We start from the raw sequence: 112,877 nt of genomic DNA, 5'->3' as shown, positions 1-112,877 counted from the left end.
ATCCAGGCCAGGGTTTCCGCCAGCACCAGCGGAATGGCGTACCAGAGCGCGTCGGTATTTAATGAGGCCGTCCAGCGCCAGTAAATATAGTTGGCGCCAAGAATAAGTGCGGCCACCGCTAATACCTGCCAGGTCATCATGACCCAGCGCGGCGTTTTAAGCGGTTCAGGCGGACGACGATGTTCAAAACGGGAAAAATAAAAATCCATAGCGAAGGATATCCTGATTCCACGATGACAATAAATTAAAAGCCTGTTACCGACAGGGAGAACGCCACGGAAATAACGCTCACAAAAACATAATTTAAGGTAAGTGTAGAACGCGGATAAAAATATTCCAGCAGGTTAAATTGCAACAGTTTAGGGGCGCTTAAATAAAAGTTAATTATTAATAAGGTTTTACCCTGTGTACCGCAATAATTGCCAGATGAAGGCATTTACGCTATCTAAATTATTAGCACGATGCTTTTTCAGGATCATTAACAGGACTCCCTATGAGCCAGATTGCGCCTGCAATACCGCAAGAAGAAAACATAAAATCAAGAACATGGCGTTATTCTCTTGCCGGGAATCGCGATCTGCGTATTGATTTTATGCGCGGAATTGCGCTGGTAATGATGGTGGTGGCGCATACAGAAGTGATGTCGATATTTAATATATTTACCTGGGAGCGTTTTGGTCTGACGACCGGTGCGGAAGGATTTGTCATTCTTTCCGGATTTATGCTGGGGATGTTAAATCGTGCCAGATTACAAAAAGCTGTCTTGCTCACTATTTCCTGGGAGCTTTACCTCAGAGCGTGGAAAATATATCGGGTAAATATTATTATCATTTTATCTTTTCTGTTGCTGGGGTATTTGCCTTTTATAAACGTTTTTGAAGTGACCCATTTTACCGACCGTTTTTCGGGCACTACCTGGTCCCTTTATCCGGTGACGCCGCAGATAAAAGAGACCTGGTTTAACATTGTTCTCTATCTGCAAATTGGCCCTCACCAGACGCAAATTTTAGGGCTCTATATCTTTTTCCTGCTGTTAAGCCCCCTGTTTTTAGGTATGTTGCAAAGGGATAAGGTGTACTGGCTACTGGGCCTTTCGCTGCTGGTTTACTGCTGCTGGCAGCGCTGGCCGGTACGGATAACCCCGTCGCAGTTTGAGTTCGCCTTTCCGCTGCTGGCGTGGCAGTTTATTTTTGTGCTGGGGATGAGTTGCGGCTGGTATAAAGAGGAGTTGCTCTCTTTCGCTCGCACTCCCGCCGGCAAAGTGGTGGTCGCGGCGCTGGTGGTGGTTGCGCTGGTCCTCGGCTTTGTCGCCCAGAATCATACCAACCCCTTTATGCCGCCCGCGCTCCTGATGCATACCCTCCCCGCGGCGGACTTTAACGCTTTTTACCATACCTGGGCGGCAAAAAACGGTCTGGGCCCGGTGAGGGTGCTGAACGATATCTGCCTGATGGTAACGGTCTATCTCCTCCTGACCTGGTGCTGGCAACCTCTTCACCGGCTGGCGGGCTGGTTTCTTATCCCGCTCGGCCAGCGCTCGCTTTATACCTTTATTTTGCACGTCTACGTCGTGCTCGCGGTAAGCCAGTTTGTGACCTTCGATCTGTGGCGTCAGGAGTGGATAGTGAACACCGTTGTACATGCAGCGGCGCTTGGTGTGCTGTGGCTACTGGCGAAATATAACGTCGCCGCACGCTGGATACCTAACTAAGGAAGGGGAGATGCGGGAGAGATATTTGCTGGCCTGCGCACTCTTGTGCATTGCCACCGGCGCAGAGGCGGCGCCGAAGGAGGATGCCGGGACACTGCGCGACAACAACGGCGAGCCGGTGCAGGCGGGGGTATTTACCAGCCGCTGGGGGCGGCTTTTCTCTGGCAATGAGGATGTTTTTTCCGGCGCGCTGAGCTTTAGCTCGGGCCTGAAAGAGCAGTGGATGACTATCCCCAACAGCTCAGACAGCGCGGAGCAGAAGCGAAAATATAACCAGACGCTGAACCTGAGCCTGCAATATTCCCCCTACAGCTACTGGTTTGCCAACGTCACGTCGCGTCTACCGGTCACCGACACCAGCCGCTACACCGCTGACTTCCGCTACAGCTTTGGCTACGACGACTGGCACGCGAATACCCTTAGCCTGGTGTACAGCAACTACGGGGATAACCGCTTCTGGACCTCGGGCAGCGGTCGTCACACTTACTTCGAGCAGGGGGCGGTAACCCTGGCCTACAAATTCTCGCTGCCGAAACCGGTGGAGAATACGCTGTTGATCAACAAAGGAGACGCCATTATCTGCCAGGTGGGCTACAGCTGGGTGCCGCGCTATTACGATCTGGAGAGCAACGATATCCGCAAAAACAAAAACGTGATGCTGGGCGGATGCGGTTACACCTTCAAACAACATTTCTTTGTGCGCGCCACGGCGTTCTGGTTCCCGGACAGCAGCCAGCAGCAGCCCTGGAACGGCGATTACAGCTACAGCTTCGGCTATGCGGGCTATACGCCAGGCTCATTCTCCGTTCAGTATGCCAACTATTCCGGCACCCGTTATCCCGGCCACCAGAGCGGCAACGGAAAGTTTCGTGAAGGAACGGTTAGCCTTATCTGGTTCTTACCGCTTTAGGGGGCGAGAGAGTGACGCAGCATGTACTGATTGTGGAAGATTCACGGCTCTATCGGCGGCTGTTGAGCGGGATGCTGGCGCAGTGGGGCTATAAGGTCAGCGAGGCGGAAAACGGCCTCGCCGCGCTGCAGATCCTCGAAAGCCGGCCGGTCAGCCTGGTCATCAGCGACTGGGAAATGCCGGAGATGGACGGCCTGACGCTGTGCCGGGAGATCCGCAGCCGCCAGATTGGTCACTATATCTATGTCATTCTGCTTACCGCCCGTGAAAATCCAGACGATCTGACGCTGGGTTTTGACGCCGGCGCGGATGACTTTCTCAGCAAGCCTGTCGAGCAGAGCGAACTGCGGGCGCGGCTGCATGCGGGGGCGCGTATTCTCTCCCTGGAGGCGACCCTCGCCGCCCGCAACGCCCGCCTTAGTGAGGCCCTACGCCAGATTGAACAAGATCTCGAGGTGGCGGCGCGTATCCAGCAGTCGGTGCTGCCCGCGCACCAGCAGCGCTACCGGGACTACTTTTCCGACTGGCTCTTTCTGCCCTCGGCCTGGGTTTCCGGGGATATCTTTAACGTCTTCCCGCTGGATAACCATCTGGGCTTTTACTGCGTGGACGTCTCCGGCCACGGCGTGGGGGCGGCAATGATGTCCCTTGCGGTGGCCCGCCAGTTTTTGCACGGCAGGGCGGTAGAGCGCTTTCTCTTTACTGCCGACGACGAGGTGGCGTCCCCCGCCGAGGTGGTGCGCATCCTCAACGGCCGTTTTTGCAGCGATGAGGTAGAGATAGTCAGCTATTTCACCATGATTTACGGCGTCATCGATCTTGACACCGGCGAGGGGAAACTGTGCCAGGCCGGTCACCCGACCCCCTTTATCGTCAGCCCGGACGGTGAGGTCAGAGCCGTTGGCAGCGGCGGAGCACCGGTGGGACTGATGCCGGATCTCAGCTGGACGGATGTCGACTTCACGCTGGCGGCTGGCGAGCGGCTCTGCCTGTTCAGCGACGGCATTACCGAATGTGAAAACCTCGCCGGGGAACAGTTTGGCCCGCAGCGGCTGCAGGAGGCGCTGCGGCACGGGGCCGCCCTCGGACTGAACGATCTCCTGGCGCAGTTTGCCCGGCACCTTATTCACTGGCGCAGCGGGGAAAACCAGGAGCAGCCAACGATGGCCGATGATGTTTCACTCTTAGTGATTGAGCGTAAAGGAGAAGAGCAATGAATATTGATACAGAGCGGCAGCCCGATGTGAACATTATGACCCCGGCGGTGCGTCGGCTGGATGCCTCGGTGGCGGGGGCGTTTAAGGAGGCGATTACCCGCGAGATCGGTGAAGATCGCAAAGCCCTGATCGTCGACTTCAGCAAAATCGATTTTATCGACAGTAGCGGTCTGGGAACCCTGGTTTCCCTGCTGAAAATGATGAACGGTAAAGGCGATATGGTGCTCTGCGCGCTGAACCCCGGCATCCGCAACATGTTTAGCCTGACCCGGATGGATCGCATTTTCCGCATCTGCCCGGACCGCGCCGCAGCGCTGGCGCAGCTGAATCAATAATATGGCCGTGTCTCACGAGATTGCGCTTCCGGCCGCGTTAAGCTCGCTCTCGCCGCTGGCGGAGTGGCTGGCGCAGCAGATGGCCTCGCTGCCCGTGGACGAAACCTGGCGCTTTGCGCTGGATCTCGCCGCCTGCGAGACGGCGACCAATATCATCCGCTATGCGCTGCACGAAGATCAACGCCAGCTTTTTAACGTGACGTTTATCGCCGCCGACGCTGGCGTGACCCTGCGCTTTACCGATGCAGGGACGCCTTTTCCCGCTGAACGCCTGGCTGCGGCGCGTGATGAGGCGTTTGATGACGACACGCTGCTCGCAGAAAGTGGCCGGGGGCTCAGACTGATCCTGCTGTCGGTAGACAGTTTTGACCTCGAACGCCGGGACGGAAAGAATATTGCGGTGCTGGAAAAAGGGTGGTGAGGGCTGAAAAGCAAAACCTCCCACCGGGCGGTGAGAGGGGCAAACTTACGCGATCGCCGGGCTGGCTATAGCGGCTTTGGCGTTTTCGTTAACTTTGTACATGTATGTGGTCGAATCCAGGGTGTTTTCAACCGACTGCGCATAAAACGGAATCGACCCCGCGGTCTGCCAGCCAAGCGAGCGGTAGAGGTCGCTGGCCACGTCACCACTGCGTGTATCCAGCACCAGCAAAACGAGTCCCTTTTCCCAGGCCAACTGTTCTGCCTGCATCATCAGCGCGCTTGCAATTCCCTGGCGACGTGCTTGAGGGTGAACCAGCAGCTTGGTAATTTCTGCCCGGTGGCGGCCATTAGGCGTGGCGCAATAGTTAACCATGACGGTACCGGCTGCCGTGCCGTTATCCAGGGCGATGAAAAGATCGCAATCGCGGCGCGCAAGGCTATCTATGTTTTCCTGCCAGAAACGATCGATGGCAGGACGGTCGGTGGGATCGATAAAACCGACACTCGCGCCATCTTTTACGCACGCCTGCAAAACATCACCTAATTCTGAGAAGCGTTGACGTGCCTCGTCAGCAGTAAGACATTTATATTCAATCATGATTTACATACCACCAGAATATAGTGGGCGCCGAGAGTTTCATGTGCCCTGAATGATGAGGTTCCCGATAAATGAAAACGTAAACTGTCACCTTTTTTCAGATGCCATGTTTCCGCGTTCATGGTAATAATCAACTCCCCTGCATGTAACCAGATATATTGCTCCAGCCCCTGAACCGGCGGCTGAAGATATTCAATATAAGCACCCGGACGTAATTTCCCGTCAATCATTTCGCAGCGGAAGGCGTTAGACGGCGGTATTAACAGGCGTCGCTCAAACCCGCTGAGCTCATCATGCCACAGGCGCTGCTCCCCGGCCCGGAACAGGTTATCGGCGACCTGCTCAACCTCGCTGATCAGCCGGGACATGGTCATACCGTATACGCTACAAAGCTGGTTGAGCACTTCCGCGGTGGGGCTGACTTCACCCCGTTCAATGCGTGACAGTGAGGCTCTGCTTATCCCCGACGCCGCAGAGAGGTCCTCCAGCGAACGGTTATGCTGTAGGCGTAGCGCGGCCAGACGTGCCGCCAGCTTTTCCCTGTAGTCCTGATTGTTCATACTGGCTTCCCGTATGTGAGACAAAATTCTCTAATGAGAGATAATACTTCACCCTGAACGCGAGTCAAGCACCACTGAAAAAATCCTGCAAAAGAAAAATTCACAATTTCAAGATCAAAAAACCTATTAAATTTTTGTTAAATTTTTATTGCGCCTGCGGGTAATTGAATTTATTACTAGTTAGCCAGCTATATTTCGTGGCCAACAGAACAATTAAAAATAACCAACAGGACAACCTATGACAACCAAACCCGCCGCTGAAATCTGCGCGGCACCGGGGCTTTTTCAGACGCTAAAAACATTTCCTGCAACCGTACACGCGCTGCTCTTTTTTACCTTCGTTATACGGTTTAGCTATTTTATGGCATGGCCCTTTATCGCCGTCATCATGACCCAGAATTACCATATGTCTCCCATCGCCATTGGCGTGGCGATGACCAGCAGCGCCCTGATCTCGGTGGTGCTCGGCATGTACGGCGGGCAGATTTCGGACCGCATGGGGCGGCGGGTGATCCTTCTGTTGGGGTGCGGGTTCTCCGCCGTGGGCTATATCACGCTGGCGCAGGCGAGCGGGATGGGGCTGTTTATCACCGGACTGATGATCATCGGGGTCTGTTTTGCCTGGGTCGATCCCCCGGTGCGCGCGCTGATGAGCGATCTGCTGGGCGATCGCCGTCGCCGGGCGCTGGCCCTGCAAATGCGCTACTACCTGATCAACGTCGCGGCGGTGTTTGGCCCGCTGGTGGGTCTGGTCTTTGGCCTGACATCCCAGAAGGGGACATTCCTGATCACGGGCTTAACCTATCTGCCATTTTTCGTCTATGTACTGCTGTTTATCCCGGCAGGGAAACTGGTGGGCGAGCCGCAGTCTGGCAGCGCGCCGGCCATCAGGCTGCATCAGATGATGGGGATTATCGCCAAAGACCGAATTTATGTTGCGGCGCTGCTGTGTAGCATCTTGTGCAGTATCGTTTTTATCCATTATGAAGCCGTCCTGCCGCAGTATCTGATGCTACTGGATGGCAACGGGGCGGTGAAGCTCATCACCCTGATCCTGGTCACCAATGCCTGCACCGTGCTGGTGTTTCAGAGCTTGATTGTGCGGTTTATGGCGCAGATTAACCTGCCGAAACGGATACTTCTGGGCGGCGTCATTTTCGCCTTATCGCAGCTCTGCTTTTTTGCCACCCGTTCAACGGAGGTGTGGATCTGGCTGACCTTTACCGCCGTCTTCAGTATGGGGGAGGCGATTCTGATGCCAAACCTGAATATTTTGCTCGATCAGCTCGCGCCGGCGGAGCACCGGGGTGCCTATCTGGGGGCTTCAACGTTATCGACGCTGGGGGTTGCGGTCGGGCCGTTAATCGGCGGGGTGATGCTCGCCATGACCGGGGCGGGGGTCTTTATCTGCACGGCCTTGCTCAGCCTGCTGCTGTGCGCGATTATTTATCTCAGCCGGGCACGGATGCTGGCTCGTTTGCAGGAGACATAAAAGCGCCGGGGAGTGATGCGTGCACCACTCCCCGGCGAGATTTCAGCGTTGGATCTTACGCCGCGACCAGGCTGTCGATAGCCGCTTTCGCGTCGTTCTGCGCTTTGGCCGCCACTTCCGGACCGTAAGCGATACCTTCAGCAAAGACGAAGTTCACGTCGGTGATGCCGATGAAGCCCAGGAACAGGGTCAGATACGGCGCTACCAGGTCAGTTGGGGTATCTTTGTGAATACCGCCACGGCTTGAAAGCACAATCGCACGTTTACCGGTAACCAGACCTTCTGGTCCTTTCTCGGTGTAGCGGAAGGTGACGCCCGCACGCGCTACCAGGTCGAAGTAGTTCTTCAGCTGGGTCGGGATGTTGAAGTTATACATCGGCGCGTTAATCACGATCACTTCGTGGGCTTTCAGCTCGGCAATCAGCTCATCGGAGAGCGCCAGCGCTTCCTGCTGACGTGGCGTCAGTGGCGCATCGCTCGGACGCAGGGCACCCACCAGCTCACCATCCAGTACCGGAACAGGCTGAGCGGCCAGATCGCGGACGGTGATTTCGTCACCGCTGTGCTGTTCACGCCACTGTTCAACGAAATAATCAGACAGCTGACCAGACTGAGAGTACCCTGCCAGAATACTGGATTTAAGAACTAATACTTTGCTCATGGGTGATTCCTTTGTTGTATTTGATGAGGGGGTTGCCCCGTTGCTTGCTGACACTCTATTCACAATCCTGTCGCAGGGATAGCGCAATATATCGAAGTCTATGTTCGAATTTTTTGAATAAGGCGCAAAAACCCGCGATGTGGTACTCTATAGCAATCATTACAAAGAGATTTTATCCGGCAGTGCACTGCCCGTTAACGCTATGACAGAACAACAGAAATTAACCTTCCCGATGCTTATGCAACAGTTGGATCCGCTGATGTTGCGTGACAAACAGCGCTTTGCCCGCCGCCTGCATGGGGTAAAGAAGGTTAAAAATCCTGATGCACAACAGGCCATTTTCCAGGAGATGGCGAAAGAGATTGAACAGGCGGCGGGTAAGGTTGTGCTGCGCCAAGCCGCGCGCCCGGCCATTACCTATCCGGAAAACCTGCCCGTCAGCCAGAAAAAACAGGCGATCCTCGAAGCCGTGCGCGATCACCAGGTGGTGATTGTGGCGGGGGAGACCGGCTCCGGCAAAACCACCCAGCTGCCAAAAATTTGTATGGAGCTGGGGCGCGGGATCAAGGGCCTGATCGGCCACACCCAGCCGCGTCGTCTGGCGGCGCGAACGGTGGCGAACCGTATTGCCGAAGAGCTGCAAACCGAGCCGGGCGGCTGCATCGGCTATAAGGTGCGCTTCAGCGATCACGTCAGCGACAACACCATGGTCAAGCTGATGACCGACGGCATTCTGCTGGCGGAGATCCAGCAGGACCGGCTGCTGATGCAGTATGACACCATCATCATCGATGAAGCGCACGAGCGCAGCCTGAACATCGACTTCCTGCTGGGCTACCTGCGGGAGCTGCTGCCGCGTCGCCCGGATCTGAAAGTGATCATCACCTCGGCCACCATCGACCCGGAACGTTTTTCGCGTCATTTCAACAATGCGCCGATTATCGAAGTCTCGGGGCGCACCTATCCGGTTGAGGTCCGCTATCGTCCGATGGTGGAAGACGCCGACGACACCGAGCGCGATCAGCTCCAGGCCATTTTCGATGCGGTGGATGAGCTGGGAAATGAAAGCCCGGGCGATATCCTGATCTTTATGAGCGGCGAGCGCGAAATCCGCGACACCGCCGACGCGCTGAGCAAACGCGACCTGCGCCATACCGAGATCCTGCCGCTGTATGCACGTCTCTCCAACAGCGAGCAGAACCGGGTCTTCCAGGCCCACAGCGGCCGCCGGATCGTGCTGGCGACCAACGTGGCGGAAACGTCCCTTACCGTGCCGGGCATTAAATATGTGATCGACCCCGGCACGGCGCGTATCAGCCGCTACAGCTACCGCACCAAGGTGCAGCGACTGCCGATCGAGCCGGTGTCGCAGGCCTCCGCCAACCAGCGTAAGGGCCGCTGCGGACGTGTATCGGAAGGGATCTGTATCCGTCTCTATTCGGAAGACGATTTCCTGTCACGCCCGGAGTTTACCGACCCGGAAATTCTGCGTACCAACCTGGCGTCGGTTATTCTGCAGATGACTGCCCTCGGGCTGGGCGATATCGCCGCCTTCCCGTTTGTGGAAGCGCCGGACAAGCGCAACATCCAGGACGGCGTGCGCCTGCTGGAGGAGCTGGGGGCGATCACCACCGACGAGCAGGCCACTGTCTACAAGCTGACCCCCATGGGCCGCCAGCTTAGCCAGCTGCCGGTTGACCCGCGCCTGGCGCGGATGGTGCTGGAGGCGCAAAAACATGGCTGCGTGCGCGAGGCGATGATCATCACCTCGGCGCTCTCCATCCAGGATCCGCGCGAGCGTCCGATGGACAAACAGCAGGCCTCCGACGAGAAGCACCGCCGCTTCCACGATAAAGAGTCCGACTTCCTTGCCTTTGTAAACCTGTGGAATTACATCGGCGAGCAGCAGAAAGCGCTGTCCTCAAACCAGTTCCGCCGTCAGTGCCGGGTCGATTTCCTTAACTACCTACGGGTGCGCGAGTGGCAGGATATCTACACCCAGCTGCGCCAGGTGGTGAAAGAGCTGGGCATTCCGGTCAACAGCGAGCCGGCGGAGTACCGCGAAATTCATATCGCGCTGCTGACCGGTCTGCTGTCGCATATCGGCATGAAAGATGCCGATAAGCAGGAATTTACCGGGGCGCGTAACGCCCGCTTCGCCATCTTCCCCGGCTCCGGCCTGTTCAAAAAGCCGCCGAAGTGGACGATGGTGGCCGAGCTGGTGGAGACCAGCCGTCTGTGGGGCCGCATTGCCGCACGCATCGATCCGGAGTGGGTCGAACCGGTGGCGCAGCATCTGCTGAAGCGCTCATACAGTGAGCCGCACTGGGAGCGGGCGCAGGGGGCGGTGATGGCGACCGAGAAGGTCACCGTCTACGGTCTGCCGGTGGTGGCGGCGCGTAAGGTCAACTACAGCCAGATCGACCCGGCGCTCAGCCGCGAACTGTTTATCCGCCACGCGCTGGTGGAGGGGGACTGGCAGACGCGCCACGCCTTCTTCCGGGAAAATCTCAAGCTGCGCAGCGAAGTGGAAGAGCTGGAGCACAAAACCCGTCGCCGCGACATCCTGGTGGATGACGAGACGCTGTTTGAGTTTTACGACCAGCGCATCAGCCACGACGTGATTTCTGCCCGCCACTTTGACAGCTGGTGGAAAAAAGTCAGCCGCGAGACCCCGGACCTGCTCAACTTTGAAAAGAGCATGTTGATCAAAGAGGGGGCGGAGCAGGTCAGCAAGCTCGACTACCCGAACTTCTGGCACCAGGGCAACCTCAAGCTGCGCCTGAGCTACCAGTTTGAACCGGGCACCGATGCCGACGGCGTGACCGTGCATATCCCGCTGCCGCTGCTCAACCAGGTGGAGGAGAGCGGGTTTGAGTGGCAGATCCCCGGCCTGCGCCGCGAGCTGGTTATCGCTCTGATTAAATCGCTGCCAAAACCGGTGCGCCGCAACTTTGTGCCTGCGCCGAACTACGCCGAGGCGTTTTTAGGCCGCGCCACGCCGCTGGAGCTGCCGCTGCTGGATTCGCTGGAGCGCGAGCTGCGTCGCATGACGGGCGTTACCATCGACCGCGAAGACTGGCACTGGGATCAGGTGCCCGATCACCTGAAAATTAGCTTCCGGGTAGTGGATGATAAAAACAGAAAGCTGCAGGAAGGTCGCTCCCTGACCGAACTGAAAGAGGCCTTAAAAGGCAAGGTCCAGGAGACCCTCTCTGCCGTGGCCGACGACGGTATCGAACAGAGCGGGCTGCATATCTGGAGCTTTGGTCAGCTGCCGGAAAGCTACGAGCAGAAGCGCGGCAACTACAAGGTGAAAGCCTGGCCCGCGCTGGTGGACGAGCGCGAGAGCGTGGCGATCAAGCTGTTCGATAATCCGCAGGAGCAGCAGCAGGCGATGTGGCGCGGGCTGCGCCGTCTGTTGCTGTTGAACATCCCGTCGCCGATCAAATATCTGCACGAGAAGCTGCCGAACAAGGCCAAGCTGGGGCTCTACTTTAACCCGTACGGCAAGGTGCTGGATCTGATCGACGACTGCATCTCCTGCGGCGTGGATCAGCTGATCAACGCTGCTGGCGGCCCGGTCTGGACGGAAGAGGGGTTTGCGCAACTGCACGAAAAAGTGCGCGCTGAGCTCAACGAGACTGTGGTCAACATTGCGAAGCAGGTCGAACAGATCCTGACTGCGGTGTTCAATATCAACAAGCGCCTGAAAGGGCGGGTAGATATGACCATGGCGCTGGGGCTCTCGGACGTAAAAGCGCAGATGGCGGGGCTGGTCTATCGCGGGTTTGTGACCGGCAACGGGTACAAGCGTTTAGGCGATACGCTGCGCTATTTGCAGGCGATTGAAAAACGTCTGGAGAAGATGGCGATCGATCCGCACCGCGACCGGGCGCAGATGTTGAAGGTGGAAGCGGTGCAGCAGCGCTGGCAGCAGTGGCTGAACAAGCTGCCACCGGCCCGCCGCGATGACGAAGATGTACAGGAGATCCGCTGGATGATTGAAGAGCTGCGCGTCAGCTTCTTTGCCCAGCAGCTGGGGACGCCATACCCCATCTCCGATAAGCGGATTTTGCAGGCGATGGAGCAGATCTCGGCTTAACATCGCCGGGCGGCGCATGCGCTTGCCCGGCCTACAATCCTGCCATGAAGTTGTTGTAGGCCCGGTAGGCGTAGCGCCACCGGGCATTTCTTTAACCGTTCACCATCGCCAGCGTAAACCCATCCCATCCTTTCACACCCACCGTCTGTAACGCGGTGGCGGTCAGGCGCGGATTATCGCCGATCATCTCAATAAACCGCCGCACCCCGTGTACCCGGGCGTCGTCGCTCTGGCCGTTAACCACTTCTCCGTCCCGCACCACGTTATCGCCGATGATCACCGTCCCCGGCCGGGAGTAATGCAGCGCCCACTCCAGATAGCCCGGGTTATTCGGTTTATCGGCATCGATAAAGATCAGATCAAAAGGCGGGATCGCATCGAAGCGCTCAAGGGAGAGCAGGGCCGGACCTTCGATCAGCTCAATACGCTGCTCCAGTCCCGCCAGATGAATGTTCTGCCGGGCGACCTGAGCGTGAACCGGGTCGGCCTCCAGCGTGATCAGCTTGCCATCCGCGGGCAGGGCGCGCGCCATCCAGATACTGCTGTAAGCCCCGAGGGTGCCAATCTCCAGAATGCGCCTCGCCTGGGTCATGCGGACAAACAGCGCCAGTAACTGCCCCTGATTGGCGGCGACGTCGTGGGCTGGTAACCCGGCTCGCTGGTTATTATCAAGGACCTTTTGCAGCACCTCATCCTGAGGAATAAGCTCGGAAATCATGTAATTATCTACGGCAGACCACTGTTGTTGCATAGATTGACCCCTTAGTACGTATATTGCCCGGCGGCGCTACGCTTGCACGGGCCTATGAAACCTGTAGGCCGGGCAAGCGTAGCGCCGCCCGGCGTTTACGATGCCGACCAGCCGCCGCCCAGCGCCTTATACAGATCGATCTGCGCCAGCAGCAGGTTATTTTTCGCCTGCACCACGCTGGTCTGCACCGAGAACAGCGTGCGCTGGGCGTCGAGCACGTCCAGATAGGATGAATAGCCGTTGCGGTAGCGATTCTGGGCGATGCGCAGCGTCTCCTGGGCGACCGCCTGCTGCGCCACCAGCTCGGTCAACTGCTCGCCATAGCGGGCGATGGCATCCAGGCTATCGTTCACCTCTTTAAAGGCATTGCGCACGGTTTTTTCATAGCTGTAGAGCGCCTGGTTGCGCTGCGACTGGCCGATATCCACCTGGGCGTTCAGCGCCTGACGGTTCAGCAGCGGGGCCAGAATACTGCCGCCGATGCTCCACAGCTCCAGCGGGTTGTCCAGCAGGCCGGGCAGGGTGCGATCCTGGATCGATCCGCTCGCGGTCAGGTTGATCGATGGCAGCAGACTGGCGCGCGAAGCCGCAAGCGAGGCATCGGCGGCAATGAGCTGGCGTTCCGCCTGCACAATATCCGGGCGGCGATTAAGCAGCGTTGAGGGCAGTTGCGACGGGATACGCAGCGGCGTCAGAGCATCGAAATCGTCACTGCGGGCGATACGCCCCGGATTACCCCCCAGCAGCAGGCTGAGCGCATTCTCCTGACGGGCAATCTGGTTCTGCACCTGCGGGATCTGCGCCCGCGTCGAGCGCAACTCGGAGTCGGACTGCATCAGCTCCAGGCGCGAACTGTAGCCGGTCTGATACTGCCGCTGTGCCAGGTTAAAGGCCTCTTCCCGCGCTTTGAGGGTCGACTGCGTGACCTTAAGCTGCTCGTCCAGCGCCAGCAGGGTGACGTACCCCGAGGCCACCGAGGAGGCCACCGTCAGATCGGCCGCGGCGGCGGCCGCCTTTTGCGCCTCGAGGCTCGCCCGGGCGGCATCGGTGGTGCGGCGGTTCGCCCCCCAGATGTCTACGTCGTAGCTGGCAGTCAGGCTGCCTTTGTAGAGCGCCCCATAGGTTGGCAGACCGGTTGCCGCCGACTGAGAACGGGCGCGACCCGCATTGAGATCGGCATCCATGGTCGGAAACAGGTTACCCTCGCTGGCGTAGACCCGCGCCTGGTACTCGTTGATTCGCTCCCGGGCAATCAGCACGTCACTGTTGTTACGCAGGGCCTGGTCAACGTAAGCGTTGAGATGATTGTCGTGAAAATTGCGCCACCACATCTGCTCAGCCGGGCTGGCAGGGCCGGTGCTGGCGCGCCACTGGGCGGGGATCTGTAGCGTCGGCTTCGCTGGCTCAACATCCACCGACTGGCAGGCGCTCAGGGCGGCGGCAATCAGCAGGGCGGTTAGCGGGCGGCGGATCATTCTGCCTCCCGGGTATCAATGGTCACCTGCACCGACATGCCAGGACGCAGCAGGGCCGACTCCTCCGGCTTGCCTAATACTTCAATACGCACCGGAATACGCTGGGCAATCTTGACGAAGTTCCCGGTGGCGTTATCGGGCGTAATGGCGCTGAACTCCACCCCGGTGGCGGGGGAGATGCTCTGCACCCGGCCTTCATAGGCTTTGTCGTTCAGGGCATCGACGGTGAATTTCACCGGCTGGCCAACGCGCAGGTTTGCCAGCTGGGTCTCTTTGATATTGGCGATCACCCAGTGCTGCGGCGGCACCAGGGTAGTGAGGTGGGTTCCGGCGGTCACATAGGCGCCTAAACGCACCGCAATTTGCCCGAGCTGGCCGTCGCGTGGCGCCACGATACGGGTATTTTGCAGGTCGATCTGCGCCAGCTCTAGGGCCGCCTTCGCGTTTTCGACGTCAGCCTCCAGCGCGGCGCGGTTAACGATGGCGGTTTGCAGATCCTGGCGCGACATCTCCAGCGTGGCCTTCGCCTGGTCGATGTCGGCGCTGCCCTGGGCGGCACTCGCCAGCGCCGCATCCCGCTCACGAATGGAGAGCGAGCCGTCGGCGGTTAAGTCCTTCACCCGCTTTAAGTCGGCCTGGGTCTTCTGGCTCTGGGCCCGGGCGTTTTTCAGCGCCGCTTCGTTACGCTGGATCACCGCCTCGGCGCTTTTGCGCTGTTGCAGGTTGTTGTTCAGCGCGGCAATTTTCATCGCCAGCTGGGCCTCAGCCTGGTGTACCCGCTGGCGGTAGATGCGATCGTCAATCTGCAGCAGCAGGTCACCCTTCCTGACGCGCTCAAAATCCTGCACCCTGACCTCGGTGATATAGCCGTTCACCTGCGGGCTGATAAAGGTGGTCTGGCCGCGCACGTAGGCGTTATCGGTAAACTGGGTATGGCGGGTAAACGGCGGTAACTGCCAGGCGTAGAGGATCACCAACACGCCAACGATGCCGATGGCGGCAGCGGCGAACACTGACACCACGCGCAGATTATTACGGGTACTGGCCTGCTCTTTAGCGGCATCCTGCTGACTCATAACCACTCCTGGGAACGCACAATCATCATTATTGTATAAACCATTATTTACTGCCGGTGGCCTTTCTCAGCGCCAGACGGGCCGTGATACGAAGCCGCAGCAAACGCCACAGGATCCACACCAGCGTGGCGCTGGCAATGCCAGCCGTCAGAAGATAAGTATCGTTGTAAGCGAGAATATTTGCCTGCAGCGTGCTGGCGTTCTGTAGTTGCAACGCCGACTGGGTGCTCAGTAGGGCGCTGTCGCCAATCAGGCTCCGGTACATCTGGCTGTAGATCTGCAGGCGCTCGTTCACCAGCGGATTAAGGCTGGTGAGCTGTTCCGCCAGCAGGCTGGAGTGGTACTTCTCACGCCAGGTCTGGAAGGTGCCGAGAATGGCGGAACCCAACAGCCCGCCGATGTTCTGGCTCATGCCGAACAGCACCGAAAAACTGACCAGGTTGCGCGGATCGGCAATCACCCCGCCAATCCCGGCCAGCATCGCCGGGGCCAGGAAGAATGCACTGCCGAAGCCAAGCAGGAACTGGCTCAGCATTAGCTGATCCGGGCGGGTGAGGCTGCTGGACTGGCTGTCGAGCAGCGAGGCGATAATCATCAGCACCAGCGAGGTGACAATCGGCCAGGCGAGCTTTGTCGGTTTGATGGTCAGGCAGCTTGCGGCGATGCCGCAGAGGATGCCGGCAAAAATCGCCCAGGCCAGGTGGGTCATCTGCTCGTTCTGCAACCCGACATACTGCAACCAGCCAATCACCCCGGTATTCTGCTCCGCCAGCACGATGCGGATCAGCAGCATAATCAGCCCCAGGCGCAGAATGCTGCCGCTGGAGAGCCAGCGGGTATTCAGCAGTGGGTTGCTGCGGTTATGTTCGAAGACCACCGCCGAGACAATCAGCACCAGCGAACCTGCCAGCGCCCAGCCGATCCACGGCGTTTCAAACCACCACTCCAGCCGCCCAAGGGAGAGCACCGCGCAGAGCAGCGCCATCCCCGGAGCCAGCAGGATAAAGGTGATGAAATCTTTCTTCTCGAACACCTTGCGCCGGTCGCCAGGGGGGAGCTTGAGGGCGATGACGCAGCCCAGCGAGATCAGCGCCAGACCCAGCTCAAAGAGATAGAGCCCGCGCCACTCGTCCAGCTGCAGCAGCTCGGTGGAAAAGAGCCGCGCAATGGGGATCGCCAGCGAGGAACCGGTGATACCAATGGTCAGGGCCTTCAGGCGGTGTTTCGCCGGCCAGGCCTGGATCTGATAGTAGATCCCAAGCGAGCTGAGCGCCGCGGCCACCATGCCGTGGGCGGCGCGCACCATCAGGGCCGAGCTGAGATCGTTGACGAAGAGGTGAAAGAAGGTCACCAGCACATAGAGCACCAGGAACCCTTCGGTAAAGGCGCGCAGGCCGAACTGCTGGCGAAACTTCACCAGCAGCAGGTTTATCGACACGTTAGTCATCACGTACACCGCGGGCAGCCAGGCGATCTCGGTGGACCAGGCGGCAAAGGTGCCCTGCAGATTTTGCAGGTTGGCCGAAACCATGGCATTGCCCAGCGCGCCGGTAAGGCATACCAGCAGTCCCACCACACCGTAGGCTACCCGTTTGGGCGTGCTGTGGATCGGGGTGGAGGGGGAGCCTAACAGCATTGGCTTTTCGTGAGGCTGCCACTCGCGAGGAGCATAAGGGTCGCGTTGGGGCAGTCGCATAGCGTTTATTACCTGTCGCATTGATGATAGTTAGTGGGCTAATGATTCTACGTCTGACGCAAAGTCTGTTTCAAGTGAATATGATAATAGCGGGTTAATCAAATGTGAGCGGTAAGTATGACAGCGGCCAGCAAGTGCTGGCCGCCTGGGGATCAGAGTTCGTGGGTTTGTGCGTTGATGACCGGGGCGCGTTTAACCCGGCTGGCACAGAAGATCGCAATCAGGGAGATGGTCACTGTGACCGCCAGATACCAGGCCACCGGCACCCAGTCGCCGTTATATTTCGCCAGCAGGCCGGTGGCAATCAGCGGCGCGGTGCCGCCCGCCAGGGCTGCGCCCAGCTGATAGCCGAGGGTGATGCCGGTGTAGCGCACGTTGGCGGTGAAAATTTCTGAACAGAGGGTGCCGAGTACCGCGGTGACCGGCGCCCACAGCACGCCGAAAGCGATGACGGTAGCCAGCACGATGCCCCACGTGGTGCCGGTGTTGAGCAGCATAAACCACGGCACGATAAACAGGCCGAGGACAAAGACGCTGACGGCATACATTCGCTGGCGACCAACCTTATCCGACAGCAATCCCATCAGCGGGATCATGATGGTGGCGACCAGCGCCCCGAGGGTCACGGCCTCCAGTGCCTGCGATTTTTGATAGCTGAGCGTGGTAGTGGCGTAGCTGACCACAAAGGTGGAGAAGATGTAGAAGGGCGCGGTCTCAACCACTTTTAGCCCGGCGGCGATCAGCACTTCGCGCCAGTGGTATTTCAGCGTATCGCGCAGCGGAGCTTTGGCCACCTTGCCGGAGGATTTCACCTTTTTAAACTCCGGCGTTTCGTCGATATCCTTACGGATCCACAGGCCGAGCAGCACCAGCACCGAACTCAGCAGGAACGGAATACGCCAGCCCCAGGAGAGGAAATCCTCTTCGCTGAACAGCGTCATCAGCGAGACGATAAAGGTCGCCATCAGCATGCCGATGGTCACCCCCGCCTGTGGAATACTGCCGAAGAAACCTTTACGCTTCTCCGGCGCGTACTCATAAGCCAGCAGCAGAGCACCGCCCCATTCGCCGCCAATTCCCATTCCCTGAATAATGCGCATCAGGATCAGCAGGGCCGGGGCCCAGAGGCCAATCTGCTCATAGGTAGGTAACAGCCCAATCATCACGGTTGCACCCCCCATCAACGATAGGGTTAACACCAGCGTTTTTTTGCGCCCGATACGATCCCCGATGTGGGCGAATATCACCCCCCCGATGGGGCGGATAAAGAAAGTTAACGAGAACGAGAGATAGGACAAAATCAGGCCGATGACCGGGTCGACCATCGGGAAGAAGATCTTGTTGAACACCAGCGCCGCGGCTGTGCCGTAAAGAAAATAGTCAAACCATTCAATGGCGCTGCCGGTGAGGCTGGCGACCAGCACCTTTTTATTTTTGCGTAAAACTGCGGTACTGCTTTCGTGTTGTTGTGTCATACCGTGATCCCGCCCAGTGGATGATGAAGCGGGTGACACCCGGCGCGCTTCGGGTGCAACCCAGAAAGGAAAAAAGGTTGTCGAATTGTTAAGCAACTTAGGGAGAGCTGTTACTTTTGGCAAGCAGGACGAGGTGAAAACTGGTCAGATCACGCTGAAATAAGCAGCAATCACTGCTTTTAATGGCGATATTTCTGGCGCTTAATTTTTTTAATGGCCTAAGTTACAGCATATAATGCAGGTGCAACCGCCTGATTTTTGGACGTTTCTGGTTATTTCAGTTTAATGACTATTCTTATAAGGTAACTGCCGATTTCGCTTTCAGAGGGATCCTCTGTTAACCGACGGCCCGCGCGTTACCCTGAACTTACTTGCTGGAAGGAGGTAACGATGAGTCTCACAATCTTCCCGTCTCTGCCGGATAAAACCCTGTCTGCGGTCAATACAGTCGGCGCCTGGCTCGCTGAAGACAATCTGCCTTACAATCCGCCCGCGCTACAGCCGGATCTGGTGGTGCTGGCCGGTAATGCGGTGATCCCCTCCATCGACGCAGCCTGCCGTCTGGCATCGGAGCTTGCCGTGCCGCTGCTGATCAGCGGCGGGATAGGCCATTCCACCACCTTCTTATACGCCGCCATCGCGCAGCATCCGCGTTATAACAAGGTGCGCACCACCGGCAAAGCCGAGGCCACCATTCTGGCGGAGATCGCCCGGGAGTTCTGGCATATTCCGCCGGAGCGGTTGCTGGTTGAAGATCAATCCACCAACTGCGGTGAAAATGCCCGCTTCAGCGCCGCGACGATCCTCCATCATCAGCTAAGGGTGACGCGCGGGATTGTGGTGCAGGACCCGACCATGCAGCGGCGGACCATGGCGACCTTTGCCCGCGTCTGGCGCGATAAGCCAGATGCCCCGTCGTGGACCAGCCATCCCGGCATTGTGCCGCAGCTGCAAAACAGTGATGAGGGCCTGGTGTTCCGCGGCGGCGGCGAGGGGCTGTGGCCCGTCGAGCGCTATCTGTCGCTGGTGCTGGGCGAGCTCCCGCGCCTGCGGGATGACATCAATGGCTACGGTCCGCTTGGCCGCGATTTTATCGTGCATGTGGATATTCCTGCCGAGGTAGAGGCCGCCTGGCAGATCCTGCGTCATGATGCGGTGCTCACCGAAGCGCTGGCCAGCCGCGCGCTGCTGTAACGCGTTGCCCGTTTGCGATGAGTTTGACGCAAACGGGCAACTCTCTGTTGCCGGAATGTAATGTTTTCCTCCTGCTGACCCGTTTCTTTTATGAGATATCTCACAAAAACAGCGCGATACGCTGGGATTGAGGATCGGGAACTGTAGTTTTTAACAATAATTTTACTTGTTAAAAACAGTGTAATTACAGGAGCGAGTCATGACAGTACCCGTACAACATCCTATGTATATCGATGGACAGTTTGTAGCCTGGCAGGGTGATGCCTGGATTGATGTCATCAATCCGGCCACCGAAGAGGTCATTTCCCGTATTCCCGACGGCAGTGCCGAAGATGCCCGCAAGGCGATTGACGCAGCCGAACGCGCCCAGGAGGCCTGGGAGGCGCTGCCTGCCATCCAGCGCGCAGGCTGGCTGCGTAAAATCGCGGCAGGCATTCGCGAGCGCGCCAGTGAGATTAGCGCCCTGATTGTTGCTGAAGGCGGTAAGATCCAGCAGCTCGCGGAGGTTGAGGTCTCCTTCACCGCCGACTATCTCGACTACATGGCGGAATGGGCCCGCCGCTACGAGGGCGAAATTATCCAGAGCGATCGTCCGGGCGAAAACATCCTGCTGTTCAAACGCGCCCTGGGGGTTACCACCGGCATCCTGCCGTGGAACTTCCCCTTCTTCCTGATTGCCCGCAAGCTGGCGCCTGCGCTGCTGACCGGCAACACCATCGTGATTAAGCCGAGCGAATTCACTCCAAATAACGCCATCGCCTTTGCCAAAATCGTCGACGAGATCGGCCTGCCGAAAGGGGTCTTTAACCTGGTGCTGGGACGCGGGGAAACCGTGGGCCAGGAGCTGGCGGGCAACCCGAAAGTGGCGATGGTCAGCATGACCGGCAGCGTGGCCGCAGGTGAGAAAATCATGGCCGCCGCCGCGAAGAACATCACCAAAGTATGCCTGGAGCTGGGCGGTAAAGCCCCGGCTATCGTGATGGACGACGCAGATCTTGAGCTGGCGGTGAAGGCGATTGTCGACTCGCGGGTGATCAACACCGGACAGGTCTGTAACTGCGCCGAGCGCGTCTATGTGCAGAAGGGCATCTACGACCGCTTTGCAAACCGTCTGGGCGAGGCGATGAAAGCGGTGCAGTTTGGCAACCCGGCCGAGCGTAACGACATCGCCATGGGCCCGCTGATCAACGCCGCGGCGCTGGCGCGTGTTGAGCAGAAGGTGGCGCTGGCGGTAGAGCAGGGGGCGAAAGTGGTGCTGGGCGGCAAAGCGGTGGAAGGGAAGGGCTACTTCTATCCGCCAACGCTGCTGCTGGACGTGCGTCAGGAGATGAGCATCATGCACGAAGAGACCTTCGGACCGGTGCTGCCAGTGGTGGTATTTGACACCCTGGAGGAGGCGCTGAAGATGGCCAACGACAGCGATTATGGTCTGACATCCTCGATTTATACCCGGGATCTGAACGTGGCGATGAAGGCCATTAAAGGGCTGAAGTTCGGTGAAACCTACATCAACCGCGAGAACTTTGAAGCGATGCAGGGCTTCCACGCGGGATGGCGTAAATCGGGGATCGGTGGAGCGGATGGCAAACACGGTCTGCACGAGTATTTGCAGACCCAGGTGGTCTATTTGCAGTCGTGATAGAGACGCCGGGTGGCGCGAGGCTTGCCGGGTGGCGGCTTCGCCTTACCCGGCCTACGTGTCCGATGCCGTTTGCCGGTTTTGTAGGCCGGGTAAGCGCAGCGCCACCCGGCATCCAGACTGCACCCTTCCGCTTACACCTTCGTCGCAATCCAGTTCATCATCAGCTCCGGCCAGAGGGCCACCGGCAGCCCCTGGGCATCGCGGATGCCGAATCCATGTTTCCCGCGCTCGAACAGATGCATCTCAACCGGCACCCCAACGCGGCGCAGGGCGGTAAACATCGCCAGGCTGTTCTCGACCTTCACCGCCGGGTCGTCGGCGGCATGCAGCAGGAAGGTCGGCGGGGCATCGCGGGTGACGCGCGCTTCCAGCGAATAGCGGCGGATCAGCTCTTCGCCAGGGTTGTCACCCATCAGCTCAAGGCGCGAGCCCGGGTGGTAGTGTTCGCCCTGCATGGTGATCACCGGATAGACCAGCGCCATAAAAGCCGGACGGGCGGATAGCGCGTCGGCGGCGTCGAGCGGGGCGTATACCGTTTCGTCATGGCGGGTACCGAGGCTCGCCGCCACGTGACCGCCCGCCGAGAAGCCCAGCACTCCAATCCGCGCCGGATCCAGCTGCCACTCCCCGGCACTGGCGCGGATCACCCGCATGGCGCGCTGGATGTCGGCCAGCGGCGCGTCGGCCCCCTCTTCATGACCATCCCCCGGCATGCGGTAGGTCATCACAAACAGGGTGTAGCCGCGGGCGTTAAAGAAGGAGGCCAGCGCGCTGCCCTCTTTATCCAGCACCACGCGGCGGTATGACCCGCCCGGTGTCACCAGGATACCCACCCCGTTAGGTTTGCTCGGGGTATAGACGGTTATCTCCGGGGCGCGGATGCCGGTGACGGCGCGATCAAAGTGGGAGGTACCGGTGTGGTGGGGTTCCGGGGTAAAGACGGCGTCGCTGGTCTGCGCGCCCGGGGCTTCATTATCGGGCCAGATGGTAAAGGTGGCCGAACGGCTAACAGCGTGGGCCATATTCTGTTCGAGTGTTTCGCGGCTGAGTGCTTCCATGTTAACGCTCCCTCTCTGGAAAGCGTTTGTTATAGCAGGGTTAACGGAATGAAAACCTGAACAGTTTCACAGGTTGCGGGCAGCCTGGCTGTCCGCAGGGTGATTACAGCGCCGCGAACTTATCCAGGGTCCGCACCAGCTGGGTGACAAAACCATATTCGTTGTCGTACCAGGCGACGGTTTTCACCAGCTGGACATCGCCCGCCTCGGTGACCTCGGTCTGGGTGGCATCGAATATCGACCCAAAGTGGCTGCCGATCACATCGGACGAGACAATCTCTTCGTCGGTATAACCGAAGGATTCGTTGCCCTCAGTGGCCTTTTTCAGCGCCTGATGGATCTCATCCACGCTCACTTTTTTATCCAGAATAGAGACCAGCTCGGTGACGGAGCCGGTTTTAACCGGCACGCGCTGGGCGTGGCCTTTCAGCTTGCCGCTCAGGGCGGGGATCACCAGCCCAATGGCCTTCGCCGCGCCGGTGGTGTGCGGAATGATGTTTTCCGCCGCGGCGCGGGAGGCGCGAAGATCCTTGCCGCGCGGCCCATCCACCAGCGCCTGGGTGCCGGTATAGGCGTGGATGGTGGTCATGGTGCCCGCCTTGATGCCAAAGGCGTCGTGCAGCACTTTCGCCAGCGGGGCCAGGCAGTTGGTGGTGCAGGAGGCGACAGAGATAATGGTGTCACTGGCCTCGATGGTGTCGTCGTTAACGTTAAAGACGATGGTTTTCATCTCGCCGGCCGGGGCGGAGATCAGCACTTTTTTGGCGCCCGCGTCCAGATGGGCCTGGGATTTCTCCTGCGAGGTGTAGAACCCGGTGCACTCCACTACCAGATCCACGCCCGCAGATCGCCACGGGATGTTTTTCGCCTCTTTCTCGGCGTAAACCGAAATGGATTTCCCGTCGACGATCAGCGCGTCTTCAGTGAAGTCGACGCTCCAGGGGAAGGGGCCATAGTTAGAGTCATGTTTTAACAGGTAGGCCAGCACTTTTGGCGACGTCAAATCGTTAATCGCCACCACGCTATTACTGTCCTGCGTTTCCAGCAACCGACGGAGAACCAGTCGGCCAATACGACCAAAACCGTTAATGCCAATCTTACTCATGATCTTCTCCTGTGTGATGTACGGGACGTTGAACTCATCCAGGATTAGACCATGAAGCCCAGCGAGGCAATTGAAGATGGCTCATCTGCACGGAAGTTTTTGAAAAGTCGGGGAGAATAAATAATGAATTTTTAACTGAAGCTGGGTTATTTTACGTTTTTTAGCCTTCTGTTCAGGAAAGACTATGCGCAATAAATACACCGGCCTGCAAATCACGATCCACTGGCTGGTTTTTCTGCTGGTGATCGTGGCCTACTGTGCCATGGAGTTTCGCGGCTGGTTCCCCCGCAGCGACCGCCCACTGATCAATATGGTCCACGTTTCATGCGGCATCTCTGTACTGGTGCTGATGGTCGCGCGTCTGCTGGTGCGTCTTAAGTATCCCGCGCCGCCGATTGTGCCTAAGCCAAAACCGATGTATATCGGCTTATCGCATCTGGGGCACCTCGCCATCTATCTGCTGTTTATTGCGCTGCCGCTGATTGGGCTGGTGATGATGTATAACCGGGGCAATACCTGGTTTGCGTTCGGGCTAGGGATGCCGCACGCCGCCGAGTCCAATTTTGATCTCGTGGACACGCTGAAAGCGTGGCACGTCACCCTGGCGAAGCTGGGCTATTTCGTTATCGGGATCCACGCCTTTGCCGCGCTGCTTCACCACTACTACTGGAAAGACAATACCCTCCTGCGCATGATGCCGAAAAAACGCTAAGGGGATCCTGTGTCCCGTAAGCTGCGCAAAGTGCTGTTTGCCACCGGTGTCGGCCATTTTGTTGAATGGTTCGATTTTGGGCTTTACGGCACGCTGGCCGCGTTTATTGGCCTGCACTTTTTCCAGGCTGACGATCCGGCGTTGGCGCTGCTGTCGTCGTTCGCGGTCTTTGGCGCCGGGTTTGTGATGCGTCCGCTGGGCGGGCTGTGGTTTGGCTCCCTCGGGGACCGCATCGGACGCCGGAGGGTGCTGGCGTCGGTGATCATGCTGACCTCGGGCGCCACCTTTCTGATCGGACTGCTGCCCACTTATTCGCAGGTGGGGCTTCTCGCCACGGTGCTGCTGGTGCTGGTGCGTCTGGTTCAGGGATTTGCCGCCGGGGGCGAAAGCGCAGGAGCCACCACCTTTCTGGCGGAATATGCTCCCGCCCGCCGCCGGGGCTACTTTACCAGCTGGATCGATAACTTCGGCTTTCTGGCTTTTGTTGCCGCCTCTGGCCTGGTGCTGCTGCTCACCACGGTGCTGGGAGAGGCGGCAATGAAAGAGTGGGGCTGGCGCATTCCCTTCCTGCTCGCCGGGCCGCTGGGCTGGATTGGCCTCTACCTGCGCACCCATCTTGAAGACTCTCCCGAATTCCTGGCGCTGAAGCAAAGCCATAAAACCGAGGCCGCCCCGCTGCAGGTGGCGGTCACCACCGAGCGGCGCGCGCTGGGCTTCTGCATCGGTTTTGTGGTCATCAAGGCGGTGGGGCACTGGATGCTACAGGCCTTTATTCCCGGCTACCTGACGACGGCGCTGCGCTTTCCGACGCAGCAGGCATACCTTATTACCACGCTCGGGCTGTTAGCTGTGGCGGTGATGGTGCCCTTTATGGGGTATCTGTCGGACAGGTTTGGCCGCAGGCCGCTGATGCTGGCGGGCTGCATGGGGTTTATCCTCCTGAGCTGGCCTGCCATGGGATTGATGGCGCAGGGCGATGTCGTCTCCGCGCTACTGGCGATGCTGTTGCTGGGGATCTGCATTGCCGCCTTTGACGGGGCCTGCTGCGCGGCTATCGCGGAGCTGTTTCCTACCCGGATTCGCTTTGGCGGTATCGCTATCGCCTATAACGTGGCGGTGGCGTTCTTTGGCGGTATCACGCCGTGGTTCTCGGCCTGGCTGGTTCTGAAGAGTGGCAATCCGCTCGCCCCCGCGCTGTTTGTCATGATGGCCGCCCTGATCACCTTCCTGACGGTGTTACGGGCGAAAGAGAGCGCCGGATTGCCGTTGCGTCGCTAGGGGCGGCATAAAAAAGCCCGGCGGGGAAGGCCGGGCAAAAAAATAAACACAACAAATTTGCATCACTTAACAGCTGATTACTTCAGATCGCGGTGCGCCATGGCGTTGACCAGGTACGACTGACGCTGACTGAGCCTCACTTCACGGTCAGCGTCATCACGCTTGATGATATTGAGCGCCGGGCCGCCGCTATCCGGCGAACGCGTACACTCTGCATCCTCCGGAATTATCCAGCCAACATCATCACGGGTGCGATGATTATTGCGTGCGTTACGAACTCTTCGTCTCAAATGCATACTCTAACCTCCGTATAATATATCGGGCTGCGTTTGCATGGTGTGGCAAAATTGCCGCTCGGTACGTCCATGAATATATTGTCTGACATATCGCCGTTAGCGGAAGATATATCGCAGCGGATTACGCTGCGGGTTTGCGTCCGCCACCGCGACTATTTTGTCCGCCTTTTTTTCCCGCTTCGGATGCCCGCTGCGGGTCGTTCTTAAAGTTACCGCCGCTACTCTGTCCGCCTTTACGGCCCGCCTGGGATGCACGCTCCCGGTCTTCTGCGAAATTGCCGGAACCGCCTCGATGATTAGCCATAACTTGTCTCCAGTTTTTCGTTGAGAATACTTTTAAGGAAAATTAACTTCCTCAAATGCGTGCACAAATAAATCTAGACAGAACGGAACAAACGTCAATAAGCCTCCCGATGCGTTTTTTCCTTGCTCATGGCTAACAAATTTTATTTTTTCACCGGCTCCAGGGAATATATCCTCGCTAATAAATAAGTTAGCATTTCTTATATATCTGACGAATAATTTCCGGGTGGTAAAGGGTGTTTGCAGATTCATAAAATAATTCCCTTTCTGAGGGAATTTAAGATAAGTCTTAGCGGCTCTGCTCAGGCTCAATGCCCGCGATGGCCCGTAAATCGGGTGGCTGGCAGGTGATCAGCCGGGCGCTGATTATCGCACTACCTTTCATGGTGGTTGCCGCTCTGCTGACAATGCCTGCATCATTGCATGGGACAGGCTTTTCGGGCTGGGGCTCCCGCCACGCTGCTGCATGAGAGGGTGAGCCCGTTAATGGTATTTATCATCTTTGACGTGATTCTTTATGTCGTGGAATCACGAAAATTTGGCCGCTAATTTTATAAGGGATTCAGGATGTTGACAGGTCTGAGCGCATTTTCTCTCACGCCGTTGGTAAAGGGGGAGATTGATGAAAACGCCTTTGTTGCGCTGATTGAGGCGCTGGCGGCAGCGGGGGTAAATTCCATCGGCGCGCTGGGCTCCACGGGGAGTTACGCCTACTTAACCCGGGAGCAGCGTTTCGCCGCCACAAGGCTGGCGGTGAGTGCCGCCGCGGGCGTGCCGGTGATGACCAGTATCGGCAGCGTCAACGCAGAAGAGATCGTGAGACTGGGAGAGGATGCGCAAAAGGCCGGGGTGAGCGGTCTGCTGCTGGCCCCGCTCTGTTACCAGAAACTGACGGCGGAGGAAGTGTTCCGTCTGTACGAGCGCCTCTGCGGTGAAATTTCCGTTCCGCTCTGTATCTACGACAACCCGGCGACCAGCGGCTTTGAATTTAATGATGAACTGCTGGAGGCGCTGTCGTTTTTACCCAACATGGGTTCCATCAAGCTCGGCGATCTGCCTGCCGATCCGGCTGACGCCTTAGCCCGTGTGGCGAAGCTGAAAAGCCAGGTGGCGGCGGGGGTGACGATTGGCATCAGCGGTGATGCGCAGTCGGCTGCCGGTCTGCTGGCAGGGTGCGACGTCTGGTACTCGGTGCTGGCCGGACTTTTCCCGGATTATTGCCTGCGGTTGACGCAGGCGGCGCTGCAGGGGGATGTGGAGGAGACCCGGCGGCTTAACGGCGCGCTGGAGCCGTTATGGGGATTCTTCCGTCGCTACGGGAGTTTGCGGGTGATCGCGACGATGGCGGAGCTGCGGGGAAGGGCTGCGGCGCCGTGTTTGCCTTTTCCGTTGCAGACGCTGGCGGGGGCGGAGCGGGATGCGTTGCAGGAGGTGGCAGAGCGGGTTTTGTAGGCCCGTGCAAGCGAAGCGCCGCCGGGCAATGCGCGGGCGGCCTGGCGATATCACCGAACTGATGGCAGAGGAGCGGGAGCGTGCCCGCACCCTCTGTATCTTTCATCAGCCTGTTTGAAGACCTCCAGACCAGAAAACATTTACAAAACAAATATTTCTAATTGCAATAATCACTTGTAAGCGAAGCGGTTAAGTAATAAACCGCCGTTGTCGGCCTGCGACTTGATTGCGCCTCGCGCCACGACTACTGTATATAAAAACAGTGTTCGAGGAACGAATCATGGAGTTTTACCAACTTTCAGCGCTGCGCGAGGTGATTGCGCTCCCCCTTTTCAGCGATGTGGTGCAGTGCGGCTTTCCCAGTCCGGCCCAGGACTATGTTGAACAGCGTATCGATTTAAACAAATTACTTATTCAGCACCCCAACTCGACCTACTTTGTGAAAGCGGCCGGGGATTCGATGATTGACGCCGGGATCGGCGACGGCGATCTGCTGATTGTCGACAGCGCCAGAACGGCGCAGCACGGGGATATTGTTATCGCCGCGGTGGAGGGGGAATTTACGGTAAAACGCCTGCAGCTCCGGCCCCGGGTACAGCTTAACCCGATGAACAGCGCTTATTCGCCCATCCTCGTGAGCAGCGAAGAGTCGCTCGATATCTTTGGCGTGGTGACCTATATCGTGAAGTCGGCGGATTAGGCTGCATACACCGGATCTTACCGATCGCATATCGCCAGAATTTGCTCCCTCATCCACACATGTCCGGGTGAGTTACCCAGCGTAGGGCTGTAATAGGCCTTCAGGATGTACTGCGGTGTCGGGAAAGGGGGAGCAAAAACCATCAGGTTTTTCATATCAAAGATCGACGCTATTCCTCTTTTGGGCAGCGTGATCGCCAGATCGGACTGGGAAACAATCAGAGGGGCGATCATCAGACTGGGAAGTTCCACGACGATCAGGCGACGTACCTGCTGGCTTTCCAGATAACGATCGATCATCCCGCGGCTTTCCAGCCACGGGCGCACCACCACATGCCCGGCACTCAGGTAACCTTCCTGCGTCAGCAAATCCTGGATATGCGGATGACCACGGCGCACGGCAACGACATAGTCATCGGTAAAACAGGTCATGGATTCGATGCCGCGTCGGGAGGGCTTTTGCTCCTCTTCGAACCCCAGGGCAAAATCGACCTTACCCGACAGCAGATCGTCATCGGCATTAAAATCCCGCGAATAGACAAGCTTAAGGGTGATGCCTGGCGCCAGCTGATTGACCCGTGCCACCAGCGCGGGCAGGATCACCGCGGCGGTGTAGTCCGTTACGGCAAAGGTGAATGTCTCCCGGCTTTTTTCCGCTTCGAAATCCCCAGACTCGAGCAGGCAGGAAGAGAGGCTGCCTAACGCCCCCGAAATCTTCGCCGCGATGCTTTCCGCTTTGGCCGTGGGCACCATCCGACCGCCGGTACGCACGAACAGCGGATCTGCAAGCGCGACCCGCAGGCGGTTCAGGGCATGGCTCAGCGCCGAAGGGCTAAGCGCTTGCTCATTGGCGGCAGCCGTGACGCTACCGTGCCGGTAGAGTGAATCGAAAACCAGCAGTAGATTCATATCGAGCTTACGTAGGGGTGAATACATATTTTCCCGGAATCCGGTTAAGTGCATATTATGCAGTTTATTATTGCATAACATGCAGCACAAACATGCCGGGAACAAGGTATTCTGTCGCCCACAACATGACGAAGAGGCAAAAATATGACTACCCCGGTATTCCGCCAGGCAACCGCAGCTGACATTGATCGTTGCCATGAGATTGAAAGGATGTCCTATGAAGGGGATGAAGCGGCAACGCGCGAAAAAATTGCAACCCGCATTAATCGCTACCCGGAAGGCTTTCTGTGCATAACGCTGGAGGGCGAAGTCATTGGATTCATTAATGCGGGCTGTGCATGGGACGTGGTGATGTCCGACAAAGCGTTTAAAGAACTGGTGGGCCACGATCCGGATGCCCCAAACGCAGTAATCATGTCCGTGGTGGTACATCCGGATTTTCAGGGACAAGGCTATTCGTCATTGCTGATGCGTGAATTCGTGTCACGCATGAAGGCAATGCATAAAAAGACCATTCACCTGATGTGTAAAGATCGCCATGTCGATCTGTACGCCCATTTTGGCTACCGCTATATCAGGCCGTCGGAGTCCGATCACGGCGGGATGGCATGGCATGAAATGATGATGATGCTTTGATTTATCCTGCGTATTACCGCCGGCAAACATTATTCCGAGCGCTTCGTCAAGCGCCTCGCTGACCCCTCCCTCTGAAGGATTATGCGCCAAAGGCGCCGTCGATGGTGTGCATGGCGCCAGTAATGAATGACGCCTCCGGGCTCGCCAGCCAGGCGACCATGCCCGCCACTTCCTCAGGACGCCCGTGTCGTTTAATTGCCATAAAGCTGTGCATCAGCTCCTTCATGGGGCCATTCTCTGGATTCGCATCGGTATCGATGGGGCCGGGCTGTACGACGTTAACCGTGATCCCGCGTGGGCCAAAGTCACGCGCCAGGCCGCGCGCCAGTCCTTGCAGTGCCGATTTACTGACCGCATACGAGGCCATCCCCGGAATGGGCATACGATCGCCATTCACAGAACCGATGACAATAATGCGTCCGCCGTCCGGCATTTGCCGGGCCGCCTCAACCGCGGCATGGTAAGGCGCGTGAATGTTGATCCGGAAGAGGCGATCGACGGCGTCGCTATCCTGCTCCAGCGCATCGCCAAAGAGCACAATGCCTGAGTTGACGACCAGAACATCCAGCGGCCCGCTGTCACGCACCCGTTTTATCACCGCATCCCGGTCGGCGCTGTCGGTCTGTACCGCCACGCTTCCGGTTTCAGCGGCCAGCTGCGCGGCGGCGTCTGGCGATCCCGCATAGCTGAACACCACCGATGCACCCTCGGAGGCAAAGCGCCTGACGATAGCCGCGCCAATGCCACGACTTCCGCCTAAAACCAGTACCGATCTCTTTTGCAGTGCAGCCATAAAACGTTCCTTATGATATTGTAGTGGTCATTACAATATGCGTCGGCTACGCGTGCCGTCAAGGAGTAATGTAGTGATCACTACAAAAAAGAGCCGTACCCCAGGACGACCTCGCCGGTTCGATCCTGAGCAGGCCATTGAAACTGCCCAACACCTCTTTCACTCGCAGGGTTATGACGCGGTGAGTGTGGCCGATCTGACGAAGGCGTTCGGCATTAATCCCCCCAGCTTCTATGCCGCTTTTGGCAGCAAGTTGGGGCTTTACACCCGGGTGCTGGAGCGGTATAGCCATACTGGCGCGATCCCCTTTACTGAACTCCTGCGTCACGACCGCCCGGTGGTGCAGTGCCTGATGGATGTTCTGCACGACGCGGCAAAACGCTATGTGAACGATCCGGCGGCGGCCGGGTGCCTGGTGCTGGAAGGGATCCATTGCAACGATCGGCCTGCGCGCGAGGCGGCAAGCGAATTGCACACTGCCGCGGAAGAGACTATCCGGGCCTATATTGCCCAATACTATCCGCACGAAGCCGTTCGGCTGACCGACTTTATCAGCACATTGATGGCGGGACTGTCGGCGAAAGCACGGGCAGGGGATAGTCTGGCGCGTCTGCAGGAGACCGTGCGCCTGGCGGGGCTGGCCCTGGCGCCGTTACTTCCGCGCTGAGGCCAGACCCGGTTCTTATGGCGTGGGGATCAGATGGTCTGTCCGCCCGACACCTCGATACGCTGGGCGGTCACCCACCGGTTGTCGTCACGCAGCAGGCTGGCGACCATCGGTCCGATATCGTCGGGAATGCCGACACGCCCGAGCGCGGTCATGGCGGCAAACTGTGCGTTAACATCGGCGTTGTCGCGCACCAGGCCGCCGCCGAAATCGGTCTCAATGGCCCCTGGCGCGACGGTATTGACGGTGATACCGCGCCCGCCCAGCTCGCGGGCCATATACACGCCCAGCATCTCAACCGCCGCTTTTGCCGCGGCGTAGGCCGAGAATCCCGGGTAGGAAACCCGGGTCAAACCGGACGAAAAGTTAACGATCCGCCCGCCGTCGGCCAGCATCGGGAGCAGCGCCTGCACCAGGAAAAACACCCCTTTGACGTGAACGTCGAACAACCCGTCGAACTGTGCTTCGGTGGTATCAGTAAGGGTGGCAAACTCACCGTGACCGGCGTTGTTAATCAGATGATCGAAGGTGTCGCGCGCCCAGACTTCAGCAAGCTGCGTGCGCAATGTTTCAGCAAAGCGCGGGAAACTTGCCGTCTGCGCCATATCAAGCTGGAGGGCAATCGCTTTGCGTCCCAGCGCGCGGATCTCCGCGACAACCGCTTCAGCCTGCTCGGTGTTTCCTCTGTAAGCGACAATGACATCACCCCCCTGTTGTGCAATGGCGAGGGCGGTACGACGGCCGAGGCCACGGTTGGCGCCGGTGATAAGTGCGATTTTATTCATGACAGCTCCTGTCTGTTGAGTGGTATCACTACAGTAGGAGAAGCCCCTCTGTGGCCATTGCCCGATCCTTGTGAAGTTTTGCCCATTTCTCTTCCAGGGGGGTGTTCTGTCGCCAGTTATCACATACTATCGTTAAAAAACTTGCCCGAAAGGATCCTATGCCTGCTGCACTGTTCGAGCTTTGCCGCCGCTATGCTGATACGCACGCTGACCGTAGCGGGGTTGCTGCTACGCCGGTTCCGGGGTTGACGATTGTCCGGGCTTTGCATCCCGGCGATTTGCAGGCGGCCATCAACAAACCGCTGATTGCGATGCTGTTGCAGGGACGCAAATGCGTCACGACCGGTACTGAACGTTTTGACTATGGCCCGGGCGAGGCGATGGTGATTGCTGCGGATGTGCCGACGATCAGCCAGATTACCCAGGCCAGCCTTCGCCATCCCTACTATTCCCTGGTGCTCGAGCTGGATACTGCCATCCTGCGTGAGCTTCAGGCGCTGGCACCCGCAGGGCAGGGTGACGGGCCTTACGTCGGCATTGAACCAATGAATGCCGGGGTGGCGGATGCCGCTTACCGGCTGGCAAGACTGTTTGACGACCCGCCTGCGCTGGCGGTCCTGGGTGAGGGATTACGCAGAGAGCTGCATTACTGGCTACTTCGCAGCGTACACGGGGCGGCTATCCGTGCCCTTGGCGCAGCAGAGAGCTATTCCGCACGCATCAGCCGCGCGGTCGCGGTTTTGCGTAAGGATTTTACCCGCACGATAAGCGTTGAAGAGCTTGCCGGCGTGGCGGGAATGAGCGTTTCCGTGTTCCATCAACATTTCCGGGCTATCACCACCACCTCGCCGTTACAGTTTCAGAAACAGCTGCGCCTGATCCACGCCCGTCGGCTGATGCTGACAGAAGGAACTGCCATTGCCCAGGCGGCCTACAGGGTAGGCTATGCCAGCGTGTCGCAGTTCACCCGGGAATATGCCCGGATGTATGGCGTGCCGCCGGGGCGTGACAGGCGGCTGGCTAAAGCCAGCGCCTGAGGCCGGAAGACAAACGTTAAATGGCCGTTTTGAGCCAGGAGGCAATATCCTGCGTGGGCAGATTGTTCCGCGCATTCCAGGTTTCACTCATCGGCCACCACACTCCCTCTCCCCGGGCAAAGGCGACGCGATAGCGCAGCATCGGATCATCCGGCTGTAAACGCAGTTCTTCCTGTAAGGCGGGCAGCGTGAATACGCTTTTCGCGAAGGTCTGTTTTGTGACGCGTTCAACCGTTTCCGCCAGTTTGCCATAGGAGGTCGTTTCCCCCGCGACAAAGACCACCTCGTTGACGATACGCGGCTGCTGCAAATAGATCGCAGTGGTCAGCCGGCCAATATCCGCGGGTGAGGTCACGGTGACCTGGGTGTCCCATCCTCCGAGAGCATGAAGGGTTCTGTTGGCTAAATTCACCACATCAAACGCCGGTTCGAAGAGAAAGCTGGTAAACATACCGGTTGACACAATCACCCACTCCGTCGCGCGCTGTTCCCGCAACAGGGTTCTGACCTCATACTGCTCGTCCCAGACGGGTTGGCCGCTTCCTTTGCCGACCACATCGTAATTAACGCCAAACTGCCAGGGGAAGTAGCGTCTCACGCCCGCTTCCAGCACCGCGCGGGTAATTTTTATCTGGGTGCCTGCACCGGCGATAAAACCCATGCAGTTGATCACCGTATCAAAGCCAGCAAAGTGGGGTTTTAACGATTCAATCGTACTGGCTGCAACGTCAACGGCCATAAATGTTGCGCCTGAATCAGCCAGTCGCTGATGATCATCGGCCAGCAGGTTGCCCTGTTGATCCAGTGACCCGGGCGAGACGATAATCGAGACGCTGCCGTTTCGCCGTGTGACTGCCGGGATCAGAAAATCCAGTACGGCGGTGCCCAGTTGTCCCGCTCCCAGCACCAATACTTTTTCGCCCTGATTAACATTGCGCTCTGTCATTTTTATTCCTCATCTTTGTCAGCAGCTTGTTTGCTGCGATTAAGGCCATTTTATGGCAGGGTGGTTTATGCGATAAGAGGCTGAGGACGGGTTAGACTGTTCGTGAAAATGGCATAATCAGTCGGTCTGGAGGGCAATATGGATAAGCTGGAAGCAATGCAGGTCTATGTCGGCGTGGTGGATACCCATAGCTTCGCCAGGACAGCCGAAGCGATGGGATTGCCGCGTTCAACGGTATCCCGCGTGATTAAGGATCTGGAAGCCTGGCTCGGGATCAAGCTTCTGCAGCGAACCACCCGCACACTCAGCGTGACCGCCGATGGCCGACGGTACTATGAGGAGTGCAAACGCGTGCTGGCTGATATTGCCGCCATAGAATCCTCTTTTCCTGGCCGGGCGGCGCAGCCCAAAGGGCGTTTCAAGGTGGGGATGCCGCAGTCGCTGGCCCGGCACTGCATTCTCCCGAGGCTAGCGGAGTTTCTGCAGCTGTATCCTGAGCTGGAGTTGATCCTGTGTTCCAGCGATAACGTCGAAGATATCATTCAGGAAGGGTATGACTGCGTGATTCGTACCGGCAGAATCGACGATTCAACCACGCTGGTGGCTCGACCTCTCGCGAACTTTAAGTGGGTGGTTCTGGCCTCTCCGGCATACCTTGCCGCCCATGGTAAGCCGGAAAATATTGATGATCTGGAAAGGCATTACGCCGTTGGCTATCTCAACCATCGCACCGGACGCACCACCGACTGGTTTTTTACCCTTGAGGAGGGCGATTGCGCGATCCGGATGAAGGAGACGCTGGTTGTCGATGATACCGACGCCTATATTCAGGCCGGTATACAGGGGCTTGGGGTAATCCGTGTCGCCAGCTATCTGGTTGCGCCTTACCTGCAAAACGGCGCGCTCATCGCCTGCATGGATAACCTCTCTTTTGATTTGCCGCTTTCGCTGGTCTATCCGCAAAACAGGTATTTACCGCCTTCGGTGCGCGCATTTTATGACTGGAGCCGCGCGGTGCTGCAACAACCTGTGAGGGGGGCTTAAACGCGCTGTATGGCTCTTTTTAACTGCTCCACCAGCCAGTTCAGCGCCGGATCCTGCGCCCGGCGCTTGTGGCGCAACAGACACAACGTAAACGAGGGATAATTCACGGGCGTGGCGCTGGTGCGTAAAGCAAAATGCTGCTGCCATCGTCGGGCCAGTCCGTCGGGAACCGTGGCGAAAACGGGCATCGTGGTTAACAGCAGAGGAAAGGTGGAAAAATTGGCCGTCACGTAACGCACGCGCCGCTGCAACCCCTGGCTGGCAAGCTGCCGGTCAATTTCACTGTGGCTTGATTCGCGATACGACACCATAACATGTTCATAAGCGATAAAGTCGTTTACCGACAAGGGCCCTTCACAGGGGATCTGCTCTGCTGACCAGAGCGTCGAAACGCCCATTGTCATGACGGGCTCGCTCACGATCTCTCCCGTGCTCTGCTTGTTCAGCGAAACGGCAATATCAATGGCATCCTCCTCCAGTAATCGACGTACCTGAAAGGGATCGGCGGGGAGACTATGCAGCGCCACGCCAGGTGCCTGATGGGCGATGGCGGGCAGGAGATCCGGCATCAGCCAGTGCTCGCTCCAGTCGCTTATGCCCAGGCGAAAGGTCCGTTTTGCCGTGGCGGGAGAGAAGTCCTGAGCGCCAAAAATGACGGTATGCAGGTTTTCCATCAGCGGTTGCATATGAACCATCAAGGCTTCGGCGCGCGGTGTCGGCAGCATCCCCCGGGCCGCGCGAACGAACAGCGGGTCATCAAACATCTCCCGTAGTCTTTTCAACGCCCCGCTGATGGCCGGTTGCCCAAGATGCAGCACCTCTGCGGTACGGGTGACGCTCGCTTCCCGGTATAACACCAGAAACACCGTCAGGAGATTCAAATCTATCCGGTTAAAATCATTTTCAATGATTTTCTTCATCATGTTAATCAATTTGAATGTTAGTTATCCCAGCAGCATAGTGAATCTCAACCTGGTAAATCAACTATGCCGAGAACAGGCGGAGGGCGTTATGCAATCTTACCGGATAGGCGACACGGTTATTTTTAAGATCATGGAGCGAGAAATTAAAATACCAACAGCGGAGTTATATCCTGATTATCTCCGGCCCGCAGACGCAGAATGGGCCCGTCAGAGCGTACCGCTGTCGATCCACAGTTGGGTCATACGTACTCCCGACGATATTATTGTGATTGATACCGGCACCGGTAATGGTCGCGAACGCGGTGGTAATCCGTTTTACCATCAATTGCACACAGGCTACCTGGAGAATTTTCTGGCCTCGGGCATTAAGCCGGAAGAGGTGACCCTGGTATTACTGACTCACCTGCACACTGACCATGTTGGCTGGAACACTCTCTGGCGGGATAACCGCTGGGTGCCGATGTTTCCCAACGCGCGTTATATCTGCTCTGAGAAAGAGCTTATTCGGGTACAAAACAGTGAACGCTACCGGAATTTATGGCTCGACAGCCTGCTGCCGGTGATTGACGCGGGCCTGCTGGAAACCGTTGATGTGGCCGCGCAGCCGGTATTTAGCGGCAGAATTTCTTATACCCCCATGCCCGGGCACAGCCCCGATCATGCGGCGTTGATCCTCTCCGCGGGCGGCGAATATGCCTTCTTTGCCGGGGATATTGCACATTCACCGTGGCAGTTTAGCCACCCGGAATGGAATTCGGTGTTTTGCAGCGACCATCACGAGGCGGAAAAGTCACGGCGTCGGGCGATGGCATGGTGTGCGGAACATAACGCCCTGTGGTGTAGCGCCCATTTCGCTGGCTCCTCCTGCGGCTGGCTGAGTGTTGATGAACATGGGCACTATCGCTGGACTGAGGCGAATGACACGCCAACCTTTTTCGGGAGTACGCAACAATGAACAACGCTTCTGTGATTCTGGTTTTTGGCGCGACGGGTCAGCAGGGCGGCTCGGTCGCGAATGCGCTGCTTAACAACGGCTGACTGGGCGTATAACCGGTAGGGCGTTTTCCCGGCGTCACAACGGTGACACCGGGCGGGATGGCTAGCGGGAGGATAACAGCGGCGCGTAATCCATATTCTCCAGATCCTCGAGCAGGCCGGGGCCGGTGGGATGCCAGCCCAACTGCTGACGTGTCCAGGCGGAGGATGCGCGCAGGTTTATGGCGGCGAAAATAGCGAACCAGCCAAAATGCGCTTCAGCCTCTGAGGAGGGGAGCGAGATGTACGGCAGATCGAGCTTGCGGGCAATGATTTCTGCGATCTGCCGGAGGGGCACCCCTTCTTCGGCAACAGCGTGGTAGCGTTGACCGCTTTCGCCACGCTCCAGCACCTGTCGGTAGAGCGCGGCGACATCGCTGACGTGCGCCGCCGACCAGCGGTTATCGCCCTCACCGATGCAGGCCACAACGCCTTTCTCAATCGCGTGCTGAATATACCAGGTGATGAGGCCCTGGCGCCGGGTATCATGCACCTGTGGCAGACGCACAACCTGCACATTAACACCTTCAGCAAGCAGCGCATTGCCTTCAGTTTCTGTTGCCACCCGGGGATGGCTGTTCCCGGCGTTAAAGTGCTTTTCCTGCGCTAATGCCGTGGCGGTGTCATCGCCCATGCCGGTTCCTGACGTAATAATCAACGGGCGATCGCTGCCTTTCAGCGCCTGGCCCATGGCATGGATAGCCCGCCGATCCTTTTCACAGTTCTCGACGAAACGGTGAAAATCATGATCAAAAGCCGTATGGATCACCGCTTCCGCATGCTGTGCGCCCGCCGCTAACGTATCGGGGTCATCCAGGGTTCCGCGATGAACCTCCGCCCCCGTATTCCTGAGCGCCTGCGCGCTGCTCTCCGAGCGGGCGAGCGCGGTAACCTGATGTCCGGCCGCCAGCAGTTCAGTGAGGATCCGGGAGCCAATAAAGCCACTTGCGCCGGTAAGAAAAACTCGCATAACACACCTCCAGAGTAGGGTTCCGGAACAGAGTAGCGCTATAGTCAGACGAGAAAAGTAGAGACATTATCAGGGTATAAACCTTAACAGGATGACGACGATGCACACTGCTATGCAGTCACTGGGCGATTTTCTACGGGCGCGACGTTTACGCCTCGATCCGGCCACCTTTGGCTTTAGCCCGGGCAGGCGACGCACGCCCGGATTGCGCCGTGAAGAAGTTGCTCAGCTCGCCAGTATCAGCCCGGTCTGGTACACCTGGCTTGAACAGGGACGCGGCGGCGCGCCGTCGCGGGAGGTACTTAACCGTATCGCCAGCGGGCTACGCCTGACCTCACCGGAACGCGAGCACCTGTTTATGCTGGCATTCGGCCATCCGCCCGGCACCCGTTTCACCGTTTCTGCCGAAATCGCGCCACGATTACAGCGGGTTCTGGATGCATTGAGCATCCCTGCCATCGTCAAAACCATTACCTGGGACGTCATTGCCTGGAATCGCGCCGCCGCATGCGTTTTAACCGATTATGCGCGGCTGCCCGCAACAGAGCGTAACGTTCTGCGCCGCCTGTTCACCGATCCGGCAGTACGCCGGGCGCAGGATGACTGGCAGGCGGTGGCGCGGTTGGTGGTTTACGCGTTTCGTGCTGACGTGGCGCGCGCGGGAACATCGCCGGAAACCACCAGCCTGATTGCCGAACTTTCCCGTCAGAGCCCGGAATTTGCTGCCTGGTGGCAGAGCAACGATGTCGCCAGTCACGGTGAGGGGGTGAAGCGTATCTATCATCCCCAGGCCGGCGCGATAGAGCTTGAATTCTCAACCTTTGCGGTGGAGGGGCGGCCGGATCTGGCGATGCTGGTGTTTAACCCGGCGACAGAGGAGAGCCGCCTGAAAATTGATGCCCAGCTCAGACAATCCCCGCTCTGTGATTAACCGGTGTCGGCGAGCCCGACATGTTTAACCGCCGCGCGATGCTGCGCATATTTCCCCGGCGGCACACCGACATAGCGGGTAAACGCCACGCTGAATGCGCTGGCGGAGCCGTAACCCGTGCGCTCTGCCACTTCGGCGACCGTGACGCCGGTATCGCACAGCAGTTGCATGGCGAGGGTCATGCGCCAGGAGAGCAGGTATCCCATCGGCGTGACCCCGGTCATCTCCGTAAAGCGCTCAAACAGCATCGAGCGGGAGAGGGCGCAGCGACTGGCCAGCGCCTGCACCGTCCATTTTCTGGCAGGCTCCTGATGTATCAGCCGTATCGCCTGGGCGATACGGGGATCGGCCAGACCACGCACTAATCCGGGCGTGGCGAGGGATGTGCCAGAGCGGATAGCCTCGATAAAGAGCAGTTCCAGCATGCGCGCCAGCATGAACGCTTTTCCGGAGCGTTGCGCCTGGGCTTCATCCTTTAACAATCCGACCAGCAGCGAAAGACGCTTTTCATCACGCACAAACACAAGCCCGGGCAACAATGAAACCAGCAAACCCGCATCGGGTGATTCAGACATGCAGTGACCAACCAGCGCCAGCATTTCAGGGTCAGCATGGGGATCGCCGAGCCGGAAATGTCTCTCTGCCACTTCGATGGGGATAGTATCGACACCTGGCGAAGCAGGCGGGACGAGGCTCGTCAACGCAAAGTTGTAGGCTGCGGGTATTAAAACAAAGTCACCGGCATGCAGCGTGAGGGGCTCATCGCCTTCGCGCTCAAGGCGGCACGCCCCTTCAAGCACAGCGCAATAGAATGACAACCCCTCATCCGAACGGCGGACCCGCCAGGCGCCCGCGCCGGTCACCGTTTTTGTCAGCACCGCTTTGAGCTTTAACATGGCGATGGCTTCGGCTAACGGATCGCTCATTTCCGGACTCCTGCTAAAGAATGACGGACGTTTGAATATATATCGTCCAGTCAGGGCTGTCTATTATGTGCTCAGGTAAACCACACGCAGGAGTGATTATGAAAACGGTTATGATTACCGGCTGTTCATCAGGTTTTGGTCTGGAAACCGCACGGTATTTTCTTGAGCAGGGCTGGAAGGTGATTGCGACGATGCGCACACCGCAGGAGAATCTTCTTCCCGGGAGCGCGCGTTTACGTCTCCTGAGCCTCGATGTCACTTCGCAGCCGAGCATAGATCGGGCGATCGCTGACGCCGGCGACATCGATGTTCTGGTCAACAACGCCGGGGTGGGGATGTTAAACGCCCTGGAAGGTGTCTCCCCGGAGGCGGTCAGAGACATTTTTGAAACCAACACGCTTGGCACTCTCGCCATGACCCGGGCCGTACTCCCACAATTCAGACAACGTCGTTCAGGGGTGATCGTGAATGTCACGTCTGCGGTCACCCTTCAACCGCTGCCGCTGCTTGCGGTCTATACCGCCAGTAAGGCGGCGGTTAATGCGTTCACCGAATCTCTGGCAATTGAGCTTGCGCCGTTTAATATCCGCGTGGGCCTGGTGCTGCCCGGGCGTTCGCCTGCGACCCGTTTCGGCGAAAATGCGCAACGGATCATGGGATCGATTCCCGCAGAGTATGCCGCGTTGAGCGAGCGTGTCTTTCAGGGCATGCAGGATGCGCATGCGAGCGTAACCTTACCCGAGGATGTGGCAAAAGCCATCTGGCAGATGGCAACGGATCCGGATACGCCGATCCGTTTACCGGCCGGAGAGGATGCCCGGCAGATGGCGGCGCATCTCATGTAGAATCCGCCACAGTCAATCCTGCACGTTTAGCGGTTATCCGACATACTGAAGCGTAATGCAGGAGACAATCACTGGAAGGCGTGCCCTATGGCTGATTATACCTTTTCCACACTCTGGCGGGTGGAGGCCTCGCTCCAGGAGGTCTGGGCGATTTTATCGCATCCCGATGTGTGGCCCGAATGGTGGGGAAGCCTGGAGCAGGTTATCGAGCTAAAGAGAGGGGATGCCCGGGGAATTGGCGCCCTGCATCGCTATACCTGGAAGGGGGCGCTTCCGTATCGGTTAACCTTTGATATCCACGTGCTCACCATTCAGCCCCTCTCGCTGCTGGAAGGGGAAGCCAGCGGTGAGGTGGAAGGGCGCGGTGTGTGGTCTTTTTCTGAGCACGAGGGCAACACGCTCGTCAGGTATGACTGGGATATCCGCACCACTACCCGCTGGATGAACCTGCTCGCGCCGCTGGCCGCTCCCGTTTTTCGCTGGAATCATCACCGGGTAATGCGCGACGGCGCAAAAGGTTTAGCCCGTAAATTGGGCAGGCGGGTAGAGATGTCGGTCGGGTAAAGGGGCGTCAGGCGTTGGGCGACTTACTGGTGAAGCGGCGCGCCGGTTGGCATTACTTTACAAATTGCCCCTTGCCCGCAGAGGCGACGCTCACTATTCTCATTGCCCATGACTATCCTGACCGGTCCGACTCAACATAAAAACAGGCAACTGAGAGCCCTCGCGCTGCTTTTCGTTGCCTGTGTTGTCATGCTGATCTGTCTGACCCAGCGGGCCGCTATCCTGCACCACATGCAGGTCAAAGCCGCCACGCTCTCGTTGAGTACTGAACATAGCCCGCAGGAACTTTCCTCCCCTGGGTTGTCCCCCTGCGAGTTGAGCGCCCACTCGCTGCTCTCCGCCCAACCTCTTCATTTTGATAACCTTCTGCTGTTACCCGGTCTGCTGGTTCTCGTTTTAGCGGTGCTGATCAAAATCAGCGTCCTGCCGAGGCCGGTGATCCTGTTCCGTCCTCCGCTTCTTCGAATACATCTCAAAAACTGCGTTTTCCGTGAATGACTGACATGGCAGTGCCTGTTTAGTCAATTTTTCACGGAGAAAACTATGAAAACGCTTTTCAGGAGCCTGTGGTTCCTGTTGTTCAGCCTGTCCGCGGCCTGCGCTGCGGTACCGGGCTGGCCGATGACGCCTGACAATGCCCACGCTCAGGTGCAGGTCTGGCACGATGCGCCAGCAGAGGGAAAAGTTCGCCTGCTGCTGGATGTTACCCCTGATGAAGGGTGGAAAACCTACTGGCGAACCCCCGGCGACGGCGGCTTTCGGCCTGTAATAGAGTGGGCGTCCAGGGCCACTACCCAGTGGCACTGGCCGCGTCCCGTGCGCTTTACTTCCGCTGGCTTTAGTTCGGTCGGCTACGACCGTCGGGTGGTGTTTCCGCTGGAAATCACCACCGATGAGGTGCAGCGTTTGCGCGGGAAACTGACGCTTTCGCTGTGCAGTAACCTCTGCGTGGTTAACACGTTCCCGCTGGATATCAATCTTGCCGCCGGTCCGTCGGCGGACTTTGCCAGCGCCTGGGATGAGGCGATGCGGGCGGTTCCTGCGACACACGGCGCGATAGCGGTTAAATCCGTCGCCACGGACCGCGACACCCTGACGGTGAAACTGACCTCGCCGCAAGGCTGGTCCCGGCCCGAACTCTTCACCGATAACCCGACGGAGGCGACGCTTGCTCCGCTCCAGACAGCGGTTCAGGGCGACACCCTGACCGCACGGTTTAGCGTCAGCGACAGCCAGGGAGAGCCGCTGGCGGCCGACGGTTTACAGCAGATCGCACTGCTGGTCAGCGACGGTGCGCAGAGCCAGCAGCTTACGGTTGAGCTCAGCCCCGGTCCCTCCACCACGTTCTGGCAGATCCTGGCCGTGGCGCTGGTGGGTGGCCTGATCCTCAACCTGATGCCCTGCGTGCTGCCGGTGCTGGGGATCAAGCTCGCGTCGCTGATGACCCTGGCCGGGAGCACACGACGCCAGACACGGCTGCGTTTTCTGGCGACGGCGGGCGGGATCATCTTCTCGTTTCTGGTGCTGGCGGCGGTCGTTACCGGTCTTCGGCTGTCCGGGGCCTGGATTGGCTGGGGCTTTCAGTTCCAGAATCCGTGGTTTATTGGCGCGATGGTGCTGGTGACGTGGATTTTTTGTTTCAGCCTTGCGGGCCTGCTGGAAATCCGCCTGCCTTCCACGCTCACTACCCGGCTGGCTACCGCCGGTGGGAACGGCATCGGTGGGAGTTTCCTGGAAGGCGCGTTTGCAACCCTGCTCGCCACGCCCTGTACGGCGCCGTTCCTCGGCACGGCCGTCACCTTCGCCCTGGCGGCACCTGTCCATCAACTGTGGCTGGTCTTTTTGGTGCTGGGTATCGGGATGAGCCTTCCCTGGCTGGCGATCGCCATGGCCCCCGGCGTGGCGCGCTGGCTGCCGAAGCCCGGCCCCTGGATGGGGAAACTGCGTCTGGTGCTGGTGCTCCTGATGCTGGGCTCCGGCATCTGGCTGATGTCATTGCTGGTCAAAGAGTGGGGCGCACGCTATGTGTTGATTGGCGGCGGCCTGATGGTGGCGTTGTTCCTCTACCGCTGCGCAAAGGCCATGCCGCATCACAGAGAGAATCTGCGCAGCCTGGCGTTTGGCGTCCTGTTTGGCGCCGGGCTGTATGCGTTTCTGGCGCCGCAACCTCAGGGGAAGGAGGATTCTCCCCTCAACTGGCAGCCGCTGAGTGAGGCCGCGCTCAGCGAGGCCCTGACTGCCAGAAAGCGCGTGCTGGTAGATATCACCGCTGACTGGTGTCTGAACTGCCGGGTTAATGAGGTTATGGTGCTTCATCGCCCTGAGGTAGTGGCGGCTTTAAACCGCGACGACATGGTCCTGTTGCAGGGCAACTGGAGCCAGCCCTCGGCGGAAATCGAGCAGTTCCTGAGGCGCTACGGCGCCAGCGGCATTCCGTTTAACGCCATTTTTGGTCCTTCACTTCCGCAGGGGCATGTTCTGCCCTCCCTGCTGAGCAAAGAGGCCTTACTGACCGCGCTGGCGAAGGCCGGGGCGGCTACACCATCTGATTTTACTGAGGAAAAATAATGAAGAAGATCCTGTCCCTGTTGATTCTGACGTTCAGCGCCGCCACGCAGGCGCAGCCCGGTGATTTACCCGAACCTGTTAAGCAAATCCAGAAACAGGGCATTGAAATCATCAAGCCGTTCAGCGCGCCCGGCGGCGTAGAAGGGTGGCTGGGCAAATATCAGGACATGGGCGTCACGCTCTATCTCACGCCGGATAAAAAACATGTTGTTTCAGGCTATATGTATGATGCCCAGGGCAATAACCTGAGCGAGAAGATCATCAACGAGGAGATCTATATTCCCGCCGGGCGCGAAATGTGGAAACAGCTCACCGCCGCGCCGGGGATCAAAGAGGGCAGCGCGGACGCGAAATGTCAGGTAGTGGTATTCGCCGATCCTTTCTGCCCCTACTGCAATAAGTTCTGGCATCAGGCGCAGCCCTTTATCAAGGATAAAAGCATCAACACCACAACCCTGCTGGTGGGCGTGATCCGCCCGGACAGCGCGCAGTATGCGGCGGCCATCCTCTCCGCGAAGGATCCGGCTAAAGTGTGGTATGAGATGGAGAGCAGCGACGGTAAAACCAAACCGGCGCTGACGAGTGATACCCCACCTGCGGTGTTTAAGCAGATAGAGCATAACCAGCAGCTGATGACGCAGTTGGGGGCCAGCGGCACGCCTGCCATCTATTACCTGAATAAAGATCGCGCCCTGCAGCAGATCGTCGGCTTGCCGGATGCTAAGCAGATGGCCGATCTGGTGGCCTGTAAATAACCGTCTCTGGTTATTAACCTGAACCATAGTCTCAACCGTTGTGCCGGTAAGCACCTTGATTTGTTCGTAAAATCACTGATACTGTATATATATACAGTTAAACGGATTTGAGACTATGCTATTCACCTTCCCGCACGTTGCTGCGCCCGTTAAAGGGCGCAAATAATCATGTTTGCGCTTGTCGATGTGAACAGTTTCTATGCTTCGTGCGAGACGGTGTTTCGCCCGGATCTGAAAGGGCGCCCGGTGGTGGTGCTGTCGAATAACGATGGCTGCGTGATTGCCCGCAGCGCCGAGGCGAAAGGTCTGGTGACGATGGGGGCGCCTTATTTCAAACAGAAAGAGATCTTCCGCCGCCACGGGATTGTCGCCTTCAGCAGTAACTATGAGCTGTATGCTGACATGAGCCATCGGGTGATGACCACCCTGGAAGAGATCGCTCCGCGGGTCGAGATCTACTCGATTGATGAGGCGTTTTGCGATCTTACTGGGGTCAGTAACTGCTACAATCTGGACGCCTTTGGCCGCGAAATCCGCCGAACGGTACTGCAACATACACACCTCACCGTCGGGGTAGGGATCGCGCCCACCAAAACCCTCGCCAAACTGGCGAACTTTGCGGCAAAAAAATGGCAGCGGCAGACCGGGGGCGTGGTCGATTTATCCGGCGTTGAGCGTCAGCGAAAGCTGATGGCGGCGCTGCCCGTCGAAGAGGTATGGGGCGTCGGGCGACGGTTGAGTAAAAAGCTCAGTGCGATGGGCATTCATACCGTGCTGGATCTGGCGAACACTCCCACCGACCTGATCCGCAAGCATTTCAGCGTGGTGCTGGAACGCACCGTTCGCGAGCTGCGCGGCGAGTCCTGCCTGGGGTTTGAAGAGTTTGCCCCGCACAAGCAGGAGATCATCTGCTCCCGCTCGTTCGGGGAGCGGATCTCAGACTATGAGGCGATGCGCCAGGCCATCTGTAGCTACGCCGCCCGCGCCGCCGAGAAGCTGCGGGCCGAGCATCAGTACTGCCGGTTTATTTCGGCTTTCGTGAAGACCTCGCCGTTTGCGCTGAACGAGCCTTACTACGGCAATAGCGCCTCCGTCAAACTGCTGACGCCAACCGAAGACAGCCGGGACATCATTAACGCGGCGACGCGCTGTCTGGATCTCATCTGGCGAGAGGGGCTACGCTATCAAAAAGCGGGCGTCATGCTGGGGGATTTTTTCAGCTCGGGCGTCGCGCAGCTTAATTTATTTGATGAAAATCCGCCGCGCCGCAATAGCGAAAAGCTGATGGCTCTCGTCGACAAATTAAATGAGCAAGGGCGCGGAACAATCTGGTTTGCGGGGCAGGGAATAGAGCAGCAGTGGCAAATGAAAAGGGAAATGTTGTCCCCGCGATATACCACACGTTTTTCGGATTTACTGCGCGTCAAATAAATGGCTTTCACCAAAACAATGCAAAGCCTGAAAGTAAATATTTGTCGAACAGGAAAGATATATCCCTGGACGATCAATAATTGCGCTATGGTGGTGGCTCTACACACCTGCCCGGAGGGGCTATTCCCAACATAAAATTTGAGTGCCCGGTTTGCACGAGCAAGCGGTTTCGTTTTACCTCTTTTAGCCCTACGCAAACCCAACCTCATGGTGCTGTCTGTTCCGTCTGTGGAACCCGACTCACCGCACACTCATGCGTGCCAATGCCAAAAAGAAGACGCTGGCCAAAACAGGTGGTTTAGGTGTTAAAGGGGGGCTAATGCTGGCCCTCCCGATAAATGATTTTGCCGCTACGTTGACGACGCTTTTATATTAACTGCCGTTTCGTTATTTCTGAAAAATAGCGGGCTTTATTTTTACGGCTCGCTTATTTTATTGATTAATTCTGGCCCCTGATTTTTTACGTTTCCCACCGCCCGGGTGACAGGATGCCAGTGGAAATCATCTGCGGGAACGGCACCGGTCTGCGCTATCTCTTCAGCTTCTTTGCTGCTTACCGTCTCGCGAAGCCATTCACGTGCCGCCTGCGGCGTCAGCACCAGCGGTCGTCGGTCGTGAATATCCACCAGCCCTTTATCCGCTGCCGCGGTCACAATCAGGAATCCTTCCGCTTCATCCCCGCGCTCGAACGGTGTACTGCCGATCGCGGCCATAAAGATGGGCTGTCCATCGGCACGGGAGATAAAGTAGGGCTGTTTTTTCTCCCCCTCTTTTTTCCACTCGAACCAGCCGTCGGCAAAGACAATCGCCCGGCCATGGTTCCATAGCGGTTTAAACATCCGGCTGGTGGCGGCGGTCTCCTGTCGGGCGTTAATCAGCGGGGCTTTATCCCACCAGCCAGGGGCGTAACCCCAGAATACCGGGTCGAGATGCAACAGATCGTCGCGTTCGCTGAGCAGCAGCACTTTGGTGCCGGGCGCAACGTTATAGCGCCCGATGGGTTCCGGGTCGTAGGGGATATCGCAGTCTGCTTCATCCGCCAGAAAAGCAAGATACTCTTCCCGGGTCTGCGCCTGGGCGAAACGTCCGCACATAGTTACCTCCGGTGGTTTTCTTAAGTATAGAGGGTGAATTTCCCGGAACCGTAACCTCTGCGGCGGACGGTTGTGCTAAGAGCGATTAACGCGTCACCACCACATCGGTAAAGGTGAAGCGTTTTGGCTGCCCGGTAACCGAAAAACGAGTAGATGGAATAACACCAGAATCAGGCGTATTGACGGGAATATCTACCGGGATGATGCTGCGTCAAGCATCGGGCATCTCAGGCGGGTTTAAGACCCCTCCGGATGACAAATTCCATCGATTAACTGCTTCAGAAGGCAAATAAGCCCGGCCAAAATCAGCACAAAGGCCAGCGCGGTGAATAAAACAATCGTCATCCTCGACTCCATGTTCTCAGTTTTGTTTGGTAAAAATCTTAGATCGCATTTTTCATTTGTCATTATCTTCCGGGTATTTTTCTTATTGCTGGCAGATTCGATACCGGTCAGAAGCGGACATATCCAGGATGAGGCCCTATAATCCTCCACGCCTGAAAACGTTCTGCACTGAGGATCCCAGATGACGACCTTTCATCAACTTACGGCCACCAGCCTGCACGGTCAGCCCATCTCTATGGCCGACTATGCGGGGAAGGTGGTGCTGGTGGTGAACACTGCCAGCCAGTGTGGCTTTACACCCCAGTACGCCGGTCTTGAAAAACTCTACAAAAAGTATGCCGACCAGGGGCTGGTGGTGCTGGGTTTCCCCTGCAATCAGTTCGGTAAGCAGGAGCCTGGCGGCGCGGACGACATTGCCCAGACCTGTCACGTCAATTACGGCGTCAGCTTCCCGATGTTCGGGAAAGTGGAGGTCAATGGCGCAACAGCGCATCCTCTGTTTCGTTATCTGAAAGAGGCGTTGCCCGGCGTACTGGGGGGACGAATCAAGTGGAATTTCACCAAGTTCCTTATCGGACGCGACGGCAAACCGCTCAAACGTTTTGCACCGATGACCACCCCGGAGAAAATGGAAGCTACTATCGTCGCTGCACTTGAAAGCTGATTAATGCAGGCGAAGCAGAGAGATGAGAGGGGAAAAGCCGGACGCGCTGCGCTTGCCCGGCCTGAAGACTTATCGCGCCGCCAGCTCCCGGCGGATAATCTCCGCCCCTGCGCTTAACGCATGGAGCTTGCCGTTAGCCACCTGACGGGACAGGGGAGCCATTCCGCAGTTGGTCGACGGGTAGAGCTTGTCGGCATCCACAAACTGCAGCGCTTTGCGCAGCGTAGCGGCCACTTCCTCTGGCGTCTCGATAGTGTTGGTTGCCACATCAATGGCGCCGACCATCACCTTTTTACCGCGGATTAGCTCCAGCAGATCCATCGGCACGCGCGAGTTGTGGCACTCCAGCGAGATGATATCGATATTCGAGGTCTGCAGTTTGGGGAACGCCTCTTCGTACTGGCGCCACTCTGAACCCAGCGTTTTCTTCCAGTCGGTGTTGGCTTTGATGCCATAGCCGTAGCAGATGTGGACGGCGGTTTCGCACTTCAGCCCTTCAATGGCGCGCTCCAGGGCGGCGATCCCCCAGTCATTCACCTCATCAAAAAAGACGTTAAAGGCGGGTTCGTCGAACTGGATAATATCGACCCCGGCCGCTTCCAGCTCTTTGGCCTCCTGGTTGAGAATTTTTGCAAACTCCCAGGCCAGTTTTTCCCGGCTTTTGTAGTGGTTGTCATAGAGCGTGTCGATCATGGTCATCGGACCCGGCAGCGCCCATTTGATTGGCTGGGTGGTGAGCTGGCGTAAATATTTCGCATCATCAACGAACACTGGCTTCTGACGGGCCACGGCGCCGACGACGGTCGGTACGCTCGCATCATAGCGGTTACGGATTTTAACCACTTCGCGTTTCTCAAAATCGACGCCGCTGAGGTGCTCGATAAAGGTGGTGACGAAGTGCTGGCGCGTTTGCTCACCGTCGCTGACGATGTCAATGCCAGCCCGCAGCTGATCGTCGAGGGACAAACGCAGCGCATCCTGTTTACCGGCGAGCAGTTCTTCGTTCTGCAATTTCCACGGCGACCAGAGGGTCTCCGGCTGTGCCAGCCAGGAGGGTTTCGGCAGGCTGCCGGCAGTGGAGGTGGGGAGCAATGTTTTCATAACAGGTGACCTTATTGTTTTAATGGAATCAACGCACGTACTGAGCAGACCATTGCTCAAGCAGAGTTTTGTACGGTTTGATAAAGTGTTTCTCGGTAAATTTCCCCTGCTCAATGGCCAGCTGGCTACGCTCTTCGCGGTCGTAAACAATTTTGGTCAGGGAGTGATCCTCGTTAGTCAGGCTGGGCTGGTAACAGTGCCCGGCGACCGAATTCGCGTTATAGATCTCAGGACGATAAATCTTCTGGAATGTCTCCATCGTACTGATGGTGCCAATAAGCTCCAGGAAGGTGTAGTCGCTCAGCAAATCGCCGGTGAAGAAAAACGCCAGCGGCGCGGCGCTGTGGGGCGGCATAAAGTAGCGCACCTGCAGACCCATCTTTTTGAAGTACGCTTCTGTTAATGAAGAGCCCTGTTGCTGGTACTCAATGCCTAAAACAGGATGGGCATTGCCGATGCGGTGATAGACATTTTTATTGGAGACGCTGAGGCAGATAACCGGCGGCTTGCTGAAGTTAGCCTTATATTCATCGGAATTAACGAAGTGCTTAAAGATATTGCCGTGCAGTTCGCCAAAATCAGCCGGAATGGTAAAGGTCGTCTGCTGTTTATTATGATCCGGCAGGAGAACGCTGAAATCGTAATCCCGGACATAAGAGGAGAAGTTATTCCCGACGATCCCTTCAATGCGCTCGTGGGTTTTTTTATCAATGATGTTGGTTTTTAAGATTTCAATCGCCGGGAAGGTGGCGTGATTGTCTTCTCCCGCGATATTCATCTCTACGGAGATGATGTCCAGCTCTACGGAATAACGATCGCCGTTCGGGTTGTCCCAGTGCGCTAAGGCGTTGAAACGATTGTCAATCATCACTAACGTATTGCGCAGGTTCTGCTGACGGCTTTCCCCGCGGGCGAGGTTGGCAAAGTTAGTGGTGATCCGCGTGTTTTCGGATGGGTTGTAATTTTCATCGAAACGACTGTGGGTAATCGTGAAGGTGAAAGCGTTATTCATGGTGATGTTTCCCGGCTCTGACATAAAGACTGAAATCCCCTCGCGGTTACAGAAGTCAGTCTGTATGTTGCTAATACGTTAATATGGCTTAAGTTATGCCAGAGCCGGGGAGGGAGTGAAAGCGACTAAATTTCATTGCAACATGAGTCATCTTCATGATGGTGAAAAAATTTCACTCTGCACTCTCCGCATGCCGTTCCAGATCCAGCGCACTGGCGCTGGCGGGGTCGAAAAGTGAAAGGCTTTCAATTTGATCCAGCATGATGACCTTGCGAAACGCCATGGCGCTTTTAGGCTGTGAATCGAGCGTAATATCGTGGTCGGCATACCATTTACTGTAGTTATGCTCAATGCGCAGGCTCAGCGTCTCGCCGTCGCGGTAGCCGCTCAGCATCGGGATCAGCACGATGTTAGCGGTCTTTTCATATTCCAGGGTTGCGGTATGGATCATCCCGATATAAATCCGCCGCGATTTCAGCGTCACCAGCGCCAGTTCGCCTTCCTCCATGCACTGATAAAGCAACTGCTCAATCCCGCTTGCTTGTGACAGGCGCTTGTAAAGCTGCTTGCGGCCTTCGCCGTCCAGCCTGGCGCTGCCCGCCCAGTTCGAGCGGTAGAGACAAAACAGGATGGCAAAAGCCAGCATCACCACTACCGGCGCCTGGATGCCCAGGAAGCTCCAGTTCATAAAATCCACTTGCCAGTTGGCGTTGTCCTGCGCGGTTAAGTGGAAGGTATTGGCAGTGTAAGAGAGCCCGAGCAGTAACAGCCAAAGCAGGCCGGTGGCGATCACGCCCTGCAATACGAAGATACAGCCGTACAGCGCGACCAGAAAATAGACATCCCAGCCAAAGGAGCGCTTAATTTTAAACCGGGTGGAGAGGTCGCGACTCGTGTACCAGTATCCGCTCACCATCAGTACCATAAAGATCGCTGTTCCCATATCAGGCCCTCTTCAGCGCGTTAACATGGCGCAGGAAGTCCTGTCGCACCTCTTTACTTTTATAGTTGACCGAGGCGTTACCATCCTGATCGATAATGATGCGGTCCCCGTCCTCCACGGCCTCAATAATCTCCTGCTGACTCATCACCTGTAGCAGCGACTCAGGGCTGGAGAAAATTGAGGTAAACAGGCGTCTCATAGCGTGGGCTCCTTATAGACAAAAAGCCTAAGCATGGTAGGGGATTGCAAATATTGCCTTAAGGTTATGCTGAAAAGCGTCAGGTTACGCTCAGCCTTTTCCCCCTCCACGCTCCCGGAATCATGTTAATCATTAAAGTGTCATTGACGTGGCCGAAGCTGTACAACCTGGATGTAGAACTGAGCGGTTAGTAGGGCAGTTTATGATGCGCGGGAAGCGCTGTTTTCAAGCGGAGTTCCATGATTAATGGAAGATTCTTAAGTCTTATTAATTAATCGCTTACTGAAAATAGTTTTTTGTAAGCTTTGAACGCCAGATAATTTTTAATGCCTTTTAAGGCGTTGATATTTTTAAAATTAACTTAGGTTGCTATGTAAAATCGCAAAAACTTGTACACGCACCATGTACAACTATAGCGGTTTGGTATATTTTAACATCACTTTAACTCCTAACCTAAATGTCAATCCGGAGCATCTATGCGAGGTAACAGTTCGCGCCAAAGTTCAGCTGAGGCAATCACCGCCTATTTTAATAAAGCCAGTCTGCGTAGCCAGCAGGAGACGCTGGGGCTCATTGTCGGTGAGATTCTGAATGAGGGACGTAACCTGAGCCGACTGGCTATCTGTACCAGGTTATTACGCCGGGTAGAAGAGACGGAAGATGAAGCAGAAATTGCCCACTATAATGAGCTGATCGCACTGTTTTTTGAACGATAGAGAGTGTTAGCGCTTCTGTGTCTTAAAGCAGTCGATATAGGCGTTTGCGCAAAGTGGAAAAGCATCTTACGCAAAATAGTATATTGATAGCGATGAGAGGTAGCCCGGCTACGTTCAGTCGCGTGAGAACAGTTATGCATAGAACGAAATCTGAAAAGCTGAGGGACGATCTTATTGGCGAAGCTGTGTTGTTAATTTTAAAAGACAACGGTCCGATAAATTTTAAGACGCTGGCAGTAAAACTGAAAATTATGGCCAGCACAGAGCGTGATGTTGAACGACGAAGTGCACTGTCGGCGGCAGCATTAGAGGTTGAGCAAAAGGTTAAATCCAGTCGTGGCGTACAGACAGAATACAGAAGTCATTGTTATGTCAACAGAATGCACCATCTTATGGTGAATGATACTCAGCATAAATACGATAAAAAACATTAATCTTTGGGTGGATAATATGCAACCTAATATTTCTCAGCACACACCGCATTTCAATGCCCTTCAGGATCAGGCGCTGGCATCCTACTTCCGTTCAGCCGGCGGTGCCTTGTCCGTGGAGTCTGCCATCTTAGGTTCAGCGATAAGATGTATTATTCTCAGTGGTGATAACCTCACTAATAAGCAAATTATTCTTCAGCTAATTTACGCGCTTGAACAAACAGCGGATCAAGAGGCTGCCGACGTCATACGCAATACGCTCGAAATTGTTGTGGGTTTCACGCAGGATGATATTTAAGCATCACTTACGCCGGTGGCACCCGCATAATAAAGGTCTGGTAAAATAGCCGACGCAAACTGCCCTTAACCAGGGCAGCAGCATCTTCTGAAGTATCCTCACACCTGCCCCAACCTGACTTCCCCGTCTCATTGCGACACCTCTCTGAACATTCCCGTTTGCAGCTCCGTGTAAAATAAAATAGTATACCCCCCTACAGTATCCAGGAGCCCTCCGATGCCACATTCACCTGAAGACAAAAAACGTGTCCTGACGCGCGTGCGCCGCATTCGCGGACAGGTCGATGCCCTGGAGCGGGCGCTTGAGTCCGGCGAACCTTGCCTTGCTATCCTGCAGCAAATCGCCGCGGTGCGCGGCGCCGCAAACGGGCTGATGGGCGAGATGGTTGAAATTCACCTCAAAGATGAGCTGGTGACGGGCGATACCACCGCCGATCAGCGGGCTGTAAGAATGGCGGAAGTCGGCCATTTGCTGCGCTCTTATCTAAAATAAACACCTGACATCACTAAAAGGAAAGCAAGATGAAATCACGTGCTGCTGTTGCATTTGGCCCAGGCCAGCCGTTGAAAATCGTTGAAATTGATGTGGCGCCACCAAAGAAGGGTGAAGTGCTGGTCAAAATCACCCACACCGGCGTGTGTCACACCGACGCGTTTACCCTGTCGGGTGACGATCCGGAAGGCGTTTTCCCGGCGGTGCTCGGCCATGAGGGCGGTGGCGTGGTGGTGGAAGTCGGCGAGGGCGTCACCAGCCTGCAACCGGGCGATCACGTCATCCCGCTGTACACTGCTGAGTGTCGCGAGTGTAAGTTCTGTAAATCCGGCAAAACCAACCTCTGCCAGGCGGTGCGCGCCACCCAGGGTAAAGGGCTGATGCCGGACGGCACCACCCGTTTCTCATACAACGGTGAGCCGATCTATCACTACATGGGCACCAGCACCTTCAGCGAATACACCGTCTGCGCTGAAATCTCGCTGGCAAAAGTGAACCCGCAGGCGCCGCTGGATAAGGTCTGTCTGCTGGGCTGCGGCGTCACCACCGGTATTGGTGCCGTCCACAACACCGCCAAAGTGAAAGAGGGCGATACCGTGGCGGTATTCGGTCTGGGCGGCATCGGTCTGGCAGTGATCCAGGGGGCGGTACAGGCGAAAGCCGGACGCATTCTGGCGGTGGACACCAACCCGGAAAAATTCAAGCTGGCGGGTGAAATGGGCGCGACCGACTTCATCAACCCGAACGACTACGACAAGCCCGTTCAGGAGGTCATTGTTGAACTCACCGACGGCGGCGTCGACTTCAGCTTTGAGTGCATTGGTAACGTCAACGTCATGCGTGCCGCGCTGGAGTGCTGCCATAAGGGCTGGGGCGAAAGCGTGATTATCGGCGTGGCCGGTGCGGGTCAGGAGATCAAAACCCGTCCGTTCCAGCTGGTGACTGGCCGCGTATGGCGTGGCTCCGCGTTTGGCGGCGTAAAAGGGCGCACCCAACTGCCGGGTATGGTAGAGGACGCGATGGCGGGCAAAATTCAGCTCGATCCGTTCATTACCCACCGCCTGCCGCTGGATCAGATCAACGAGGCTTTCGATCTGATGCACGAAGGGAAATCCATCCGTACCGTTATCCATTTCGGCGATAACTGATAAACCTTCTCTCTCCCGCTGCGCCTTTATGGGCAGCGGGACTACATCTCTTTAAAAATCATTGCGAAAGTGTGACCAGTGTTGCGATTTTAGCCGTAATCAAATTCTCTGTCGTGCCGATGACTACTTTACAGGCGTGTTTCCACGCATCTTACCTATGAGAGAGTCTACGGCTATGGACAAAACAACAACAGTTCGGGCGCAACATAAGCTGGGCTTCCTGCATCACATCAGGCTGCTTCCGCTTTTCTCCTCGATTTTGGGTGGCATTATTTTGCTGTTTGCCCTGAGCGCGGGGTTGGCAGGTTATTTTTTACTCCAGGCAGATAAAGATCAGCAGGATGTAACGGCTGAGATCCAGGTCCGTACCGGGTTGTCAAACAGTTCAAACCATCTGCGCACGGCGCGTATCAACATGATCCATGCGGGCGCTGCCAGCCGTATCGCCGAAATGGATGAGATGAAAAAGAACATCGCGGAAGCAGAGCAGCGCCTTAAACAGTCCCAGGCCGGTTTTGCCGCCTACATGAGCCGTGGCGTTCGCACCCCGGCGGACGAAGCGCTGGATGGCGATCTGAAGACCAACTACCAGGCCTACATTGATGGCATGCAGCCGATGCTGAAATATGCCAAAAACGGCATGTTTGAAGCCATCATCAACCACGAAAATGAGACGGCGCGTCCGCTGGATGATGCTTATAACGAGGTGCTGCTGAAAGCGATCAAGATCCGTACCGAACGCGCGAATATGCTCACCGAACAGGCGCACACCCGCACCCAGCTGGGGCTAATGTTTATGATCGGTGCCTTTGGTCTGGCCCTGGTGCTGACGGTGATCACCTTTATCGTTCTGCGTCGCACGGTGATTAACCCGCTGCAACGTGCGGCAACCCGCATTGAACATATTGCGAAAGGCGATCTGACGCTGCCAGAAGAGCAGACCGGGCGCAGTGAAATTGGCCGTCTGACCCACGATCTGCAAACCATGCAGCGCTCGCTGGTGAATACCGTGGGCACCGTGCGTCAGGGCGCGGAAGAGATCTACCGCGGCACCAGCGAAATCTCTGCCGGTAACACCGATCTCTCATCACGTACCGAACAGCAGGCCGCCGCTATCGAGCAGACCGCTGCCAGCATGGAACAGCTGACCGCCACCGTGAAGCAGAACGCCGATAACGCGCACCACGCCAGCAAGCTGGCGGAAGATGCCTCCGGTAAAGCCAGCCGCGGCGGCCAGATGGTCTCCGGGGTGGTGAAAACCATGGGCAACATCTCCAGCAGCTCGAAGAAAATCTCCGAAATCACCGCGGTGATCAACAGCATCGCCTTCCAGACCAACATCCTGGCGCTGAACGCCGCGGTGGAAGCCGCCCGTGCCGGTGAGCAAGGGCGCGGGTTTGCGGTGGTCGCCAGCGAAGTCCGCACCCTGGCCAGCCGCAGCGCCAACGCTGCGAAAGAGATTGAAGGGCTAATCAGCGAGTCGGTTTCGCTCATCGATCAGGGCTCCGGGGAAGTGGTTGCCGCAGGTAACACCATGAGCGAAATCGTGGAAGCGGTTAAACGCGTCACCGATATCATGCTGGAGATTGCCGCCGCTTCCGACGAGCAGAGCCGGGGCATTGAGCAGGTCAGCCAGGCGATCTCGGAGATGGATAAAGTGACCCAGCAGAACGCCTCGCTGGTGGAAGAAGCCTCCGCCGCGGCGGCCTCGCTGGAAGATCAGGCTGCCCGTCTGACCGAAGCGGTAGGCGCCTTCCGCTTGCAGGGTATGGGCCAGGCCCGCAGCAGCAGTAAAGCGGCGCCTGTCGCGCCAGCCGCACCGCTGCGCCCGGCCGTTGCCGATGGTGATAACTGGGAAACCTTCTGATCCCCAGCCGCATCCTGCCGGGTGGCGCTGCGCTTACCCGGCCTACAAAACCGTAGGCCCGTGCAAGCGAAGCGCCGCCGGGCAAAAAAGGGTTCATGTTTCGACATGAACCCTTTTTTTATTCCCCGCTATGATGGATGTAAGGGCTAAAGAGGAACAGGACGATGAAACGATTTACGCAGGTGGTTTGCACAGCGTGGTTACTGGCCGGGTGTGCCTCCGGCGGCAGCGTGGGGGTGGGCGGCATCGGGATCGGCGGCGGCGGGGGGAGCAGCGGAGTGGGGGTCGGGTTATCTTTCCCGGTGGGCGGCAGCACATCGACCGTCGATAACGGGCAGGCGGACTGCGACGGCGACGTATACCGGGTGCAGCCGCGCTATCCTGAGCAGGCCGCGGCGCAGAACTATTCCGGCAGGGTGACGGTTTCGTTTAACGTCAAGCTCAATGGCCGCGCGACGGATTACGAAGCCGCAGGGGATAAACCCTTCTTCGAGGAGACAAAACGCGCCGTCTTACGCAGCTGCTGGCCAGCAGGCGTCCATCAGAACCTGGTGGTGAGTTACCAGAACGGCAAGACGGCAACCTGGATCGAAAATTCTCTCTCCGCTAAGCCGTAGAAATAAAAAAGCCGGCCACAAAGGTAGCCGGCTCGACGGTTAAAGGCGATTACGGCTTATCAGGCAGCGCATAGGCGATGATGTAATCCCCGCGATCCGGAGACTGACGCGCGCCACCCGCATTGATGATGATGTACTGCTTGCCGGTTTTCGGCGACACGTAGGTCATCGGCCCGGACTGGCTGCCCACCGGCAGGCGGTCTTTCCAGATCTCTTTCCCGTTGGCGGTATCGAACGCGCGCAGGTAGAAATCCTGCGTACCGGCGAAGAACAGCAGGCCAGACTGGGTGGAGAGCGACGCGCCCAGCGTCGGCATGCCAATCGGGATTGGCATGTGCATGCGGATGCCCAGCGGACCGGTATCTTCTACAGTACCTACCGGCACCTGCCACACCAGCTTGCCGGACTTCAGATCCACGGCAGACAGGGTGCCGAACGGCGGTTTCTGGCACGGAATACCCAGCGGCGACAGGAAGCGTTCGCGCATCGCACCGAACGGTGTCCCGTCCATCGGCACAATCCCCATCTCAATCCCGCTGGCATTTTTGGCTACGTTGGCGCGCGGCACCATGTAGTTCGCCAGCCCCAGGCGCATGTCGTTCACGAACATCAGGCTGTTGTTCGGGTCAACCGAGACGCTGCCCCAGTTCATGCCGCCGAGCGAGCCCGGGAACTGCAGGGAGCGATCGAGACCCGGCGGGGTAAAGACGCCCTGGTGGCGCATCTCTTTAAACTGGATGCGGCAGAGCAGCAGGTCAACCGGCGTAGCGCCCCACATATCCGATTCGGTCAGGGTCTGGTTGCCAATCATCGGCATGCCGACGGAGTATGGCTGGGTCGGGGAGTAACGCTCGCCTTCAACATTTCCGGCAGGCACCGGACGCTCTTCCACCTTCGCCACCGGCTGGCCGGTTTCGCGGTTGAGCATAAAGATCATGCCCTGCTTGCTGGTCTGCACCAGCACTGGCGTGGAGCCGCCTTTACCATCCGGCAGATCGTACAGCAGCGGCTGCGACGGCAGGTCGAAGTCCCAGAGATCGTGGTGGGTGGTCTGGAAATGCCAGCGTACCTGACCGGTTGTGGCATCCACTGCCACAATGGAGGAGCTGTATTTATCATCCAGTTCGGTACGCTGACCGGCCCAGAAGTCCGGGGTGGCGTTACCGGTCGGAAGGTAGATCAGGTTCAGCTTCGCGTCATAGGACATGGCTGACCAGACGTTCGGCGTCCCGCGGGTATAGGTCTGGCCTTCCGGTGGCAGGCCGGTGATGTTCGGGTTACCCGGATCCCAGGCCCAGGCCAGCTTGCCGCTGTGCACATCATAGGCACGCACCACGCCCGGCGGCTCATCGGTGGAGAAGTTATCCGCCACGCGGCCACCTACCACCACGACGTTGCCCGCCACCAGCGGGGTGGAGGTTTGCTGATAGTAGCCAGGCTTCACTTCACCCATACCGACGCTGAGATCGACCACGCCATGCTCGCCGAAGTCCTCACACAGCTTGCCGGTATCGGCGTTGATGGCGATAAGACGGGCATCGGTGGTCGGCAGGAACAGACGACGCGGACAGGCAGCAGGCTGGGTTTCAGCCTGTGACGTTGTCACATTTGCACTCTCTTCAAAATAGCCCAGACCACGGCAGCGCTGCCAGTTTGGCGCGGTGGCTTTGGAATCATAGCGCCACTTCTCTTTGCCGGAGTCGACATCCAGCGCCAGCACCTTGCTGTAGGGCGTACAGACGTAGAGCGTATCGCCAATCTGCAGCGGAGTGTTCTGATCTTCCGCCCCGGAGCCGTTGCTCTGGGGAATGTCGCCGGTGTGGGCAACCCAGGCTACTTTCAGATCGCTCACGTTCTGCTTGTTAATCTGATCCAGGGCGGCAAAGCGGTCGCCGTGGGTGGTGTTACCCCAGTGCGCCCAGTTTTTCTGCTGCTGCCGCGCGGCCACCGGTTTTACCGGTACGGGTTCGTTAGCGGCAACCAGGGTCTGCGGTTTAAACATCCAGCCAAGGCTCACCAGCATCAACACCGCCAGCACGGCGGCAACGCCGAACGCCGGGGTTTTATTGACCGGACGATCTGCGCCGCGCAGGAACGGCCAGACAAGGGCGGCCAGGAACGCCAGCACCGCAAAAGTGAACAGGCGTGAGAAGAGCGGCCAGAAATCCCAGCCTGCGTCGCTTACGGCCCAGATCAGCGAGGCGATAAACGCCACCGCGTAAAGGAGAATACCGCTGGTGCGCCCGCGTGCGATCAGGAATGCGGCGATCAGCATCACCACGCCCATGATCAGGAAGTACCAGCTTCCCCCTACGGTGGCGAGCTTAAAGCCCAGCCCACCGACGGCCAGCCCGATGATCGCCATCAGACCAACCAGTAGCCACTGCAGGAACCGGGGGAACCCACGTAGCGAATTACCTATAGCCATTTCTGTCTCCTGAAATAATCGCCTCTTCTCTGGCCAGGGCAGATTCAAACCTGAACCAAATGGGTAACAGAAGAGAAGATCCTTAATGAAAATGTCGGGCATGACGCCATTGTGGCGCCTGAGAGATCACCGCTGTGTTATTAAAATGAACCATTTGGTGAAATCGGCGGGTATGATAAATCTGTTAAATTGTTTAGTGCAATTGTTAATGAATGATTTCGCATTATTTGAGTAATGGAAACAAAAAGCCCGTCATCACGACGGGCTGGAGAGGGGTGAGATTAGACTGGCATCGATTTACGTATCGCGCTCAGCAGCGTCTGGGTGGCGGCGGAGAGCGGGGCGTCCACGCGGGTTAATACCCCAATCGGTTCGCCTGGACCGGGCGTCGTCACCGGCAACGCCACCAGCGTGCCCTGACGCAGATCCTCTTTCACTGCCCCGGACGGGACAAACCAGACATAGTCATAATCGACCGTCAGCTGACGCGACAGCGAGGCCGAGAGGGTTTCAATGCAGCCTGGTGGCAGTTTGCATCCCTGGGTTTGCAGCAAGGTTTCGGCATTCTGGCGCGGCACGGTGCCTTTCGGCGACACCACCACCGGCCACTCCATCACCCGGCTGAGGGTCACGGTATCGTTGAGGATGGGATGGCGCGGACGGACCACCAGCTTCAGGGACTCCAGGAAGAGCAGCTCATAGTTCAGGCCGCTCATCAGCTCCGGGTCCGACATTCTGCCGATCCCCAGATCCAGCTCGCCCGACTTCAGGCCCGCCAGCAGCATGGTGTTATTCATGGTGGCGACCTGCAAGGTGATGTTGCGCTGCTGCTTGTGGAACTGGCCGATGACCGCCGGCAAAATGCCCAGCGCCGCGGTGGGCAGGGCACCAATGCGCACGACATCGGGCACCACATCGTTACGCCGCGTCAGCGACTGGCCCGCGGTATTCAGGGCATCCAGGACTTTGACGGCATGAGTCAGGAACTGCTCGCCCATGAGCGTCAGTTGCGCGCCCAGGCGCCCGCGTTCGAACAGCCGCGTGCCGGTGAGCTGCTCCAGCTCGTTCAGCGTTTTTGAAAGCGCAGGCTGGCTCAGATTAAGGGTTTCAGCCGCGCGCCCAAGCGTACCCTGCTGAGCGACGGCCACAAAAGTATGAAGATGGCGCAGACGAATGCGCTGAGAAAACAAGCCATTTTTTTCCATAAGCGATGTTAAAAACAGAGCCTTCAGCGTGACAAGAAAAGTTATTTAATTTTGATAACTTGATAGCAAAATATCATTAACATTTCATCGGTTTTAGTAAAGCATCGAATAAAATCTGTCGCTTACATGCACTATCAGGGGAGACCTGGTGAGAAGGTGTAGGGGGAGAGAGCCATTTTGCATAACAAAATGGCAACATTAAAGGGGTTACGCTTCCCGCATTGCGAAAGCGTGGCGCTGGCAGATATGACAGCGATCCGCCTCAGGGGAGAAGGTGTAGAAGGTGTGATGGCAGCTACGACAGGTTTTTACCGCAAACGGATAGCGTTGTGGCGTTGCGGCCTGTAGCTGGTGCTCAATGCGGATCGCAGCGGAAAAACAGACAGCGGTACAACTGTTACAGCCCGTACAGCGGGCAGGGTCCCACGCCAGCGCCGTCTCAGTTATTTGAAGCGCATTTTCAGGGCAGGCTCTGGCGCAGGCGCCGCAGGCCATACACAGGGACAACGACAAGGAGAGCTGATACTCGCTGAAGGACGATAATAACGCTCTGCGGGCGCGGCGACCGGCGCTGACCCGGCCTGACTGGACGTTCTCCTCGGGGATGTGCAGCCAGTGACGACGTAGCGGGTTAACGGCGCGGGGCGTCGGCGGAAAAATCTGCCACTCCGGCTCCCGGAGCTGCCGCAGGGTGAGGTTTAATTCGGCGACGACCCGGACCCACACCGGATGATCGGCGCTCTCCAGCGCCACGCCCCGGATGGCATACTGGAAATGCCACATCAGTAATTCATCGGCGGTTATGCAGGCTGAAAACGGCGCGACTAAGCGATCGGCCTGATAGTTCCTGAGCGTGGGAGTCAGATTTTCCGGGGCGTCGGTGGGACACGGAAAGAGGCAGTTACCGCAGCGCAGACAGCTTGCGTCATCGATCGTCTGCCCGGCGGCGGAAAGGGTAATAGCCGCCACCGGGCACGCGTCTGCGCAGGCGCGGCAGGGGTGGCGAGGGAAGGTGCGGCGCAAACAAGAAGCCCCCACGCCAGGGGGCGCAGGGGGCTTAGCGTTAAGGCGAAAAATAGCCATCAGTGAATGTTAAAGAAAACAAAGCGGAACGCGATCTCCGCCAGCACCAGCAGCACGCCACCGGCCAGAAGCCCGGTTCTGCGGTTGCGCCAGCCGCTTACGGCAAACAGTACCGCTCCGACGACAGAGGCGACCCAGCAGACCAGGCGCAGCCCTTCGAGCCGGGCAAATGCCTCCAGCGGCTGATGAGGCAGGGTCACCACGCTCTTCAGCGGCGCGTTGGCCAGATAATCCATGTATGCCGGCTGCGCCAGCAGGCGGATCGCGACAATGCCCACCACGCACACCACCGCCAGGCGTAACAGGGTATTGCGCGTCTGCATTACCGGCCCGGTGTTGAGGATCGGCAGCCAGGCCATCCCCACCGCGCCGAGGATGCCCACCGCACCATAGAACATCAGCCAGGTGTTGAAGTGCATCCAGGTGATGATAGAGCTGTTGGCGTAGATGGCGCTCATGCACCAGACGTCAATCAGCCCCAGCAGCGCCGCAATGGGTAACAGGACGCTGACCAGTCTCTTTTTCACCAGCAGGATCAGCGTACACAGCCCCAGCACAGCCAGATAGAAGCTGGCAAAGACGATTTCACGGCTTAACCACGAGCTGGCGACGTGGCGCAGCGCGTTAAAGGCGTTCAGCGGATAGCCCAGGTGCAGGGTGGAGGCGATTAACCCCAGGCCACCCATCACGCAGGCTGTCAGCAATACCGGCAGCAGCTGACGCGTTGCCTGCGGGAGCGGTTTTGCCGCACCCGCGCCGAGCGTGAGGAACAGCGTGATGCCAACGGAACCCTGTACCAGAAGGGTAAATATCAGTAACGGCAACTCATGCATGCGGTTGCTCCTCTTTCTCAGCGCCCTGGTGTGGCTTGATCACCAGGTTAGGATGCGTGATGGATGAATCCGGCAGTCCCTGCACATCACAGACGCTGCCGTAGCGGGCGCGCAGTTCGTCAATCGGGCCGAACTTGATGGCACCCAGCGGACAGGTAGCGACGCAGATCGGCTGTTCTCCTTTGGCCTGCAGATCGACGCAAAAATCGCATTTGGACATCTGGCCCGTCTCTTCATTCATCTGCGGCGCGCCATAAGGACACGACCAGGCGCAGTAGCCGCAGCCCACACATTTGCGGGTATCAACCCGCACGATGCCGTCGCCGGGCCGCTTGTGCATGGCCGTTGTCGGGCAGTTTTTAGTGCAGATCGGATCTGCGCAGTGGTTGCAGGAGATCGACAGGGTATAGGCGAAGACGTTCTGCGCCATGCCGCCCTGTCCGGTTGGGATAAACCCGCCGCCTTTCACCTCGTAAACGCGGCGGAAGCGACGGCCCACCTCGAGATTATGTTTATCCTTGCAGGCCACCTGGCAGGCTTTACAGCCTGAGCAGCGGGACGAGTCGATAAAGAACCCCAGCTGTTTATCGCTGACGGGTGGAAAATCATTAAACTGCTGCGTCATACTTTGCGACCTCCACAAGCATGGTTTGATGAGCATTACCTTTAGCAAGCGGAGTGATACGCGCCGAGCTAAGAACGTTTGGACAACCGCCGAGATCGACGCCGTTAGCGTCCGGTAGCCACCAGGCGCCAGCCTGCATGGCGACGACCCCAGGCATGATCCGGACGGTCACTTCTGCCGGCACCTGGCAGATGCCGCGCTGGTTATGAATACGGACCGTGTCACCCTGGCGAATGCCGCGTTTTTCCGCATCCAGCGGGTTGATCCACAGCTTCTGAACCTGCACCTCCTGCAGCCACGGGTTGGCGTACTGGGTGGAGTTAGCGCGGTTTTTGCCCTTCCAGGTGATGAGCTGCAGCGGGAACTGTTTCGTCAGCTCATCTTCAGGGCCTTCCTGGGCTGGAACGTAGTGCGACAGGGCAGGGATGTCCGGGTTATGCATGTCATAGAGCCGCTTTGAGAAGATCTCAATTTTGCCCGATGGTGTCGGGAACGGGTTATTCTCCGGGTCGCGGATGTTCGCTTCGAAGGCGATAAGCGGTTTGCTTTTGAACAGATGCTGACGCTGTTGCTGTAACTCGCTAAAGGTAGGCAGATGTTCATCTGGCATGGAGAGGCGCGTCTGCTCCCAGATGTGCTCAATCCACTCTTTCTCGCTGCGGCCTTCGCTGAACTGCGCTTCGATACCCAGCTTCGCCGCCACTTCCCGCTGCCAGTCATAGTCAGAGCGACGTTCGAACTCAGGCTCAACGATCTTTTCGGACAGAATCAGATAGCTGCCGGTACCCCAGCTTTCGCCAATGTTCCAGCGCTCCATAAAGCTGGTTTCCGGCAGCAGGAGATCCGCATAGCGGGCGCTGGGCGTCAGGTAGAGATCGCTTGCGACAATAAACTCAATTTTGGATTCATCTTCCAGGACTTTCACCGCCTGATGAATATCCGGGTTCTGGTTGGCGAGGTAGTTGCCCGCCAGCGAGAACAGGAGCCGGATATTGCTCTTCAGCTGCGTTGCCCCCGTCAGGCCATCTTCCGGCGTCACCTTGCTGGCATCATCGGCGGCCTGCACCCAGTTCATGATCGAGATTTTTTCTTTCACCGGGTTGTCCGGCATCTCCGGGCCGGTGGCAAACTTACGGTTGCCGATGCCGCCGTAGCCCGCTGCCCAGCCGCCTTTTACGCCGACGTTACCGGTGATGGTCGCCAGCAGCGTGGAGCCACGGGCGGTGCGCTCGCCGCAGATATGGCGCTGCGGCCCCCATCCCTGGATCAGCGCCGCGGGTTTGGTGGTGGCGTAGTCGCGGGCGAGCTGGCGAATGGTCTGGGCCGGGACGTGGGTGATTTTTTCTGCCCATTCCGGCGTTTTCACCACACCATCTTTTTTGCCCATCAGATAGGCCACCAGCGACTCGTTAGCGGGCACCCCTTCCGGCATGTTCTCCTCATCAAAGCCCAGGGTATAGCGATCGATAAAGGCTTTATCGTGCAGGTTTTCGCTGACGATGACGTACATCATCGCATCCATCAACGCGTTATCGGTTGACGGTAAAAGCGGAACCCACTCATCGGCCAGCGACGACACGGTATCGGAGTAGCGCGGGTCGACGACAATAAAGCGGGTGCCGTTCTGCTTCATCTGCTGAAAATAGTGGTTGGTATGGCCGAAAATGGTTTCCGTCGGGTTATGCCCCCAGAGGATCACCAGGCGGGTATCCTGCAACGTATCAAGGGAATTGCCGGTAGCGACCGTACCGTAGGTATAAGGTGTGGCGGCGGCGGTATTGCCCATACTGACGGAGTGGTAATATTCCAGATGCCCGCCGGTCAGGTTCAATAAACGGCGCATCATTTTATCGCCGGAAAAAGTGCCGCCGCTGACTGCGGTATTATTGTGCACGAAGCGGGATTCAGGACCATATTTCTTCGTAATGCGGGTAATATTATCCGCGATCAGGGTTGTCGCCTCATCCCAGGATATGCGTTCAAATTTACCTTCGCCACGCTTACCTACCCGTTTCATTGGATATTTCAGACGATCGGGATGATAAACAAATTTACGATAGCTACGACCGCGCACACAGGCTCGCATCACCGGCATATCGGGATCGAGTGCGGCATCCGGCCGGGTCGTAATTTGGGTCACTACGCCATCGGCAATATGCGCACGAATATCGCATTTACCGCCGCAGTCAAAGGTACTGCAGGTTTGCACCACCCGTGCGGCAGGCGTCGTACCCACCGCAGGGGCCTCTGCGCCAGGGGTAGAGGCGCTTGCACGCCGGGAGGTCAAAAAAGGCAAGGCGATGGCGGCGGAACCCGCCTTCAGGAAACTTCTGCGCGACACCCCGGACGGGAAGGCATCTTCATTGTTTTCAGGTACAGACATATTATTCCCTCATAAAAAATGTCCTTATTTTCCCTGATGCTTTAAAAGAGGTGGTTGATATTTATCAAAGAGGGTCATTAACCAGATTTAACGGCGGAAAATTAAGACTGTTGCGATAATAATTATCATTTATTCATAGTGCGGAAAATGAGCGAATAATTTTGCTATGGGGTTAATGACAGCGGGAATTTCAATAAATAATCAGAATAATAAAAGTTAAAATATGTACAGTGCTGCCACTATTAATAATGCAGGATATAAATGTTTGTTAGCGGATATTTTCGTTTCACTTCAGATCGGGGGGGTTATCGCTTCTTTAACAGCGAAGCATGAAAAACAGGCAGCCAACCACTCAGATCACAATTCGTAAATTCTTCCAAACAGCAGCAACGGCCTTCTCTACACTCCAGGTAATATTCACTGGAGGCATGACATCATGGCGAACACCATCACGGCTGATGATATTCGGGAAAACTTTTCGCAGGCTATGTCGGCGATGTACCAGCAGGAAGTTCCGCAGTACGGCACTTTGCTGGAGCTGGTAGCGGATGTGAATCTGGCGGTACTGGAAAATAACCCGAAGCTGCACGAACAACTGGCCAACGCGGATGAACTCGCCCGTCTCAACCTCGAACGCCACGGGGCGATCCGTGTTGGTACGGCCCTGGAGCTGGCGACCCTGCGACGTATGTTCGCCATTATGGGGATGTTCCCGGTCAGCTATTACGATCTCTCCCAGGCCGGGGTGCCGGTCCACTCGACCGCCTTTCGCCCGGTAGACGATGCCGCGCTGTGCCGTAACCCGTTTCGTATTTTTACTTCGCTGCTGCGCCTGGAGCTGATCGACAACGTGGCCCTGCGCGAAAAAGCGGCAGAGATCCTCGCCCGGCGTAACATCTTTACTCCCCGCTGCCTGGCGCTGATTGACCTGCACGAGGCGGAAGGAGCGTTCACCCCGGCGCAGGCCGACGAGTTTGTTCAGGAGGCGCTGGAAACCTTCCGCTGGCATCGTCACGCCACGGTCGATCATGAGACATACCTGGCGCTACACAACGAACACCGGCTGATTGCCGACGTGGTCTGCTTCCCGGGCTGCCATATCAACCACCTGACGCCGCGCACGCTGGATATCGACCGGGTGCAGGCGTTAATGCCGGAATATGGCATCGAGCCGAAGATGCTCATCGAGGGGCCGCCGCGCAGGGAGACGCCGCTTCTGCTGCGTCAGACCAGCTTTAAGGCGCTGGAGGAGCCGGTACTGTTTGCCGGAGAAGCGCGCGGAACCCATACCGCGCGTTTTGGCGAAATTGAACAGCGCGGCGTGGCGTTAACCCCGAAAGGGCGCGAGCTCTACGATCGTCTGCTGGCGGAGGCCGGGACCGGCAAGGATAATCTGACCCACCAGCTGCATCTGCAGGAGGTTTTCCAGGCCTTTCCCGACAGCGATATCTTCCTGCGTCGCCAGGGACTGGCGTGGTTCCGCTACCGCCTGACCCCGGCAGGAGAGGCGCACCGCCACGCCTTTGGACCCGGTGACGATCCGCAGCCGCTCATCGAGCGCGGCTGGGTGGTCGCCCAGCCCATCACCTATGAAGATTTCCTGCCGGTGAGTGCCGCCGGGATCTTCCAGTCCAACCTTGGTAACGAAACCCAGGCCCGCACCCGCGGCAATGCCAGCCGTGATGCCTTTGAAGAGGCGCTGGGCTGCCCGGTGCTGGACGAGTTCACCCTCTATCAGGAGGCGGAAGAGCGCAGCAAGCGACGTTGCGGTTTGCTTTAAAAACGGTACTCTGCGGGGATGTGATAGCAACTGAAGGTCGATATGGAAAACGTCTCTTCCCCGATAGTGACCACGTGCCAGGGCGATATCTGCGGCATAACCGATGGCGATGTACAGGTCTGGCGCGCCATTCCCTATGCCGCGCCGCCGGTGGGCACATTACGCTGGCGTTCGCCGCAGCCGGTGGCAAGCTGGCAGGGCGTGCGCCAGGCCACCACCTTTTCGCCCTCAAGCTGGCAAAGCAGCGAGTACTGCCAGCAGTTGGGTGGGGGCGATCCGGGCCGTTTCTCGGAGGATTGCCTCTATCTGAACGTCTGGTCGCCGATGGAACGTGCCGCGCCGCTGCCGGTAATGGTCTGGCTGCACGGCGGCGGCTTTACCATTGGCGCAGGCGGGCTGCCACCCTACGATGGTAAAGCGCTGGCCCAGCGCGGGGTCGTGGTGGTGACGCTCAACTACCGGCTCGGCCACCTGGGCTTTTTTGCCCATCCGGCGCTGGCGGGAGAAGAGGAGCGGGTGGTACACAATTTTGCCCTGCTCGATCAGATAGCGGCCCTGGAGTGGGTGCGCGACAACATTGCTGCCTTTGGCGGTGATCCGGCGAACATCACCCTGTTTGGTGAATCTGCCGGGGCGCGGAGCGTGCTGTCATTGCTCGCCTCGCCGCTGGCAAAGGGGCTGTTTCATAAGGCGATAATCCAGAGCGGCTACACCCTGCCGGACACGCCCCGGGAGCAGGCGCTTAAAAAAGGCGAGGCGTTGGCGGCCCATTTTGGGCTGGAAAACGCCACCGCAGAGCAGTTGCGGGCGATCCCACCTGAGGCTTTCTGGCCGCTGACGGCACCGCACAACATAGCCCCCGCGCCGATCCATGGGGATTGTGTGTTGCCGGAGCCGATGCTGGAGGTCTTTTTTGCCGCCCGCCACCATCCGGTGCCGATCATGGTCGGTTCCAACAGCGATGAAGCGAGCGTGATGGCGGTGTTTGGCATCGATCTCGCCGGACAGATCCAGAAGCTGCGCCGGGAGCGGCGGCTGGGACTGGGGCTGATCAAGCTGCTCTATCCCGGCGTCAAAGACGATACCGAACTGGGGCGTCAGGTATGCCGCGATATGGCCTTCACCACCCTGGGGTTTGTCGTGATGCAGGCCCAGCAGCGGGTAGGGGAGCCGTGCTGGCGCTACTGGTTCGATTATGTAGCCGAAGCCGAACATGCCACTTACATCAACGGGGCCTGGCATGGCAACGAGGTGCCGTATGTGTTTGATACGCTTACCCTCGCCGAGCCTGCCCGACAGTATGTTAATGCCAACGACCTGGCCTTTGCCGCCCAGGTTGCCGACTACTGGGTCAACTTTGCCCGCCATGCCAGCCGGGAGTGCGACACGCTGAATGGCCCGACGCGCTGGCCTGCCTGTCACCGCAGGCGGGACGTTTTGCTACGTATCGGAGTGAATAAACATGCGGGATTTAAGCTTGAAAACCGATTTATGCGCGCCCGCATGGTGCTGTTTAAACGGGTGATGAAGCACCACGTCAGCCTGGATTAAGCAGACACGCGCGAAAGGCGGCCAGCCCCGCTGCTTTGCCGCGCGACTCCCGCAGCACCAGCCGGTAGCTGGCGCCGGTTCTTACGCTGCTGGCATAGGGCCGCACCAGCCGCCCGGCGCGGATATCCTCCGCCACCAGCGTCTCGTCGGCAATGGCGACGCCCAGCCCCTGAATAGCGGCAGTGATCGCCAGATCCATGGTGTCGAAGTGTTGATTTTTGTGCATGGCAGGCGGCTGTACGGCCTGTTTCTCCAGCCACAGCGACCAGTCGGTTTTATCCCGCGTCGGGTGCAGGTAGGTAAGCGACTCCACCGCTGTGCCCTGGCGCAGGGGACTTAATACCGGTGTTAATGCCTCTTCAAACAGCAGATCGCCCGCGCTCAGATGGGTGCCAAAGACAATGGCGGCATCATAGGATTCGGTTTTGAAATTGACGCTGTGTTCATTGGTGGTGGTCAGGGCAATCTGCAATTCAGGCTGCTCGCGCTCCACCTGCAACAGCCGCGGTACCAGCCAGCGCATGGCGCAGGTGGGCACCTTCAGGCGCACCACGGTTTGTTGCGCCCGGGCCTGGTCCGCCACCGTGAGAAAGTGTTCATACGACGCGCGCAAATCCGGCAGCAGGGCGCTGCCCTGAGAGGAGAGACGCAGCCCGCGGGCGTGGCGCTCAAACAGCGGAAAACCAAACCAGCTTTCCAGCGCGGCGATCTTACGGCTCACCGCCCCCTGGGTCAGGCAGAGCTCTTTTGCCGCATGGGTCAGATTCAGATGTCGGGCGGTAACAATAAACGCCTCAACGGCAGTGAGCGGGAATGCGCGATGCGACACAGAACCTCCAGGTATGATTTTTTATCATGGCTATTATGACAACAATTCGATTGTCGCCACAATAGCGTTCAGGTTGAATAGTTATGCACTATCTACCAGAGGAAATTCCGATGACGCTGCGTACTCCGATACAACCCCGATCCAAACTGCCGGACGTTGGCACCACGATTTTTACCGTTATCGGTCAGCTCTCCGCTGAACACAATGCCATCAACCTTTCTCAGGGGGCGCCGAATTTCGACTGCGATCCCGCGCTGGTGGCAGGTGTCCACCGCGCCATGCAGGCGGGCCACAACCAGTACGCGTCCATGACCGGGCTGGCGTCGCTGAAGGAACGCATCGCCGATAAGATCGCCTCCCTCTACGGTACGCAGTACGATCCTGCCAGCGAAGTGTTAGTTACCGCCAGCGCCAGCGAAGGGCTCTATTCGGCCATCAGCGGGCTGGTGCATGCTGGTGATGAGGTGATCTACTTTGAGCCGTCGTTCGACAGCTACGCGCCGATTGTCCGTCTGCAGGGCGCCACGCCGGTAGCCATCAAGCTGACGGTGCCGGATTTTGCCGTTAACTGGGATGAAGTGCGCGCCGCTATTACCTCGCGCACCCGGATGATTATTGTCAACACGCCGCATAACCCGAGCGGGCAGGTCTTCTCGGCGGAGGATCTGGCGCAGCTTGCGGCGATCACCCGCAACACCGATATCATTATTCTCTCTGACGAAGTGTACGAGCACGTGGTGTTTGACGACGTGCCGCATCACGGCATGGCTACCCATCCGGGGCTGGCGGAGCGCAGCGTGATCGTCTCGTCGTTTGGCAAAACCTACCACGTCACCGGCTGGCGCGTCGGCTACTGTGTCGCCCCGGCGCCGTTGATGGATGAGATCTGCAAAATCCATCAGTTTTTGATGTTCTCTGCCGATACCCCTATGCAGTATGCGTTTGCTGAACATATGGCCGATCCGCAAACCTGGCTGTCGCTGGCTGCGTTCTACCAGCGCAAACGCGATCTGCTGGTCAACCTGCTGGCCGACTCACCGTTCCGCCTGCTGCCGAGCGCAGGCTCCTTCTTCCTGCTGGCGGATTACCGCCACTTCAGCGATGAACGCGACAGCGAGATGGTGAAACGGCTGATTGTTGATTACGGTGTTGCCACGATCCCGCTCTCGGCGTTCTATACCGACGGGACAGATAACAAATTAATCCGTCTCTCTTTTGCCAAAGATGAGGCGACATTACGGGCAGGTGCGCAGGCCCTGTGTCGGGTAAAACCACGCTAAGGAGTTCAGTCATGAAAGTAAAAGCCTTCGTTGTCGGCCTGGGGTTGCTGTGTTCGTTTTCCTCACTTGCCGCAACCGAATTACGTTACGGCGTAGAAGCTGAGTATCCGCCTTTTGAGAGCCGTAACGCCTCGGGTGAACTGGAAGGGTTTGATATTGAGCTGGGGAACGCAATTTGCGCGGCGGCGGCCCTGAAGTGCAGCTGGGTTGAAACCTCGTTTGACGCGCTGATCCCGGGGCTGGTGGCGAAGAAATTTGACGCCATCAACTCGGCGATGAACATCACCGACCAGCGTCGCCAGAGCATCGACTTCACCCAGCCGATCTACCGTATTCCATCTCAGCTGGTGGGCAAGACCGGTAGCGCGGTGGACGCCACCCCGGAAGGGCTGAAGGGCAAGACCGTGGGCGTGTTGCAGGGCTCCATTCAGGAAACCTACGCCAAGGAGCACTGGGAAAAACAGGGTGTCACCGTGGTGTCGTATAAAGATCAGAACATGGCCTGGGGCGATCTGCTGAATGGCCGTATTGACGCCTCGCTGGTGATGTCTGCCGCCGGACAGGCGGGCTTCCTGAGCAAGCCACAGGGGAAAGGCTTTGGCTTTATCGGTAAGCCGGTCGCCGATGACACCATCCTGGGCAGCGGGATCGGCTATGGCCTGCGTAAAGGCGATGAGGCCACCAAAAAGCAGCTTGATGCCGCCATTGATAAAGTCCGTGCTGACGGCACTATCGACAAGCTTGCGCAGAAGTACTTCCCGGGCATCGATGTCAGCGTGAAATAATCATCTTACGCTAAGCCTCCGACGATGATGTCCGTCGGGGGCTTTTTTAAACATAACTTTACCTCCGTTTCAGGCAATTCCCCTCGACAGAAAATTCTTTCGCGCTTTGTTCATATTCTCGCCTGCCAACAATTGGATTCTTAACCGTTTTTGTTTAGGCTGTGCCCTTTTAATGATGTTCTTTCTTGCCGTTGTTTCGCCTTAAGCGAAACCCACCACCCCACGACCATAAGGACGTTTTTCCAGGCATGAATCGCAGACGTTTTTTAAAAGGATCTCTGGCCGTCGCCGCAGTAAGCGGAACTTCCGGTTTCGCCGCACTCTTTTCCCAGGCGGCCAGTGCAGCTGAATCGGATATTGCGGACGGCACCAGCCGCCGTTTCGACTTTTCTGTGCTGCAATCCATGGCTCACGACCTGGCGCAAACACCGTGGGGTGGTGCGCCGCGTCCGCTGCCGGATACGCTGGCAACACTGACACCGCAGGCTTATAACAGCATCCAGTACGATCCAAAGCAGTCGCTGTGGAACAACATCGAAAACCGCCAGCTTGATGTGCAGTTCTTCCACGTCGGGATGGGCTTCCGCCGTCGGGTGCGCATGTTCTCCCTGGATAACCAGACCGCCCAGGCGCGTGAGATCCACTTCCGCCCGGAACTCTTCAACTACCACGACGCGGGGGTCGATACTAAGCAGCTGGAAGGGCAGAGCGACTTAGGCTTCGCCGGTTTCCGCGCCTTTAAATCGCCGGAGCTGGCGCGCCGCGATATCGTCTCTTTCCTCGGCGCGAGCTACTTCCGCGCGGTTGACGACACCTATCAGTATGGGCTCTCCGCCCGCGGCCTGGCGCTGAACACCTACGCCGACAGCACCGAGGAGTTCCCGGACTTCACCGCCTTCTGGTTTGAAACCGTTAAACCCGGGGCGACCACCTTCACGGTCTACACCCTGCTCGACAGCCCGAGCATCACCGGGGCCTATAAGTTTGTGATCCACTGCGAGAAGACCCAGGTGATCATGGATGTCGAAAACCATCTCTACGCCCGTAAAGAGATACAGCAGTTGGGTATTGCCCCGATGACCAGCATGTTCGCCTGCGGCAACAACGAGCGCCGCGTCTGCGACACCATTCATCCGCAGATCCACGACTCCGATCGTCTGGCGATGTGGCGCGGCAACGGCGAATGGGTTTGCCGCCCGCTGAATAACCCGCAAAAGCTGCAATACAACGCCTATACCGACAAAAACCCGAAAGGTTTTGGTCTGCTCCAGCTTGACCGCGACTTCTCCCACTATCAGGACATCATGGGCTGGTACAACAAGCGCCCAAGCCTGTGGGTTGAGCCGCGTAACCAGTGGGGCAAAGGCACCGTCGGGCTGATGGAGATCCCGACCACCGGCGAAACCCTGGATAACGTGGTCTGCTTCTGGCAGCCGGAAAAACCGGTGAAGGCGGGGGATAAACTGAACTTCCAGTACCGTCTCTACTGGAGCGCCAGGCCGCCGGTCCGTTCCCCGCTGGCAAACGTGCTGGCCACCCGTACCGGCATGGGCGGCTTCCCGGAAGGCTGGGCCCCTGGCGAGCACTATCCGAAGGTGTGGGCGCGCCGTTTTGCGGTCGATTTTGTCGGCGGCGATCTGAAAGCGGCCGCGCCAAAAGGGATCGAGCCGGTAATCACCCTCTCCAGTGGCGAAGCGAAGCAGATTGAGATCCTCTATGTGGAGCCGTTCGATGGCTATCGCATCCTGTTCGACTGGTATCCGACCAGCGATTCGACCGATACGGTGGATATACGGATGTTCCTGCGCTGTCAGGGCGAAGCGATCAGCGAAACCTGGCTGTATCACTATTTCCCGCCCGCGCCGGATAAACGTCAGTATGTAGACGACCGCGTAATGCGTTAAGCCTTTGCCGGGTGGCGGCTGCGCCTTACCCGGCCTATGAACTGCACCAAACCGTAGGCCGGGCAAGCGCATGCGCCGCCCGGCGTTGCAGAGGAAGCACGATGACCACACCAACTGAAGAGATCATTCCCGTCAATGCGCATATCGAACTGCGTGCCGCCGACGAGCGTTACACCTCCGAGCTGCATAATCTGGTGATCAAAAACCGGGCGTGGTTACAGGACTACCTTAACTGGCCGCAATATGTCGGCACCGAAGAGGACACCCGCCAGAACATTCAGAGCAACCAGATGCTGCATCAACGGGGTTACGCCAAGATGTTCCTGATTTTTCACGATAATGCGCTGGTGGGGGTGCTGTCGTTTAACGCCATCGAGCCGCTGAATAAAACCGGCTATATCGGCTACTGGCTGGATGAAGCGCATCAGGGGCAGGGTATTTTGTCCCGGGCGCTGGAGGCCTTTATCCGCCACTACGCCGGACGCGGAGAGATCCGCCGTTTCGTCATCAAGTGCCGCGTTGACAACGCCGCCAGCAATCAGGTGGCGCTGCGCAACGGCTTTGTGCTGGAAGGGTGTCTGAAAGAGGTGGAATTCCTCAACGGAGGCTATGACGACCAGAACATCTATGCCCGGATCTGCACCTCATAATGCACCAATCAGCGGCGTGCGGGTGATATGCTGCGCGCCGTTAATCACCTTCTCACCGCGCAGGTGGATCATCTCGCCTTCCGCCGCCTCAATCACCGCGTCATCGGTAATCTCAATATGATGCTCGATCAGCACTTCCCCGCGAATGCGTGCCCGACCCTGAATCACCACTTTGTCATCTATTAAAATCGGTCCGCCGCGTAGCCAGGCTTCGCCGCCAATCAGCACATGGTGTTTAATCACGCAGTTGCCCTCAACCAGGGCATTTTCCGCCACCTGGGAGCTGTAGCGCAGGGTAGGGATGGCATCCTCCTCCAGCCCCGCGAGCAGGCGCGCGTTGCCGTACACTTTGGCGCAGTCGCATACCCAGACGTTGTTCACTTCGTTGCCTTCGATCAGCGCGTTGTCAAAAATTTCAGCGCGATGCTCAACAAAGGCGTAGCTGACAATGGCGTTGCCGTAGATCTGCGCCTGATGTACCACCCGCGACTGGCTGACCGTGGCCTCGCCAAAAATACGCAGGATCTTCTCATTGTCCGGGGTTAACCCTTTAGCGGCAATCACCATGCTGTTGTGCAGGATGCGGGCATTACCAAACAGATGGCATTCACCACGCACCACCGAAGACTGAACGGTGACGTTGTCACTTAAGCGCGCGCCGTGGCCGATCTCGGCTCCGTCAACCCATGCGTTATCGCCGACAGACGCCTGATGACTAATTACGCATGGCCGGGTAAGGCGCGCGTTACCGCTCACCTGTGCCCCGGCAAAGACCACGCTGTTCTCGTCGTAGATCCAGCAGTCATCCTCCTGCGAGAGCGCCGATTGGTCATCGATCCAGCCCCCCCGGGTGCCGCTTTTCACATCGCTGAAATCACGCGCGGCGATAATCTGGCGTACTTTTACCGCTGTTTTGGTCTCGCCATCCTGCCAGTGGTGCAGACGGCTCTCTTCGCTGAGTTGATATTTATTCATCACTGTGTCCGCAGTTATCCTCTTTACTAACCGTAGCAAACTTTGGCTTGATCGAAAGAGTGGCATCGGCAAATGAAACTCCTTAAACTAGCATTTCAAATATAATTTATAGCTTAAAAAAAATGTACAAGACTCAACCCGCTGAACGCGTTCTTAATTTGCCCGCTGGCTACTACGGTATGGTGCTGGGTACGATTGGTATGGGCTTCGCCTGGCGCTATGCCAGCACCATCTGGCCGGTGCCGCACTGGCCGGGGGAGATGCTGGTGTTGCTGGCGATGACGATCTGGCTGCTGTTAACCGTGGCGTTTATCACCCGCGCGGTGCGGTTTCCCGGCAGCGTCCTGGCGGAGATGCGTCATCCGGTAATGAGCAGCTTTGTGAGTCTGTTCCCGGCCACCACCATGCTGGTGGCGATTGGCTTTGTGCCCTGGTATCGCCCGCTGGCGCTGGCCTTGTTCAGCGTGGGCGTGGTGGTGCAGTTGAGCTATGCGGCGTGGCAGTCCGCCGGGCTGTGGCGCGGCAAACATCCGGAGGAGGCGACCACCCCGGGGCTCTACCTGCCGACGGTGGCTAACAACTTTATCAGCGCGATGGCCTGCGGCGCACTCGGGTTTCACGATGCCGGGCTGGTGTTTCTCGGCGCGGGGGTCTTCTCCTGGCTGAGCCTGGAACCAGTGATACTGCAACGGCTGCGCAGCGCGGGTGAACTGCCTGCGCCAATGCGCTCATCTCTCGGTATTCAGCTGGCCCCTGCGCTGGTGGCCTGTAGCGCGTGGCTCAGCGTCAACGGCGGCGAGGCGGATACCTTTGCCAAAATGCTGTTCGGCTATGGCCTGTTGCAATTACTCTTTACCCTGCGGCTGATGCCCTGGTATCTGTCGCAGCCCTTTAATGCTTCATTCTGGAGCTTTTCGTTCGGCATCTCGGCGCTGGCCACCACCGGCTTGCATCTGGGGCAGAGTAGCCCGTCCGGTTTCTTTCACGCCATCGCCATTCCGCTCTTTATTTTTACCAATGCCATCATTGCGCTATTACTGGTGCGTACGTTTATCCTGTTGATGCAGGGGAAACTGTTGGTTCGTGCAGACAAAGCAACGCTTATGCAAGCTGAGGAAAAAGAATGACTGTGTTTGATGAGAACTACTTTACCGAAAAATATGGCCTGACCCGTACCCACTCCGAAGTGCTCTACAGCGCCGGGATTGTTAAGCCGGGCAAGACGCTGGATCTCGGCTGCGGCAACGGGCGAAACAGCCTCTACCTTGCGGCGAACGGCTTTGACGTCACCGCGTGGGATAAAAGTCCGATGGGCATCGAGAATATCGAGAGCATCAAGGCGAAAGAGGGGATCACTAACCTGCAGACGGCGGTCCAGGATCTCAACACCCTGCGCTTTGACGGCGAATACGATTTTATTCTCTCTACCGTGGTGATGATGTTCCTGCAGGCGGAAACCATCCCCAATCTTATCGACAACATGCAGCGCTGCACGAAACCCGGCGGCTATAACCTGATTGTGGCCGCAATGGATACCGACGATTATCCGTGCAACGTCGGCTTCCCGTTCGCGTTTAAAACCGGCGAGTTAAGCGACTACTATGCGGGCTGGGAACTGCTGAAATATAAAGAGGAGGTGGGCGAGCTGCACCGCACCGACGCCCAGGGGAACCGCATTAAGCTGCGTTTTGCCACGATGCTGGCGCGTAAGCCGACGTAACCGTTCTTGCCCGGCGGCGCAGGGCTTGCACGGGCCTGTAATACCGTAGGCCGGGTAAGGCGCAGCCGCCACCCGGAGTATTCGTTCTTGCCCGGCGGCGCTGCGCTTGCACGGGCCTACAAGACCGTAGGCCGGGTAAGGCGTAGCCGCCACCCGGCGTATCCGTGCTTGCCAACCCGCTTAACGCGCCGCCAGCAGACAGAGCTGCAGCGCCGTGTTGTACGACGCCTCGAACGATTTCAACGGTAAAAACTCAAATTTTGAGTGGAAGTTATGGGCGCCGGTGAAGAAGTTCGGGGTTAACAGCCCCTTCGCCGAGAGCGCTGCACCGTCGGTGCCGCCGCGCATTGGGGTCGGTTTTGGCGTGATGCCTAAACTTTCCATCGCCTCGAACATCAGGTCGATTGCCCGGCGATCGTCACCTACCGCATTGCTGATGTTGCTGTAGGTATCTTCGATATGCCAGCTTACCTGCGCGGTAGGGTGTTGAGCGGCAATCTTCTCCGCCACTTCGCCAATTTGCGCCTTACGGGCGGCAAAACTCTCACGGTCGAAATCACGAATGCTCGCCTTCAGCAACGCCTCGTTTTGCCCGGCCTGAATGCCGTTAAACCAGATATAACCTTCCCGGCCCTCGGTATGCTCCGGGGTTTGCAGACGATCGAAATGGTTGATGTAGTCGGTTGCCATCAGCAGCGGGTTCACCAGCACGCCCTTCGCCGACATGGGGTGCGCCGTCACGCCGGTAAAGCGAATCTCCGCTGCCGCCGCGTTGAAGTTCTCGTAAACAATCTCCCCCAGCTCGCAGCAGTCGATGGTCCAGGCGAAATCGACATCAAAACGGGCCAGATCCAGCGCTTTCGCCCCGCACAGGCCAATCTCTTCGTCCGGCACAAAGGCCACCACGATATCGCCATGCTTATGCTCAGCGGTAAGGTTCTCTAGCAGCGTCATCACCACCGTCACCGCCGATTTGTTGTCGGCGCCCAGTACGCTGGTGCCGTCGCTGAAAATGATCTCTTCATTGGGGTAAGCGAGGATTTCCGGGTGTTCGCTGACCCGCAGCCAGATATCTTTTTCCGCATTCAGGCAGAGATCATCTCCGGTAAAGGTGAGGATCTGTGGATGAATATCCGGTGACAAACCGACGTCAACGGTATCGATATGGGTGATAAAACCGATTCGCGGCGCGCCGGGAACATTGCCCTTTTTTACCGCGGTGACGGTGGCAAATTCGTCGATCACGATCTCCGACAAACCCAGCGTTTGCAGCTCTGCGGCCAGCATCCGTGCCATCTCATGCTGGCCGGGTGTGGAGGGCAGGGTTTTCACCTTTGGGTCGCTCTGGCTGGTGACAGCCAGGTAGCGAAAGAAGCGTTGGGTTAATTGTCTGGCGAGCGCAGAAGCCATGGTGGATCCTTCTTTATTTGAGTTATCAGGTGTTTGCGAAATCACTTTAATGATATTTATGGTTTGGCACGACAAAAAATTCATTAGCCGTCAAATTAAAAGACAGGAAAACGCGATGAAAAGCAACCTCACAAAACTGGCGCTAACCGTCGCCGCGCTGACGGTCAGTTCCACCGTTGCCGCTAAAACGCTGGTCTATTGTTCCGAAGGATCGCCTGAGAACTTTAACCCGCAACTCTATACCTCCGGCACCAGCGTGGATGCCAGCGCGGTGCCGGTCTATAACCGGCTGGTGGATTTTACGCCGGGCACTACCGATCTGGTGCCAAGCCTGGCCGAAAGTTGGGAAGTGAGCGAAGACGGCAAGGTCTACACCTTCCATCTGCGCAAGGGGGTGAAGTTCCAGAGCAACAAGCTGTTCACCCCAACGCGAGACTTTAACGCCGATGATGTGATCTTCTCGTTTATGCGACAGAAAGATCCGAAGCATCCTTATCACAACGTCTCTAACGGTAACTATTCGAATTTCGAAAGCCTGGAGTTTGGCAAGCTGATTACCGCCATTGATAAAGTGGATGATCACACGGTGCGCTTTACCCTGGCGCATCCGGAAGCGCCGTTTGTCGCGGACTTAGCGTGGTACTTCGCCTCGATCCTCTCCGCTGAGTATGCGGATGCGATGATGAAAGCCGGCACGCCAGAGAAGGTGGATATGGAGCCGATTGGCACCGGGCCGTTTAAGCTGGCGAAATACCAGAAAGACTCGCGCATTCTGTTCACCGCCTTCCCGGAGTACTGGCAGGGTAAAGCAAAACTGGATCGTCTGGTGTTCACTATCGTCCCGGACGCTTCGGTGCGCTTCGCCAAGCTGGAGAAAAACGAATGTCAGGTGATGCCGTTCCCGAACCCCGCCGACTTGCCGCGGATGAAGGCCAACAAAGATCTTAACCTGATGAGTAAGGCCGGGCTGAATACCGGCTTCCTGTCGTTTAACACCCAGAAACCGCCGCTGGATAATGTCAAAGTGCGCCAGGCGCTGGCGATGGCGATTAACAAACCGGCTATTATCGAGGCCGTCTTCCAGGGGACCGGAACGGCGGCTAAAAATCTGCTGCCGCCGGGCGTGTGGAGCGCGGACAGCGAGTTGAAGGACTACGATTACGATCCTGAAAAGGCCAAAGCCCTGCTGAAAGAGGCCGGCTTTGCCAACGGGATGACCATCGACCTGTGGGCGATGCCGGTGCAGCGTCCGTACAACCCCAATGCCAAACGGATGGCCGAGATGATTCAGGCCGACTGGGCAAAAGTTGGCGTGCAGACCAAAGTCGTCACCTACGAGTGGGGGGAATACCTTAAGCGGGTGAAGGGGGGCGAGCATCAGGCGGCCCTGATGGGCTGGACCACGGCCACGGGCGACCCGGATAACTTCTTTGGTCCGCTCTTTACCTGTACCTCGGCCAACGGCGGTTCTAATTCCGCGAAATGGTGCTATCCACCATTTGATAAAATTATTGCTGAAGCTAAATCTATTACCGATCACGATAAACGGGTGGCGTTATATAAACAGGCGCAACAAATGATGCACGATCAAATGCCTGCGGTAATGATTGCGCACTCCACTATTTTCGAACCCGTCCGTAAAGAGGTGACTGGCTATGAAATAGACCCGTTCGGTAAACATTTATTCTGGCAAGTGGATATAAAATAATCATTTAATGCTGCCCGTTATCGTTACGGGCACTCTTTTTTCAATTTGTGCTGTTTTCCTCATTTTTTGTCACTTTTTTTCCGGCCAACTTTTGCTATAACTTCAATTGCATATTTGCACTTCACAGGGATACACCCATTATGCGTACTACTACTTTATTTAAAGTTGCCGCGCTCTCCGGCCTGTTGCTTCTCGCTGGCTGTGCGTCAAAAGTGGCGGAGCCTGATCAATATTCAGGTTTTTTAAAAGACTACTCAGGGCTTAAAGAAACGACTTCCGCATCGGGCAAACCAACGCTGCGCTGGGTCGATCCGTCTTATGACGAATCGAAATATGACAGCATTATCTGGAACAATATTACCTACTATCCGGAGCCAAGACCGACCACCCAAATCGGTAAGCGCACTCTGGATGAATTGTTAGCTTATACCAACACCAAAATGAAGACCGCTATCGGCCAGCGCAAACCTGTTGTTGCGTCGCCTGGTAAGCACAGCCTGATTTTCCGCGGTGCCATCACGGGCGTCAGCTCGCAGAAAGAAGGTCTGCAGTTCTATGAAGTGGTCCCTGTTGCGCTGGTCGTGGCGGGTACGCAGATGGCAACCGGCCATCGAACCATGGATACCCATCTCTACTTTGAAGGCGAGCTGATTGACGCCCAGACCAACAAGCCGGTGATTAAAGTGGTGCGTAAAGGGGAAGGTAAAGAGCTGAGCAACGAAAGTACGCCTATGACCTTCGCAACCCTGAAGCAGGTTGTGGATGACATGGCGACCGATGCCACCATGTTTGATGTGCATAAAACCCAATAATATCAGGCCGGCCTGCCGCGGGCAGGCCGGTTTTGTTACGCCGTTCGTAGCCGTCGGAACCAGCTCTCCGGGCGGGCAAACATCACCAGATTCCCCGTTAAGATCAGCAGCAGCCCCGCAATCCCGTTGCTGTGCCAGACATAGCCTTCATACACCGTAGAAAATGAGAGCGCCACCAGCGGAAACAGCAGGGTGCTGTAAGCCGCCTTTCCTGCGCCAATTCTTCCTGCCAGCGTGAAGTAGGCGCCAAAGGCAATCACCGAGCCAAAGAGCGCCAGATAGAGCAGCGCACCCATGTAGCTTACCGACCAGACCGGCGTAAAGTCATCCCCGCGGATCAGCGCAATCGCCCCCATCACCAGCGTACCGTACAGCATCGCCCAGGCGTTGGTGGTCATGGTCTCCAGACCGTTGCGCTGGTGGCGCAGGCTGATCATATTGCCCAGCGAAAAACCGTAGGTGCCCAGCGCCGAGAGGGCAATGCCAAACAGCAGACCGGCACTCCAGCCGCTGGCCAGCAGGTCGTTCCAGAAGAGTGTTATGATGCCGAGCAGCCCCAGCGCCGCCGCCAGATAAAAACGCGCGGGCGGACGCTGACCAAAAAAGAGAAAGCTGTTCAGGGCGTTATAGAGCACCGCCATGGAGAAAATCACCGACTCCAGCCCGGTATTGATATACGCCGCCGCGGTGTAAAAACACCAGAAATTAAAGCAAAAGACGCAGCATCCTTGCAGGCCGCAAAACAGATGGTCGCGCAAGGCCAGCGGACGGAGGCGGCGCAGAATCAGCAGCACCGCCATGATGGTGGCGGTGGCGACGGCAAAGCGCCAGAAAATAGAGACCGGCGCGGGGACCGGCCCTTGTTGTAGATAGATGGCAATCCAGGTGGTTCCCCAGATAATGACGACCAGAGCGTACAAAAATGCGTTCATCCTATTTCTCTTTTCAGCAAAGTCTGGGGGTCAGTATGGCGGCAGGGAAACGGGTCTTCTTTCACAGACTTGCGGTGGACTTGCATAATCTTGCGCTTTTTTCCTGACCTGCGCGGAAGAGGACTGGCACTGAGGCGAAGAACTTTTTAGACTTGTTAACTCTTATTAACAACCGGGTGAGTGGTTATGGCTGAGACCTACGGTGCCTTTGAAAATCTGCGCAAACATAAAGCGGTATTGCACAATGCCGTGGCGCTGAATTCAGGGATCCAGCTGGCGGCCTGGTCGAATAAGCGCGACACCATCACCCAGTATTGCGATCACCATACGCTCAGTCTCTATATCGCCGACGGCTACGAGAGCTATCACAAAACCACCGCCGGCTGGAAAAATGGCGGCGGTCCGGACCGTTTCTGCCTGATGCCCAAAGAGAGCGAGTCTACCTGGGATATTCGCGACGATCTGTCGTTTGTGCATCTCTACTGTACCGATGACCACCTGCGTAGCGTCGGGGAGCAGGTGTGGGACAAAAGCCCCTACAGCTTTACCCTTGACGAAAATCTGTTTGGTGACGATGCCAGCATCACCGCCCTGTATCGCCATTTTATCCTTGGCTGCGACTGGCAGCAGTCTGCTAACCAGCTCACGCTGAGTACCGCCTCCACGCTGCTCCTGACCCATCTGGTGCAGCATTACAGTAACGTGCAGTGGGCGTTGCCAACGGTCACGGGCGGCCTGTCGCCGTTCGTCCTGCGTAATGTGCTGGCCTTTATCGAAGAGAATCTGGCCCAGCCGCTGACCCTGGCGGAACTGGCCGCCCAGGCAAGCTTAAGCGAGTTTCATTTTGCCCGCATGTTCCGTCAGTCGATGCAGATGGCGCCGCACCAGTATGTGATGCAGCGGCGGATGGAGAAGGCCAAAACCCTGGTGCGGACCACCCGCCAGCCGCTCACCGACATTGCCCTGGCCTGCGGATTCAGCTCCGCCAGCCATTTCAGCAACCGCTTTCGCGCCGCCACCGGGCTTACGCCGTCCCAGCTACGAGCGGCGAGTACGTAGCAGCAGGGCGTAGCAGACGCCGCCCGCCACCAGCCCCCAGAACGCCGAGCCTATCCCCGCAAGGGTTGCGCCGCTGGCGGTCAGCAGAAAGGTCACGATGGCGGCATCGCGCTCGGCCTCATTATGCAGCGCCTGATGCAGACTGCCGCTGATGGTGCCCAGCAGCGCCAGACCTGCCAGCGTCTGGATCCAGCTTAGCGGCAGAGCCGCCATCAGTCCGCTAATTGAGCCGCCAAAAATGCCGGCCAGCAGGTAAAAGACTCCCGCCGCAGCCGCAGCCAGCCAGCGTTTACCGGCATCCGGGTGCGCATCCGGGCTCTGACAGATGGCGGCGGTGATCGCCGCAATGCAAATGGAGTAGACGCCAAACGGCGACAGCAGCAGCGCCAGCCCGCCGGTGACAATGATGAGCGGCGAGACGGCCACCGGATAGCCAGAGGCTTTCATCGTGGCGAACCCCGGCGCATTCTGTGACGCCATGGTGACTAAAAAGAAGGGCAGGCCGATGCTGATAAGCGTGGTGAGATTGAAGGTGGGGGCGATAAATTGCGGCATCACCAGCGCGAAAGTGAGTCTGTCCGTGACAACGTCACCTTTCAGCGCCGCGACTAATCCACCCACCAGCAGGGTGGCGACGATGGCATAGCGTGGGGCAAAGGCTTTGGTCAGCAGCCAGGCCAGCAGCATACTGCCACATAACAGCAGATGCCCCTCCAGATTGCTGAAGGCCTGTAACCCGAAGCGCAGCAGCACCCCGGCAAGCATCGCCGCCGCCAGTGAATGGGGGATGATCTTCATCAGTCGGGCAAACAGGCCGCTGACGCCACAGATAACGATCAGGGCATTGGCAAAAATAAAGATGCCGATGGTTTCTGAAAGCGTGACTCCTTGCAGGCTGGTCGCCAGCAGGGCGGCACCCGGTGTCGACCAGGCGGTGAGCACAGGAGCTTTATACCACCACGACAGCCCCAGCGTGCTGATCCCCATCCCCAGACCCAGGGCGGTCATCCAGCCTGCAATCTGCGGGGCCGTTGCGCCTGCCGCTGCCGCAGCTTGCCAGATAATAGCGGCAGAGCTGGCGTAGCCCACCAGTACGGCAACGAAACCGGATAAGAGGGTGGGAAAGGTGAGCGAGGATGCGCGCATGAGAACTCCGTTGTGCGTTATAACAGCCGTGAATGTAGCACTGTGCGTTATAGCATACAAGTGGTACACTCGCGGCAAGAGGAGGGGCTATGGACATTACGCAACATCTTGCAATTACGCTGAAAACGCTGCGCCAGGCGCGCGGCTGGAGCCTGTCGAAGCTGGCTGAAGAGACCGGGGTGTCAAAAGCAATGCTCGGCCAGGTCGAGCGGAACGAATCCAGCCCGACGGTCTCGACGCTGTGGAAAATCGCTACCGGACTCAACGTGCCGTTCTCCACCTTTATCACCCCCGAAGCGGAAAACCCGCCGGTATTCGATCCCCAGCAGCAGGCGATGGTGGTGAAACCGCTCTTTCCCTGGGATGAGGCGCTGAAATACGATCATTTCTCGATTACCCTCGCGCCGGGCGCCCTCAGTGAATCCACCCCGCACGAGGCCGGGGTAATTGAGCATGTGGTAGTAATAAGCGGTGAGCTGGAGATGCAGATCGACGGCGTCTGGCAGACGCTTTTACCTGATACCGGCCTGCGTTTTGCCGGAGATAAACCGCACGCCTACCGCAACAGCAGCGGCCAGACGGTGCACTTTCACTCACTCATCCATTATCCCCGATAAAGACACGCAAAACTGTTTCACTGGCCCATACTTCTGACTACAATAGCCGCCATTTTGACCATAACGGATAACGACGAAGTATGCGCCTGCCATCCCATCATCTTGAACTTTTAAGCCCGGCTCGTGACGCCGCCATTGCCCTTGAAGCGATCCTTCATGGTGCCGATGCGGTCTATATCGGCGGCCCTGGTTTTGGCGCCCGCCATAATGCCAGCAACAGCCTGCGCGATATCGCCGATCTGGTGCCGTTCGCCCACCGTTTTGGGGCGAAAGTGTTCGTGACCCTGAACACCATTCTTCATGATGATGAACTGGAACCGGCGCAGCGTCTGATTACCGACCTGTATCAGACCGGCGTCGATGCGCTGATTGTCCAGGATATGGGTGTCCTTGAGATGGATATCCCGCCGATTGAGCTGCACGCCAGTACCCAGTGCGATATCCGCACCGTGGAAAAAGCGAAGTTCCTCTCGGATGCCGGTTTCACCCAGATCGTGCTGGCCCGTGAACTCAACCTCAACCAGATCCGCGATATCCACCAGGCGACCGACGCCACCATCGAGTTCTTTATCCACGGCGCGCTGTGCGTGGCTTACTCCGGGCAGTGCAACATCTCCCACGCCCAGACCGGGCGCAGCGCCAACCGCGGCGACTGCTCCCAGGCTTGTCGTCTCCCCTATACCCTGAAAGACGATCAGGGCCGGGTGGTGGCTTTTGAAAAACACCTTCTGTCGATGAAAGACAACGACCAGACCGCTAACCTGGGCGCGCTGATCGACGCGGGCGTGCGCTCCTTCAAGATTGAAGGGCGTTACAAGGACATGAGCTATGTGAAGAACATCACCGCCCATTACCGCCAGATGCTCGATGCCATTATTGAACATCGCGGCGATCTGGCCCGCAGCTCCGCCGGACGTACCGAGCACTTCTTTATTCCCTCTACCGACAAGACCTTCCATCGCGGCAGTACCGACTACTTTGTGAATGCGCGCAAAGGAGATATCGGCGCGTTCGACTCGCCGAAGTTTATCGGCCTGCCGGTGGGTGAAGTGCTTAAAGTCTCCAAAGAGCATCTGGATGTGGAAGTGACCGAACCGCTGGCGAATGGCGATGGCCTGAACGTGATGATCAAACGTGAAGTGGTCGGTTTTCGCGCCAACACGGTGGAGAAAACCGGTGAAAATCGCTACCGCGTCTGGCCAAACGAAATGCCTGCCGATCTGCATAAAGTGCGGCCGCATACCCCTCTGAACCGTAACCTGGACCATAACTGGCAGCAGGCGCTGCTGAAAACCTCCAGCGAGCGCCGCGTTGCGGTGGACATCGAGCTGGGCGGCTGGGAAGAGCAGCTGATCCTGACCATGACCAGCGAAGACGGTACCAGCGTCACCCATACCCTGGACGGACAGTTTGAGGTGGCGAACAACGCCGAAAAAGCGCTGAACAACCTGAAGGATGGCGTCGCTAAGCTGGGTCAGACTATCTATTACGCCCGGGATATTCAGGTCAACCTGCCTGGCGCGCTCTTTGTGCCGAATAGCCTGTTGAACCAGTTCCGTCGTGAAACGGCCGAGATGCTGGACGCCGCGCGCCTGGCCAACTACCCGCGTGGCAGCCGCAAAGCGGTCTCTGTACCGCCGCCGGTCTACCCGGAAACGCATCTCTCATTCCTGGCGAACGTCTACAACCACAAGGCGCGGGCATTCTATCAGCGCTATGGCGTGGAACTCATTGATGCTGCGTATGAAGCCCACAAAGAGAAGGGCGACGTACCGGTGATGATCACCAAGCACTGCCTGCGCTTCGCCTTTAACCTCTGCCCAAAACAGGCCAAAGGCAATATCAAGAGCTGGAAGGCGACGCCGATGCAGCTGGTGAATGGTGATGAGGTGTTAACCCTGAAATTTGACTGCCGTCCATGCGAGATGCACGTCATCGGCAAGATGAAAAATCACATCCTTAAAATGCCTCAGCCGGGCAGCGTGGTGGCTTCCGTCAGCCCTGACGATCTGCTCAAAACGCTGCCGAAGCGTAAAGGCGCGTAATTAACGAAAATGTGTATCCGGTTTGCGCGACTTCTGCCAGTGGTGATGTTCGCGCAAGCCGTCTGCCGACTCTTCTGCCACCACCCGTAACTCATCGCTATCCGCCTCGTGGCGCAGCTGCTGCTCGACGTTCTTCACCCAAAAAAATTCATGTCCTTTATGGCTGGCCATCAGTTGGCCGGAGAAAAGGGCGCAGGTGAGCATTATTGTTGATAACGTTTTTTTAAACATCTTGCCACCGGTTGATTACGTTTACGCAGTATGATGCCGATAGTTTCGTGAGGTTATTATTCGGGTTTTTAAAGGCGGGAAAGGATTTGTTGGGATTTGTAGGGATGGGGAAGGTGGGATATGCGGCGGTTGAGGGAGTTCCGTTCACCTTGCGTTCCTTGCTTCTCTGCAAACCACGTCACCCGTGAACGTGTTAAGGGGGCTATCGCCGCCCCCTTAACAATCCCGGCTCCCGGCAAGAAAATCGCCGCTTCGCGGTGCCCTCAGCTTATTCCCTCCGGCTATCGGGTCGGGGGCGATCCTACATCCCTGTAGGTCGCCCCCTCTCGGCGCATCCATGCGCCTCGCCCCGGCCTGCGGTCAACGCTTCGGCGATTTTCAGCCGGACCAGGGAGCCGCTGTAAATTGAGTGTTATGTAGCGGCCAAATTATCGCTTTAAGTTGGCTAGTGTGACTTAAACCCCGCCGCCGTCATCAGCACACGGAAGAAAAACCCCACCAGCGCCAGCGCCAGCACGCTGCCGCCCCAGATAATCACCATCCACATCAGACGTTTCCAGACAGGTTGATTCATCAATGATAGCCCTCCCCAGGCTGGACTTTTCCGCGAAATACGTAGTAACTCCAGAAAGTGTAGACAAGGATGATCGGGATAATAAACAACGCCCCCACCAGCATAAAGCCCTGGCTCTGGGCAGGCGCAGCGGCCTGCCAGAGGGTGACAGAGGGCGGAATGATATGCGGCCAGATGCTGATCCCAAGTCCGCTAAAGCCGAGAAAGATTAACCCGAGAGTCAGCACGAATGGCAGATGGTGGCTATGTGGGTTATCCAGGCAGCGCCACTGCCACAGGCCCAGCAGCGCCACCAGCAGCGGAACCGGCAGCAGGAAGAACAGGTTCGGCAGGCTAAACCAGCGATCGGCAATGGCCGGGTGCGCCAGTGGTGTCCAGAGGCTGATCGCCGCAATGATGACCAGCAGCGCCAGTAGCAGGCGCTTCGAAACCTGACGCATCCGGCCCTGAAGCGGGTTTTCACTTTTCATCACCAGCCAGGTGGCGCCCAGCAGGGCGTAGGCCACTACCAGCCCCAGGCCGCAAAAGAGGCTGAACGGGGTAAACCAGTCGAACGGCCCCCCGGCAAAAGCGCGGCCGCTGACCGGAAAGCCGGTGATCACCGCGCCCACGACCATCCCCTGGGTAAAGGTGGCGAGCAGTGAACCGCCAATAAACGCCTTATCCCAGAAAGGACGATGTGCGGGCGTCGCCTTAAAGCGGAACTCGAACGCCACCCCGCGGAAAATAAGCCCGATCAGCATTAAGGTGAGCGGAATGGTCAGGGCATCGATGATCACCGCATAAGCCAGCGGAAAGGCGCCAAACAGCGCGGCTCCGCCTAATACCAGCCAGGTTTCGTTCCCGTCCCACACCGGGGCGACGCTGTTGACCATCACGTCCCGGTCGTCCGCGTCCTGGATGGCGGGAAACAGAATACCGATACCGAGATCGAAGCCGTCCATCACGATGTACATCAGGGTGGCAAAGACAATAATCACAAACCAGATCAGGGAGAGGTCGATGCCCATTATGGTGTCTCCTTGTGAGTGAATTCAGCGCTCGCAGCCGAGAGCGGGCGCGCCGGGCGGCCATCGTTTTCGGTTGGGAAGCTCTCTTCTTCCTGCGGCCCTTTTTTAATCAGGCGCACCATGTAGCTGTAGCCGACGCCAAAGACCGAGGTGTAGACCACGATAAAGGCCAGCAGGCTGACGCTCATGTGCAGATCGCCGTGGGCCGATACGGCATCTCTGGTGCGCTGGAGTCCGTAGACCACCCAGGGCTGACGGCCCACTTCGGTGGTCACCCACCCGGCGAGAATCGCAATTAAGCCCGACGGTCCCATCAGCAGGGCAAACCACAGGAAAGGCCGGGAGTAATAGAGCCGCTGCCTGTAGCGCAGCCACAATGCGATCGCGCCCAGGAGCAGCATTAGCAGGCCCAGCCCGACCATAATGCGGAATGACCAGAAGACGATGGTTGAGTTGGGCCGATCCGCTTTCGGGAACTCTTTCAACGCCGGAACCTGCTTATCCAGGCTGTGGGTGAGGATCAGGCTGCCGAGCGCCGGGATCTCCAGCCCGTAGTGGGTGCGCTCCTGCTCCATATCCGGCCAGCCAAACAGCAGCAGCGGCGTCGGCTCGCCGGGCGGGTTCTCCCAGTGACCCTCAATAGCGGCAATTTTGGCCGGCTGATGCTTCAGGGTATTGAGGCCATGCATATCCCCGACCAGCGCCTGTAGGGGGGCGACGATCAGCGTCATCCAGAGCGCCATTGAGAACATGCGGCGAATGGCGGGGGTATTGTTCCCGCGCAGCAGATGCCAGGCCGCCGAGGCCGCGACAAACAGCGCGCTGCTGAGAAACGCGGCAATCGACATATGCAGCAGGCGATAGGGGAAAGAGGGGTTAAACACCACCGCCAACCAGTCCACCGGCACCACCTGGCCGTTGACGATCTCATAGCCCTGCGGAGTCTGCATCCAGCTGTTGGAGGCGAGGATCCAGAAGGTGGAGATAATCGTGCCCAGCGCCACCATGCAGGTGGCAAAGAAGTGCAGCCCCGGCCCGACTTTGTTCCAGCCGAAGAGCATCACCCCCAGGAAACCCGCTTCGAGGAAGAAGGCGGTGAGCACTTCGTAGGTCAGCAGCGGGCCGGTAATGCTGCCCGCAAACTGGGAAAAACCGCTCCAGTTGGTGCCAAACTGGTAGGCCATCACCAGCCCGGAGACCACGCCCATGCCAAAGTTGACGGCGAAAATCTTCGACCAGAAATGGTACAGCGAGCGCCAGACGGGGTTTTTGCTTTTCAGCCACAGCCCCTCCAGCACCGCCAGATAGCTGGCGAGGCCAATGGTGATCGCCGGGAAAATAATGTGGAAGGAGACAGTAAAAGCAAACTGGATCCTCGCAAGAACAAACGCATCTAAACCAAACATGCACAACCTCAAGGTCAATCGGTGTGACTGTTATGGTAAATCAGCGCGAAAATCAGTATCAGAGACAGAAAAGGGGAATTTTTGTATAACAGTTTCAGGAAAACAGGGCGTTATCCGGAAGTGTTATAGTCAGTTGCCACCACGCCCGGCGGCGCTTCGCTTGCGCGGGCCTACGGGCAGGGACTTTGTAGGCCGGGTAAGGCGTTAGCCGCCACCCGGCATGATGCCCGGCGGCGCTTCGCTTGCACGGGCCTACGGGCAGAGGTTTTGTAGGCCGGGCAAGGCGTCAGCCGCCACCCGGCATAATGCCCGGCGGCGTTTCGCTTGCGCGGGCCTACGGGCAGGGACTTTGTAGGCCGGGTAAGGCGTCAGCCGCCACCCGGCATGATGCCCGGCGGCGCTTCGCTTGCACGGGCCTACGGGCAGAGGTTTTGTAGGTCGGGTAAGGCGTCAGCCGCCACCCGGCACAACGTTTGTTTATTCGTCCCGCCACCCCATGGCCGGTGCTACATGCTTCAGAATCGACTCGATCACATGCACGTTGTACTCCACGCCCAACTGGTTCGGCACCGTCAGTAACAGTGTATCCGCCTCGGCAATCGCTTCGTCCTGCTTCAACTGGGCAATCAGCTTGTCTGGCTCGGCGGCATAGCTGCGCCCGAAGATGGCGCGGGTTTTCTCATCCAGATAGCCCACGCTGTCGCTTTCGTTACGGCTGGAGCCGAAGTACATCCGGTCGCGATCGTCCATCAGGGCGAAAATGCTGCGGCTGACCGAGACGCGCGGGGTGCGGGTATGTCCCGCTTCGGCCCAGGCGGCACGGTAGGCGCGGATCTGTTTTGCCTGCTGAATATGGAACGGCTCGCCGGTTTCGTCATCTTTCAGGGTAGAGCTTTGCAGGTTCATCCCGAGCTTCGCGGCCCACACGGCGGTGGCGTTAGAGCCTGCGCCCCACCAGATGCGATCCCGCAGACCTTCGGCGTGCGGCTCCAGGCGCAGCAGGCCCGGCGGGTTAGGGAACATCGGCTGTGGGTTGGGTTTAGCAAACCCTTCGCCGCGCAGCACATCCAGCAGCACTTCGGTGTGACGGCGCGCCATATCCGACTCGTTTTCGCCCTCCGCAGGAACATAGCCAAAGTAGCGCCAGCCATCGATCACCTGTTCCGGCGAGCCGCGGCTGATCCCCAGCTGTAAACGCCCGCCAGAGATCAAATCGGCTGAGCCCGCATCTTCCGCCATATAGAGCGGGTTTTCATAACGCATATCGATTACGCCGGTGCCGATCTCAATCCGGCTGGTTTTTGCGCCAATGGCAGCCAGCAGCGGGAAAGGGGAGGCGAGCTGGCGGGCAAAATGGTGCACCCGGAAATAAGCGCCATCTGCGCCCAGCTCTTCGGCGGCGACCGCCAGATCGATAGACTGCAGCAGCGCATCAGCGGCGCTGCGGGTGCCGGACTGCGGTGACGGTGTCCAGTGACCAAATGATAAAAAACCGATCTTTTTCATTCCGGGTTTTCCTGATTTCTGAGAAACAACATAACCCTTACTTTACGGATTACCCGATGAGAAGAAATGGCGTTTATTTCACTGATGAGGTCAAAAAATTTGAATGAATTCAGCGGCTCTGCTTGTTTTATGGAAGGATAGTGTAAATACCGCTTGCATCCTTCCATCATTAATGCGTTAATGCTCTTTCGGTTTGAAATCCAAAAATATCTGAAGCAGTTCCTAAAGCAATCTCATCACGTTGTGCCTCTCCACAGTCGCTCCTGGGTTTTATCTTTACGCTCTGATTAGTTTTGTCTCAGACCCTTATTGCCTTTAAGGCCCATTAGTTTTTACGTGTATACGTACAGGAGATTTACATGAGTTCTACTATCCATTTTCGTTGCCCATGCTGTCATGGTTCGCAGTTCCGTACTTCCATTTTCGACGTGTCTGAAAAAAATCCACACGGTGCGAAGTGCATTTTCTGCAAATCTTCCATGATCACCCTCGACCATTTAGCGGCCTCCCGTCATGCCCGCCAGGTCCCGTTTGAGCTGCGCAAGTAATTCAGTCAGGCGCCGTCACGCCTGCTGACATTCCTCTCTCACCTATAACAGTTTATTAATTCTGCCTTTTTTCTCCTGCTGATATACTATGTAACGCAGCAAGGAGAACCCGATGAAAAAATACCAGCGCCTGGCGCAGCAAATCATTTCGCAGATCGACCTGGGCGTCTGGCAGCCCGGCGATAAGCTGCCCTCCCTGCGTGAGCAGGTGACCAGCAGCGGGCTGAGCTTTATGACCGTCGGCCATGCGTACCAGATGCTGGAGAGCCAGGGGCATATTGTGGCGCGCCCGCAGTCGGGTTATTACGTCGCCGCCCGTCCCAGCGGAGAGCAGCCGATGCCGCCCGCGCAGGTGATGCGCGACGAGTCGGTGGATATCAATACCTATATCTTCGATGTGCTGCAGGCCAGCCGCGATCCCGCGGTGGTGCCCTTTGCCTCGGCCTTTCCCGACCCGCGTCTCTTTCCCTTACAGCAGCTGAACCGTTCCCTGGCAAACGTCAGCAAAACCGCCACCGCCATGAGCGTGATCGAGAACCTGCCGCCGGGCAACGTCGATCTGCGCCACGCCATCGCCCGCCGCTATGCCCAACAGGGGATGAACATCTCCCCGGATGAAATTGTGATTACCGCGGGTGCGCTGGAAGCCCTGAACCTCAGCCTGCAGGCGGTCACCGAACCGGGCGACTGGGTGATTGTGGAGAATCCCTGCTTCTATGGCGCGCTGCAGGCGCTGGAGAGGCTGAAGCTGAAGGCGCTGTCGGTGGCGACCGACGTGCGCGACGGTATCGATCTCAACGCCCTGGCGCAGGCGCTGAACGACTACCCGGTAAAAGCCTGCTGGCTGATGACCAACGCGCAGAACCCGCTGGGCTTTACCCTCAGCGCCGACAAAAAAGCGCAGCTTGTCGCATTACTCGCCCGGCACAACGTCACCCTGATTGAAGATGATGTTTACAGCGAGCTCTATTATGGCCGCGAAAAGCCGCTCCCGGCGAAAGCCTGGGATCGCAGCGACATGACCCTGCACTGCTCCTCCTTTTCCAAATGTCTGGTGGCCGGGTTCCGCATTGGCTGGGTCGCCGCCGGGAAACATGCCCGCCGCATCCAGCAGCTTCAACTGATGAGCACCTTATCCACCAGTTCGCCCATGCAGCTGGCGCTGGTGGATTATCTCGCCACCAAACGTTATGACGCCCATCTCAGGCGCCTGCGCCGCACCCTGGCTGAGCGCAAGCAGCAGGCGTGGCAGGCGCTGCTCCGCCATCTGCCCACTGAGGTGAAAATTCACCACAGCGACAGCGGCTATTTTTTATGGCTGGAGCTGCCCGCGCCGCTGGACGCCGGTGAGCTCAGCGCCCGGGCGCTGAAGCACCACATCAGCATTGCGCCGGGCAAAATGTTCTCCACCTCCGATACCTGGACGCCATTTTTCCGCTTTAATACCTCGTGGGCCTGGGGAGAGCGGGAGGAGCAGGCGGTGATCCAGTTAGGGCAAATAATTAGCGGGATGTTAACAACGCAAAAATAAGTTTTTCTCGCTATTGATCGTAGCCGCTAAATAATCATTTCTTATCCCCTTAATCACGCCGCAATTAATTTGCGGCGTTTTTTATTATCGCTCATAGGAAATATGCATAACCTCTTCGCCTGCTAACCCCTTGTCTATAATCCAGTTACCGGGGAATGCGCCCCCGGTCACAACCTGGCGAAATTTCTCAGGCCTGCCGGGTGGGCTGCAATGGCGCGGTCTACGTTTAATTAAGGAGATATTCTACCGGCACGGCTGCCTTCTGATTTCATTACGACAGGAGTAATACGTATGAGCAAAACATTTGCCCGTAGCAGCCTGTGCGCGCTCGGCATGACTATTTTGACTGCGCAGGCGGCAGAGCCGCCAAAAGAGATCGGCAATGGCGAAGGTCGTCTGGATATCATTGCCTGGCCGGGCTATATCGAACGGGGCGAGACCGATAAAAACTACGACTGGGTCACCCAGTTTGAAAAAGAGACCGGCTGTAAAGTTAACGTCAAAACCGCCGCGACATCCGATGAGATGGTGAGCCTGATGGCGAAGGGCGGATACGATCTGGTGACCGCCTCCGGCGACGCCTCTCTGCGCCTGATCATGGGCAAACGCGTTCAGCCCATCAACCCGGACCTGATCCCCAACTGGAAAACCCTCGACCCCAGGATCGTCAAAGGGGAGTGGTTCAACGTTAACGGCAAGGCCTACGGCACGCCCTATCAGTGGGGGCCAAACCTGCTGATGTACAACACCAAAACCTTCCCGACACCGCCTGATACGTGGGGCGTGGTGTTTAAAGAACAGACCCTGCCGGACGGCAAATCCAACAAAGGGCGCGTGCAGGCCTACGATGGGCCGATCTACATTGCCGATGCGGCGCTCTATGTCAAAGCCACCCAGCCAGATCTGGGCATCACCGATCCCTACCAGTTGACGGAAGCGCAGTACACGGCGGTGTTAAACGTGCTGAAAGATCAGCATGCACTCGTGCACCGCTACTGGCACGACACGACGGTGCAGATGAGTGACTTCAAAAACGAAGGGGTGGTGGCTTCCAGCGCCTGGCCCTATCAGGCCAACGCCCTCAAAGGCGAGAATCAGCCGATAGGCACCGTCTTCCCGAAAGAGGGGGTGACAGGGTGGGCGGATACCACGATGCTGCACGCCGATGCCAAACACCCGATGTGCGCCTATAAGTGGATGAACTGGTCCCTGACGCCAAAAGTGCAAGGCGATCTGGCGGGATGGTTCGGTTCCCTGCCAGTGGTGGCAGAAGGCTGTAAAGCCAGCACTCTGCTCGGCGATAAAGGCTGTGAAACCAACGGCTACACCTATTTCGACAAGATCCTGTTCTGGAAAACCCCTGTCGCCAACGGTGGCAAATTTGTCCCTTACAGCCGCTGGGTTCAGGACTATATCGCCATCATGGGCGGTCGTTAAGCGCAGGGAGCGGAATATGACCTACGCAGTAGAGTTTAACGATGTCTCCCGCCTGTATGGGGATGTGCGTGCGGTGGATGGGGTAACGATCCGGATCCGTGACGGGGAGTTTTTCTCCATGCTGGGGCCTTCGGGCTCCGGCAAAACCACCTGCCTGCGCCTGATTGCCGGTTTCGAACAGCTGAGCGGCGGCGCTATATCTATCTTTGGCAAAGACGCCAGCGAACTCCCTCCCTGGGAGCGCGACGTCAATACCGTCTTTCAGGACTATGCCCTGTTTCCCCATATGACTATCCTCGAGAACGTGGCCTACGGGCTGATGGTGAAGGGGATCAACAAATCTACCCGCCAGGCCCAGGCCCGCGAGGCGCTGGAGAAGGTCGGCCTCAGTTTTGCCGAAGCGCGCAAGCCTTCCCAGCTCTCCGGGGGCCAGCGTCAGCGGGTGGCGATTGCCCGGGCGCTGGTCAATCAGCCCCGTGTTCTGCTGCTGGACGAACCCCTCGGCGCGCTGGATCTCAAGCTGCGGGAGCAGATGCAGTTTGAGCTGAAAAAACTGCAGCAGGAGCTGGGCATCACCTTTATTTTCGTCACTCACGATCAGGGGGAAGCACTGTCGATGTCTGACCGGGTGGCGGTCTTTAACAACGGGCGAATCGAGCAGGTGGATACCCCGCGGGAGCTCTATCTGCGTCCACGCACCCCGTTTGTCGCCAGCTTCGTTGGCACCTCGAACGTCTTTACCGACGCCACCGCCCGGCGCGTCTGCGGCATGGCCGGTAGCTACTCCCTGCGCCCGGAGCATATTCGTCTGGACGGGCAGGGTGAAATTCAGGTGCTGGGCCAGGTGCAGGCGGTGCAGTTTCAGGGGGCGGCGACCCGTTACGAGCTGCGGCTTGCCGAGGGGGAGAAACTGCTGGTGAGCCAGGCCAACCTGACCGGCTCCGCGCTGGCCCCGGGGGTTGAGGCCGGGCAGCAGGTGACCGCGTCGTGGGCGCGCGACGCTATGGTGCCGCTGCATGAGGAGAGGTGAGATGGAGATGAGCGTTTCGCCGCCACCGGCTTCGCACGGCCTGCCGGGACGTCTGTCGGCGCTGTTCTGGCGCAGGCCGTCGTTGGGGCTGTTTTTACTCCTGCTCGGGCCGCTGATGTGGTTTGGCATCGTCTATCTCGGGTCGCTGTTCACCCTGCTGTGGCAGGGATTCTACACCTTCGATGACTTCACCATGGCGGTCACGCCGGATCTGACCTTCGCCAACATCCGCGCGCTGTTTAATCCCGCCAACTACGACATCATCCTGCGTACCCTGACGATGGCGATTGCCGTCACCATCGGCAGCGCGATTCTGGCCTTCCCGATGGCCTGGTATATGGCGCGCTACACCCACGGAAAGTGGAAAGCCTTCTTCTATATCGCGGTGATGCTGCCGATGTGGGCCAGCTATATCGTCAAGGCCTACGCCTGGACGCTGCTGCTGGCCAAGGATGGCGTGGCGCAGTGGTTTCTCAGCCATATGGGGCTGGAGCCGCTGCTCACCTCGCTATTGACGGTGCCGGGCGTGGGAGGCAGCACGCTCTCCACCTCCGGGTTGGGGCGCTTTCTGGTATTCGTCTATATCTGGCTGCCGTTTATGATCCTGCCGGTGCAGGCGGCGCTGGAGCGGCTGCCGCCGTCGTTGCTGCAAGCCTCAGCCGATCTCGGCGCCCGGCCGCGGCAGACCTTCCGCTATGTCGTGCTGCCCCTGGCGATCCCGGGCATCGCGGCCGGGTCGATCTTCACCTTCTCCCTGACGCTGGGCGACTTCATCGTGCCGCAGCTGGTGGGGCCGCCGGGCTACTTTATCGGCCAGATGGTCTACTCCCAGCAGGGGGCGATTGGCAATATGCCCATGGCGGCGGCCTTCACCCTGGTGCCGATTGTTCTCATTACCCTCTATCTGGCGTTCGTGAAACGTCTGGGAGCGTTTGATGCACTCTGAACGCGCACCGCTGTTTCTGAAAATCGCCACCTGGGGCGGGGTGATCTTCCTCCACTTTCCGCTGCTGATTATTGCCATCTATGCTTTTAATACCGAGGACGCGGCGTTCAGTTTTCCGCCACAGGGGCTGACGCTGAAGTGGTTCAGTGTCGCGGCGACGCGCAGCGACATTATTGAAGCTGTGACGTTGTCACTTAAAATCGCGGCTTTGTCGACGGCCATTGCGCTGGTGCTGGGCACCCTGGCGGCCGCGGCGCTATGGCGGTGGGAGTTCTTTGGCAAGAACGCGGTATCGCTGATGCTGATCCTGCCCATCGCCCTGCCGGGGATCATCACCGGTCTGGCGCTGCTGACGGCGTTCAAGACCATTGATCTGGAGCCTGGTTTCTTCACCATCATCCTCGGTCACGCCACGTTTTGCGTGGTGGTGGTGTTCAATAATGTGATTGCCCGTTTCCGGCGCACCTCCTGGAGCCTGGTTGAAGCCTCGATGGATTTAGGCGCTAACGGCTGGCAAACCTTCCGCTACGTGGTGCTGCCCAATCTGGGGTCGGCGCTGCTGGCGGGGGGTATGCTGGCGTTCGCCCTGTCGTTCGATGAGATTATCGTGACGACCTTTACCGCCGGACATGAGCGCACGTTACCGCTGTGGCTGTTAAACCAGCTTGGGCGTCCCCGCGATGTACCGGTAACAAACGTGGTGGCACTGCTGGTTATGCTGGTGACCGCCATTCCCATTCTGGGGGCCTGGTGGCTGACCCGCGACGGCGAAAACGTAGCCGGAAGCGGGAAATAACCTTGACTGAAACAGGACAAAGCTATGCAAACTCAACTGCTGATTAATGGTGAACTGGTCAACGGCGAAGGGGAAAAGCAGCCGGTCTATAACCCTGCCACCGGCGAGGTGCTGCTGGAGATCGCCGAGGCCTCTCCCGCCCAGGTGGACGCAGCCGTGCAGGCCGCGGACCGCGCGTTTGCCAGCTGGGGGCGGACCACGCCAAAAAGCCGCGCCGAGTGTCTGCTGAAGCTGGCGGATACCATTGACGCTCAGGCCGACACCTTAGCCCGGCTGGAGTCGCAGAACTGCGGCAAACCGCTGCACTGCGTGATGGGGGATGAGATTCCGGCGATTGCCGACGTGTTCCGCTTCTTTGCCGGGGCGGCGCGTACCCTGCATGGTTCGGCGGCAGGAGAATATCTGGAGGGGCACACCTCCATGATCCGCCGCGACCCGGTTGGCGTTGTCGCGTCGATTGCACCGTGGAACTATCCCCTGATGATGGCGGCGTGGAAGCTGGCGCCCGCGCTGGCGGCCGGTAACTGCGTGGTGCTGAAACCGTCTGAAATCACGCCGCTCACCGCCCTGAAGCTGGCGGAGCTGGCAAAAGATATCTTCCCGGCCGGGGTCATTAACGTGCTGTTTGGCCGGGGTAAAACCGTGGGCGACCCGCTGACCGGGCACGAAAAGGTGCGCATGGTGTCGCTCACCGGCTCTATCGCCACCGGCGAACATATCATCGGTCATACCGCCTCGACGATTAAGCGCACCCATATGGAGCTGGGCGGCAAAGCGCCGGTGATTGTCTTTGACGATGCCGATCTCGACGCGGTGGTGGAGGGGGTACGCACCTTCGGCTTCTACAACGCCGGGCAGGACTGTACCGCCGCCTGTCGTATCTACGCCCAAAAAGGGATATACGCCGCGCTGGTGGAAAAACTGGGGGCCGCGGTCGCCAGCCTGAAGATCGGCGATCCGAATGACGAGAGCACCGAACTGGGTCCGTTAAGCTCCCAGGCGCATCTCGACCGGGTGTGCAAAGCGGTGGATGAGGCGAAAGCCCTGGGACATGTACAGGTGATCACCGGCGGCAGCAAGCACGACGGTAAAGGTTACTGGTTCCAGCCCACCGTGCTGGCAGGGGCGAAGCAGGAAGATGCCATCGTCCAGCGGGAGGTGTTTGGTCCGGTGGTGAGCGTGACGCCATTCGACGACGAAGAGGAGGTGCTGAACTGGGCCAACGATTCGCAGTATGGGCTGGCCTCTTCCGTGTGGACCCAGGATGTGGGCCGCGCGCACCGCGTCAGCGCCCACCTCCAGTACGGCTGCACCTGGGTGAATACCCACTTTATGCTGGTGAGCGAAATGCCCCACGGCGGGATGAAAATGTCGGGCTACGGCAAGGACATGTCGGTGTATGGTCTGGAAGACTACACCGTGGTTCGTCATATCATGTTTAAGCACTGATCTGTGCCCAGCGCCGGTTACTGCACGGTAACCGGCGCGCAATAATATATTTTATTCAATACATTAACTTAGAAATATATTTTGCTGCCCCTTATCTCAGGGGGAAAATATATCGTTTGGTTTTATAAAATATTTCCTAAATAAAATTTTGAGCGGGCCGATAGAGTAGTCAGACCAGACAAACGGCCCTGTTCATCATGCTTGCTATTAATCATAACGAGATTGCCGGGCTCTCGCTTAAGTCCCGGAAAGCAAACACGACGATGCTTTCTCAAACCATTGAACGCCTGTCATCCGGCTTGCGTATCAATAGCGCGAAGGATGACGCGGCCGGGCAGGCCATTGCCAACCGGATGTTTTCAAATATCAATGCGGATAGCGTTATCTCCCGCGGGCTCGATGACGCCATAAGCCTGGCGCAGACGGCGGAAGGGAGCCTGAGCGATATCGGGAATATGCTGATTAAAGCCAAAAGCCTGGCGATCCAGGCGGCGAACGGCACGCTGTCGCCGTCTGACCGGGAGAGTATCAACCAGGAGTATCAGCAGATCCTGGCGACCATTACCCAGGTCTCGGAGCAGACTGAGATCTTCGGTCAATATCCGCTGGCGACCGATAAGCCGGTATTACCGCCGCAATTAATCGGCGACGTACCGCCGTTAAACAACAAATTCCCGCTAGCCGGAACCGATTATTCATTCAGTTCTGGAATTATTCCGCTGGCCTATATTCCGGCCGGGTCGACGAATATCACCATTACCATTGATTCGCTGGGTCTGGATGACGATCTACAGTTATTTACCCGGGATGGAAAACATCTCGCCGGGACACCTTTATCCGGCCCTGATGCGGATTATACCTGGGTCAGCCGCGGCATCACTGATGGCACCAAAGCCACCGCATCGGTACTGACGGCTAAAAACGGTTTTAGCAGCGGGGCGGTCTATGACGATAGCCAGCTAATTGAGGGCGGCCCGAGCTGGAACCTCAGCGGGGAATCGCTTAACTATAACGGGATGACCATTACCTACAGCGGCGATGGCGATCGCTATGAAGATAAAGCGATTGGCGCCTGGAACGACGGGGCTAACGGTTCGAACCGCATCGAACGCATGACGCTGGATACCGTCACCGAAGATCTGCTGGTGATGGTGGTGGGGAGCGGCTCCTTTACCAGCAAAATTACCTGGGGAACCTTGCCGACGCCGACAATGACCCCGGCGGTTCCGCCGAAGCAGAGCCGTCCCATAGAGGTGGTGACCAGCGCCAATTTTGGGGAGCAGATGCAAACCACCACCATCGAGCCGACCCCGACAGATTTAAAGACGCTGCAGCTGGAAAATAGTGATATGGCCTCCGAGGCGGGGGCCAGAAAATGTATGGGATTACTGGATGCCGCGCTGGAGAAAGTGAGCAGCTATCGTGGGCAGTACGGCGCGATGATGAACCGGTTTGAATCCAGCAAAGCGGTGCTTTCACAGCAGGGTGTGGCGATGCAGGCCGCCCGCAGCCGCATCCAGGATGCCGACTATGCCGCCGAGGCCAGCCAGCTTGCCCGGGCGCAGATCCTGGCGCAGAGCCAGAATGCGGCCCTGAAAATGGCGAATCAGGTGCCGCAAACGGTGCTTGAACTGCTCAAAATGTAAGAAGGGGCGGCGAGGTAATCTACCAGCCGCACACCTCGTGCTCGTTTTCCGTGTCGTAGGCACGCACGGTGTTTACCAGATCTTTCACCACGTCGGCAGCGACATCCGGGACGAGCAGCTCCATAGGGGCATCCGTCTCGTAATCCACCGACACCCCATTGCTGTTATTGGTGACGGTAACGGTATACGTTGCTTTGCCCATGACGTTACTCCTTGTGAGTATTAACGACTTTACCCAAGCCTGCGCCATTCAGCGTCACCTCAGGGTCGGCAAAAAAGTCGATATTGAACACGGTGTCCTCGGTCATGAGTTCGATACGATGCCATTTTTGCGGCGGGGAAATACCGAAACTTCCGGCTTCAATCAACAGCTCCATATCAGATTCGGTGGCGTCGCCGTCCGGAAATCCAAAATATTTTACGGCGCCCTGCATCACGGACAGACGGCCATAGACGCCTGCTTTGGTGTTGTGATGGGTGAAAAGCGCGGCAGGTGCAGTCTCTTTAGTCCAGAAGGGAGTGGCACGGGTATGCACAAAATTGGCAGGAATACGTAACATCGTTAGCTCCTCAGGCGTGAGAACGCCCGGCAAATTTTAGAACCTCGGGTTCAACAAAAAAATCGATATTAAAGAGGGTATCGTCACTCATCAGCTCGATGTGATGCCAGCGTTCAGGCGGGAAAACAGCAAAATGGCCGCTTTCAATGATCAATGTGGTGTCCGGATCGGGTGACGTTTCATCGGTATAACCCAGATAACGCACGGCACCCTGCATCACGCTAAGACGCGGATAAACGCCGGGACGGGTGCCGGTATCCAGATGACGCTTAAAAATGGCCGGCGGGGCAGTCTCTTTGTTCCAGAACGGTGTGGAACGGGTGTGAATAGAGTGTTGCGGAATACGCAGCATAACGTCCTCCCTGTGGATGAGGTCATTACAGCTCGGGTGATGGCTATTTTGTATCATAAATTGCATTTTAAATGCAACTTTAAAGGGGGGCTTTTTCCAGGCTATACTTATCTACGCCGAAGGCCACAAAGGAGAGTCTGATGCTACAAGTCGATAAAGACAAATCCCGCAAAGTACCCGATTCGGGTAACAAAAAGCCTCAACCGGTTAAGAAGTAGAACCGGACTTCCAGGGCCGCAAAATGCGGTCCTGGTCAGCGTTTGTCCCGCCAGCTCCCGCCAAAAAGTTGTAGCAAGATATACCTAACTGTTATTACCACGCAAAAACTGTGGATAATGTGTAACAAAAATACTTGATCCATATCAACATATGTCGCATATTGCGCGCGGTTATTGAACAGCACATTGGGTATTTGAAATGACGTTGTATCAAAAGATGTTAATGTTTTACGCCGTCATGGCGGCCATCAGCGCGCTTATCACCTGGTTTCTCTCTAAAGATCGCAAACGTATCCGCTTCCTGAGCGCCTTTCTGGTGGGCTCCACCTGGCCGATGAGTTTTCCAGTTGCGCTGCTGATTTCGCTTTTCTGACAATGCCCCCCGTTTTACGTTACGGCGATAGCATTCCTCTTTGATGAGCTGTATAAAAACACAGTCGTCTGAAAAGGAGTGCTTATGAACAGCTTTTATTCGCAACAGGCCCGTTGCCTGGTGCGTTGGCAGGAACTGCCCGGGAAGGGGGAACCGCTGGTCTTCATCCACGGTCTCGGCTGCGCCTCTTCCTACGAGTATCCCCGGATAGTTTGCGACCCTCAGTTCGGCTCCAGCCGGGCTATTCTTATCGATCTCCCCGGTAGTGGTTACAGTGATAAACCGGAAGCTTATACCTATCAGACCTCAGCGCAGGCGCAGGTGGTCATCGAACTGCTCAACCATTTAGCCCTAACCTCATTCTGGTTATATGGCCACAGCATGGGCGGCAGCATAGCAATAGAAACGGCTGAACTGGCCGGGGATCGTCTGTCAGGATTGATCGTGTCTGAACCCAATTTTCATGCTGGCGGGGGCATGTTCAGCCGGGGTATCGCTGCTCAGACGGAGGAGGAGTTTGTCAGTGCCGGTTATCAGGCCATGCTGTCGGCGGAAACCTCACCCTGGAAGGGTTGCCTCCAAAGCACTGCCCCCTGGGCAGTGTGGCGCGGAGCAACGAGCCTGGTTAATGGGGTACAGCCCAGCTGGAGCGAGCGCTATTTGCAGCTGAGTTGCCCGATATGGCTGATTTTTGGCGAGCTTTCGCTGCCGGATACCGATCTGGATGAGATGCGCCAGCAGGGTGTCGCAGTGAAAATGATCCCTGATGCTGGACATTCGATGTCGTGGGAGAACCCGTCAGCGCTGGCGAAGGCGTTGTTCGACTGTATGCATCAGGAATAGCGATCCGTCTATGACGAGCCGCAGGGTAGCAGGGTAGTTCCATCAAACGTCTGTTTCAGACTAACAAGATCTGCAACGCTCTGCGATCGGCATGGGTAATATCATGCGGCTGCTCTCCCAGACGGGTTAAGCGTGGCGCAGGGCTGTTAACCACAGTTTGTAGGCCGGGCAAACGCAGTGCCGCCCGGCGCAACAATGCCGGGTGGCGGCTTCGCCTTACCCGGCCTACAAAACTGCGATCGGCATGGGTAATATCATGCGGATGCTCTCCCAGACGGATTAAGCGTGGCGCAGGGCTGTTAACCACTGTTTGTAGGCCGGGCAAACGCAGTGCCGCCCGGCGCAACACTGCCGGGTGGCGGCTTCGCCTTACCCGGCCTACAAAACTGCGATCGGCATGGGTAATATCATGCGGCTGCTCTCCCAGACGGGTTAAGCGTGGCGCAGGGCTGTTAATCACTGTTTGTAGGCCGGGCAAACGCAGTGCCGCCCGGCGCAACACTGCCGGGTGGCGGCTTCGCCTTACCCGGCCTACAAAACCCGACCCGAAAGCCTGAAGGAATAAGCTGAGGGCCACCGCGTAGCGGCGATTTTCTTGCCGGGAGCCGGGATTGTTAAGGGGGCGGCGATAGCCCCCTTAACACGTTCACGGGTGACGCGGTTTACAGAGAAGCAAGGAAAGTATGGTGAACGGAACCACCGCCACTGCCGCATATTCCCCTCAGCCCACCGAGAGAATGGTGGATTAGAGGGGGTACAGACCGCTCCTGTGCCGAGTCTTACCGGCTAAGGTTCTTGCACCGTATCAGGCGAGCAAGGCCTGCAACGCTCTGCGATCGTCATGGGTAATATCATGCGGATGCTGATACCCGATGTTATCAATCGCCTGGGTATAGAGCGCCACCAGCCAGTCATAGACATAGGCCGTGGCTGCATGCACCGGCTGCTCTCCCAGACGGGTCAAGCGTGGCGCAGTGCTGTTAACCACAGGCGTGACAAACACCGGCTGCCCTTTGCGGATGCGGCTGGCCGGGCGGGCGGAAGCCGGGGTCTGAGCGTAGCCGACCCATCCCACAAAATTGCCGAGTGCGGCATGCAGCTGTGCAGCGCTGCTTTTATCGGTATCAACAATCTTTTTTAGCTGCGCCAGCAGATTCAGACGGTAGCTGGCAATCACCAGCACATCGCCAATCTGCTGCAGGATCGCGGTATCCAGCCCCAGACGGCTGGCGACGGCTTCATCCCGGCTCCACTGGCGCAGATGGTTGATCCACACCTGATGGGCCAGACGCGCTTTGTCCGTCGGCTGCAACATTTCATCGCTATCCTGGGCGCTGTCGGCAAACAGGTCGATGGCATCGGTAAACAGGCCGTTGACCTGCTCTTCGCGCGGCTGCTGCACGGCGAGCAGCGTCTCAAAGGCGCGCAGCGGCGGGAGTAATCCCTCCAGCAGCTCGCCGTGACGGGCGGCGCTCCCCTGCAGGGCACGCACCATCGCTTCGGCGGTGCCGCGCTGGGCGTCAGGATCCTGAGTCAGCGGGGCCAGATACCCCCGCATCAGCTGATGCAGTTCCCGCTGATGCTGCTGGCGTAACCCCTGCAAACGCGTCTCACGCTGGGCGGGCAGCGTCGCCTGGGATAACCACTCAATCACCCGCTGCATACTGCTGCTGTCCAGCGCCTGCAACGTTCCCCAGTGCTGACCGGGTTTGCCGAGCAGCTGTTGCACCGCTTCGTCGAGATTGGAACGGCGGGTAAAGCGCGCGTCCTGGGGCGTAATCGCCCACACCAGCCCTGGCAGGGCGGCATCGTCGCCCGGCTGGGTCGCTTTCACCCAGTTAAGCAACATTTTCGCGGTGCGGGCGGTCTGGCCGTGATGGGCAGTGGCATTGCAGATCACCAGGACATCTGGCTGTAGCTGCTGGCGATAGTGCTCCAGCAACCACTGCAGTTTCGCCTGGGCCAGCGGTGAATCGGGCTGCGCTGACGGGGCCGGAATATCAATAATATCCACTCCAGCCAGCGCGCTATTTTCTACCGGCAGGATCAGCTCCCGGGTGAGCAGGGCCAGCACGTCCAGCGGGATGCTGATGGCGTTAAGCAGCTCGCCGTTGTGCAGCGGGTGCAGTACCGCCTGCTGGACCTCCGGCAGGGCGATATCACCCCGGGTGAGGAACCCTTCGGTCGGCAGGCCAAAATTATCCACCAGCAGGCTCAGCGGCGCCGCCAGCGCCTGGGCGTGGCTGGTCTGGTGCAGAATTTGCGCCAGCTTGAGCCACTGCTGGGTCAGCTCCTGCTGTTCGCCCCACAGTAAGGACCAGACGCTTGCGCGGGTACTCAGATCCAGCGACGGCAGCAGCAGGGCAAACTGATGCCACAGGGCATCGTCCATTTGCTGGGCGGCGGCGGGCACCGTGTCGCGCCAGTAGCGGGCGATGGTGCCGACGTCGGCGGCGGTGATACCCGGTACGCTCTGAGGCTGGCGCAGGGCGCGCCATTTCTCCAGACGCGCCTCAATAACGGATTTATCCACCGCCGGGAGCGTGGCGCGGGCCAAGAACACCTGCACCAGTTCAGCTTCGGTGAGCAGGCTCAGGCGCAGCGGAAACGCGTCATCGGCCACCTCCGTTGCGGTGGGGGTAAAGCGCAACGCCATGTTGGTCAGGGCGTGGCCGGGATTGATGTGCGAAAAGTAGTCAAAGGTTCGCTGGCCGACAATCACGTTCATTCGCTGATTGTCGCTGCCGCACAGGGTGACGAGCAGGTGGGCTTTCGCCGCCTGGGAGTGACCATATAACCCGATGGTGCTCCCGGCGCTCAGCGCCCGCTGAATAGCCTTTTCCCGCGCGTCGGCCACCGCCAGTCTCGCCAGCAGGGCATCGGCGTCATTGTCGAGGAGCGGGGCGTGCTGACGCGTTGCGTTGATCCACCCGATTAATGCCTGAGTCGTGGTCGTCGTGGCTCTCATTTCAGGTATACGCTCCCGCTGTCGATCCAGTAATGGCTACCGCTGTGTCGGCGATCGGCCAGAGTATTCAGTTTAAAGGTCAGGGCATCGGCCGGGACCGGCGTACCGTCCTGTAGCCAGGCATCGCTCAGCTCAAAGGCTTCCGGACCATCCTGTTTATTGCCGCCGCAGAGCTTCAGGCGCACGTTAAGCACCCCGTCTCCGGCAATGGATTTCGCCAGCTCCGCCGAGTTAATGCTCAGGGTATAGAGCGGGGTGGCAGGCCAGCGGGCGTTCGCCAGCTGACGGAAGCCCAGCGTCACATTGCCGCGCAGCGGGAAGTGCAGGCGGGTATCCAGCTTCGCCCCCGGCTTGTCGAGGTCGATATCCTGATACCAGACGTTCTCCTCGCGCAGGGTATTTACCGTGTTATCCAGTACCCCGAGGTAGCGCACCGTGGAGTAAGCGCCGATATCGGCCGCCTTAAAGTTAAAGCGCGGCAGGCGCAGATCCAGCGCCAGGCTACAGAGCATCGCCCCAACCGCCGCGGTGGATTTCGGATTGCCGATGCGCCCCTGCTGGCTGAACGGATACCACTCATGTACCCGGTATTTGTCCAGCCACACCATCCGGCTGACTGGCACCGGCTGCAGATGGCGGATCAGCGCCTGAACGCCAGGCAGACAGCCCGGACGCCCGGTGATCAGCAGAATATCGCAGGCGTAGTGGGAGATTGCCTCTGCCACCGCATGCAGCGGTGCTGCCAGGGTAAAGTGTCCGGCCAGCATCGCGTCCTGCATTTCGCGGAAATTAACGTGCAGCGGGACGGCAAACAGGTCGAACGGTGCCGACCCGGCTGGCAGGGCGTGCTCGATGGCCTGTTGCAGGTAGTTCATCACGTTGCGCGTCGGCTTGCGGGTCAGCAGATCGCCAAAGGTGGCGTGCAGTCCGTCGAGGGGATCGTCAACGTCGCTGGCTTCCCAGGCGGCGAGGATCGCATGACCAATCGGCATAAACAGCTGTAAAGCCGTCTGCTGGCGCAGCACCGCCTGGGTGTCGATGCGCCCGGAGTCGCCAAACAGCGAGGCCATCAGCAGAGACGCGTCGGCAATGCCCGATTTCTGCAGCTGGGTTTGCAGGGCGGGCAGCACGTAGCGCTGGATCACATCCAGCAGCGTGTCATCCCCTGCGATCTTAAAGCCTTCGCGGAACAGCAGCTGCGGGGTGATCTTGACGTTACTGCCCGAACCGTCGTCGAGCTGGTAATGGGTGATGGCCATATCGGTGGTGCCACCGCCGATATCAATCGAGGCGACGCGCAGGGCCCGGCCCGGCTGACAGCCCGGCTCCGGCTCGCGATCCGGGCGGGCAAGGGCGGCGAAAAAGGCTTCGGTCTGACCGTTGTAATGGGAGATGGCCTCGTTATAGAGCCACACTAACTGGCCGCAGCTGGCCTCATCCCACTCCATCTGGATTTCCGGCACCGGCACCACGCTCTTCTCCTGCTGTTTACGGCTGGAGAAGTCCTCATCCTGCGGGTGCCAGCCCATCGCTTTCCAGACGATGGCGATGGCTTCAAACATACGGCGGCGGAATATCTCGCGCTCCTGCTTCGGCATGGCCGACGGCAGGGTGAGGATCAGGGTGCGCAGCTGGCGCGGTGACGCCGGGAAGCCCAGACGCAGACGGGTGGCGACGCTGTTGATCTGCCCCAGCGCCTGCGCCAGCAGCTCGCAGAGCATGTGGGTCATCAGGGTGCTGCGGCTGTATTGCGGGGAGAAGACCGGCAGACGTTCATCCTGCGGTAGGGTGAACAGCGGCTGGCCGTCATCGTTCATCAGGTTCATCAGCGGGAAGGCGGTCGCCAGCGGTTCGCGCTGGGTTTTGCTGTTCATCTGGCTGAAACGCCAGTCCTGTACCACCGGGGTTTCATCCCACAGATAGCGGCGCGGGCTGGAGATACCGCTGTTGCCTTCGGTGCCCAGCCGCTGGGTCGCCAGCTTGCGCGCCTCGTCGCCGACGCGCACGATAGAGGGCCAGACAAAGGCGTCTTCGCGGCCGCTCTCCACCGAGAAGTGCTGCTTGCCGAAGCGGGCTTCGGAAAACTCCAGGCGGCTGGTAAACAGCGGTTCGTTGAGGAACTGCGGCTCGCTTAACGAGCGCACCTGTAGCTCGGCGGTCTGGCGCAGTCCGTCGTTGGCGTCGCCATGATCTTCAATGATCACCCCGCAGGTATGGGTGTTGCCGACATCGAGGATCAGATCCACCGGGATAGCCGGGGTGCTGAGGGTGTGGGTAACAAATTTGACTTCCGGCACCGTGAGCTGTTCCCCCAGCATCGCCAGAATGTTCAGCCAGTGCGCCTGGTATTCAAAATTGCGCATCGCCAGCTGTAAATCGCGCTCGGCGCGGTTCTCCACGCCGGTGGCGTACTGGGTGAAGGCTTCCCGCAGCCAGCCGTCAATCCAGGTCTGGTCGAGGAAGTTCGCCACCTCGTCGTCGCGCCAGGCCAGCGCGAAACGGGTGCCGTTGAGAATGTCGTTCTCCACCGGCGACAGGGCGCTGGTGGCGTGGGCGGCGATCTGGCTGTCCAGCGCCAGGGTCACGCGGTGGCTGTTTCCGGCGTTGTCCGGGGTCTCCAGCTTACGCACCTGCACGCGGGCCCAGTTGTCCGGGCCTTCAACGAAGGTGCGCGGTGGGTTAAAGCGAAGGAACGGCACCGGCAGCCAGACACCGTCGAGCACCGCCAGCGACTGCTGAAGCGGAATGGTGCTTTCGGGTTTCACCACTTCTGGCTGTCCGCCGTTGGTGGCGGGCAGGGTATAGCGGCCATTCACCAGATCAAAATCGAGGCGCAGCAGGGGGCCGTTGGCGGTTTTACGCACAAACCGCCCGCTCTGGGCGGAGTCCTGCGGCGTCAGGCCAAAATCAAGAAACTGTACGCCGCTGTTCGCAATCAGCGTGACGCTCTGTTTGTAGTCGCAAAGGTTTACCAGCATAGGATCACGCACCTGCCTTCCTGAATGTCAATGGAACCACGGTCTTCGCGTCGTAGCGCGCGCTGCATTCCGCCACATCACTGGTGCCGGCCTTACAGGTAATTTCCGGCATCGGGTAGCGCGAGCCGTCAGCGCAGCGGGCATGGCCCCGGGTTTTGATCAGCAGCTCGCCGTTGCTGTGCAGCCCGGAGAAGACCTCCACGCGGCAGACCACGTTGTCGCCGTGCACCACGCGGGCAGTGCCTTTGTTGTTCTGGATTTGATAGCGCAGTGAAGGCGGCTTGCCGGTGATCGGATCGGTGACATCCAGCATGACCCGCCAGCTACCGTTGAGAAAACGGGTTGAACCTGCTTTCACCTGGCCCGCGTCCATGACCAGCGCATCTTTCGGGATGGCGGCAATCACCACCGGTTCCGCAGGGGCTGGCTCTTCGGCTTTAACGGCCACCACTTCAGCCTGATGCAGCGGCAGATTCAGTGGCAGAGGCTCAACCGCGGCAACGGGTTTGGGCTCAATCGCCACCGGGGCAGCAACAGCGGTTTTGACCGGCTCGGCGACAGGTGCCTGTTTCGGCCACAGCAGCGGGGCGGCAACGGCGGCCACCACCACGGCGGCAACCGGCAGCGGCCACAGCGGAACGCGACCTTTTTTCGCCTGCACCACCGGCGCGGCAGGCTCCGGTTTTGGCTCTGGCTCGCTGGCGCTCATTACCGGCGCGGGCTGCGCTTCGTAGAGGTCATTGGCGGTGATCTTCACCGTCGCCGGGGCGGCAACCAGCGGTTCATCGGCTTTTTCGAAAACGATGGCCGGGGCCGTTTCAGGCTCGGGGTCGGGCTCAGCCACCGGCGCGGGCATCGGGTCCGGCAGCAGCGAGGCGCGCAGGCAGTCGAGAATATCCTCCCGCGCGTTTTCATTGAGGTTCACAAAACCCCAGAAGGTGATCACCGGCTTGCCATCAACCAGGAAGAGGAAGTTTTCACCGGGGAACTGAAATGCTTTGGAAAGCAGGGAACCAAACAGCTGCTGGGCGGTTTTTGGCGACTGAAGCGATTTTTTGCTCAGGGATTCGACACTCGACAGGGTGCCTTCCAGCAGGCGCAGCGCCCGAAAACGCGCATCTTCATCGGCGGCTTTCCAGCTTTTAACGGCGCCCTCAACCGGTGAGTACCAGTCCACCCGGTCGCCCTCGTCATTGACCTGCGGAATGGCAAGGCAATCGACAATGGCTTGCTGTTTGCGCAGACGCAGCGCCTCACGGATTTGCAATGCTGATTCAAAAACGGCCTGTCCGCCGCCGCCAACGGCCTGAAAATCATCCAGATTGCCGCTGCGTAAAAGGGTTTTTGCCACGATTTGGTCCCATAGACTTTTTCACGCGTCTACTTTACGAAATCTGCCGGCAAACAAACGGCAGAAGAGACGGCAAAAGGGGCGATTTCTTGCAGCATTGCGGCGGTCGAAAGTGCTTGACGTTGAATGTACCTTAAGGCAAATCACCGTCTGGCTATTGGCGGGAAAATCAGCGGAAATAACTGCTTTAGAATAACCTGATAGTGTTTCGTTATTTGCCTGCGGACAGGTGCTGTGCTGTTATTATCGTTCTATATAATAAAACCAAACAGGTAATTATCATGTCTACAGGGAAAACTCTCCTTGCGCTGGCGTTAAGCGCATTACTGCCAGCGGGTGCCGCATGGGCGGCCAATAACGATACCATTATCTACTGCTCTGAAGCGTCACCGGAGTCGTTTAACCCGCAGATCGCCAGCTCCGGCCCGAGCTTCGTTGCCAGCTCACAGGTGCTCTATAACCGCCTGATTAACTTCGATCCGGTCAAAAATACCCCGGTGCCTTCACTGGCTGAATCCTGGACCATCTCGCCGGATGGCAAAACCTATACTTTTACCCTGCGCAAAGGGGTGAAGTTCAACAGCAACAAATTCTTTAAACCGACCCGCGATTTTAACGCCGATGACGTTATTTTCTCGGTAATGCGTCAGAAAGACCCTAACCATCCATACCACAACGTCTCTCAGGGCAACTACGAATACTTTAACGACGTCGGCCTGGATAAGCTGATCCAGGAGGTGAAGAAGATCGACGACAACCACGTGCAGTTTGTGCTGAGCGAACCGAACGCCGCCTTCCTCGCCGACTGGGGGATGGACTTCGCCTCGATCCTGTCGGCGGAATATGCCGACGCGATGCTGAAAAAAGGCACCCCGGAAAATGTCGATACCTGGCCGATCGGCACCGGACCGTACGTGCTCCAGCAGTATAAGGTTGACTCCCTTATCCGCTATGTCGCCAATCCGAACTACTGGGATGGCGCGGTGCCGACCAAACACCTGATCTTCTCCATCACCCCGAACGTCGAAACCCGCCTCGCCAAGCTGCAAACCAACGAGTGCCAGATTATTCCTGCCCCATCGCCGGTGCAGTTTGAGGTGATCAAGAAGAACAAAGACCTGCCCCTGCACAGCGTCGATGCGCTGAACGTCGGCTATCTGGCGTTTAACACCGAGAAAAAACCGTTTGATAACGTGCTGGTGCGCCAGGCCCTGAACTACGCTACCGACAAAAAGGCCATTATCAACGCGGTATTTATGGGCTCCGGCACGGTGGCAAAATCGCCGATCCCGCCGAATATGATGGGCTTTAATAAAGATGTGCAGGACTACAGCTACGATCCTGAAAAAGCGAAAGCGCTGCTGAAACAGGCGGGGCTGGAGCAGGGCGCGGAAGTGACCCTCTGGTCGATGCCGGTACAACGCCCTTACAACCCGAACTCGCGTCGCATTGCGGAGATGATCCAGAGCGACTGGGCGAAGGTGGGTGTTAAAGCGAAAATCGTCTCCTATGAGTGGGGCGAATACCTCTCCGGCATGCGTAAAGGCGAGCACGACAGCGCCCTGTTTGGCTGGATGTCGGATAACGGCGACCCGGATAACTTTGCCGACGTGCTGCTGGGGTGCGACAGCATCAAAACCGGCTCCAATGCTGCACGCTGGTGCGACAAGGGCTATGATGACCTGGTGCAGAAGGCGAAGCTCACCAGCGATCCCGCCGCGCGTGCGAAGCTCTACAACCAGGCGCAGGAGATCTTCTATCAGCAGGCACCGTGGATTGCGCTGGCCAACGGCAAAACCTTCTTTGCTACCCGCAGCAATATTAGCGGATACAGCGTGAGCCTGATGGGAAGTGATTTCTCGAAGGCGAAAGTAAACTGACAGAGCGCCGGGTGGCGGCTGCGCCTTACCCGGCCTGCTTATGGCACCCGTAGGCCCGGCAAGCGTAGCGCCGCCGGGCAAGCTGAGAAGGAGTGACAATGTCACATTTAGAGGATGTTACCGCCCGCGTTGACGCGACGATAGCCGAAAGCGTGATTGCACATATGAATGAACTGCTGATCGAGCTTAGCGAGGATAGCGAGTTAACCCGTGAAGATCGCTATACCCAGCAGCAGCGCCTGCGTAACGCCATCGCTCACCACGGTAAACAGTACAAAGAGGACCAGGAGGCCCGCCATGACAGCCTGACCAAAGGCGGGGTGATCCTCTGATTCAGAACTGGCGTCTGGCCACCAGCCAGGCGCCAACCACCAGCAGCACCGCGCCGCATACCGGGCCGATCAGGGCCTTGAGCGGCACCCCCTGGCTGCGCACCACATCCATCACCAGACCCCCGATTAACTGGCTGGCAACCAGCACGGCGATGGTCGTCGCAGCCCCGACATACTGATAGCCGCTGATGCTGGCGAAGACAAAAAATGAGCCCAGCAGGCCGGGAATTAAGGTC

The 112,877-nt window shown here is 57.8% G+C and carries 107 protein-coding genes and 1 pseudogene (2 of these 108 cut by a window edge); 59 read left to right on the top strand and 49 right to left on the bottom strand.

The annotated features are described in order from the left end of the window. Positions 1-209 carry the start of a glycosyltransferase gene (locus tag GNG29_RS11975; protein WP_156654607.1) on the bottom strand. The gene continues 1,606 nt to the left of window position 1, outside the view, so the window shows 209 of its 1,815 coding nt (coding positions 1-209); it begins with the start codon at positions 207-209; its stop codon lies beyond the left edge, outside the window. Positions 210-493: 284 nt separating this feature from the next. Here GNG29_RS11975 and opgC point away from each other — a divergent pair, with 284 nt between their 5' ends. The 5 genes from opgC (at position 494) to GNG29_RS11950 (ending at position 4,594) form a co-directional block, all read left to right on the top strand. Beyond that, positions 494-1,711, top strand: coding sequence for an OpgC domain-containing protein (opgC, locus tag GNG29_RS11970; protein ID WP_156654606.1), 1,218 nt, complete (start codon positions 494-496; stop codon positions 1,709-1,711). 10 nt (positions 1,712-1,721) lie between these two features. Then, positions 1,722-2,621 (top strand): hypothetical protein, encoded by a 900-nt coding sequence (locus GNG29_RS11965; RefSeq protein WP_103179790.1) that lies wholly within the window; start codon positions 1,722-1,724, stop codon positions 2,619-2,621. A gap of 71 nt (positions 2,622-2,692) precedes the next feature. Continuing rightward, positions 2,693-3,838, top strand: coding sequence for a PP2C family protein-serine/threonine phosphatase (locus tag GNG29_RS11960; protein ID WP_409201137.1), 1,146 nt, complete (start codon positions 2,693-2,695; stop codon positions 3,836-3,838). Further along, complete coding sequence (locus GNG29_RS11955; protein WP_103179789.1) at positions 3,835-4,173, top strand: STAS domain-containing protein; 339 nt, start codon at positions 3,835-3,837, stop codon at positions 4,171-4,173. The genes GNG29_RS11960 and GNG29_RS11955 overlap by 4 nt, the downstream gene beginning before the upstream one ends. 1 nt (position 4,174) lies before the next feature. Further along, positions 4,175-4,594 (top strand): ATP-binding protein, encoded by a 420-nt coding sequence (locus GNG29_RS11950; protein ID WP_156654605.1) that lies wholly within the window; start codon positions 4,175-4,177, stop codon positions 4,592-4,594. Between the two features lie 45 nt (positions 4,595-4,639). Here GNG29_RS11950 and GNG29_RS11945 read toward each other — a convergent pair whose 3' ends face one another. Both GNG29_RS11945 and GNG29_RS11940 read right to left on the bottom strand, forming a co-directional pair. Further along, positions 4,640-5,194, bottom strand: a complete 555-nt coding sequence (locus GNG29_RS11945) for a GNAT family N-acetyltransferase (RefSeq protein ID WP_156654604.1) — start codon at positions 5,192-5,194, stop codon at positions 4,640-4,642. Then, positions 5,191-5,754 (bottom strand): helix-turn-helix transcriptional regulator, encoded by a 564-nt coding sequence (locus tag GNG29_RS11940; protein ID WP_156654603.1) that lies wholly within the window; start codon positions 5,752-5,754, stop codon positions 5,191-5,193. Before GNG29_RS11940 ends, GNG29_RS11945 begins: the two co-directional genes overlap by 4 nt. 238 nt (positions 5,755-5,992) lie before the next feature. Between GNG29_RS11940 and GNG29_RS11935 the strand changes: the two genes are divergently transcribed. After that, positions 5,993-7,246: an MFS transporter gene (locus GNG29_RS11935; RefSeq protein ID WP_103179785.1), complete on the top strand. Its 1,254-nt coding sequence runs from the start codon at positions 5,993-5,995 to the stop codon at positions 7,244-7,246. Positions 7,247-7,301: 55 nt separating this feature from the next. Here GNG29_RS11935 and azoR read toward each other — a convergent pair whose 3' ends face one another. Further along, positions 7,302-7,907 (bottom strand): FMN-dependent NADH-azoreductase, encoded by a 606-nt coding sequence (gene azoR, locus GNG29_RS11930; protein ID WP_156654602.1) that lies wholly within the window; start codon positions 7,905-7,907, stop codon positions 7,302-7,304. Between the two features lie 202 nt (positions 7,908-8,109). On the opposite strand from azoR, the gene hrpA reads away from it, so the two are divergent. Beyond that, positions 8,110-12,012: an ATP-dependent RNA helicase HrpA gene (gene hrpA / locus GNG29_RS11925; protein WP_156654601.1), complete on the top strand. Its 3,903-nt coding sequence runs from the start codon at positions 8,110-8,112 to the stop codon at positions 12,010-12,012. Between the two features lie 91 nt (positions 12,013-12,103). Here hrpA and GNG29_RS11920 read toward each other — a convergent pair whose 3' ends face one another. The 5 genes from GNG29_RS11920 to GNG29_RS11900 form a co-directional block, all read right to left on the bottom strand. After that, the gene (locus tag GNG29_RS11920; RefSeq protein ID WP_103179782.1) at positions 12,104-12,763 is read right to left on the bottom strand and encodes an O-methyltransferase; all 660 of its coding nucleotides are present in this window, start codon (positions 12,761-12,763) and stop codon (positions 12,104-12,106) included. Between the two features lie 95 nt (positions 12,764-12,858). Continuing rightward, complete coding sequence (locus GNG29_RS11915; protein ID WP_156654600.1) at positions 12,859-14,238, bottom strand: efflux transporter outer membrane subunit; 1,380 nt, start codon at positions 14,236-14,238, stop codon at positions 12,859-12,861. Then, on the bottom strand, positions 14,235-15,314 hold the full coding sequence (locus GNG29_RS11910) for an HlyD family secretion protein (RefSeq protein WP_103179780.1): 1,080 nt from the start codon (positions 15,312-15,314) through the stop codon (positions 14,235-14,237). The genes GNG29_RS11915 and GNG29_RS11910 overlap by 4 nt, the downstream gene beginning before the upstream one ends. Before the next feature lie 43 nt (positions 15,315-15,357). After that, positions 15,358-17,010 carry an MFS transporter gene (locus GNG29_RS11905; protein WP_409201126.1) on the bottom strand — a complete coding sequence of 551 codons (1,653 nt, stop codon included), beginning with the start codon at positions 17,008-17,010 and terminating at the stop codon, positions 15,358-15,360. Positions 17,011-17,162: 152 nt separating this feature from the next. Continuing rightward, complete coding sequence (locus tag GNG29_RS11900; RefSeq protein WP_103179779.1) at positions 17,163-18,485, bottom strand: MFS transporter; 1,323 nt, start codon at positions 18,483-18,485, stop codon at positions 17,163-17,165. A 390-nt stretch (positions 18,486-18,875) separates the two neighbouring features. On the opposite strand from GNG29_RS11900, the gene GNG29_RS11895 reads away from it, so the two are divergent. After that, the gene (locus GNG29_RS11895; RefSeq protein ID WP_156654599.1) at positions 18,876-19,679 is read left to right on the top strand and encodes a YdcF family protein; all 804 of its coding nucleotides are present in this window, start codon (positions 18,876-18,878) and stop codon (positions 19,677-19,679) included. A 199-nt stretch (positions 19,680-19,878) separates the two neighbouring features. Next, on the top strand, positions 19,879-21,318 hold the full coding sequence (gene aldA / locus GNG29_RS11890; RefSeq protein ID WP_156654598.1) for an aldehyde dehydrogenase: 1,440 nt from the start codon (positions 19,879-19,881) through the stop codon (positions 21,316-21,318). Between the two features lie 134 nt (positions 21,319-21,452). Here aldA and GNG29_RS11885 read toward each other — a convergent pair whose 3' ends face one another. Next, positions 21,453-22,379: an alpha/beta hydrolase gene (locus GNG29_RS11885; RefSeq protein WP_156654597.1), complete on the bottom strand. Its 927-nt coding sequence runs from the start codon at positions 22,377-22,379 to the stop codon at positions 21,453-21,455. Positions 22,380-22,482: 103 nt separating this feature from the next. Continuing rightward, positions 22,483-23,484: a type I glyceraldehyde-3-phosphate dehydrogenase gene (gene gap / locus GNG29_RS11880; protein WP_103179775.1), complete on the bottom strand. Its 1,002-nt coding sequence runs from the start codon at positions 23,482-23,484 to the stop codon at positions 22,483-22,485. A 184-nt stretch (positions 23,485-23,668) separates the two neighbouring features. On the opposite strand from gap, the gene cybB reads away from it, so the two are divergent. Together cybB and GNG29_RS11870 are read left to right on the top strand one after the other, a co-directional pair. After that, positions 23,669-24,196, top strand: coding sequence for a cytochrome b561 (gene cybB, locus GNG29_RS11875; protein WP_103179774.1), 528 nt, complete (start codon positions 23,669-23,671; stop codon positions 24,194-24,196). A 9-nt stretch (positions 24,197-24,205) separates the two neighbouring features. Beyond that, complete coding sequence (locus GNG29_RS11870) at positions 24,206-25,474, top strand: MFS transporter (RefSeq protein WP_231736490.1); 1,269 nt, start codon at positions 24,206-24,208, stop codon at positions 25,472-25,474. Between the two features lie 77 nt (positions 25,475-25,551). On the opposite strand, the gene GNG29_RS11865 is transcribed toward GNG29_RS11870, so the two are convergent. Next, on the bottom strand, positions 25,552-25,770 hold the full coding sequence (locus GNG29_RS11865; RefSeq protein ID WP_103179773.1) for a hypothetical protein: 219 nt from the start codon (positions 25,768-25,770) through the stop codon (positions 25,552-25,554). Between the two features lie 121 nt (positions 25,771-25,891). Then, positions 25,892-26,074 carry a general stress protein gene (locus tag GNG29_RS11860; protein ID WP_103179772.1) on the bottom strand — a complete coding sequence of 61 codons (183 nt, stop codon included), beginning with the start codon at positions 26,072-26,074 and terminating at the stop codon, positions 25,892-25,894. 566 nt (positions 26,075-26,640) lie between these two features. Here GNG29_RS11860 and GNG29_RS11855 point away from each other — a divergent pair. Together GNG29_RS11855 and GNG29_RS11850 are read left to right on the top strand one after the other, a co-directional pair. Then, positions 26,641-27,525: a dihydrodipicolinate synthase family protein gene (locus tag GNG29_RS11855; protein ID WP_156654596.1), complete on the top strand. Its 885-nt coding sequence runs from the start codon at positions 26,641-26,643 to the stop codon at positions 27,523-27,525. A gap of 280 nt (positions 27,526-27,805) precedes the next feature. Continuing rightward, a complete protein-coding gene (locus GNG29_RS11850; protein WP_103179769.1) occupies positions 27,806-28,225 on the top strand; it encodes a translesion error-prone DNA polymerase V autoproteolytic subunit in 420 nt (139 codons plus the stop codon). Between the two features lie 17 nt (positions 28,226-28,242). On the opposite strand, the gene GNG29_RS11845 is transcribed toward GNG29_RS11850, so the two are convergent. Beyond that, positions 28,243-29,160, bottom strand: a complete 918-nt coding sequence (locus tag GNG29_RS11845; RefSeq protein ID WP_197431803.1) for a LysR family transcriptional regulator — start codon at positions 29,158-29,160, stop codon at positions 28,243-28,245. A 117-nt stretch (positions 29,161-29,277) separates the two neighbouring features. On the opposite strand from GNG29_RS11845, the gene GNG29_RS11840 reads away from it, so the two are divergent. Next, on the top strand, positions 29,278-29,769 hold the full coding sequence (locus GNG29_RS11840) for a GNAT family N-acetyltransferase (RefSeq protein ID WP_156654594.1): 492 nt from the start codon (positions 29,278-29,280) through the stop codon (positions 29,767-29,769). 79 nt (positions 29,770-29,848) lie between these two features. Here the strand turns inward: GNG29_RS11840 and bdcA are convergent, their stop codons facing one another. After that, entirely contained in the window at positions 29,849-30,562 is a 714-nt protein-coding gene (gene bdcA / locus GNG29_RS11835; RefSeq protein ID WP_156654593.1) for an SDR family oxidoreductase, read from the bottom strand. Positions 30,563-30,638: 76 nt separating this feature from the next. On the opposite strand from bdcA, the gene GNG29_RS11830 reads away from it, so the two are divergent. After that, positions 30,639-31,229 (top strand): TetR/AcrR family transcriptional regulator, encoded by a 591-nt coding sequence (locus GNG29_RS11830; RefSeq protein WP_156655483.1) that lies wholly within the window; start codon positions 30,639-30,641, stop codon positions 31,227-31,229. A gap of 29 nt (positions 31,230-31,258) precedes the next feature. On the opposite strand, the gene GNG29_RS11825 is transcribed toward GNG29_RS11830, so the two are convergent. Beyond that, positions 31,259-32,014, bottom strand: a complete 756-nt coding sequence (locus tag GNG29_RS11825) for an SDR family NAD(P)-dependent oxidoreductase (protein ID WP_156654592.1) — start codon at positions 32,012-32,014, stop codon at positions 31,259-31,261. 158 nt (positions 32,015-32,172) lie between these two features. On the opposite strand from GNG29_RS11825, the gene GNG29_RS11820 reads away from it, so the two are divergent. Then, the gene (locus tag GNG29_RS11820) at positions 32,173-33,051 is read left to right on the top strand and encodes an AraC family transcriptional regulator (protein WP_103179764.1); all 879 of its coding nucleotides are present in this window, start codon (positions 32,173-32,175) and stop codon (positions 33,049-33,051) included. A gap of 16 nt (positions 33,052-33,067) precedes the next feature. On the opposite strand, the gene GNG29_RS11815 is transcribed toward GNG29_RS11820, so the two are convergent. Continuing rightward, complete coding sequence (locus GNG29_RS11815; RefSeq protein ID WP_156654591.1) at positions 33,068-33,997, bottom strand: aromatic alcohol reductase; 930 nt, start codon at positions 33,995-33,997, stop codon at positions 33,068-33,070. Positions 33,998-34,135: 138 nt separating this feature from the next. Between GNG29_RS11815 and GNG29_RS11810 the strand changes: the two genes are divergently transcribed. Then, positions 34,136-35,041, top strand: a complete 906-nt coding sequence (locus GNG29_RS11810) for a LysR family transcriptional regulator (RefSeq protein ID WP_156654590.1) — start codon at positions 34,136-34,138, stop codon at positions 35,039-35,041. On the opposite strand, the gene GNG29_RS11805 is transcribed toward GNG29_RS11810, so the two are convergent. Further along, positions 35,038-35,961 carry a LysR family transcriptional regulator gene (locus GNG29_RS11805; RefSeq protein ID WP_103179761.1) on the bottom strand — a complete coding sequence of 308 codons (924 nt, stop codon included), beginning with the start codon at positions 35,959-35,961 and terminating at the stop codon, positions 35,038-35,040. The genes GNG29_RS11810 and GNG29_RS11805 overlap by 4 nt on opposite strands. Before the next feature lie 91 nt (positions 35,962-36,052). Here GNG29_RS11805 and GNG29_RS11800 point away from each other — a divergent pair, with 91 nt between their 5' ends. Beyond that, positions 36,053-36,919 (top strand): MBL fold metallo-hydrolase, encoded by an 867-nt coding sequence (locus GNG29_RS11800; RefSeq protein ID WP_156654589.1) that lies wholly within the window; start codon positions 36,053-36,055, stop codon positions 36,917-36,919. Continuing rightward, positions 36,916-36,999: pseudogene (locus GNG29_RS11795) on the top strand (NmrA family NAD(P)-binding protein); the annotation flags it as partial. The gene GNG29_RS11800 and the pseudogene GNG29_RS11795, both read left to right, overlap by 4 nt. A 64-nt stretch (positions 37,000-37,063) precedes the next feature. On the opposite strand, the gene GNG29_RS11790 reads toward GNG29_RS11795, so the two are convergent. Next, positions 37,064-37,969 carry an SDR family oxidoreductase gene (locus tag GNG29_RS11790; protein WP_103179760.1) on the bottom strand — a complete coding sequence of 302 codons (906 nt, stop codon included), beginning with the start codon at positions 37,967-37,969 and terminating at the stop codon, positions 37,064-37,066. Between the two features lie 100 nt (positions 37,970-38,069). Between GNG29_RS11790 and GNG29_RS11785 the strand changes: the two genes are divergently transcribed. Beyond that, the gene (locus GNG29_RS11785; RefSeq protein WP_156654588.1) at positions 38,070-38,900 is read left to right on the top strand and encodes a helix-turn-helix transcriptional regulator; all 831 of its coding nucleotides are present in this window, start codon (positions 38,070-38,072) and stop codon (positions 38,898-38,900) included. Here GNG29_RS11785 and GNG29_RS11780 read toward each other — a convergent pair. Beyond that, positions 38,897-39,826, bottom strand: a complete 930-nt coding sequence (locus GNG29_RS11780) for an AraC family transcriptional regulator (RefSeq protein ID WP_103179759.1) — start codon at positions 39,824-39,826, stop codon at positions 38,897-38,899. The two genes, GNG29_RS11785 and GNG29_RS11780, sit on opposite strands and share 4 nt — an antisense overlap. 98 nt (positions 39,827-39,924) lie before the next feature. On the opposite strand from GNG29_RS11780, the gene GNG29_RS11775 reads away from it, so the two are divergent. From GNG29_RS11775 to GNG29_RS11750, 6 genes are all read left to right on the top strand, one after another. Beyond that, positions 39,925-40,671 (top strand): SDR family oxidoreductase, encoded by a 747-nt coding sequence (locus tag GNG29_RS11775; RefSeq protein WP_156654587.1) that lies wholly within the window; start codon positions 39,925-39,927, stop codon positions 40,669-40,671. An 87-nt stretch (positions 40,672-40,758) separates the two neighbouring features. Then, positions 40,759-41,235, top strand: coding sequence for an SRPBCC family protein (locus GNG29_RS11770; RefSeq protein ID WP_156654586.1), 477 nt, complete (start codon positions 40,759-40,761; stop codon positions 41,233-41,235). Positions 41,236-41,343: 108 nt separating this feature from the next. After that, entirely contained in the window at positions 41,344-41,733 is a 390-nt protein-coding gene (locus tag GNG29_RS11765) for a copper-binding protein (protein ID WP_197431802.1), read from the top strand. Between the two features lie 45 nt (positions 41,734-41,778). Continuing rightward, positions 41,779-43,803 (top strand): protein-disulfide reductase DsbD, encoded by a 2,025-nt coding sequence (locus tag GNG29_RS11760; RefSeq protein ID WP_156654585.1) that lies wholly within the window; start codon positions 41,779-41,781, stop codon positions 43,801-43,803. Beyond that, entirely contained in the window at positions 43,803-44,558 is a 756-nt protein-coding gene (dsbG, locus tag GNG29_RS11755; protein ID WP_156654584.1) for a thiol:disulfide interchange protein DsbG, read from the top strand. Before GNG29_RS11760 ends, dsbG begins: the two co-directional genes overlap by 1 nt. 168 nt (positions 44,559-44,726) lie before the next feature. Continuing rightward, positions 44,727-45,989 (top strand): Y-family DNA polymerase, encoded by a 1,263-nt coding sequence (locus GNG29_RS11750; protein WP_156654583.1) that lies wholly within the window; start codon positions 44,727-44,729, stop codon positions 45,987-45,989. A 416-nt stretch (positions 45,990-46,405) separates the two neighbouring features. On the opposite strand, the gene GNG29_RS11745 is transcribed toward GNG29_RS11750, so the two are convergent. Further along, entirely contained in the window at positions 46,406-47,083 is a 678-nt protein-coding gene (locus GNG29_RS11745; protein WP_103822097.1) for an SOS response-associated peptidase, read from the bottom strand. Positions 47,084-47,609: 526 nt separating this feature from the next. Between GNG29_RS11745 and GNG29_RS11740 the strand changes: the two genes are divergently transcribed. Continuing rightward, positions 47,610-48,092 carry a glutathione peroxidase gene (locus GNG29_RS11740; protein WP_156654582.1) on the top strand — a complete coding sequence of 161 codons (483 nt, stop codon included), beginning with the start codon at positions 47,610-47,612 and terminating at the stop codon, positions 48,090-48,092. 69 nt (positions 48,093-48,161) lie between these two features. Here GNG29_RS11740 and GNG29_RS11735 read toward each other — a convergent pair whose 3' ends face one another. The 4 genes from GNG29_RS11735 to GNG29_RS11720 form a co-directional block, all read right to left on the bottom strand. Further along, on the bottom strand, positions 48,162-49,193 hold the full coding sequence (locus GNG29_RS11735) for a methionine synthase (RefSeq protein ID WP_156654581.1): 1,032 nt from the start codon (positions 49,191-49,193) through the stop codon (positions 48,162-48,164). 28 nt (positions 49,194-49,221) lie between these two features. Continuing rightward, entirely contained in the window at positions 49,222-50,205 is a 984-nt protein-coding gene (locus tag GNG29_RS11730) for a DUF1852 domain-containing protein (protein WP_156654580.1), read from the bottom strand. 172 nt (positions 50,206-50,377) lie between these two features. Continuing rightward, complete coding sequence (locus GNG29_RS11725) at positions 50,378-51,148, bottom strand: hypothetical protein (RefSeq protein WP_103179750.1); 771 nt, start codon at positions 51,146-51,148, stop codon at positions 50,378-50,380. A gap of 1 nt (position 51,149) precedes the next feature. After that, the gene (locus GNG29_RS11720) at positions 51,150-51,347 is read right to left on the bottom strand and encodes a hypothetical protein (RefSeq protein ID WP_103179749.1); all 198 of its coding nucleotides are present in this window, start codon (positions 51,345-51,347) and stop codon (positions 51,150-51,152) included. Positions 51,348-51,823: 476 nt separating this feature from the next. On the opposite strand from GNG29_RS11720, the gene ycgZ reads away from it, so the two are divergent. The 7 genes from ycgZ to GNG29_RS11685 all read left to right on the top strand — a co-directional run bounded on the left by ycgZ (position 51,824) and on the right by GNG29_RS11685 (position 56,916). Continuing rightward, positions 51,824-52,063: a regulatory protein YcgZ gene (ycgZ, locus tag GNG29_RS11715; RefSeq protein WP_103179748.1), complete on the top strand. Its 240-nt coding sequence runs from the start codon at positions 51,824-51,826 to the stop codon at positions 52,061-52,063. Positions 52,064-52,197: 134 nt separating this feature from the next. Further along, positions 52,198-52,497, top strand: a complete 300-nt coding sequence (locus GNG29_RS11710; protein ID WP_139156343.1) for a hypothetical protein — start codon at positions 52,198-52,200, stop codon at positions 52,495-52,497. Positions 52,498-52,513: 16 nt separating this feature from the next. Beyond that, positions 52,514-52,792, top strand: a complete 279-nt coding sequence (locus GNG29_RS11705) for a biofilm development regulator YmgB/AriR family protein (protein ID WP_156654579.1) — start codon at positions 52,514-52,516, stop codon at positions 52,790-52,792. 216 nt (positions 52,793-53,008) lie between these two features. Then, positions 53,009-53,284, top strand: a complete 276-nt coding sequence (locus GNG29_RS11700) for a metal/formaldehyde-sensitive transcriptional repressor (RefSeq protein ID WP_103179747.1) — start codon at positions 53,009-53,011, stop codon at positions 53,282-53,284. A 29-nt stretch (positions 53,285-53,313) separates the two neighbouring features. Continuing rightward, a complete protein-coding gene (locus GNG29_RS11695; protein WP_059307835.1) occupies positions 53,314-54,432 on the top strand; it encodes an S-(hydroxymethyl)glutathione dehydrogenase/class III alcohol dehydrogenase in 1,119 nt (372 codons plus the stop codon). Positions 54,433-54,607: 175 nt separating this feature from the next. Beyond that, the gene (locus GNG29_RS11690; RefSeq protein WP_103179745.1) at positions 54,608-56,299 is read left to right on the top strand and encodes a methyl-accepting chemotaxis protein; all 1,692 of its coding nucleotides are present in this window, start codon (positions 54,608-54,610) and stop codon (positions 56,297-56,299) included. Between the two features lie 164 nt (positions 56,300-56,463). Then, a complete protein-coding gene (locus GNG29_RS11685; RefSeq protein WP_103179744.1) occupies positions 56,464-56,916 on the top strand; it encodes an energy transducer TonB in 453 nt (150 codons plus the stop codon). A gap of 49 nt (positions 56,917-56,965) precedes the next feature. Here the strand turns inward: GNG29_RS11685 and GNG29_RS11680 are convergent, their stop codons facing one another. The 6 genes from GNG29_RS11680 to GNG29_RS11655 form a co-directional block, all read right to left on the bottom strand. Next, complete coding sequence (locus tag GNG29_RS11680; RefSeq protein ID WP_156654578.1) at positions 56,966-59,344, bottom strand: glucose/quinate/shikimate family membrane-bound PQQ-dependent dehydrogenase; 2,379 nt, start codon at positions 59,342-59,344, stop codon at positions 56,966-56,968. Positions 59,345-59,625: 281 nt separating this feature from the next. Then, positions 59,626-60,549, bottom strand: coding sequence for a LysR substrate-binding domain-containing protein (locus GNG29_RS11675; RefSeq protein ID WP_103179742.1), 924 nt, complete (start codon positions 60,547-60,549; stop codon positions 59,626-59,628). 207 nt (positions 60,550-60,756) lie between these two features. Beyond that, positions 60,757-61,632: a 4Fe-4S binding protein gene (locus tag GNG29_RS11670; protein ID WP_103179741.1), complete on the bottom strand. Its 876-nt coding sequence runs from the start codon at positions 61,630-61,632 to the stop codon at positions 60,757-60,759. Further along, entirely contained in the window at positions 61,632-62,465 is an 834-nt protein-coding gene (locus tag GNG29_RS11665; RefSeq protein ID WP_156654577.1) for a DmsC/YnfH family molybdoenzyme membrane anchor subunit, read from the bottom strand. Before GNG29_RS11665 ends, GNG29_RS11670 begins: the two co-directional genes overlap by 1 nt. Next, positions 62,458-63,090 (bottom strand): DMSO/selenate family reductase complex B subunit, encoded by a 633-nt coding sequence (locus tag GNG29_RS11660; RefSeq protein WP_103179739.1) that lies wholly within the window; start codon positions 63,088-63,090, stop codon positions 62,458-62,460. The genes GNG29_RS11665 and GNG29_RS11660 overlap by 8 nt, the downstream gene beginning before the upstream one ends. After that, a complete protein-coding gene (locus GNG29_RS11655) occupies positions 63,074-65,473 on the bottom strand; it encodes a DMSO/selenate family reductase complex A subunit (RefSeq protein ID WP_156654576.1) in 2,400 nt (799 codons plus the stop codon). Before GNG29_RS11655 ends, GNG29_RS11660 begins: the two co-directional genes overlap by 17 nt. A 436-nt stretch (positions 65,474-65,909) precedes the next feature. Here GNG29_RS11655 and GNG29_RS11650 point away from each other — a divergent pair, with 436 nt between their 5' ends. Beyond that, complete coding sequence (locus GNG29_RS11650) at positions 65,910-67,253, top strand: VOC family protein (protein ID WP_156654575.1); 1,344 nt, start codon at positions 65,910-65,912, stop codon at positions 67,251-67,253. Between the two features lie 42 nt (positions 67,254-67,295). Then, complete coding sequence (locus GNG29_RS11645) at positions 67,296-68,804, top strand: carboxylesterase/lipase family protein (protein ID WP_103179736.1); 1,509 nt, start codon at positions 67,296-67,298, stop codon at positions 68,802-68,804. Here the strand turns inward: GNG29_RS11645 and GNG29_RS11640 are convergent. After that, positions 68,791-69,633: a LysR family transcriptional regulator gene (locus tag GNG29_RS11640; RefSeq protein ID WP_156654574.1), complete on the bottom strand. Its 843-nt coding sequence runs from the start codon at positions 69,631-69,633 to the stop codon at positions 68,791-68,793. The genes GNG29_RS11645 and GNG29_RS11640 overlap by 14 nt on opposite strands. A gap of 110 nt (positions 69,634-69,743) precedes the next feature. Between GNG29_RS11640 and GNG29_RS11635 the strand changes: the two genes are divergently transcribed. The 4 genes from GNG29_RS11635 to rimL all read left to right on the top strand — a co-directional run bounded on the left by GNG29_RS11635 (position 69,744) and on the right by rimL (position 74,252). Next, entirely contained in the window at positions 69,744-70,913 is a 1,170-nt protein-coding gene (locus GNG29_RS11635; protein WP_156654573.1) for a pyridoxal phosphate-dependent aminotransferase, read from the top strand. Positions 70,914-70,924: 11 nt separating this feature from the next. Continuing rightward, on the top strand, positions 70,925-71,698 hold the full coding sequence (locus GNG29_RS11630) for an ABC transporter substrate-binding protein (protein WP_103179733.1): 774 nt from the start codon (positions 70,925-70,927) through the stop codon (positions 71,696-71,698). A 248-nt stretch (positions 71,699-71,946) separates the two neighbouring features. Then, a complete protein-coding gene (locus tag GNG29_RS11625; protein WP_103179732.1) occupies positions 71,947-73,602 on the top strand; it encodes a glucan biosynthesis protein D in 1,656 nt (551 codons plus the stop codon). Between the two features lie 101 nt (positions 73,603-73,703). Continuing rightward, positions 73,704-74,252 carry a 50S ribosomal protein L7/L12-serine acetyltransferase gene (gene rimL / locus GNG29_RS11620; RefSeq protein ID WP_156654572.1) on the top strand — a complete coding sequence of 183 codons (549 nt, stop codon included), beginning with the start codon at positions 73,704-73,706 and terminating at the stop codon, positions 74,250-74,252. Here the strand turns inward: rimL and ydcK are convergent. Further along, positions 74,247-75,227: a YdcK family protein gene (gene ydcK, locus GNG29_RS11615; RefSeq protein ID WP_156654571.1), complete on the bottom strand. Its 981-nt coding sequence runs from the start codon at positions 75,225-75,227 to the stop codon at positions 74,247-74,249. The genes rimL and ydcK overlap by 6 nt on opposite strands. Positions 75,228-75,349: 122 nt before the next feature. Between ydcK and tehA the strand changes: the two genes are divergently transcribed. Continuing rightward, entirely contained in the window at positions 75,350-76,354 is a 1,005-nt protein-coding gene (gene tehA, locus GNG29_RS11610) for a dicarboxylate transporter/tellurite-resistance protein TehA (protein WP_156654570.1), read from the top strand. Continuing rightward, on the top strand, positions 76,351-76,947 hold the full coding sequence (gene tehB, locus GNG29_RS11605; protein WP_156654569.1) for a tellurite resistance methyltransferase TehB: 597 nt from the start codon (positions 76,351-76,353) through the stop codon (positions 76,945-76,947). Before tehA ends, tehB begins: the two co-directional genes overlap by 4 nt. Positions 76,948-77,127: 180 nt before the next feature. Here tehB and pepT read toward each other — a convergent pair whose 3' ends face one another. Continuing rightward, positions 77,128-78,357 (bottom strand): peptidase T, encoded by a 1,230-nt coding sequence (gene pepT, locus GNG29_RS11600; protein WP_103179724.1) that lies wholly within the window; start codon positions 78,355-78,357, stop codon positions 77,128-77,130. Between the two features lie 115 nt (positions 78,358-78,472). Here pepT and GNG29_RS11595 point away from each other — a divergent pair, with 115 nt between their 5' ends. Beyond that, the gene (locus GNG29_RS11595; RefSeq protein ID WP_156654568.1) at positions 78,473-80,065 is read left to right on the top strand and encodes an ABC transporter substrate-binding protein; all 1,593 of its coding nucleotides are present in this window, start codon (positions 78,473-78,475) and stop codon (positions 80,063-80,065) included. Between the two features lie 140 nt (positions 80,066-80,205). Next, the gene (locus GNG29_RS11590; RefSeq protein WP_103179722.1) at positions 80,206-80,877 is read left to right on the top strand and encodes a DUF3313 domain-containing protein; all 672 of its coding nucleotides are present in this window, start codon (positions 80,206-80,208) and stop codon (positions 80,875-80,877) included. A 35-nt stretch (positions 80,878-80,912) separates the two neighbouring features. Here the strand turns inward: GNG29_RS11590 and GNG29_RS11585 are convergent, their stop codons facing one another. Beyond that, entirely contained in the window at positions 80,913-81,809 is an 897-nt protein-coding gene (locus GNG29_RS11585; protein ID WP_156654567.1) for a DMT family transporter, read from the bottom strand. A 186-nt stretch (positions 81,810-81,995) separates the two neighbouring features. Here GNG29_RS11585 and GNG29_RS11580 point away from each other — a divergent pair, with 186 nt between their 5' ends. After that, the gene (locus GNG29_RS11580) at positions 81,996-82,868 is read left to right on the top strand and encodes an AraC family transcriptional regulator (RefSeq protein ID WP_156654566.1); all 873 of its coding nucleotides are present in this window, start codon (positions 81,996-81,998) and stop codon (positions 82,866-82,868) included. Here the strand turns inward: GNG29_RS11580 and GNG29_RS11575 are convergent. After that, complete coding sequence (locus GNG29_RS11575; RefSeq protein ID WP_255410822.1) at positions 82,848-84,035, bottom strand: benzoate/H(+) symporter BenE family transporter; 1,188 nt, start codon at positions 84,033-84,035, stop codon at positions 82,848-82,850. The genes GNG29_RS11580 and GNG29_RS11575 overlap by 21 nt on opposite strands. Before the next feature lie 68 nt (positions 84,036-84,103). Between GNG29_RS11575 and GNG29_RS11570 the strand changes: the two genes are divergently transcribed. Further along, a complete protein-coding gene (locus tag GNG29_RS11570; protein ID WP_103179718.1) occupies positions 84,104-84,631 on the top strand; it encodes a helix-turn-helix domain-containing protein in 528 nt (175 codons plus the stop codon). Between the two features lie 80 nt (positions 84,632-84,711). Then, a complete protein-coding gene (locus tag GNG29_RS11565; protein ID WP_156654565.1) occupies positions 84,712-86,676 on the top strand; it encodes a U32 family peptidase in 1,965 nt (654 codons plus the stop codon). Here the strand turns inward: GNG29_RS11565 and GNG29_RS11560 are convergent, their stop codons facing one another. The 5 genes from GNG29_RS11560 to GNG29_RS11540 form a co-directional block, all read right to left on the bottom strand. Further along, positions 86,677-86,907 (bottom strand): DUF2554 family protein, encoded by a 231-nt coding sequence (locus GNG29_RS11560; RefSeq protein ID WP_156654564.1) that lies wholly within the window; start codon positions 86,905-86,907, stop codon positions 86,677-86,679. It abuts the gene before it with no gap. 445 nt (positions 86,908-87,352) lie between these two features. Further along, the gene (locus tag GNG29_RS11555) at positions 87,353-87,481 is read right to left on the bottom strand and encodes a DUF2474 domain-containing protein (protein WP_103822063.1); all 129 of its coding nucleotides are present in this window, start codon (positions 87,479-87,481) and stop codon (positions 87,353-87,355) included. After that, positions 87,481-88,491 (bottom strand): cytochrome d ubiquinol oxidase subunit II, encoded by a 1,011-nt coding sequence (gene cydB / locus GNG29_RS11550; protein ID WP_156654563.1) that lies wholly within the window; start codon positions 88,489-88,491, stop codon positions 87,481-87,483. Before cydB ends, GNG29_RS11555 begins: the two co-directional genes overlap by 1 nt. Then, entirely contained in the window at positions 88,491-89,897 is a 1,407-nt protein-coding gene (locus GNG29_RS11545; protein ID WP_156654562.1) for a cytochrome ubiquinol oxidase subunit I, read from the bottom strand. Before GNG29_RS11545 ends, cydB begins: the two co-directional genes overlap by 1 nt. Before the next feature lie 477 nt (positions 89,898-90,374). Continuing rightward, positions 90,375-91,403, bottom strand: a complete 1,029-nt coding sequence (locus tag GNG29_RS11540) for an LLM class flavin-dependent oxidoreductase (protein ID WP_156654561.1) — start codon at positions 91,401-91,403, stop codon at positions 90,375-90,377. A 359-nt stretch (positions 91,404-91,762) separates the two neighbouring features. Between GNG29_RS11540 and GNG29_RS11535 the strand changes: the two genes are divergently transcribed. The 8 genes from GNG29_RS11535 (at position 91,763) to GNG29_RS11500 (ending at position 100,786) form a co-directional block, all read left to right on the top strand. Next, entirely contained in the window at positions 91,763-91,951 is a 189-nt protein-coding gene (locus GNG29_RS11535) for a hypothetical protein (RefSeq protein ID WP_039028652.1), read from the top strand. A gap of 112 nt (positions 91,952-92,063) precedes the next feature. Then, positions 92,064-93,482 carry a PLP-dependent aminotransferase family protein gene (locus GNG29_RS11530; protein WP_156654560.1) on the top strand — a complete coding sequence of 473 codons (1,419 nt, stop codon included), beginning with the start codon at positions 92,064-92,066 and terminating at the stop codon, positions 93,480-93,482. A 291-nt stretch (positions 93,483-93,773) separates the two neighbouring features. Next, positions 93,774-94,919 carry a putative ABC transporter substrate-binding protein YdcS gene (gene ydcS, locus GNG29_RS11525; protein WP_103179710.1) on the top strand — a complete coding sequence of 382 codons (1,146 nt, stop codon included), beginning with the start codon at positions 93,774-93,776 and terminating at the stop codon, positions 94,917-94,919. A gap of 16 nt (positions 94,920-94,935) precedes the next feature. After that, complete coding sequence (locus GNG29_RS11520; protein WP_156654559.1) at positions 94,936-95,949, top strand: ABC transporter ATP-binding protein; 1,014 nt, start codon at positions 94,936-94,938, stop codon at positions 95,947-95,949. A 1-nt stretch (position 95,950) separates the two neighbouring features. Continuing rightward, positions 95,951-96,895: an ABC transporter permease gene (locus GNG29_RS11515; protein WP_156654558.1), complete on the top strand. Its 945-nt coding sequence runs from the start codon at positions 95,951-95,953 to the stop codon at positions 96,893-96,895. After that, entirely contained in the window at positions 96,885-97,691 is an 807-nt protein-coding gene (locus GNG29_RS11510; RefSeq protein ID WP_156654557.1) for an ABC transporter permease, read from the top strand. Before GNG29_RS11515 ends, GNG29_RS11510 begins: the two co-directional genes overlap by 11 nt. Positions 97,692-97,715: 24 nt before the next feature. Then, positions 97,716-99,140 (top strand): aminobutyraldehyde dehydrogenase, encoded by a 1,425-nt coding sequence (patD, locus tag GNG29_RS11505; protein ID WP_156654556.1) that lies wholly within the window; start codon positions 97,716-97,718, stop codon positions 99,138-99,140. 197 nt (positions 99,141-99,337) lie between these two features. Next, positions 99,338-100,786 carry a flagellin gene (locus GNG29_RS11500; protein ID WP_156654555.1) on the top strand — a complete coding sequence of 483 codons (1,449 nt, stop codon included), beginning with the start codon at positions 99,338-99,340 and terminating at the stop codon, positions 100,784-100,786. A gap of 19 nt (positions 100,787-100,805) precedes the next feature. Here GNG29_RS11500 and GNG29_RS11495 read toward each other — a convergent pair whose 3' ends face one another. From GNG29_RS11495 to GNG29_RS11485, 3 genes are read right to left on the bottom strand one after another with little or no spacing between them, the layout of a single operon-like run. Further along, a complete protein-coding gene (locus GNG29_RS11495) occupies positions 100,806-100,988 on the bottom strand; it encodes a DUF1869 domain-containing protein (protein ID WP_156654554.1) in 183 nt (60 codons plus the stop codon). A 4-nt stretch (positions 100,989-100,992) separates the two neighbouring features. Further along, positions 100,993-101,346, bottom strand: coding sequence for a DUF1971 domain-containing protein (locus GNG29_RS11490; RefSeq protein WP_156654553.1), 354 nt, complete (start codon positions 101,344-101,346; stop codon positions 100,993-100,995). Positions 101,347-101,356: 10 nt separating this feature from the next. Beyond that, positions 101,357-101,698: a DUF1971 domain-containing protein gene (locus tag GNG29_RS11485; protein WP_103179702.1), complete on the bottom strand. Its 342-nt coding sequence runs from the start codon at positions 101,696-101,698 to the stop codon at positions 101,357-101,359. A gap of 417 nt (positions 101,699-102,115) precedes the next feature. On the opposite strand from GNG29_RS11485, the gene GNG29_RS11480 reads away from it, so the two are divergent. Continuing rightward, on the top strand, positions 102,116-102,289 hold the full coding sequence (locus GNG29_RS11480; protein WP_032610845.1) for a GhoT/OrtT family toxin: 174 nt from the start codon (positions 102,116-102,118) through the stop codon (positions 102,287-102,289). 84 nt (positions 102,290-102,373) lie between these two features. After that, positions 102,374-103,132, top strand: coding sequence for an alpha/beta fold hydrolase (locus tag GNG29_RS11475; protein WP_156654552.1), 759 nt, complete (start codon positions 102,374-102,376; stop codon positions 103,130-103,132). A gap of 55 nt (positions 103,133-103,187) precedes the next feature. On the opposite strand, the gene GNG29_RS23165 is transcribed toward GNG29_RS11475, so the two are convergent. The 4 genes from GNG29_RS23165 to GNG29_RS11460 form a co-directional block, all read right to left on the bottom strand. After that, on the bottom strand, positions 103,188-103,592 hold the full coding sequence (locus GNG29_RS23165) for a hypothetical protein (RefSeq protein WP_197431842.1): 405 nt from the start codon (positions 103,590-103,592) through the stop codon (positions 103,188-103,190). A gap of 345 nt (positions 103,593-103,937) precedes the next feature. Next, a complete protein-coding gene (locus GNG29_RS11470; protein ID WP_156654551.1) occupies positions 103,938-106,100 on the bottom strand; it encodes a virulence factor SrfC family protein in 2,163 nt (720 codons plus the stop codon). Next, entirely contained in the window at positions 106,097-109,078 is a 2,982-nt protein-coding gene (locus GNG29_RS11465; RefSeq protein ID WP_156655481.1) for a virulence factor SrfB, read from the bottom strand. Before GNG29_RS11465 ends, GNG29_RS11470 begins: the two co-directional genes overlap by 4 nt. A gap of 4 nt (positions 109,079-109,082) precedes the next feature. Further along, positions 109,083-110,429, bottom strand: coding sequence for an SrfA family protein (locus tag GNG29_RS11460; protein ID WP_156654550.1), 1,347 nt, complete (start codon positions 110,427-110,429; stop codon positions 109,083-109,085). Between the two features lie 281 nt (positions 110,430-110,710). Here GNG29_RS11460 and GNG29_RS11455 point away from each other — a divergent pair, with 281 nt between their 5' ends. Both GNG29_RS11455 and GNG29_RS11450 read left to right on the top strand, forming a co-directional pair. Further along, positions 110,711-112,309 (top strand): ABC transporter substrate-binding protein, encoded by a 1,599-nt coding sequence (locus GNG29_RS11455; protein WP_156654549.1) that lies wholly within the window; start codon positions 110,711-110,713, stop codon positions 112,307-112,309. Positions 112,310-112,407: 98 nt separating this feature from the next. Then, entirely contained in the window at positions 112,408-112,641 is a 234-nt protein-coding gene (locus GNG29_RS11450; protein ID WP_156238843.1) for a YdcY family protein, read from the top strand. A gap of 1 nt (position 112,642) precedes the next feature. On the opposite strand, the gene GNG29_RS11445 is transcribed toward GNG29_RS11450, so the two are convergent. Beyond that, a protein-coding gene (locus tag GNG29_RS11445; RefSeq protein WP_103822045.1) for a DMT family transporter crosses the window boundary here: on the bottom strand, positions 112,643-112,877 show its 3' portion. Its footprint extends 215 nt past the window's final position; the window shows 235 of its 450 coding nt (coding positions 216-450); its start codon lies off the right edge, out of view; its stop codon occupies positions 112,643-112,645.

Source organism: Leclercia sp. Colony189, from assembly GCF_009740165.1.
Classification (GTDB): Bacteria; Pseudomonadota; Gammaproteobacteria; order Enterobacterales; family Enterobacteriaceae; genus Enterobacter.
This window is presented reverse-complemented; position numbering and strand designations above follow the sequence as displayed.

What these genes read in the sequence shown, in the direction of transcription:
- opgC (WP_156654606.1), top strand. Translation starts at nt 494, where the DNA reads ATGAGCCAGATTGCGCCTGCAATACCGCAAGAAGAAAACATAAAATCA.
- GNG29_RS11965 (WP_103179790.1), top strand. Translation starts at nt 1,722, where the DNA reads ATGCGGGAGAGATATTTGCTGGCCTGCGCACTCTTGTGCATTGCCACC.
- GNG29_RS11960 (WP_409201137.1), top strand. Translation starts at nt 2,693, where the DNA reads ATGCTGGCGCAGTGGGGCTATAAGGTCAGCGAGGCGGAAAACGGCCTC.
- GNG29_RS11955 (WP_103179789.1), top strand. Translation starts at nt 3,835, where the DNA reads ATGAATATTGATACAGAGCGGCAGCCCGATGTGAACATTATGACCCCG.
- GNG29_RS11950 (WP_156654605.1), top strand. Translation starts at nt 4,175, where the DNA reads ATGGCCGTGTCTCACGAGATTGCGCTTCCGGCCGCGTTAAGCTCGCTC.
- GNG29_RS11945 (WP_156654604.1), bottom strand. Translation starts at nt 5,194, where the DNA reads ATGATTGAATATAAATGTCTTACTGCTGACGAGGCACGTCAACGCTTC.
- GNG29_RS11940 (WP_156654603.1), bottom strand. Translation starts at nt 5,754, where the DNA reads ATGAACAATCAGGACTACAGGGAAAAGCTGGCGGCACGTCTGGCCGCG.
- GNG29_RS11935 (WP_103179785.1), top strand. Translation starts at nt 5,993, where the DNA reads ATGACAACCAAACCCGCCGCTGAAATCTGCGCGGCACCGGGGCTTTTT.
- azoR (WP_156654602.1), bottom strand. Translation starts at nt 7,907, where the DNA reads ATGAGCAAAGTATTAGTTCTTAAATCCAGTATTCTGGCAGGGTACTCT.
- hrpA (WP_156654601.1), top strand. Translation starts at nt 8,110, where the DNA reads ATGACAGAACAACAGAAATTAACCTTCCCGATGCTTATGCAACAGTTG.
- GNG29_RS11920 (WP_103179782.1), bottom strand. Translation starts at nt 12,763, where the DNA reads ATGCAACAACAGTGGTCTGCCGTAGATAATTACATGATTTCCGAGCTT.
- GNG29_RS11915 (WP_156654600.1), bottom strand. Translation starts at nt 14,238, where the DNA reads ATGATCCGCCGCCCGCTAACCGCCCTGCTGATTGCCGCCGCCCTGAGC.
- GNG29_RS11910 (WP_103179780.1), bottom strand. Translation starts at nt 15,314, where the DNA reads ATGAGTCAGCAGGATGCCGCTAAAGAGCAGGCCAGTACCCGTAATAAT.
- GNG29_RS11905 (WP_409201126.1), bottom strand. Translation starts at nt 17,010, where the DNA reads ATGCGACTGCCCCAACGCGACCCTTATGCTCCTCGCGAGTGGCAGCCT.
- GNG29_RS11900 (WP_103179779.1), bottom strand. Translation starts at nt 18,485, where the DNA reads ATGACACAACAACACGAAAGCAGTACCGCAGTTTTACGCAAAAATAAA.
- GNG29_RS11895 (WP_156654599.1), top strand. Translation starts at nt 18,876, where the DNA reads ATGAGTCTCACAATCTTCCCGTCTCTGCCGGATAAAACCCTGTCTGCG.
- aldA (WP_156654598.1), top strand. Translation starts at nt 19,879, where the DNA reads ATGACAGTACCCGTACAACATCCTATGTATATCGATGGACAGTTTGTA.
- GNG29_RS11885 (WP_156654597.1), bottom strand. Translation starts at nt 22,379, where the DNA reads ATGGAAGCACTCAGCCGCGAAACACTCGAACAGAATATGGCCCACGCT.
- gap (WP_103179775.1), bottom strand. Translation starts at nt 23,484, where the DNA reads ATGAGTAAGATTGGCATTAACGGTTTTGGTCGTATTGGCCGACTGGTT.
- cybB (WP_103179774.1), top strand. Translation starts at nt 23,669, where the DNA reads ATGCGCAATAAATACACCGGCCTGCAAATCACGATCCACTGGCTGGTT.
- GNG29_RS11865 (WP_103179773.1), bottom strand. Translation starts at nt 25,770, where the DNA reads ATGCATTTGAGACGAAGAGTTCGTAACGCACGCAATAATCATCGCACC.
- GNG29_RS11860 (WP_103179772.1), bottom strand. Translation starts at nt 26,074, where the DNA reads ATGGCTAATCATCGAGGCGGTTCCGGCAATTTCGCAGAAGACCGGGAG.
- GNG29_RS11855 (WP_156654596.1), top strand. Translation starts at nt 26,641, where the DNA reads ATGTTGACAGGTCTGAGCGCATTTTCTCTCACGCCGTTGGTAAAGGGG.
- GNG29_RS11850 (WP_103179769.1), top strand. Translation starts at nt 27,806, where the DNA reads ATGGAGTTTTACCAACTTTCAGCGCTGCGCGAGGTGATTGCGCTCCCC.
- GNG29_RS11845 (WP_197431803.1), bottom strand. Translation starts at nt 29,160, where the DNA reads ATGTATTCACCCCTACGTAAGCTCGATATGAATCTACTGCTGGTTTTC.
- GNG29_RS11840 (WP_156654594.1), top strand. Translation starts at nt 29,278, where the DNA reads ATGACTACCCCGGTATTCCGCCAGGCAACCGCAGCTGACATTGATCGT.
- bdcA (WP_156654593.1), bottom strand. Translation starts at nt 30,562, where the DNA reads ATGGCTGCACTGCAAAAGAGATCGGTACTGGTTTTAGGCGGAAGTCGT.
- GNG29_RS11825 (WP_156654592.1), bottom strand. Translation starts at nt 32,014, where the DNA reads ATGAATAAAATCGCACTTATCACCGGCGCCAACCGTGGCCTCGGCCGT.
- GNG29_RS11820 (WP_103179764.1), top strand. Translation starts at nt 32,173, where the DNA reads ATGCCTGCTGCACTGTTCGAGCTTTGCCGCCGCTATGCTGATACGCAC.
- GNG29_RS11815 (WP_156654591.1), bottom strand. Translation starts at nt 33,997, where the DNA reads ATGACAGAGCGCAATGTTAATCAGGGCGAAAAAGTATTGGTGCTGGGA.
- GNG29_RS11810 (WP_156654590.1), top strand. Translation starts at nt 34,136, where the DNA reads ATGGATAAGCTGGAAGCAATGCAGGTCTATGTCGGCGTGGTGGATACC.
- GNG29_RS11805 (WP_103179761.1), bottom strand. Translation starts at nt 35,961, where the DNA reads ATGAAGAAAATCATTGAAAATGATTTTAACCGGATAGATTTGAATCTC.
- GNG29_RS11800 (WP_156654589.1), top strand. Translation starts at nt 36,053, where the DNA reads ATGCAATCTTACCGGATAGGCGACACGGTTATTTTTAAGATCATGGAG.
- GNG29_RS11790 (WP_103179760.1), bottom strand. Translation starts at nt 37,969, where the DNA reads ATGCGAGTTTTTCTTACCGGCGCAAGTGGCTTTATTGGCTCCCGGATC.
- GNG29_RS11785 (WP_156654588.1), top strand. Translation starts at nt 38,070, where the DNA reads ATGCACACTGCTATGCAGTCACTGGGCGATTTTCTACGGGCGCGACGT.
- GNG29_RS11780 (WP_103179759.1), bottom strand. Translation starts at nt 39,826, where the DNA reads ATGAGCGATCCGTTAGCCGAAGCCATCGCCATGTTAAAGCTCAAAGCG.
- GNG29_RS11775 (WP_156654587.1), top strand. Translation starts at nt 39,925, where the DNA reads ATGAAAACGGTTATGATTACCGGCTGTTCATCAGGTTTTGGTCTGGAA.
- GNG29_RS11770 (WP_156654586.1), top strand. Translation starts at nt 40,759, where the DNA reads ATGGCTGATTATACCTTTTCCACACTCTGGCGGGTGGAGGCCTCGCTC.
- GNG29_RS11765 (WP_197431802.1), top strand. Translation starts at nt 41,344, where the DNA reads ATGACTATCCTGACCGGTCCGACTCAACATAAAAACAGGCAACTGAGA.
- GNG29_RS11760 (WP_156654585.1), top strand. Translation starts at nt 41,779, where the DNA reads ATGAAAACGCTTTTCAGGAGCCTGTGGTTCCTGTTGTTCAGCCTGTCC.
- dsbG (WP_156654584.1), top strand. Translation starts at nt 43,803, where the DNA reads ATGAAGAAGATCCTGTCCCTGTTGATTCTGACGTTCAGCGCCGCCACG.
- GNG29_RS11750 (WP_156654583.1), top strand. Translation starts at nt 44,727, where the DNA reads ATGTTTGCGCTTGTCGATGTGAACAGTTTCTATGCTTCGTGCGAGACG.
- GNG29_RS11745 (WP_103822097.1), bottom strand. Translation starts at nt 47,083, where the DNA reads ATGTGCGGACGTTTCGCCCAGGCGCAGACCCGGGAAGAGTATCTTGCT.
- GNG29_RS11740 (WP_156654582.1), top strand. Translation starts at nt 47,610, where the DNA reads ATGACGACCTTTCATCAACTTACGGCCACCAGCCTGCACGGTCAGCCC.
- GNG29_RS11735 (WP_156654581.1), bottom strand. Translation starts at nt 49,193, where the DNA reads ATGAAAACATTGCTCCCCACCTCCACTGCCGGCAGCCTGCCGAAACCC.
- GNG29_RS11730 (WP_156654580.1), bottom strand. Translation starts at nt 50,205, where the DNA reads ATGAATAACGCTTTCACCTTCACGATTACCCACAGTCGTTTCGATGAA.
- GNG29_RS11725 (WP_103179750.1), bottom strand. Translation starts at nt 51,148, where the DNA reads ATGGGAACAGCGATCTTTATGGTACTGATGGTGAGCGGATACTGGTAC.
- GNG29_RS11720 (WP_103179749.1), bottom strand. Translation starts at nt 51,347, where the DNA reads ATGAGACGCCTGTTTACCTCAATTTTCTCCAGCCCTGAGTCGCTGCTA.
- ycgZ (WP_103179748.1), top strand. Translation starts at nt 51,824, where the DNA reads ATGCGAGGTAACAGTTCGCGCCAAAGTTCAGCTGAGGCAATCACCGCC.
- GNG29_RS11710 (WP_139156343.1), top strand. Translation starts at nt 52,198, where the DNA reads ATGCATAGAACGAAATCTGAAAAGCTGAGGGACGATCTTATTGGCGAA.
- GNG29_RS11705 (WP_156654579.1), top strand. Translation starts at nt 52,514, where the DNA reads ATGCAACCTAATATTTCTCAGCACACACCGCATTTCAATGCCCTTCAG.
- GNG29_RS11700 (WP_103179747.1), top strand. Translation starts at nt 53,009, where the DNA reads ATGCCACATTCACCTGAAGACAAAAAACGTGTCCTGACGCGCGTGCGC.
- GNG29_RS11695 (WP_059307835.1), top strand. Translation starts at nt 53,314, where the DNA reads ATGAAATCACGTGCTGCTGTTGCATTTGGCCCAGGCCAGCCGTTGAAA.
- GNG29_RS11690 (WP_103179745.1), top strand. Translation starts at nt 54,608, where the DNA reads ATGGACAAAACAACAACAGTTCGGGCGCAACATAAGCTGGGCTTCCTG.
- GNG29_RS11685 (WP_103179744.1), top strand. Translation starts at nt 56,464, where the DNA reads ATGAAACGATTTACGCAGGTGGTTTGCACAGCGTGGTTACTGGCCGGG.
- GNG29_RS11680 (WP_156654578.1), bottom strand. Translation starts at nt 59,344, where the DNA reads ATGGCTATAGGTAATTCGCTACGTGGGTTCCCCCGGTTCCTGCAGTGG.
- GNG29_RS11675 (WP_103179742.1), bottom strand. Translation starts at nt 60,549, where the DNA reads ATGGAAAAAAATGGCTTGTTTTCTCAGCGCATTCGTCTGCGCCATCTT.
- GNG29_RS11670 (WP_103179741.1), bottom strand. Translation starts at nt 61,632, where the DNA reads ATGGCTATTTTTCGCCTTAACGCTAAGCCCCCTGCGCCCCCTGGCGTG.
- GNG29_RS11665 (WP_156654577.1), bottom strand. Translation starts at nt 62,465, where the DNA reads ATGCATGAGTTGCCGTTACTGATATTTACCCTTCTGGTACAGGGTTCC.
- GNG29_RS11660 (WP_103179739.1), bottom strand. Translation starts at nt 63,090, where the DNA reads ATGACGCAGCAGTTTAATGATTTTCCACCCGTCAGCGATAAACAGCTG.
- GNG29_RS11655 (WP_156654576.1), bottom strand. Translation starts at nt 65,473, where the DNA reads ATGTCTGTACCTGAAAACAATGAAGATGCCTTCCCGTCCGGGGTGTCG.
- GNG29_RS11650 (WP_156654575.1), top strand. Translation starts at nt 65,910, where the DNA reads ATGGCGAACACCATCACGGCTGATGATATTCGGGAAAACTTTTCGCAG.
- GNG29_RS11645 (WP_103179736.1), top strand. Translation starts at nt 67,296, where the DNA reads ATGGAAAACGTCTCTTCCCCGATAGTGACCACGTGCCAGGGCGATATC.
- GNG29_RS11635 (WP_156654573.1), top strand. Translation starts at nt 69,744, where the DNA reads ATGACGCTGCGTACTCCGATACAACCCCGATCCAAACTGCCGGACGTT.
- GNG29_RS11630 (WP_103179733.1), top strand. Translation starts at nt 70,925, where the DNA reads ATGAAAGTAAAAGCCTTCGTTGTCGGCCTGGGGTTGCTGTGTTCGTTT.
- GNG29_RS11625 (WP_103179732.1), top strand. Translation starts at nt 71,947, where the DNA reads ATGAATCGCAGACGTTTTTTAAAAGGATCTCTGGCCGTCGCCGCAGTA.
- rimL (WP_156654572.1), top strand. Translation starts at nt 73,704, where the DNA reads ATGACCACACCAACTGAAGAGATCATTCCCGTCAATGCGCATATCGAA.
- ydcK (WP_156654571.1), bottom strand. Translation starts at nt 75,227, where the DNA reads ATGAATAAATATCAACTCAGCGAAGAGAGCCGTCTGCACCACTGGCAG.
- tehA (WP_156654570.1), top strand. Translation starts at nt 75,350, where the DNA reads ATGTACAAGACTCAACCCGCTGAACGCGTTCTTAATTTGCCCGCTGGC.
- tehB (WP_156654569.1), top strand. Translation starts at nt 76,351, where the DNA reads ATGACTGTGTTTGATGAGAACTACTTTACCGAAAAATATGGCCTGACC.
- pepT (WP_103179724.1), bottom strand. Translation starts at nt 78,357, where the DNA reads ATGGCTTCTGCGCTCGCCAGACAATTAACCCAACGCTTCTTTCGCTAC.
- GNG29_RS11595 (WP_156654568.1), top strand. Translation starts at nt 78,473, where the DNA reads ATGAAAAGCAACCTCACAAAACTGGCGCTAACCGTCGCCGCGCTGACG.
- GNG29_RS11590 (WP_103179722.1), top strand. Translation starts at nt 80,206, where the DNA reads ATGCGTACTACTACTTTATTTAAAGTTGCCGCGCTCTCCGGCCTGTTG.
- GNG29_RS11585 (WP_156654567.1), bottom strand. Translation starts at nt 81,809, where the DNA reads ATGAACGCATTTTTGTACGCTCTGGTCGTCATTATCTGGGGAACCACC.
- GNG29_RS11580 (WP_156654566.1), top strand. Translation starts at nt 81,996, where the DNA reads ATGGCTGAGACCTACGGTGCCTTTGAAAATCTGCGCAAACATAAAGCG.
- GNG29_RS11570 (WP_103179718.1), top strand. Translation starts at nt 84,104, where the DNA reads ATGGACATTACGCAACATCTTGCAATTACGCTGAAAACGCTGCGCCAG.
- GNG29_RS11565 (WP_156654565.1), top strand. Translation starts at nt 84,712, where the DNA reads ATGCGCCTGCCATCCCATCATCTTGAACTTTTAAGCCCGGCTCGTGAC.
- GNG29_RS11560 (WP_156654564.1), bottom strand. Translation starts at nt 86,907, where the DNA reads ATGTTTAAAAAAACGTTATCAACAATAATGCTCACCTGCGCCCTTTTC.
- GNG29_RS11555 (WP_103822063.1), bottom strand. Translation starts at nt 87,481, where the DNA reads ATGAATCAACCTGTCTGGAAACGTCTGATGTGGATGGTGATTATCTGG.
- cydB (WP_156654563.1), bottom strand. Translation starts at nt 88,491, where the DNA reads ATGGGCATCGACCTCTCCCTGATCTGGTTTGTGATTATTGTCTTTGCC.
- GNG29_RS11545 (WP_156654562.1), bottom strand. Translation starts at nt 89,897, where the DNA reads ATGTTTGGTTTAGATGCGTTTGTTCTTGCGAGGATCCAGTTTGCTTTT.
- GNG29_RS11540 (WP_156654561.1), bottom strand. Translation starts at nt 91,403, where the DNA reads ATGAAAAAGATCGGTTTTTTATCATTTGGTCACTGGACACCGTCACCG.
- GNG29_RS11535 (WP_039028652.1), top strand. Translation starts at nt 91,763, where the DNA reads ATGAGTTCTACTATCCATTTTCGTTGCCCATGCTGTCATGGTTCGCAG.
- GNG29_RS11530 (WP_156654560.1), top strand. Translation starts at nt 92,064, where the DNA reads ATGAAAAAATACCAGCGCCTGGCGCAGCAAATCATTTCGCAGATCGAC.
- ydcS (WP_103179710.1), top strand. Translation starts at nt 93,774, where the DNA reads ATGAGCAAAACATTTGCCCGTAGCAGCCTGTGCGCGCTCGGCATGACT.
- GNG29_RS11520 (WP_156654559.1), top strand. Translation starts at nt 94,936, where the DNA reads ATGACCTACGCAGTAGAGTTTAACGATGTCTCCCGCCTGTATGGGGAT.
- GNG29_RS11515 (WP_156654558.1), top strand. Translation starts at nt 95,951, where the DNA reads ATGGAGATGAGCGTTTCGCCGCCACCGGCTTCGCACGGCCTGCCGGGA.
- GNG29_RS11510 (WP_156654557.1), top strand. Translation starts at nt 96,885, where the DNA reads ATGCACTCTGAACGCGCACCGCTGTTTCTGAAAATCGCCACCTGGGGC.
- patD (WP_156654556.1), top strand. Translation starts at nt 97,716, where the DNA reads ATGCAAACTCAACTGCTGATTAATGGTGAACTGGTCAACGGCGAAGGG.
- GNG29_RS11500 (WP_156654555.1), top strand. Translation starts at nt 99,338, where the DNA reads ATGCTTGCTATTAATCATAACGAGATTGCCGGGCTCTCGCTTAAGTCC.
- GNG29_RS11495 (WP_156654554.1), bottom strand. Translation starts at nt 100,988, where the DNA reads ATGGGCAAAGCAACGTATACCGTTACCGTCACCAATAACAGCAATGGG.
- GNG29_RS11490 (WP_156654553.1), bottom strand. Translation starts at nt 101,346, where the DNA reads ATGTTACGTATTCCTGCCAATTTTGTGCATACCCGTGCCACTCCCTTC.
- GNG29_RS11485 (WP_103179702.1), bottom strand. Translation starts at nt 101,698, where the DNA reads ATGCTGCGTATTCCGCAACACTCTATTCACACCCGTTCCACACCGTTC.
- GNG29_RS11480 (WP_032610845.1), top strand. Translation starts at nt 102,116, where the DNA reads ATGACGTTGTATCAAAAGATGTTAATGTTTTACGCCGTCATGGCGGCC.
- GNG29_RS11475 (WP_156654552.1), top strand. Translation starts at nt 102,374, where the DNA reads ATGAACAGCTTTTATTCGCAACAGGCCCGTTGCCTGGTGCGTTGGCAG.
- GNG29_RS11470 (WP_156654551.1), bottom strand. Translation starts at nt 106,100, where the DNA reads ATGAGAGCCACGACGACCACGACTCAGGCATTAATCGGGTGGATCAAC.
- GNG29_RS11465 (WP_156655481.1), bottom strand. Translation starts at nt 109,078, where the DNA reads ATGCTGGTAAACCTTTGCGACTACAAACAGAGCGTCACGCTGATTGCG.
- GNG29_RS11455 (WP_156654549.1), top strand. Translation starts at nt 110,711, where the DNA reads ATGTCTACAGGGAAAACTCTCCTTGCGCTGGCGTTAAGCGCATTACTG.
- GNG29_RS11450 (WP_156238843.1), top strand. Translation starts at nt 112,408, where the DNA reads ATGTCACATTTAGAGGATGTTACCGCCCGCGTTGACGCGACGATAGCC.